The sequence below is a fragment of the Bacillus sp. AFS023182 genome (genome assembly GCF_002560575.1).
Taxonomy (GTDB): domain Bacteria; phylum Bacillota; class Bacilli; order Bacillales; family Bacillaceae_G; genus Bacillus_A; species Bacillus_A arachidis.
In genome coordinates, this window is record NZ_NTRO01000010.1 from 1 (window position 1) to 115,343 (window position 115,343).

107 protein-coding genes and 4 pseudogenes are annotated in these 115,343 nt (G+C 34.4%); 32 read left to right on the forward strand and 79 right to left on the reverse strand.

What is annotated here, in order from left to right; translation table 11 throughout:
- The 15 genes and pseudogenes from CN288_RS29440 to CN288_RS05375 all read right to left on the reverse strand — a co-directional run.
- Positions 1–104, reverse strand: a pseudogene (locus CN288_RS29440) (phage gp6-like head-tail connector protein); the annotation flags it as partial.
- A gap of 1 nt (position 105) precedes the next feature.
- Positions 106–1,416, reverse strand: a complete 1,311-nt coding sequence (locus CN288_RS05310) for a phage major capsid protein (protein WP_098301877.1) — start codon at positions 1,414–1,416, stop codon at positions 106–108.
- 1 nt (position 1,417) lies between these two features.
- Positions 1,418–1,999 (reverse strand): HK97 family phage prohead protease, encoded by a 582-nt coding sequence (locus CN288_RS05315; protein ID WP_141527922.1) that lies wholly within the window; start codon positions 1,997–1,999, stop codon positions 1,418–1,420.
- Complete coding sequence (locus CN288_RS05320; RefSeq protein WP_098301879.1) at positions 1,989–3,173, reverse strand: phage portal protein; 1,185 nt, start codon at positions 3,171–3,173, stop codon at positions 1,989–1,991. Before CN288_RS05320 ends, CN288_RS05315 begins: the two co-directional genes overlap by 11 nt.
- A 15-nt stretch (positions 3,174–3,188) precedes the next feature.
- Positions 3,189–4,913 carry a terminase large subunit gene (locus CN288_RS05325; protein ID WP_098301880.1) on the reverse strand — a complete coding sequence of 575 codons (1,725 nt, stop codon included), beginning with the start codon at positions 4,911–4,913 and terminating at the stop codon, positions 3,189–3,191.
- The gene (locus CN288_RS05330; protein WP_141527923.1) at positions 4,910–5,335 is read right to left on the reverse strand and encodes a P27 family phage terminase small subunit; all 426 of its coding nucleotides are present in this window, start codon (positions 5,333–5,335) and stop codon (positions 4,910–4,912) included. The genes CN288_RS05325 and CN288_RS05330 overlap by 4 nt, the downstream gene beginning before the upstream one ends.
- A 103-nt stretch (positions 5,336–5,438) precedes the next feature.
- Positions 5,439–5,813 (reverse strand): HNH endonuclease, encoded by a 375-nt coding sequence (locus CN288_RS05335; RefSeq protein ID WP_098301881.1) that lies wholly within the window; start codon positions 5,811–5,813, stop codon positions 5,439–5,441.
- Complete coding sequence (locus tag CN288_RS05340; RefSeq protein ID WP_098301882.1) at positions 5,810–6,091, reverse strand: hypothetical protein; 282 nt, start codon at positions 6,089–6,091, stop codon at positions 5,810–5,812. Before CN288_RS05340 ends, CN288_RS05335 begins: the two co-directional genes overlap by 4 nt.
- Positions 6,092–6,272: 181 nt before the next feature.
- Positions 6,273–6,440, reverse strand: coding sequence for a hypothetical protein (locus CN288_RS28630; RefSeq protein ID WP_098301883.1), 168 nt, complete (start codon positions 6,438–6,440; stop codon positions 6,273–6,275).
- Positions 6,441–6,562: 122 nt separating this feature from the next.
- Positions 6,563–7,039 (reverse strand): hypothetical protein, encoded by a 477-nt coding sequence (locus CN288_RS05350; RefSeq protein WP_098301884.1) that lies wholly within the window; start codon positions 7,037–7,039, stop codon positions 6,563–6,565.
- 74 nt (positions 7,040–7,113) lie between these two features.
- A complete protein-coding gene (locus CN288_RS05355; protein WP_098301885.1) occupies positions 7,114–8,052 on the reverse strand; it encodes an MltR family transcriptional regulator in 939 nt (312 codons plus the stop codon).
- Positions 8,053–8,241: 189 nt separating this feature from the next.
- Entirely contained in the window at positions 8,242–8,487 is a 246-nt protein-coding gene (locus CN288_RS28635) for a hypothetical protein (RefSeq protein ID WP_098301886.1), read from the reverse strand.
- Between the two features lie 208 nt (positions 8,488–8,695).
- A complete protein-coding gene (locus CN288_RS05365; RefSeq protein ID WP_098301887.1) occupies positions 8,696–9,193 on the reverse strand; it encodes a sigma-70 family RNA polymerase sigma factor in 498 nt (165 codons plus the stop codon).
- A 138-nt stretch (positions 9,194–9,331) separates the two neighbouring features.
- A complete protein-coding gene (locus tag CN288_RS05370) occupies positions 9,332–9,658 on the reverse strand; it encodes a zinc-finger domain-containing protein (RefSeq protein WP_098301888.1) in 327 nt (108 codons plus the stop codon).
- A complete protein-coding gene (locus tag CN288_RS05375; RefSeq protein ID WP_098301889.1) occupies positions 9,655–10,185 on the reverse strand; it encodes a Holliday junction resolvase RecU in 531 nt (176 codons plus the stop codon). Before CN288_RS05375 ends, CN288_RS05370 begins: the two co-directional genes overlap by 4 nt.
- An 860-nt stretch (positions 10,186–11,045) precedes the next feature.
- Between CN288_RS05375 and CN288_RS05380 the strand changes: the two genes are divergently transcribed.
- Both CN288_RS05380 and CN288_RS29445 read left to right on the forward strand, forming a co-directional pair.
- Positions 11,046–11,561 carry a hypothetical protein gene (locus CN288_RS05380; RefSeq protein ID WP_098301890.1) on the forward strand — a complete coding sequence of 172 codons (516 nt, stop codon included), beginning with the start codon at positions 11,046–11,048 and terminating at the stop codon, positions 11,559–11,561.
- A gap of 284 nt (positions 11,562–11,845) precedes the next feature.
- Positions 11,846–11,968: a hypothetical protein gene (locus tag CN288_RS29445; RefSeq protein ID WP_255259949.1), complete on the forward strand. Its 123-nt coding sequence runs from the start codon at positions 11,846–11,848 to the stop codon at positions 11,966–11,968.
- A 56-nt stretch (positions 11,969–12,024) separates the two neighbouring features.
- On the opposite strand, the gene CN288_RS05385 is transcribed toward CN288_RS29445, so the two are convergent.
- On the reverse strand, positions 12,025–12,327 hold the full coding sequence (locus CN288_RS05385) for a hypothetical protein (protein ID WP_098301891.1): 303 nt from the start codon (positions 12,325–12,327) through the stop codon (positions 12,025–12,027).
- 281 nt (positions 12,328–12,608) lie between these two features.
- Here CN288_RS05385 and CN288_RS28640 point away from each other — a divergent pair, with 281 nt between their 5' ends.
- On the forward strand, positions 12,609–12,818 hold the full coding sequence (locus CN288_RS28640; RefSeq protein ID WP_176527646.1) for a hypothetical protein: 210 nt from the start codon (positions 12,609–12,611) through the stop codon (positions 12,816–12,818).
- A gap of 75 nt (positions 12,819–12,893) precedes the next feature.
- Here CN288_RS28640 and CN288_RS05395 read toward each other — a convergent pair whose 3' ends face one another.
- From CN288_RS05395 to CN288_RS05460, 14 genes are all read right to left on the reverse strand, one after another.
- Entirely contained in the window at positions 12,894–13,151 is a 258-nt protein-coding gene (locus CN288_RS05395; protein ID WP_000263625.1) for a hypothetical protein, read from the reverse strand.
- A gap of 61 nt (positions 13,152–13,212) precedes the next feature.
- The gene (locus CN288_RS05400; protein ID WP_098301894.1) at positions 13,213–13,785 is read right to left on the reverse strand and encodes a dUTP diphosphatase; all 573 of its coding nucleotides are present in this window, start codon (positions 13,783–13,785) and stop codon (positions 13,213–13,215) included.
- On the reverse strand, positions 13,757–13,915 hold the full coding sequence (gene fbpA, locus CN288_RS05405; RefSeq protein ID WP_098301895.1) for a Fur-regulated basic protein FbpA: 159 nt from the start codon (positions 13,913–13,915) through the stop codon (positions 13,757–13,759). The genes CN288_RS05400 and fbpA overlap by 29 nt, the downstream gene beginning before the upstream one ends.
- Positions 13,916–14,022: 107 nt before the next feature.
- Complete coding sequence (locus CN288_RS05410; protein WP_098301896.1) at positions 14,023–14,463, reverse strand: hypothetical protein; 441 nt, start codon at positions 14,461–14,463, stop codon at positions 14,023–14,025.
- Positions 14,460–14,924 (reverse strand): hypothetical protein, encoded by a 465-nt coding sequence (locus CN288_RS05415; RefSeq protein WP_098301897.1) that lies wholly within the window; start codon positions 14,922–14,924, stop codon positions 14,460–14,462. The genes CN288_RS05410 and CN288_RS05415 overlap by 4 nt, the downstream gene beginning before the upstream one ends.
- Positions 14,925–14,935: 11 nt before the next feature.
- Positions 14,936–15,841, reverse strand: coding sequence for a DnaD domain protein (locus CN288_RS05420; protein ID WP_098301898.1), 906 nt, complete (start codon positions 15,839–15,841; stop codon positions 14,936–14,938).
- Positions 15,842–15,928: 87 nt separating this feature from the next.
- The gene (locus CN288_RS05425; RefSeq protein WP_098301899.1) at positions 15,929–16,267 is read right to left on the reverse strand and encodes a hypothetical protein; all 339 of its coding nucleotides are present in this window, start codon (positions 16,265–16,267) and stop codon (positions 15,929–15,931) included.
- A 147-nt stretch (positions 16,268–16,414) separates the two neighbouring features.
- Entirely contained in the window at positions 16,415–17,128 is a 714-nt protein-coding gene (locus CN288_RS05435; protein ID WP_098301901.1) for a hypothetical protein, read from the reverse strand.
- 18 nt (positions 17,129–17,146) lie between these two features.
- Positions 17,147–17,566, reverse strand: coding sequence for a replication terminator protein (locus CN288_RS05440; RefSeq protein ID WP_098301902.1), 420 nt, complete (start codon positions 17,564–17,566; stop codon positions 17,147–17,149).
- Positions 17,567–17,592: 26 nt separating this feature from the next.
- On the reverse strand, positions 17,593–17,787 hold the full coding sequence (locus CN288_RS05445) for a hypothetical protein (RefSeq protein ID WP_098301903.1): 195 nt from the start codon (positions 17,785–17,787) through the stop codon (positions 17,593–17,595).
- Positions 17,766–17,951, reverse strand: a complete 186-nt coding sequence (locus CN288_RS05450) for a hypothetical protein (RefSeq protein WP_141527924.1) — start codon at positions 17,949–17,951, stop codon at positions 17,766–17,768. Before CN288_RS05450 ends, CN288_RS05445 begins: the two co-directional genes overlap by 22 nt.
- Before the next feature lie 8 nt (positions 17,952–17,959).
- Positions 17,960–18,724 carry an ORF6C domain-containing protein gene (locus CN288_RS05455; protein ID WP_098301905.1) on the reverse strand — a complete coding sequence of 255 codons (765 nt, stop codon included), beginning with the start codon at positions 18,722–18,724 and terminating at the stop codon, positions 17,960–17,962.
- Positions 18,725–18,739: 15 nt separating this feature from the next.
- The gene (locus CN288_RS28645; protein WP_176527647.1) at positions 18,740–18,895 is read right to left on the reverse strand and encodes a DUF6906 family protein; all 156 of its coding nucleotides are present in this window, start codon (positions 18,893–18,895) and stop codon (positions 18,740–18,742) included.
- A 16-nt stretch (positions 18,896–18,911) separates the two neighbouring features.
- Complete coding sequence (locus tag CN288_RS05460; protein WP_098301906.1) at positions 18,912–19,163, reverse strand: helix-turn-helix domain-containing protein; 252 nt, start codon at positions 19,161–19,163, stop codon at positions 18,912–18,914.
- 173 nt (positions 19,164–19,336) lie between these two features.
- Here CN288_RS05460 and CN288_RS05465 point away from each other — a divergent pair, with 173 nt between their 5' ends.
- From CN288_RS05465 to CN288_RS05475, 3 genes are read left to right on the forward strand one after another with little or no spacing between them, the layout of a single operon-like run.
- Positions 19,337–19,729: a helix-turn-helix domain-containing protein gene (locus CN288_RS05465; protein WP_098301907.1), complete on the forward strand. Its 393-nt coding sequence runs from the start codon at positions 19,337–19,339 to the stop codon at positions 19,727–19,729.
- Positions 19,730–19,745: 16 nt separating this feature from the next.
- Positions 19,746–20,201, forward strand: a complete 456-nt coding sequence (locus CN288_RS05470) for an ImmA/IrrE family metallo-endopeptidase (RefSeq protein ID WP_098301908.1) — start codon at positions 19,746–19,748, stop codon at positions 20,199–20,201.
- 30 nt (positions 20,202–20,231) lie between these two features.
- On the forward strand, positions 20,232–21,677 hold the full coding sequence (locus CN288_RS05475; protein WP_098301909.1) for a recombinase family protein: 1,446 nt from the start codon (positions 20,232–20,234) through the stop codon (positions 21,675–21,677).
- A 45-nt stretch (positions 21,678–21,722) separates the two neighbouring features.
- On the opposite strand, the pseudogene CN288_RS05480 reads toward CN288_RS05475, so the two are convergent.
- The 5 genes and pseudogenes from CN288_RS05480 to CN288_RS05505 all read right to left on the reverse strand — a co-directional run.
- Positions 21,723–21,917: pseudogene (locus CN288_RS05480) on the reverse strand (competence protein ComK); the annotation flags it as partial.
- A gap of 963 nt (positions 21,918–22,880) precedes the next feature.
- A complete protein-coding gene (locus CN288_RS05490; RefSeq protein WP_003195857.1) occupies positions 22,881–23,084 on the reverse strand; it encodes a cold-shock protein in 204 nt (67 codons plus the stop codon).
- A gap of 375 nt (positions 23,085–23,459) precedes the next feature.
- A complete protein-coding gene (gene aceA, locus CN288_RS05495) occupies positions 23,460–24,737 on the reverse strand; it encodes an isocitrate lyase (RefSeq protein ID WP_026590505.1) in 1,278 nt (425 codons plus the stop codon).
- A 22-nt stretch (positions 24,738–24,759) separates the two neighbouring features.
- A complete protein-coding gene (gene aceB / locus CN288_RS05500; protein ID WP_026590506.1) occupies positions 24,760–26,349 on the reverse strand; it encodes a malate synthase A in 1,590 nt (529 codons plus the stop codon).
- A gap of 260 nt (positions 26,350–26,609) precedes the next feature.
- A complete protein-coding gene (locus CN288_RS05505) occupies positions 26,610–27,542 on the reverse strand; it encodes a DMT family transporter (RefSeq protein ID WP_026590507.1) in 933 nt (310 codons plus the stop codon).
- Between the two features lie 501 nt (positions 27,543–28,043).
- Between CN288_RS05505 and CN288_RS05510 the strand changes: the two genes are divergently transcribed.
- Genes CN288_RS05510 through CN288_RS05520 form a run of 3 tightly spaced genes read left to right on the forward strand, consistent with a single transcriptional unit; the run spans position 28,044 to position 29,384 of the window.
- On the forward strand, positions 28,044–28,385 hold the full coding sequence (locus CN288_RS05510) for a PadR family transcriptional regulator (protein WP_026590508.1): 342 nt from the start codon (positions 28,044–28,046) through the stop codon (positions 28,383–28,385).
- Positions 28,378–28,860 carry a hypothetical protein gene (locus CN288_RS05515; RefSeq protein WP_026590509.1) on the forward strand — a complete coding sequence of 161 codons (483 nt, stop codon included), beginning with the start codon at positions 28,378–28,380 and terminating at the stop codon, positions 28,858–28,860. Before CN288_RS05510 ends, CN288_RS05515 begins: the two co-directional genes overlap by 8 nt.
- Positions 28,857–29,384 carry a permease gene (locus tag CN288_RS05520; RefSeq protein WP_139265588.1) on the forward strand — a complete coding sequence of 176 codons (528 nt, stop codon included), beginning with the start codon at positions 28,857–28,859 and terminating at the stop codon, positions 29,382–29,384. Before CN288_RS05515 ends, CN288_RS05520 begins: the two co-directional genes overlap by 4 nt.
- Before the next feature lie 93 nt (positions 29,385–29,477).
- Here the strand turns inward: CN288_RS05520 and CN288_RS05525 are convergent, their stop codons facing one another.
- Positions 29,478–30,740 carry a M48 family metallopeptidase gene (locus tag CN288_RS05525; protein ID WP_026590516.1) on the reverse strand — a complete coding sequence of 421 codons (1,263 nt, stop codon included), beginning with the start codon at positions 30,738–30,740 and terminating at the stop codon, positions 29,478–29,480.
- A gap of 158 nt (positions 30,741–30,898) precedes the next feature.
- Here CN288_RS05525 and CN288_RS05530 point away from each other — a divergent pair, with 158 nt between their 5' ends.
- Complete coding sequence (locus CN288_RS05530; RefSeq protein ID WP_098301911.1) at positions 30,899–31,483, forward strand: SCO family protein; 585 nt, start codon at positions 30,899–30,901, stop codon at positions 31,481–31,483.
- 71 nt (positions 31,484–31,554) lie between these two features.
- On the opposite strand, the gene CN288_RS05535 is transcribed toward CN288_RS05530, so the two are convergent.
- The 3 genes from CN288_RS05535 to CN288_RS05545 form a co-directional block, all read right to left on the reverse strand.
- On the reverse strand, positions 31,555–31,740 hold the full coding sequence (locus CN288_RS05535; RefSeq protein WP_090693431.1) for a hypothetical protein: 186 nt from the start codon (positions 31,738–31,740) through the stop codon (positions 31,555–31,557).
- 12 nt (positions 31,741–31,752) lie between these two features.
- Positions 31,753–32,052 carry a hypothetical protein gene (locus tag CN288_RS05540; protein WP_026590519.1) on the reverse strand — a complete coding sequence of 100 codons (300 nt, stop codon included), beginning with the start codon at positions 32,050–32,052 and terminating at the stop codon, positions 31,753–31,755.
- Between the two features lie 154 nt (positions 32,053–32,206).
- Positions 32,207–33,034, reverse strand: coding sequence for a CPBP family intramembrane glutamic endopeptidase (locus tag CN288_RS05545; protein WP_026590520.1), 828 nt, complete (start codon positions 33,032–33,034; stop codon positions 32,207–32,209).
- A 141-nt stretch (positions 33,035–33,175) separates the two neighbouring features.
- On the opposite strand from CN288_RS05545, the gene CN288_RS05550 reads away from it, so the two are divergent.
- Together CN288_RS05550 and CN288_RS05555 are read left to right on the forward strand one after the other, a co-directional pair.
- The gene (locus CN288_RS05550; protein WP_026590521.1) at positions 33,176–33,880 is read left to right on the forward strand and encodes a response regulator transcription factor; all 705 of its coding nucleotides are present in this window, start codon (positions 33,176–33,178) and stop codon (positions 33,878–33,880) included.
- Between the two features lie 9 nt (positions 33,881–33,889).
- A complete protein-coding gene (locus tag CN288_RS05555; protein ID WP_098301912.1) occupies positions 33,890–35,650 on the forward strand; it encodes a sensor histidine kinase in 1,761 nt (586 codons plus the stop codon).
- 177 nt (positions 35,651–35,827) lie between these two features.
- On the opposite strand, the gene CN288_RS05560 is transcribed toward CN288_RS05555, so the two are convergent.
- The 3 genes from CN288_RS05560 to CN288_RS05570 form a co-directional block, all read right to left on the reverse strand.
- Positions 35,828–36,265, reverse strand: coding sequence for a hypothetical protein (locus CN288_RS05560; RefSeq protein ID WP_026590523.1), 438 nt, complete (start codon positions 36,263–36,265; stop codon positions 35,828–35,830).
- Positions 36,252–36,470 (reverse strand): helix-turn-helix transcriptional regulator, encoded by a 219-nt coding sequence (locus tag CN288_RS05565; protein ID WP_026590524.1) that lies wholly within the window; start codon positions 36,468–36,470, stop codon positions 36,252–36,254. The genes CN288_RS05560 and CN288_RS05565 overlap by 14 nt, the downstream gene beginning before the upstream one ends.
- 164 nt (positions 36,471–36,634) lie before the next feature.
- Positions 36,635–37,543: an AraC family transcriptional regulator gene (locus CN288_RS05570; protein WP_026590525.1), complete on the reverse strand. Its 909-nt coding sequence runs from the start codon at positions 37,541–37,543 to the stop codon at positions 36,635–36,637.
- Between the two features lie 118 nt (positions 37,544–37,661).
- Between CN288_RS05570 and CN288_RS05575 the strand changes: the two genes are divergently transcribed.
- Together CN288_RS05575 and CN288_RS05580 are read left to right on the forward strand one after the other, a co-directional pair.
- Entirely contained in the window at positions 37,662–38,162 is a 501-nt protein-coding gene (locus CN288_RS05575) for an RNA polymerase sigma factor (protein ID WP_098301913.1), read from the forward strand.
- Positions 38,163–38,167: 5 nt separating this feature from the next.
- Positions 38,168–39,309 (forward strand): annotated as a pseudogene (locus tag CN288_RS05580) (anti sigma factor C-terminal domain-containing protein).
- A 45-nt stretch (positions 39,310–39,354) separates the two neighbouring features.
- On the opposite strand, the gene CN288_RS05585 reads toward CN288_RS05580, so the two are convergent.
- A complete protein-coding gene (locus tag CN288_RS05585) occupies positions 39,355–40,461 on the reverse strand; it encodes a metallophosphoesterase (RefSeq protein ID WP_026590528.1) in 1,107 nt (368 codons plus the stop codon).
- A gap of 278 nt (positions 40,462–40,739) precedes the next feature.
- Here CN288_RS05585 and CN288_RS05590 point away from each other — a divergent pair, with 278 nt between their 5' ends.
- From CN288_RS05590 to CN288_RS05600, 3 genes are read left to right on the forward strand one after another with little or no spacing between them, the layout of a single operon-like run.
- Positions 40,740–41,216 carry a DUF2975 domain-containing protein gene (locus tag CN288_RS05590; protein ID WP_026590529.1) on the forward strand — a complete coding sequence of 159 codons (477 nt, stop codon included), beginning with the start codon at positions 40,740–40,742 and terminating at the stop codon, positions 41,214–41,216.
- Positions 41,217–41,226: 10 nt separating this feature from the next.
- Positions 41,227–41,448 (forward strand): helix-turn-helix domain-containing protein, encoded by a 222-nt coding sequence (locus CN288_RS05595; protein WP_098301914.1) that lies wholly within the window; start codon positions 41,227–41,229, stop codon positions 41,446–41,448.
- Between the two features lie 18 nt (positions 41,449–41,466).
- Entirely contained in the window at positions 41,467–42,258 is a 792-nt protein-coding gene (locus CN288_RS05600) for a DUF817 domain-containing protein (RefSeq protein WP_098301915.1), read from the forward strand.
- Positions 42,259–42,602: 344 nt separating this feature from the next.
- Here CN288_RS05600 and CN288_RS05605 read toward each other — a convergent pair whose 3' ends face one another.
- The 3 genes from CN288_RS05605 to CN288_RS05615 form a co-directional block, all read right to left on the reverse strand.
- Complete coding sequence (locus tag CN288_RS05605; protein ID WP_098301916.1) at positions 42,603–44,135, reverse strand: fatty acid--CoA ligase family protein; 1,533 nt, start codon at positions 44,133–44,135, stop codon at positions 42,603–42,605.
- A 210-nt stretch (positions 44,136–44,345) separates the two neighbouring features.
- Complete coding sequence (locus tag CN288_RS05610) at positions 44,346–45,335, reverse strand: lipoate--protein ligase (protein ID WP_098301917.1); 990 nt, start codon at positions 45,333–45,335, stop codon at positions 44,346–44,348.
- A gap of 9 nt (positions 45,336–45,344) precedes the next feature.
- Positions 45,345–46,079, reverse strand: a complete 735-nt coding sequence (locus CN288_RS05615) for an MBL fold metallo-hydrolase (protein ID WP_098301918.1) — start codon at positions 46,077–46,079, stop codon at positions 45,345–45,347.
- 201 nt (positions 46,080–46,280) lie between these two features.
- On the opposite strand from CN288_RS05615, the gene yhfH reads away from it, so the two are divergent.
- Positions 46,281–46,409 carry a protein YhfH gene (gene yhfH / locus CN288_RS05620; RefSeq protein WP_000567010.1) on the forward strand — a complete coding sequence of 43 codons (129 nt, stop codon included), beginning with the start codon at positions 46,281–46,283 and terminating at the stop codon, positions 46,407–46,409.
- Positions 46,410–46,449: 40 nt separating this feature from the next.
- On the opposite strand, the gene CN288_RS05625 is transcribed toward yhfH, so the two are convergent.
- Positions 46,450–47,463, reverse strand: a complete 1,014-nt coding sequence (locus tag CN288_RS05625; RefSeq protein ID WP_026590535.1) for a LacI family DNA-binding transcriptional regulator — start codon at positions 47,461–47,463, stop codon at positions 46,450–46,452.
- Between the two features lie 200 nt (positions 47,464–47,663).
- Here CN288_RS05625 and CN288_RS05630 point away from each other — a divergent pair, with 200 nt between their 5' ends.
- On the forward strand, positions 47,664–48,605 hold the full coding sequence (locus CN288_RS05630; RefSeq protein WP_098301919.1) for a helix-turn-helix transcriptional regulator: 942 nt from the start codon (positions 47,664–47,666) through the stop codon (positions 48,603–48,605).
- A gap of 90 nt (positions 48,606–48,695) precedes the next feature.
- Positions 48,696–49,220, forward strand: coding sequence for a DinB family protein (locus CN288_RS05635; RefSeq protein WP_098301920.1), 525 nt, complete (start codon positions 48,696–48,698; stop codon positions 49,218–49,220).
- A gap of 41 nt (positions 49,221–49,261) precedes the next feature.
- Here CN288_RS05635 and CN288_RS05640 read toward each other — a convergent pair whose 3' ends face one another.
- The 14 genes from CN288_RS05640 to CN288_RS28650 form a co-directional block, all read right to left on the reverse strand.
- Positions 49,262–51,850, reverse strand: coding sequence for a YhgE/Pip domain-containing protein (locus CN288_RS05640; RefSeq protein ID WP_098301921.1), 2,589 nt, complete (start codon positions 51,848–51,850; stop codon positions 49,262–49,264).
- Positions 51,851–52,099: 249 nt separating this feature from the next.
- Positions 52,100–52,672, reverse strand: a complete 573-nt coding sequence (locus tag CN288_RS05645; protein WP_026590539.1) for a TetR/AcrR family transcriptional regulator — start codon at positions 52,670–52,672, stop codon at positions 52,100–52,102.
- A gap of 403 nt (positions 52,673–53,075) precedes the next feature.
- Positions 53,076–54,329 carry an MFS transporter gene (locus CN288_RS05650; RefSeq protein WP_026590540.1) on the reverse strand — a complete coding sequence of 418 codons (1,254 nt, stop codon included), beginning with the start codon at positions 54,327–54,329 and terminating at the stop codon, positions 53,076–53,078.
- A 108-nt stretch (positions 54,330–54,437) separates the two neighbouring features.
- Positions 54,438–55,193 (reverse strand): ParB N-terminal domain-containing protein, encoded by a 756-nt coding sequence (locus CN288_RS05655; protein WP_098301922.1) that lies wholly within the window; start codon positions 55,191–55,193, stop codon positions 54,438–54,440.
- 60 nt (positions 55,194–55,253) lie between these two features.
- Entirely contained in the window at positions 55,254–55,961 is a 708-nt protein-coding gene (locus tag CN288_RS05660) for a 4'-phosphopantetheinyl transferase family protein (RefSeq protein WP_098301923.1), read from the reverse strand.
- Positions 55,962–56,042: 81 nt separating this feature from the next.
- Positions 56,043–58,325, reverse strand: coding sequence for a M28 family peptidase (locus tag CN288_RS05665; protein ID WP_098301924.1), 2,283 nt, complete (start codon positions 58,323–58,325; stop codon positions 56,043–56,045).
- A gap of 103 nt (positions 58,326–58,428) precedes the next feature.
- Positions 58,429–69,690, reverse strand: a complete 11,262-nt coding sequence (locus CN288_RS05670; protein WP_098301925.1) for a non-ribosomal peptide synthetase — start codon at positions 69,688–69,690, stop codon at positions 58,429–58,431.
- A complete protein-coding gene (locus CN288_RS05675) occupies positions 69,683–79,141 on the reverse strand; it encodes a non-ribosomal peptide synthetase (RefSeq protein WP_176527648.1) in 9,459 nt (3,152 codons plus the stop codon). The genes CN288_RS05670 and CN288_RS05675 overlap by 8 nt, the downstream gene beginning before the upstream one ends.
- 84 nt (positions 79,142–79,225) lie before the next feature.
- Positions 79,226–80,302 (reverse strand): ribosome small subunit-dependent GTPase A, encoded by a 1,077-nt coding sequence (gene rsgA / locus CN288_RS05680; protein ID WP_051588533.1) that lies wholly within the window; start codon positions 80,300–80,302, stop codon positions 79,226–79,228.
- Positions 80,303–80,312: 10 nt separating this feature from the next.
- Positions 80,313–83,561: a condensation domain-containing protein gene (locus CN288_RS05685; RefSeq protein ID WP_098301927.1), complete on the reverse strand. Its 3,249-nt coding sequence runs from the start codon at positions 83,559–83,561 to the stop codon at positions 80,313–80,315.
- A 134-nt stretch (positions 83,562–83,695) separates the two neighbouring features.
- Positions 83,696–84,673, reverse strand: coding sequence for a 2,3-diaminopropionate biosynthesis protein SbnA (sbnA, locus tag CN288_RS05690; RefSeq protein ID WP_035414545.1), 978 nt, complete (start codon positions 84,671–84,673; stop codon positions 83,696–83,698).
- Positions 84,660–85,397 carry a thioesterase II family protein gene (locus CN288_RS05695; RefSeq protein WP_098301928.1) on the reverse strand — a complete coding sequence of 246 codons (738 nt, stop codon included), beginning with the start codon at positions 85,395–85,397 and terminating at the stop codon, positions 84,660–84,662. The genes sbnA and CN288_RS05695 overlap by 14 nt, the downstream gene beginning before the upstream one ends.
- A gap of 79 nt (positions 85,398–85,476) precedes the next feature.
- Positions 85,477–86,841, reverse strand: a complete 1,365-nt coding sequence (ablA, locus tag CN288_RS05700) for a lysine 2,3-aminomutase (RefSeq protein ID WP_098301929.1) — start codon at positions 86,839–86,841, stop codon at positions 85,477–85,479.
- Between the two features lie 612 nt (positions 86,842–87,453).
- Positions 87,454–87,606 (reverse strand): hypothetical protein, encoded by a 153-nt coding sequence (locus CN288_RS28650; RefSeq protein ID WP_176527649.1) that lies wholly within the window; start codon positions 87,604–87,606, stop codon positions 87,454–87,456.
- Positions 87,607–87,979: 373 nt separating this feature from the next.
- On the opposite strand from CN288_RS28650, the gene CN288_RS05705 reads away from it, so the two are divergent.
- Together CN288_RS05705 and CN288_RS05710 are read left to right on the forward strand one after the other, a co-directional pair.
- Positions 87,980–88,948 (forward strand): ornithine cyclodeaminase, encoded by a 969-nt coding sequence (locus CN288_RS05705; protein ID WP_026590550.1) that lies wholly within the window; start codon positions 87,980–87,982, stop codon positions 88,946–88,948.
- A gap of 391 nt (positions 88,949–89,339) precedes the next feature.
- Positions 89,340–90,197: a hypothetical protein gene (locus tag CN288_RS05710; protein ID WP_090693510.1), complete on the forward strand. Its 858-nt coding sequence runs from the start codon at positions 89,340–89,342 to the stop codon at positions 90,195–90,197.
- Between the two features lie 42 nt (positions 90,198–90,239).
- Here the strand turns inward: CN288_RS05710 and CN288_RS05715 are convergent, their stop codons facing one another.
- Complete coding sequence (locus tag CN288_RS05715; protein WP_026590552.1) at positions 90,240–92,606, reverse strand: DUF6359 domain-containing protein; 2,367 nt, start codon at positions 92,604–92,606, stop codon at positions 90,240–90,242.
- A 264-nt stretch (positions 92,607–92,870) separates the two neighbouring features.
- Here CN288_RS05715 and CN288_RS05720 point away from each other — a divergent pair.
- Positions 92,871–93,131: pseudogene (locus tag CN288_RS05720) on the forward strand (HD domain-containing protein); the annotation flags it as partial.
- Positions 93,132–93,139: 8 nt separating this feature from the next.
- A complete protein-coding gene (locus CN288_RS05725) occupies positions 93,140–93,514 on the forward strand; it encodes a 2'-5' RNA ligase family protein (RefSeq protein WP_255259950.1) in 375 nt (124 codons plus the stop codon).
- A 191-nt stretch (positions 93,515–93,705) separates the two neighbouring features.
- Here CN288_RS05725 and CN288_RS05730 read toward each other — a convergent pair whose 3' ends face one another.
- Both CN288_RS05730 and CN288_RS05735 read right to left on the reverse strand, forming a co-directional pair.
- Complete coding sequence (locus CN288_RS05730) at positions 93,706–94,233, reverse strand: DUF4352 domain-containing protein (protein ID WP_026590554.1); 528 nt, start codon at positions 94,231–94,233, stop codon at positions 93,706–93,708.
- A gap of 587 nt (positions 94,234–94,820) precedes the next feature.
- The gene (locus CN288_RS05735; protein WP_026590555.1) at positions 94,821–95,561 is read right to left on the reverse strand and encodes an SDR family NAD(P)-dependent oxidoreductase; all 741 of its coding nucleotides are present in this window, start codon (positions 95,559–95,561) and stop codon (positions 94,821–94,823) included.
- Positions 95,562–95,682: 121 nt separating this feature from the next.
- Between CN288_RS05735 and CN288_RS05740 the strand changes: the two genes are divergently transcribed.
- Complete coding sequence (locus CN288_RS05740; protein WP_098301930.1) at positions 95,683–96,516, forward strand: LysR family transcriptional regulator; 834 nt, start codon at positions 95,683–95,685, stop codon at positions 96,514–96,516.
- Positions 96,517–96,668: 152 nt separating this feature from the next.
- Here CN288_RS05740 and hemY read toward each other — a convergent pair whose 3' ends face one another.
- From hemY to CN288_RS05760, 4 genes are all read right to left on the reverse strand, one after another.
- Entirely contained in the window at positions 96,669–98,090 is a 1,422-nt protein-coding gene (gene hemY / locus CN288_RS05745; RefSeq protein ID WP_098301931.1) for a protoporphyrinogen oxidase, read from the reverse strand.
- A 24-nt stretch (positions 98,091–98,114) separates the two neighbouring features.
- A complete protein-coding gene (hemH, locus tag CN288_RS05750; RefSeq protein WP_090691659.1) occupies positions 98,115–99,050 on the reverse strand; it encodes a ferrochelatase in 936 nt (311 codons plus the stop codon).
- A 14-nt stretch (positions 99,051–99,064) separates the two neighbouring features.
- Positions 99,065–100,111 (reverse strand): uroporphyrinogen decarboxylase, encoded by a 1,047-nt coding sequence (gene hemE, locus CN288_RS05755; RefSeq protein ID WP_098301932.1) that lies wholly within the window; start codon positions 100,109–100,111, stop codon positions 99,065–99,067.
- A 183-nt stretch (positions 100,112–100,294) separates the two neighbouring features.
- Positions 100,295–102,412 (reverse strand): transglycosylase domain-containing protein, encoded by a 2,118-nt coding sequence (locus CN288_RS05760; protein WP_098301933.1) that lies wholly within the window; start codon positions 102,410–102,412, stop codon positions 100,295–100,297.
- Positions 102,413–102,542: 130 nt separating this feature from the next.
- On the opposite strand from CN288_RS05760, the gene CN288_RS05765 reads away from it, so the two are divergent.
- Both CN288_RS05765 and CN288_RS05770 read left to right on the forward strand, forming a co-directional pair.
- Complete coding sequence (locus tag CN288_RS05765; protein ID WP_090691651.1) at positions 102,543–103,016, forward strand: antibiotic biosynthesis monooxygenase family protein; 474 nt, start codon at positions 102,543–102,545, stop codon at positions 103,014–103,016.
- A gap of 105 nt (positions 103,017–103,121) precedes the next feature.
- Positions 103,122–103,547 carry a hypothetical protein gene (locus CN288_RS05770; RefSeq protein ID WP_098301934.1) on the forward strand — a complete coding sequence of 142 codons (426 nt, stop codon included), beginning with the start codon at positions 103,122–103,124 and terminating at the stop codon, positions 103,545–103,547.
- A 38-nt stretch (positions 103,548–103,585) separates the two neighbouring features.
- Here CN288_RS05770 and CN288_RS05775 read toward each other — a convergent pair whose 3' ends face one another.
- Together CN288_RS05775 and CN288_RS05780 are read right to left on the reverse strand one after the other, a co-directional pair.
- Complete coding sequence (locus CN288_RS05775) at positions 103,586–105,013, reverse strand: PH domain-containing protein (protein ID WP_098301935.1); 1,428 nt, start codon at positions 105,011–105,013, stop codon at positions 103,586–103,588.
- Positions 105,006–105,482 (reverse strand): PH domain-containing protein, encoded by a 477-nt coding sequence (locus CN288_RS05780; protein ID WP_098301936.1) that lies wholly within the window; start codon positions 105,480–105,482, stop codon positions 105,006–105,008. The genes CN288_RS05775 and CN288_RS05780 overlap by 8 nt, the downstream gene beginning before the upstream one ends.
- 319 nt (positions 105,483–105,801) lie before the next feature.
- Here CN288_RS05780 and CN288_RS05785 point away from each other — a divergent pair, with 319 nt between their 5' ends.
- Complete coding sequence (locus CN288_RS05785) at positions 105,802–106,020, forward strand: penicillin-binding protein (protein ID WP_098301937.1); 219 nt, start codon at positions 105,802–105,804, stop codon at positions 106,018–106,020.
- Positions 106,021–106,078: 58 nt separating this feature from the next.
- Here CN288_RS05785 and CN288_RS29450 read toward each other — a convergent pair whose 3' ends face one another.
- The 7 genes from CN288_RS29450 to ecsA all read right to left on the reverse strand — a co-directional run bounded on the left by CN288_RS29450 (position 106,079) and on the right by ecsA (position 112,140).
- Positions 106,079–106,516, reverse strand: a complete 438-nt coding sequence (locus CN288_RS29450) for a hypothetical protein (RefSeq protein ID WP_231503896.1) — start codon at positions 106,514–106,516, stop codon at positions 106,079–106,081.
- A 381-nt stretch (positions 106,517–106,897) separates the two neighbouring features.
- On the reverse strand, positions 106,898–108,307 hold the full coding sequence (locus CN288_RS05795; RefSeq protein WP_098301938.1) for a PH domain-containing protein: 1,410 nt from the start codon (positions 108,305–108,307) through the stop codon (positions 106,898–106,900).
- Positions 108,300–108,776 (reverse strand): PH domain-containing protein, encoded by a 477-nt coding sequence (locus CN288_RS05800; RefSeq protein WP_026590568.1) that lies wholly within the window; start codon positions 108,774–108,776, stop codon positions 108,300–108,302. Before CN288_RS05800 ends, CN288_RS05795 begins: the two co-directional genes overlap by 8 nt.
- 88 nt (positions 108,777–108,864) lie before the next feature.
- The gene (locus CN288_RS05805) at positions 108,865–109,047 is read right to left on the reverse strand and encodes a hypothetical protein (RefSeq protein ID WP_090691635.1); all 183 of its coding nucleotides are present in this window, start codon (positions 109,045–109,047) and stop codon (positions 108,865–108,867) included.
- A gap of 412 nt (positions 109,048–109,459) precedes the next feature.
- Entirely contained in the window at positions 109,460–110,179 is a 720-nt protein-coding gene (locus CN288_RS05810) for an EcsC family protein (protein ID WP_098301939.1), read from the reverse strand.
- Positions 110,180–110,192: 13 nt separating this feature from the next.
- Positions 110,193–111,404: an ABC transporter permease gene (locus CN288_RS05815; protein ID WP_026590571.1), complete on the reverse strand. Its 1,212-nt coding sequence runs from the start codon at positions 111,402–111,404 to the stop codon at positions 110,193–110,195.
- Positions 111,397–112,140: an ABC transporter ATP-binding protein EcsA gene (gene ecsA, locus CN288_RS05820; RefSeq protein ID WP_026590572.1), complete on the reverse strand. Its 744-nt coding sequence runs from the start codon at positions 112,138–112,140 to the stop codon at positions 111,397–111,399. Before ecsA ends, CN288_RS05815 begins: the two co-directional genes overlap by 8 nt.
- A 577-nt stretch (positions 112,141–112,717) precedes the next feature.
- Here ecsA and CN288_RS05825 point away from each other — a divergent pair.
- Positions 112,718–113,152 carry an HIT family protein gene (locus CN288_RS05825; protein WP_026590573.1) on the forward strand — a complete coding sequence of 145 codons (435 nt, stop codon included), beginning with the start codon at positions 112,718–112,720 and terminating at the stop codon, positions 113,150–113,152.
- A 26-nt stretch (positions 113,153–113,178) separates the two neighbouring features.
- On the opposite strand, the gene CN288_RS05830 is transcribed toward CN288_RS05825, so the two are convergent.
- Positions 113,179–113,370, reverse strand: a complete 192-nt coding sequence (locus CN288_RS05830; protein WP_098301940.1) for a hypothetical protein — start codon at positions 113,368–113,370, stop codon at positions 113,179–113,181.
- A 79-nt stretch (positions 113,371–113,449) separates the two neighbouring features.
- Here CN288_RS05830 and CN288_RS05835 point away from each other — a divergent pair, with 79 nt between their 5' ends.
- Complete coding sequence (locus CN288_RS05835; RefSeq protein WP_098301941.1) at positions 113,450–113,812, forward strand: YtxH domain-containing protein; 363 nt, start codon at positions 113,450–113,452, stop codon at positions 113,810–113,812.
- 300 nt (positions 113,813–114,112) lie between these two features.
- Positions 114,113–114,670, forward strand: a complete 558-nt coding sequence (locus CN288_RS05840) for an HTH-type transcriptional regulator Hpr (RefSeq protein ID WP_026590576.1) — start codon at positions 114,113–114,115, stop codon at positions 114,668–114,670.
- A gap of 6 nt (positions 114,671–114,676) precedes the next feature.
- On the opposite strand, the gene CN288_RS05845 is transcribed toward CN288_RS05840, so the two are convergent.
- Complete coding sequence (locus CN288_RS05845; RefSeq protein ID WP_026590577.1) at positions 114,677–115,012, reverse strand: DUF1878 family protein; 336 nt, start codon at positions 115,010–115,012, stop codon at positions 114,677–114,679.
- 119 nt (positions 115,013–115,131) lie between these two features.
- Here CN288_RS05845 and CN288_RS05850 point away from each other — a divergent pair, with 119 nt between their 5' ends.
- The gene (locus CN288_RS05850) at positions 115,132–115,326 is read left to right on the forward strand and encodes a hypothetical protein (protein ID WP_035414548.1); all 195 of its coding nucleotides are present in this window, start codon (positions 115,132–115,134) and stop codon (positions 115,324–115,326) included.
- Positions 115,327–115,343 lie beyond the last annotated feature (17 nt).

Consider the following 115,343-nt stretch of genomic DNA (forward strand, 5'->3'; position numbering starts at 1 on the left):
TGAACATACTTTTGTGCAGTGGTTAAATAAAAAGAGAGCATGGATTCATCCATCCCCTCTTCCCAATGAATATGAGATTTTAATTTCTCAATTAATTCATCCATATTAAGCTCCAGTTGTTTCTTTTAAAACATACTTGTAAACTGGCACTTCAAATGGTGAATGAATTAGTTGTGCATCTAGTAAGTTCCAAATACGGAAACCCACACGGTTTGTACGTGAGAATAACTCAACTAATTTTTGTACTTCTAATGATCCAATGACATCTTGAATGTAGAATTTAGAGAAGTCACCAAAATAGAAGACTGGCGTATCTGGTTCGCCTGTAATGTCAATTGCATCTTCTTCCTCAACAGGGAATCCTAATAATGTATAACCAATTCCACCTTCCGCTTGATTAAATGGACGGAGTAATGGGAAACCATCATCTGTTTTCATTGTTTCAATTTTTGTTAGAGCTGCTGTGTTTAATACCCATCGTGCTTTTTTACGTACTTCTTTAACAGGTGTATTTTTCATTATTACTAATGCATTGTATAGATCCTTTTCTTCCGTTTTAAATTCAACGGCTTTCTTTGCCAATGCACCATCATTTATATTATTAGCTTCATCACCATTAACCATATATTGAGTTTCTTTACGAACATAAGCTTTTTTCAGCTCGTCCATAACGATTTGTTCAATCGGTAAACCTGTACGTGCTAATAGTTTTTTCGTTACTGTAGCAAGTGCATCAAACTCCGTTGGTGATAATTCAATTTCATCGAACTCAATATCAGTTTCCGGAATTTCATTATTTGTTCGCTCATTTTTATGACCTTGGGCTTCTGCCTTTTTAACTAAAACAGGATACTTAATATTTTCTTTTGTTTTTACTCCTGTTCCTAATCGACGTAAGAAGTTTTCTTCTTGAGCATACGTAATAATTTCTTTACTTAAAAAATCTGGAATCGTAACAGAGCCATTACCAGTAACTAAGCCTAATGCACGAGCTTCCTTCTCATCAATATTACCCACAATATAATTAGCAAACGCTGAACGAGTTTCCGTTTCTTTGTTTTTAGTAGATTTATGACCTTTAGTAGAAAGACCTGTTCCAATAGCTGCCATGATTTCAGAACGTTGCTCTTCTGACAGTTCAGTTTTTGCATCTGGATTTTCTTTTGCTGCTGGATCTTCTTTTTTCTCTGGGTCCTCATCCTTCTTTTTGTCTGGATCTTCTTCTTTTTCTTCCTCTTCTAATTTCGCAATTACATCAGCAAGGGTTTTCGCTTCTTCTGTTAATGCTTCTACTTCAGCCTTAACTGCTGCTAATTCTTCTGAACGAACTTCACCCTTCTCTACTTTACCTTGCAATTCTGCTAATCGAGCTTTATTTCGTGCTTGAGATGCTTTTAAGATTTCTTTTAATTTCATGTCACATTTCCTCCAAAACATTTTTTATTTGTTTAATAAGATTGTTTCTTTCTTCTGTATCATCTTCCACAACTGTTTTTACAGCTACTTCTGTACTTCTCATTTCAATCATGGTTGCATTTTCGCCCCTGGTTTCAATTGAAGTTGCAACATATGCTGGTGTCATATCCAAAATAGAAACTTCCAAAAGCTCTAATTCTTCAATAGATCGTTTTTGAACACCAGATTCGCCTTCTTCCCATGAATCTTTTTCAGAAACAAAACCAAATGACCAGCCACGCAATTCTTTATTCCTTGCCTTCTCAATCACTTGTTCATCTGTAACCGTAGCAATGGCTCTTAAGCCGATATTATCTTCATACAATTCTAAATTTCCGTTTTCAATGGAACCAAGCTTTCTATTTTTATCATGGTTAAAAAGCAAGTCCACGTTTTGAGCCTTCTTTAACGCCTTTTCAAACGTCTTAGGAACAATTTTTTCTTTGAAATATCCCCTTGGAGAAGGTAACATCCGACTTTCTCTGTCCACAACATTTACATAACCATCAAGTATGACTTGATTTCCTCGAACTTCAATTTTCATTCTCTTCACCCCCTCCCAATGAACCATCTGTTGCTTCTTTCTTGCCGATTTCGGTTAAATCATTTGAAATATAAATAGCTTGTGATTCTTTTGTATTTTGTTTAGGGAATCCAAGCATACCAGCAACATTGTCAGGTGAAGTAATGGCTGTCCGCACAAGGTTATAACCGATATTCGTTTTGTTGCTATAAGTGACAAAATCAAGAATATTAATTTTGAATTTAATTCGTTTCCCCGAATTTTGACCATAAAAAAGAAGACTCAAATGGTCTTCAAAATTTTTCATTATCGGTCTCACTGCTTTGTTGTGAATATACATCATCGCTTTTTCAATATCTTCTTTGATTAACTCTGTGTATGTATCCACATTTATCCCTAAAAACTTACCCAAATCCTTTTTGTATACATTTAGATATGCTAGGGTCTTTTCATCGTCTAGCGGGCTTTTAAGCGTTTCTATTGAATACCCTTTTCCAAGAGGAATCATTTTTACAGACCTTGATTCATCGATTGATTCCAGTTGGTCTAAAATTGCATTAATTAACTTTGACTGCGCACCATTCTGTGGATTGATATGGGCATCCAAATTTAACAAGAATGCTAATAGTCCACCCTTTTTATATTTGTCAGTTAAAGTTTTCTCAGCTGACATAACACCCTCCAGTGTATCTCTTCCCAAATCAAGAAGACCTTTTCCTCTTAAATGATCTGCACCAATATTTTTCACATGACGAATCATAAATGGAGGGATTTCTTCCCCACCAATATTAAAATGCTCTACTAAATTATCATCTAACTCTGTAAAAACATTTGAAGCTAAATGTATTTGAGCACCATTTAATATCGGGAATGTTTCTCCCTCCAGTAAATAGGTATTAGTCATTAATTTAATGAATTCAGATTGCGTTAGATAATTATTAGGATTCTTTAAAATACGAAGTGCAATATCATCTTTAATTTCATTACCGAATTCATCTTCCACAACAATATCAGCCAATACCATTTGATTACTAATATCTTGTAACAATTCGTAAACATCACTAGATTGTAAGATATTTGAATCTGTAACATACACACCGCCGTAACGAATGCTTTTTCCTAAAACATCATCAAGATAACCACGCTTTTCAGCCTTTTTAAATAAATAATTTGAAAACCTATCCCTTAAACCCAATTTCTCACCACCTCTCTATCTATAAATATCACCAATCAATTCATCCATGCCTTCTTCAGTTATGCTATCCATAACCATCATCGTTTCTTTATGAGCACATAAAAAAGCAACAAATCCATCAATCTTCTTTTTGGACTGTCGCTTACTTGGGGCTTTCATTCCGTTAATATTTGTTACTACTACAACATTAAGAGCGCAATAAACAAATAAAGGATTATCTGTAATTAAACGCTTTTCATAAATTAGTATTTCTGAATCATCAAGCATTGCGTTCATAACGTTTGGATATTGATTTACTGCAATACACTCTAAACCTAGATTTTCAAGCTTTTCTATTAACTTTTGAGACATCGCCGGATCGTAGTTTATTTGTTGCACATCGTACAAATCCATGCATTCAACGATATATTCCATAACTTGATCCTGATCAATCATCTTTCCATCACAAAACGTAGCAAAACCACGTTCAACCATATCAGTATATGGAACATTGTCCTCTTTTTCTTTAAAATCAATATTTTCATTAGGAAGGAAATACATCTGTTTCACTTTTATAATTGACCTTCCTTCATCATCATGTGAAGGGAAGTTTAAACTTACACATGTTAAGTCTGTTGTTTTAGATAAGTCCAATCCTAAATAACAAATTTCACCTGTAAGATCACCTAAATCTTCCACAAGAACATGTTGTACTTGATCATGCTCAAAATAATTATCAGCACCATTTACAAAAACATTTAAGTGTTTGGAAAGGAACTCAGCTTTTGAGTGTGCGGACTGCTTCGCTTTTTTGAATTCAATCTCAAGTTGTTCCATCGTAACGGAAACACCAATATTCGGGTTAACCATTTCCCAAACTTTACGATCTTCCCAATCATAATTTTTATTTGGTTCCCAGATTGCAACAAACAAAGAATCATCATCGTCATTTTCAAGAACAAGTTTCGCATATTTATAAACACGCATACCTACAGATGAAGCACCCTTACCAGCCGTTGAAATATTAAGCATCATTGGTTGTTCACGAGAAATCTGAGCTGACTTCAAGTTATCGTACATGTCCATATTTTCTTGTGCATGGAGTTCGTCATTCAACACAAAATAAGGGTTCTTTCCTTCAAGACCCTTGGTGTTTTTCGTTAATACCTTGAATTTATTTTGATATGCAATTCCGTTGATGCTATATCGATACATAGCACCACTAACTGTGCCATTAACACCTTTATAAATTTGTGTAGGTCGTGCCAGTGGCTCAGAATTTTCTATCGCTTGTGCAATTGGTTCGGCTGCGTTTTGCGCTTGTTCATAGTCTGATGCTGCACAATAACAATCGGCTCCAAGTTCAAGTTCTCCATACATAGCATAGAGCAATGCGCCTGCTGCGATAATTGTTTTCCCGTTCTTCTTTGGTACTTGAACATATGATTCACGAATAACACGAACTGTTTTCCCTTTTTCGTTTTTATGATACCAACCATACATATTCGCAAAAACAAACATTTCCCAAAGTTCTAATTCCATCAATTGACCTGCAAGCGGACCTTTAACATGACGGATGAACGACTGAACAAAATCCAACATTTCATTTGCCCGATCTACATCAAACCAAATATCTTTACGCTTTTTCCACTTCTTATAACGTTCTACAGCAAGAATGATCGATTTCGGGTATTTCTTTTTATTACGCATGACGTTATTCGCATACTTGTCAGCGTAGTTAACACCTGGTGTAATAATCAATTAGATTTCCGCCATTTATTCCGATGAGCCGCTAATTCATCTTTAGGCTCATTAGATTGGATATTCTCTGCTTTTTTAGGTGTTTTTTGTACACTTTTCCCCTTATTCGTCATTCCAAGAGATTCTAACATTTTGTTCTTCTTATCATTCCAAGTTTCAACTTGTTGAGCAAGTGGATGTTTCATTTCATTTGTTGCTCCAGCCTTATTCTTATGCATTTTTGTGGCTGCAAATCCATCCGCTTTCCATTCATCAAACATAGTTTTATAAATGATAAAAGCATCTAAATAGTTTTCGATTAATGGTTCTAATGAAGGTGTGAAATTGTCATCCTCAGTCAATAATTTTATGATTCTATTTCGTTCTTTGTCCCTTGCAACATCTAGCATTTCCAACTTTTTCTTCTTTGACATTCGAGCCATTTTCACACCCCCCTTCATTTTTTAAAAATGGTGCAACTATTGATGTGCCCCCTACGCTACCTATCCTTCCCAAACCAAAAATTTTATTTTTTGACAGGGGGGCTTATCCAAAATAACTCGGAAAAACTTTTTTGGGTTTATCTTCATTTTCTTCTTTGATATGACATTTTGGACAAAGTAGCATTAAATTGTTTGGATCTAATTTAAGTGTTGGACCATCTTTAATTGAAATAATGTGATGAACATGAGCCCGCCTACCAAATACAAACTTCTTACATCGTTGACAGTAACCTCTCTCACGTTCATATACATATGCTCTAACATACTTCCATTCTTTTGAATTATAGAAAGACTTGTTATCATGATGGTAGATGTTCTTCTTGTCTTTCTTCTTCCTTGGTTTGTTACGCTTATGCTCTTCACAATAACGCCCTTTGTTTATCTTGTTATGACAGCCGTTGAAGTCACAGTATTTCATGCTAATAAAGCAATAATGTCTTCTTTCTTTTTAACATCAGCTGGAATCTCAACGTTAATCGATGCAGCATACTCATGTAATTGTTTCACTGTCATACCATTTAAATTAACTACTGTCTTATCAGGTTCACTTGATAAGTCCATGCCCAGGATCATACTCTCAGGATTAACAGTTACTTCGAATCCTGGTTCTTCGCCAGTTGGTACAAACAGACTTCGCTTTTCTTTGTTATCCCAATACTCTGTACCTGATATTGTTTTTCTAATTTCAGTAATCATTTAGATTCACCCTTTCATTTATCAATCTAATTCTTTTACTTCCTTTGCTTTGAGGAACTGAATCATGATTAGCAAACACACTATAAATCCTGTGCCACATCCAAGAAAGTAACTAAACCAACTCATCTCATCACTTCCTTATCCAAAATAAAAAGCACCCGAATGGATGCTTAGATTAAACTTATTCATTATTACTTTCTCTACTTTCATCATTATCTGATTTAGGGTCTAACAAGCTTCCTATATCAGGCGGCATAGTTAACTCTATACCAGCTACTGGCTGATTATCCTCATTAAAATAATACTTCTTCACTTTTTTCAATTCTTCATTTTTCTTATTTTCACTCATATTACCCCGCCTTTTATGTATGATATTAAACACTTTACTTAATATTTACATTGAGAAAGATAATATACTATTTTTTCAACTCTCACACGACTTATATAATTTTTGCATAATAAAAAGCACTCCTATAAGGAATGCTTTTCACTAACTTTATAAACAATATATTCCCCTTTGGAAATTAGATAAGCAACTAGTAACATACAGAATCCTCTCAGCGTCCCTATAATACTTGGGTCATTGAGAGTATACTCCTGGGCAAACCATTTCCTATCTTGAGGTAATGCGCTATACAATTCATTAATCAATTTCTCATCAATTTCTTGATTATAATAATGTGCTATATTATTTCTTACACGATTAAATTTATTATAAGCCCCTCGCATATCATCACTTATTATATCCAAGGCATGAACCAATTGAAGCTTTTGGGCAAAGCTAAAATTATTTAAATCAATTGCTTTAGAATTAGGTAAATTCTTTTCAAGAATTTGTATCATTATAGATTCAATATATAAGTGAGATTTTAAAAAAACATATAATGGCTCTTCGTTTTTCATATCTTTACTAAACTTAGCAAGTATAATATTTACTGACTCCTTCACATACTATCCCTCCTTAAACATATAATACCGATCTCTTTAATTTTTTATAATAAAAAGCACCCTAGAAGTTGCTTTTACTTTTTAATAGAATTTTTTAACACGTCATATGAATACCTAAGACCCTTTAAAATAGCATTAAAGCGTTTAGAGTTTTCTTCATATCCTTTTGCAAACTCTTCATAATCTTTTGCATGCTCTTCATAAGCTTTTACATGCACTTCAATTCCAGTTTCAATCTTCTTGATTTCATCTTGAATATCCTGAGTACAGGTATTATTCTGTTCTCTCTTTAATTCATCTACTCTATCTCGCATTTCATCTACGCTATTTCGCATTTTAAAAACAGAACCTTTATAATCATTCAAGAACTTTTCAACCATTTGTATTTGCATTAGTATTGTATTCTCTGCCGTTAAAACCTTTTTGTATTCTTCTCTACCCTCAAATTCACCTAAGAAAATTCTATTAACTAAAGTATAATATATATACTTAAAGGTAAATATAAACCTGTCTTTAGCAGATGTATCTTTCTTTATTGGATTTAACTCTAATTGTGGTAACTCACCAGTCTCTTCGCTTGGAAATGGAATTGATTGTGGTACAAAACAGTTCTTAGGAATTTCAAAATTTCTACACACATTAATAATATCAGGGTTTTTAAATGAAATATCAACAAACTGATGCGCAAATTTATTTCTAATTCTTTGTAGATAAGTAATATTTGATTTTTCGTTTTGTGATATTAATCCCAAATAATAAGACATTTGTATTTTTGAATCAAAAGTTCCTAATACACCATTAACTTTAAATAAATCTTTTTCAACACTATCAGATTTAATAAGCAAAGTTTTTAATAGTTCGTTTAACAACTGGTCTATTATAGAACCACAAACTAACACCAGTCCTCTATCACTACTATTTTCAACTTCCTTTTCAAACTCTTTAAATGCTATATCATATTCATTATTTTTAATAAAACGTTCATTAAAATTATTTGCTATTTTGTTTCCCATTTCATCTCTCCTTCTGCATATCTATATTTCGACAAAATGAGGTGTTTTCCTGCATATTTTTTAATATATACTTTTAGTTCATCCTAATAGCTCTTTTCATTCGTTTATACGTATCACGATTAGTTCCCATTAAATCCTTTTAATCTCTATGACTTAAATTCTCTTTTTTCCTTTATTTAGGTTTTAAGCCTAGTTTTCATACCATTTACCCTTCATCAAAACTATCTTATCTTTGTTTTTATTCTTCTCCCAATCACCGCATTTTTTATTTCTGACTACACGCCATGTGTCGGTGACTAGGAGAAGAGCAAAAAGCTCCCCCAGGAAATATATTTTAATTTGTATTGAGATGTAAAGTGTTTCCGCACCTGCACCTCTTTGAATCAACACAAATGGTAAACTTATTGACTCAAAGAAGAGCAGAAGCTCTTCCATAGACCGTTTAGATTAATGAAATATTGTTCTTATTACGTTTAGTATTACAAAGAGGTTCGCAACTCCCCTTTGTAATACAGTGTATTGAAAAAATCTCCTACAAACGCTGATTCATTCAAACAGCAACTTATAGGAACTGGTTCGGCAACCTTCATATATAGGTGGCATTATGATGACAAAAATACACGTTTTTATAACAAAAACCTTATCAATTTATACAAAAAAGACTTTCACTTAATTGTTTTGCTATTTTTTTATCTGCTCTACGCAAAATTTGTTGAATTGTACTTCGTGTTACTTTCAACTCCTTGGAGATTTCTTCCTGCGTTAACATTCCACCTTTGTACATTATAAATATCTCTTTTTCATGCTCCGTTAAAGCGGACAATGCATCTTCTAGTTTAATACGCTCCCAATGTGAAATAACATTCTCTTTTCCTTCACAATCCCACTCGTATTGTGTTTCTGTACTTCTTAAATATCTTTGCATCAATAATGGATTCACTAACTTCTCGCGTTGATATGCTGATCTACGTTCGATTCCTCTTTTACTTTCTGGTTTCTTTGCTGTGCGCATCCATTCCAGTGCATAACGTACATCACTAATCATTCCTTCGAGTACTTTTAAATCTGCTTCTATTGCTGTTTCTTTTACTTTCTCTAATTGACGTAATGTTTTGTTATACTGATCAATTAACTCTTTCATATGTTGTATTCCCTCCTTAATAAAAAGAGGACGTTGGTTATACATAGGATTTCTTCCTATACATAATCAACGCCCTCAAATGTGGACTATTCATTTTGTTTTCTATTTTTCTTAATTTAATACGATATGTGAAATTATTTAATTTAACATTCTCTTTTTAAGTTGGAATCTAATCTGTTCTCCTCTTACTACTCCCAGTACTTTAGCTATTTCATTGTATGACATCCCTTCTTCTCTCATAGCAGCAGCTTTTATACAAAGTTCATCCCAATCCTTTGCTGTTCTTATCTTCTTTTTATTTGCGACATTTTGACCACCTAAGCAAACACCTAGATTATTCATACGTTTTCCTATTTCGCATTTATTCCAACAATACTCTGCATTACGGTCATATCTATGTTCACAACGCCTACAATTCTTATCCTGCAAATCTATAACCTCTAAACGAATGGCTGCTTTATTCATACCAGGTCAGTCCATTCCATTTTTTCTACATTAAGCAGGTAATCTACTAATGCACGGTCTGTATGATCTACTACATATGCACGTTTGTTAAATTCTTCTCTTGGGATAGATTTACGTCCATTATCATATAACATTGCTTGATAGTACTCTGTTACCAACGAGACCGGAACAAAATAAACTACCTTATCTTTCTTAAACTCTATTAAGAAAAAACAAATAGCTCCCATTGCTTGTGTATCTTCTAAATAATCAATTTGATGCCGATGTATATTATCTAGTGGGAATCTTGTTGTTTCTTCTGTTGATTTCGCTTCAAAATAAACTGCTCTTCCTTTGTATACACCATCATAATCTACTGTTGATTTCTCTTGCCAACAACTTTTTATTATCTCTCCTTTTTTATTTGTCTTTAAAACTTTAATAGGAGTAGCACGTTTGTTAAATATCCCTATATTTCTTTCCTTATACATACGGTTCGTAATATTGAGTAATAGTTCAAAACTCATTCCCCTATTTCCGTAACCCACGTTAATTCCTCACTTTCCACATAAAAAATCCAAATCTCGTAAAACATGTTTATTTTCCACTTTGAGACGTTTTATACTATCCTAGACTTATCGCACTAGAAAATTTTTAAAACCTAAATTCACCCTGTTTTATGAAGCCGTTTTTTCTACAAAATGAAATTTTTATTATATTTTTGCACCTTGAAGAGCAACTAGCATACATTATCATGTGTGCCACATTCTACTTTGAGGACCCGTCTTACTTTGAGCACTTTAATTTAGTGCTCTTTTTGATTTTTTAAATAGACATATCCTTTTTACATATTTTCAAAAAGGATGCACACACTATCCATAAGCCGTTCGAACTAGCGGCTTCACTCCCTCTCTCTATGAGTATGCCATTAGTTAATCTCACAAACTCATGAGACCCACAGGCAGGCAACTAAAAATGTTGTCTGCCAAATCATTAACAAATTTTGTATAATCAATACTGATTTTGTACATACTCTTTAAAAAGCTATTGACATTTTCATAATTTCTCTGACGGACTCCCCACCGTTATCCAAGGGCTTTAATAACAGACAACTTTTTCAGTTGTCTGTTATTTTTTTGTATAATCCTTTTCCATTCACACATACTATTCATGAGTCAATTTACCAATACGAGTCATTTGGGTACTTTTAAAATCTTCCTAAGTTAATTTACTCCTCATGGGACAAGCAATTTCGCTTGTCCTATTTGTAATTAAAATTTTATCTTTATGCCCCTTTCCCAATTCTCTGTATTTAAATTTATTTTTTTATTTAGTATTAAATGTAAAAATGTGCACATTATAAAAAATATTGCTCACTACTACGTGGGAACAAAAGGAGGATTTTATAATGGACAAACGAACAGAGAAACAAGTTGAAGCTGTAGCACGTAAAGCTGCTGATTTAGAAGTTTCACAAGAATTAACTAGTCTTAAAAATCAAATTCAACAGTTACAACAGTCTTTATCTCAAGCAACTCAAGGGCAACAACAACAACAACAACAACAACCGCAACAAGGATTACAACAAGCTAATCAACTGATGCAACAGCTTCAACAATTCAACCAACAGTCTCAACAACAAATGCAACAAGCTGATCAACAATTACAACAAACTATTCAACAAGCTATTCAAACACTAAATCAAGGATTACAATATCTACAAGCTAATCAGACATTAAGTCAAGTAAATCAAGCTATTTCTCAAGCTCAATCACAAGTTGGCCAAATAGGCGGTCAACAAGGTCAGCAAGGGCAACAAATGGGTAACCAACAAGGTATGCAAATGGGTAACCAACAAGGTATGCAAATGGGTAACCAACAAGGGCAGCAAATGGGTAACCAACAAGGGCAGCAGCTATTTTAATAAACGCATTCTTAACAATCCAAGAAGCAGTAAATTTTCCGTATCTTATATAACAGTAAGTAAACTCCAATTTCTTTTTGTTAGTCATTTTTAGTATCAAATAAACAGCAATACAGTTCTTGTAAGAGCACTTTTATATAGTGCTCTTTTTATTTGCCATTAAAATAGCGTTTTTATTAAAATCACCTTAAATCTTCGTTAGATTCCGACTATGAAATATAACAATATAGTAAAATGATAGTTGCAATACTAATATTTGTAATTTCTAGGAGGTTAGCCAATATATGCATCCTTTTGTTGAAAAACTCACTATACTATTTTCTTGTATGGGTGTACTTCTTCTCATCATTGGAACAGTTCATCTTTCAAAGAAAATTAAGGAAAAGAAAGATAACAAAGAATCTTAAACAGGTCGGTTAATTTAACTAACCTGTTTTTTATTAAAATAAGGATTTTGTACTAATTACCATTCATCATGTTCACGAATAATTTCCAGTTGTTCCTGCGTTATCTTCATATCAATCGGATCATAGTTTTTCTTGATAAATTCCACATCATTATTGAATGGAAGACTTCCCATAAACTTATAAAAGTTTTGCACATCTTCTTCAGTCGGCTTTTTCAAATCGTTTTTTATAATGTGAAGAGCATCTGTAATTTCTTGTGTATCTAAAAATTCGTCGCTCCAGTCACCGCAATCTGGTCCATTACATAAATAACGGTTTTCCTTGTTTTTAGCTTTGAATACTACTGTTGGTATTTTCATCTTTCATTCTCCTTTGTTCATATTTTTGTAACACCTATACTCGAATTTGTGTGTTAAACTAAGCTCATTCGAAGAAGTTATTCGTTATTAATAAAATCAACAATTCTTAATCCCCTGTCCCCTGCCCTAGCCCCCCTGCTAGGGCTTTTTATTGTTTAAAATAACTATTTTATTAAATTTCTCTACTTACTAAAGTAATACTCTTGAAAAAGTATTCATATAAATTTATCGAATGCACTTTGGATTCTTTAGAAAATCCAATACTTTAGGAGCTGATTAACATGGAGAATAAATCACTAAAATTAACAATTCCTCCTGACATGAAAATCAGATTTACATTTTTTTCATCTTCTGGCGAGATAATTTTCAAACAATCTCTAGCGAATGAAACTTTAGACCCCATAACACTTCCTGTCCATTGTCCTACTGAATACAAAAGATTTGAGGCTGAAAAAATCCCATTATCAAAAAAAATAATTAACCATACATAGATGTTTACCAAAATCCCCATTAATTTCAGGGGGTTTTTCTATATAAAATAACGCTTTTGTTCAAATTGAATTGCTTTATTTCTCCCAACTCGCCTTATAAATTTCACCTGTTTCAATGTTCTGTAGTTGACGGAGTTTATCTGCATCAATAACTCTTAATCCATATTTCTCTAACATCTCTGAGTTATCTTCATTATCCAACTGACCCGAAAAAATCATTTCACCTGAATCAATCTCATACACATCGAATTCGTAATTCCAAGCAAAGTATATTGCTTCTACAACATTTTCCATTGGGATGGCATAGAATCGACCTTCGTCCCAATCCCACATTTTAAATTTGTAATTATTCTTCAAGAAAATCATCTCACTTTCTTATAAAATTCAAATTTGATTAATATCCGTTATCCTGGCGTTTAAAGTTCTCTGCATTCTTTTCCTTATACGTTTGTACAATGTCCTTGTATGTAAAGCCGTATAAATAACAGATGCGGAAGAAAACACCGAACATTTGTCGTATTTCTGATACAGGGAAAATCCGATATACTACCCATTGCTTTTTCGCTTTAAATACTATCTTGCTCCACATTTCGAATAAACGATTGATACTATAAATATGTCTGCTGTGCATCTTCGCATAGTTGAAACATCCAATATAATTATGTGATCCTCGTGCAGAAGCATTAATGTCTAGTACTATAGATAAAAGGAAATGTAATCCGTCTACTAATTCACCCAGAAGTTTATTTTTATCTGGCGTTTTAAATTTTGCACTCCAATACTTGAATGATTTTGTTTCATTCCAAGCTTCATTAATTTCTACGTTTAATGAATAAAACTTTAATTCAATACGATCTTCTCCACGATAATCAATGCGTTTATCTAATTCTTTTTGCATAGCAAATAATTCACGTAAATTAAACTTTGTATGTAGTTCTTCATCTGTAATTCTGTGTAGTTCCATCATTGTTCCGCTCCCTTTTTAACAGTTCTTGGAGTTCTTTGGCAGACAGCTCGTATAACTGTCTGCCGTCCTCCATTTTGTAAATACGATGATTACTAATTAATTGTTCTATAATCCATTCTTTTAAATCCATTAATCCTCCGAGCTGTTATTTTTACGCTTATGATCCAATTTATCTAACGTCCGAAACACAATCATGATTAACAATAAACCGAATATTAAAATTATTAGTTTCATAACTTAACCTGCTATATCCTCTTTGAAAAATAACGGCTGTAAATCTTCTGCTTTAATGTCATATGTTTGGTTTGAATTAATAACACCAGCTGTAACAACATCTCCTGTTTGGTATAAAACTGTGAGTGCATAAACGTCATTTGACACAAAATCCCCTGGTTCAAATTGCCCTGGCTTTCTTCCTTTACGCTTGAACACCTGGCGCCAACCTTCATCATCAATTTCTATCGCTGTAGCAAGACGGCATTTATCGATATGATTGCAACCCCATTCACCTTCAATTGAACCCTCACTATGCCAATGTCCCCATAACTCCACTTTGTTGTTGATTGTATCTTTAATAATTCTTTCAACTTGTGTAATTAATGGATCATCCTCTGTTTCACAAACAACCCAATGACCAACCGCAACCTTTGTATTACTTTTACCAATTTGTAAATTCATTCGCCTTTCTCCCCTTCTAATGTAATAACTATCTGCTGATCTAAAATTGCTCCTATTACGGCATTCATCCATAAATGGCTATTAATCTTTCTTTTTAGAAATGTAATTATAGTGATTAATTCCGCTGTAGAAAGAGAAACGAATTCTCCTAACCTCTCCTGGTTAAACTTGCCACCACGCTTTTCTACTTGCATTGCGATTTTATTTTCTTTTATAAACTGTCCAGCTGCAGTTAAATCAAATTGCTGTACCTTATCTCTACCAAATAAATTTATAAGTTCTTTCATGGCATCCTGCAGTACATGAAAGTTTACTACTTTTACACTTTGCTCCATTTCACCATTACATTTACTGCAAAGTGTTTTTTCGCATCCTTCAATGTGCATAGTACGTATTTCAGTACCTTTTATTTCTTTTCCGCACACATCACACCAATTACCTACATCAAAAATATCTAGCATGTAAACATCTCCTAAGACTTATATTTCTGTAATTCAGCTTGTAATCTCTTCCGCTCTTCATCTATCGAATTACTATTAGACTTTGGGGACTCTACAAGATTTTCATTCTTTTGTTGTTGTAACCATTTCGGAACTACTTCTGTTCGACCACCATAATTATTGTTAGTCCGTCTTTTATTCTTGCTACGTTCAAACCGTGCATCTAATGCCGCTACATCATTCAATGTTTTTACATTGCTTTGTTTCCAGTTATCTAAAATCCTTAGGATATACCGCCACTTCGGAACATTTTCATCAATCGCTTTATTGATAGCATGTTTAATTACTTCACTACTAAATATGTCGCAATACTTACCTAATTCAGCTATAGCAATCTCACTTAATGGAATTCCTTTTTCTAACAAGAAGTTGTAACTGATTTTAAAATTTCCGTTGATTAACTCATGTGATGATTTATCGTTATTATCATTATGATGATTAGTATTTTGTATATTAGTATTTAGTTTATTAGTACTTAGTATATTAGTACTTAGTAGTGTGGGATTTTCCACCGGAGGGTTTTCCACCGGTGGATTTTCCACTGGTGGCTCTTCCACTGGTGGAAAATCCGCCAATGGCTCCACTTGCGGAACTTCATGAATTACCGTTTCCCAACTGACAATCTTATTGTTTTCATTTCTAATTGGAAGGCGCTTTAAATATCCATATTCTTTTAATTCCTTCATGCCACTTCTCAAACTATCAATACCATCTTTTGCATGTGTAGCTAACTCTTCTCTATAGAACACCCAATCATCCGGCAGTGTGAGTATATACGCTAAAATGCCTTTCGCTTTCCAAGAAAGCCTTTCATCTCTTAAACCGGTATTATTTACAACAGAATAATTTGTGTTCTTTGCTACTCTTACAATCCCCATAATACCTACCTCACAAACTCTTGAATTGGTGCTATAATTGATTTGTTATGTTTTTTCTTACAGGACCCGTTGCATCGGGTTCTTTCTTTATGCATTTCGCCTAATACTATCCACAACTTCTTGCCTTCCTCCTGCTTCTTCTAAACGATCCGCTACATCTAAAATTTTTTTTCTTTCCTCAGAGGAATCATTTTTTATTTTCTTAAAGTACATAGCTGATAATTCTTTTGACCTTTCTAAATCTCTTCTGATTTGCTTTTGATATAATGCATGTAGTTCAAAATAAGCGTTCTTGTCACCGTTTCGATTTGCCTGCTTCATTTGCTTATATAGAAGTTGTTGATTCTGTAAACATTCTCTACGCTCCTCTTCTAATTCCATAGCTTTTTCCAGATGCTCTGGAAGAACTCTGTTTTTTGTTCCCACTGTTTAACACCTCTCTTTCTAGGCGATCACTTTCATCAAACTTTCGCTCAATGAAAGTACCACCTTTATATAGTCCATACATAAATACCGCAAACCCTATACCAAAGATACAAACATTTTTTGTACTTTCTATCGTTGTAACATCCATTAGGCTAAAATGAATACCTTTTTAGACTCTATTTCTTGCACTAATACGTTATTTAAGTATTCTTTAATGTTATTCATCGCTTCTAACTTCCAAGCACCACCATCAGCCTCAAACAAGCCGCAACGAGCGCCTTCACGCATTCTAAAGACAAATTTACTTTCTGGTTGTTCAACTTCAACAAATGTTCTATATGGACTTAATTGAACTGGATTTGGTACTTTCGCATTCCCTCTACTAGCAACTCCTGTTTTCACAGTTACAGCTTGTGATACACCGTCATCTCCAATTTCCTTTACACCTTCTTCTACGACGGTACCTACTACCTGTAAAACGATGTCTCGATGACTGTTTTGTACAAATCCTGATTGCAATGCAATATTAAATTCTTCTCTGTCATAAAAGCTTCCAAAATTAAAACGTGGAGTAGATGCTTGCGCTTGGATATATGTACTTCTAGCCTTATCTCCATTAACCGCAGTAAAGCAACTTACCGTTGTTGGATTTACAATATGAATCATTACAGGTTCAGTTGTGTCAAATTCTGATTTTACGTAACCTACTAAACCAGATAAACTACGTACAACAATTTCTGCAGGTGTTGGTTCTTGCACAAGATGTAATCGTTGTGTTGAATATGTCTGTTCACCGATTTTATGTGTTTCAATCGTTCCAATCTCTAATACCTTTTCAATTGCTTCTCTTGTCATAGTCATTTTTCATTTCCCCATTTCTTAATTTGATTTCGTTTTTAAATAATCGATTACTACCGTTTGCTTTTCTACAGCTTTGTTTTGCTCTTCCACTTCTTCTACCGATTGTCCAACATCTGTTTTCACATCACCTTGTAAATCCATGTAGAATTGTCCTTTGGCTCCGGAAGCTAATTCTTGCCCTACTAAATTTCCGTTTTGGTCCATATCTAATAGAATCTTAGACTCTACCGCTTCTGTTGGTGCTAGTTTCGAAGTTGCTTGAACCTGGCAATTCCATACATCACGTTTCTTATCTCCAGCAAACGAAAGTGTTAAAACAATCTTTCTTGCTTTTTTCGGATCAGTATTCAAATCCGCCATATTTTCCATTACATGCTCAAACTCTTGATGAAATCTTTCAGCAAGCGCTCCATCAGCAAATGTGTTTAGATCAATCATGTTTATTTCCTCCTATTGAACTTGTTTTATAAAAAGTCGACATCCACTTTAACCTGAATGTTTACTGGGATTTCTTTTGTGACACGGATAGAACCAGGACTTTCACCGTTCTCAATTAATTGCGTTACTTTTTCTTTTACTCCATCTGTTGTTTCGAATTCATAAACATTAGCAGCACCAAAGCCATTATGATGAATTACTAAATATTTTTGTTCTCGCATGTTACTTCCTCTCTTTCTCGAATTCGTTGAGCTGCTATTCTAGGCACAGAAGTCCTCATTAAAAACGCCTTTAGAAGTTTAATAGCTTCGGGACTCGGTCCTTTACGAATCGCCTCTTTGACTTCTGTATTAGCCACTACTTCTTTAAGATTTGCCTCCATCATGTTTCCTCCTATTGAACTTCTGAAAAATTCATTTGTGAGTTAACAGCTGCAATTTCTTCGCTTAACACAATTGGTAATGCATATTCACTGATTATTTCTGATGCTCTCTCTAAATGAAATCGCTTAATAGCCTTATAACTTTTCACTCCAAATTCACGGTGTAATTGGCTGTAAATGTCACTATATACTTTCTTCCTTAATCCAACATCTTGATAAGCATTGGTATGTTTACCTCCAAGTAGCACAACTCCGCAACGTCTTACAGAATTTGAAATTTCATCACATTCAATGGCAAATAACGGTGCATTGTCTCTCAAGTCTTTTACCTCTGATTTAATATCTTGAAGTTCTTGTTTCTGTCCTTCTAATACTTGAAATGTCAGTTTTAAAACACTCATTGGATCTGTAGAGATTTGTTGCTGTTTTTGAATGTACTCTTTCATACGTTTGAACTCTTGGATAAACTTAATTTTCATTTGTACCGCTTCTTTTGTGTTGTAGCCCATTGCAACTAATGTAAAAGCTTCTTCTGTAAGCTTGTATTTAGGCATTATCTTGTTTTGCGAATTCATATAAGAGGACTGGTGAAAATTTACCTGTCCGAATTCTTCCCCCGCATATTCAATTTGTTTACGAATATCCTTCAATACATTGTTATGCTCTTTTCCGAACATGTCTGCAATCATCAAGCTATCTGTTACAACTTCTCCATTAACTTCAAATACTAATTCGCTATGTACTGATTGTTCGTTTACTACAGTTAATTGATCCATGTTGTTCCCTCCTAACTATATGTTCCGAATTACACGAATAGCATTCGTATAACGATGCACTAAATGTAATTCCTCATTTACTTTCTTAAAAATCAACCAATTATCAGGGTTTAAATTGTATAACTTAATTTGATTCTTCTCCCGCTTGGTTGGTTTCTTACCGTTTTTCATTTTCAATCTCTCCTTATCAAATAACCTTAAGTTCCTTTATAGGAACATCGAATCCAAAAAAATAATAATCACCACTTATACCATAATGTCTGCATATCGTTACAATTTCAGGGATAGAAAAGTTCCCGCCAGTTCCGTTGATATTTTGATTTACAGCAGAAACACTCTTTCCCAATAATTCTGCAATTTCACTTTGCTGAATGCTATTTTCAGCTAAAAATGCCTTAAATCGAAAATATGGCTTATGATTTCTAACCACTTTAGTCATAGTATTTCACCTCTCCCGTGTTCCTAAAAAGGAACTTTGTGACTTAAATTTATCACCCAATATTTTAGATGTCAATAAAAAAGTTCCTGGAAAGGAAATTTTCCAACACAAAATGTTGCAAAATCGGAACTTTTCTTATAAAATTTAGATGTATCTAAAAAGGGGGCGATAAAATGGAATCATTAGGTAGTAGATTGAAAAAATACAGATTAAAAAACAAATTAACTATTGATGACTTTATAAAAAAATATAATAAGAACTTTAATGCAAGCATTAGTAAAAGCATGGTATCAAGGTGGGAGAACGACTTAGCTGAACCAAAAATTCAGGTTGGAAGAAATATTGCTATTATGTATTCTATTCCATTCGATGAACTTGTAGGAATTATAGAACCTGGTCAAATTGTCCAGGATGGAAAAATTATCGGGATTCCTCATACGGAAAACGAAAATAAAAATCTCAAAACCATAGCCGCTCACTTAGAAGGAAAAGATATTACTGACGATAAAATGAAAGATGTATTAAATTACATTGATTTTATATTCAGAGATCAATTCGATAAGTGATGAAAGGTGGTAACAAATGTATACATCGTACGAAAGGCTACTGTGTAAATACGAAAATGAAGTCCAAGTAAAAGAAACAGAATTATCTCATGGTTTTAAGGGGTTGTATTATGATGGAAGAATCTTAATCGATTCAAGTCTTAAGGAAAATGAAAAACACTGCATTCTCGCCGAAGAAATAGGGCACCATTATACATCCTACGGCAATATTATTGATCAAAAAAGCATTGAAAATAGAAAACAAGAACAAAAAGCGAGAAATTGGGGATATAAAAATGTTATTCCTTTTGCAAAATTAGTGGCAGCAAAACAGGCTCATTGTAATACTTATTATGAAATCGCCGAATTCCTTGATGTGACACAAGAATTTTTAGAGGCATCTATTGGGTACTATTTTCAAAAATACGGAAAACAAATAAGATGGCGAAACTACCTAATAACATTCGAACCTTTAGATGTTATTAAGCTCTAGACTCACCTAAATGAATTGGGGGAATAAAGAATGAGATGCGCAATCTATGCCCGTGTTTCAACAGAAGAACAAGCATTGGAAGGTTACTCCATTTCTGCTCAAAAGAAAAAACTTAAATCATATTGCGATGCTCAAGATTGGGATGTTGTTGGATATTATGTAGATGAAGGGATATCTGCTAAAAATACTAATCGCCCAGAATTAAAACGTATGATAGAACATATCGAAAAAGGATTAATTGATTGCGTTTTAGTTTATCGCCTAGATCGCCTTACTCGTTCAGTGTTAGATTTATATACACTACTGGATGTTTTTGAAAAGCATGATTGTAAATTTAAAAGTGCAACAGAAGTTTATGATACAACTACAGCAATAGGTAGGTTATTTATCACTATAATTGCCGCACTTGCCCAATGGGAACGAGAAAACATTGGAGAACGAGTTCGAGTAGGTCAACAAGAAAAAGTAAGACAAGGTAAATATACATCTGGCAGGAAGCCTTATGGATATAGCGTAGATCATAAAAAAGGAACTTTGAAGATTATCGAAGAGGAAGCGAAAGTTGTACGTTCTATTTTTAATGATTACTTAAAAGGTTATAGTGCAATGCGAATTAGTAAAAAGTTAAATACCCTTGGAACTCCTGGACGTGATTATTGGAATGAAAAAGCCATAATGTATATTCTAGAAAATCCACTATACATCGGTACTTTACGATGGAGAAAGGAAACAGAGCATTACTTTGAAGTTCCGGATTCCGTACCAACAATTATAGAACAAGAAATATTTGATAATGTGCAAAAGTTAAGAGAATCTAGACGTGACTCACACCCACGTAGTCAATATGGCAGTTACATTTTTTCTGGTATTATAAAATGCCCACGGTGTGGTGGCCCGCTCGTCGGTAACTACGTAAAAGCAAAAAAACAAGATGGAACTGTCACTAAATATAAACATTACTTCTGTAGAGGTCGAAGATTAAATGTTTGTAATATGGGAAGTATGTCTGAACGAAAGCTTGAAAAAATAATAATTCCACATATCCTCTCTTTCTACGTTGACGCAACAGAGGAAATAAGTGATGAAGAAGTTACAATTGGAAATAGTAATATAGAAGATGAAATAACGCAGATTAAAAACGAATTAAAAGTCATAGAAAAACGACGTAAAAAGTGGCAATACGCTTGGGCAAATGATCACTTAAAAGATGAAGAGTTTACCGAACTTATGCAAGAAGAAAACGAAAGAGAAAAGTCACTAACAGAAGCATTGTACAAATTAAAACCAGCTGAAAATAAAAAACTCAACACTGAAGAACTAAAAAGCATTCTAAAGGATATCAAGCTGAATTGGAGCAATTTAAATGACGAAGAAAAGAAAATGTTTATGCAAATCATACTTAAAAAAATAGTTGTTGAAAGAAGCGATCAATGGTACGCCTATGAATTAAAAATTGTAGAAACAGAGTTTAATTGATGGTATAGTTGATTAAACTCTATTTATGTGTTATCAGAGGTTTTAGCCTAAAAAACTAGATCCGTTCTTACGGCAACTCCGCTCTACAATATCAAGAGGCTTTTGAAACATGAAAAAAGAGTCTTCTACTTCAACCACTCGCGTTACAATACGTTTTTCACCTAAAATAATCGGAAGTAAGGCCATAGTATTCTTGTTTACGACATAACTTTCAACATAGCGTTCTGCTTGTTCCCCCATCCTACACTCTCTCCTTCATCATTTTTTTACAATTTATAACAGCAGCTGCATGGATAATTGTAGCACTTAAAAAAACAAAACTGTTTACATTTTCAAATATTTTACATTTTCTTATAAAACTTTAAAGTTTCATAATATTCCTTCATATAAATATCTATATGAAATCTTCATATTTCTCTACCATAAAAGATGTATCGTTATAGAAAAATAAACTTTTTCCTTTTTGAAATATTTGTAACATAGAAAGTGTATGATTCGTTCAACATACATACTTTCATAAATTATGTATTCGATATGTATACTTACATTCATTTCATGCACCTTTTTTCGTATATTTCATATTGTAAACATGAAAAGGTGTGTGTAATTGTTGCTTTTAATTCATATAAAACAGCACTTATTAATCATTGAACTCCCCCACCTTCACTCCGTTTAGGGTAGAAAGGCTTCTCGGTTAAAATGATAAATATTCTACCTACAAATTTCATATTAAGGAGAATCATAAATGAATATAGTTTGGAATAGAATGCATACTCCTCATTTGATATATCACCCTGGATATAGCAGCTTTCCCGTTTCTTATACCTATCATATAAAACCGATTTACTTTCAATATTCTCCACCAGCTTCTACTTCTCACCATTACCCGCTACATCCAGTTTATCCGACACATTCCACACAGCATTCATATCCCGGTAATAACATATATAAAACTCCCTTTTTTAAACATTTTAATCATATAGTGAAGGCACAAACGTGGGAAAGTTAAGAAATTAGAAAGCAAATTTACTACGTTTCTATGTCCCATGTCTCGGGATATGAAACAAGAAGGCTAGCAGGAAATCAACAGAATTTCTCCCACACGAAGTATTTTTTATCCATATAAAAAAGAAGAAGCTGTCTCCAAAAGGTCATTCAAAACGACCTTTTGGGACAGCTTCTTTCTTATCACATACTATAAAATTATAGTTTTACAACGTTTTTAGCTTGAGGTCCGCGGTTGCCATCTTCGATTTCGAAGCTAACTTTTTCGCCTTCTTCTAAAGATTTGAAACCTTCAGTTGTGATTGCAGAGAAGTGAACGAATACGTCGTTTCCGCCTGGAACTTCGATGAAACCGAAACCTTTTTCATTGTTAAACCATTTTACTTGTCCTGTTACTGTCATAATTATTTCCTCCTAAGAAAATAGAAATTTTTTTAGTTTTCATACATAAAAAAAGAATCCACACATTATCAAATACGAAACATAAAACAGTTCTCACATACTTTTTCTCGTTCGTTTTCAGCACTTGATAATATATGGATTGCTTGATTTAGTTATTCAACTAGATTCATCATAGCATACTTAAAATAGAATGTACAATATTTTTCAGGAATATTTTTTCTAATTTTTGGTATCCCTCATGAATGAAACAATTATCATAAGTTTTACTTCATATAAAGTGAAACTTTCTTACTCCATCGCTGATAAACAACTTTCAGCCCTTAATATACATCAAAAATAAAAGCAGGTGCCCTTAAAGGACATCCGCTTTCACACTTATTTCGTAAACTGCGCCTCTTCTGTAGATCCTTTCAGCGCTGTTGTGGAAGATGTTCCGCCTGTAATCACTTGCGCTACTTCATCAAAGTAACCCGTTCCAACTTCACGTTGATGGCGCGTTGCAGAGTAACCGTGCTCTTCTGCCGCAAACTCTGCTTGTTGCAGTTCAGAATATGCTGCCATGCCGCGCTCTTTATAACCACGTGCGAGTTCAAACATACCGTAGTTTAGCGCATGGAATCCTGCTAGTGTTACGAATTGGAACTTGTATCCGTATGAAGCAATTTCTTTTTGGAAGGTTGCAATTGTTTTTTCATCTAGTTTTTGTTTCCAGTTAAAAGATGGTGAGCAGTTATATGCTAGTAATTTCCCTGGATATTTCTCATGAATCGCTTCTGCAAAACGCTTCGCATCTTCTAAATTCGGTTCAGATGTTTCACACCAAACAAGATCTGCATATGGCGCATACGCTAAACCGCGCGCAATTGCTTGATCAAGTCCTGCTTTTGTACGGTAGAAGCCTTCTGGTGTTCTTTCGCCTGTAATAAATTCTTGATCAACTGGATCAATATCACTCGTAATTAAATCAGCAGCGTCTGCATCTGTTCTTGCTACAATAATTGTCGGCACACCCATTACATCCGCAGCAAGTCTAGCAGAAATTAAATTACGCACCGCTGTTTGCGTTGGTAGTAATACTTTTCCGCCTAAATGTCCGCATTTCTTTTCTGAAGATAACTGGTCTTCAAAGTGCACGCCGGATGCACCTGCCTCAATCATACCTTTCATTAATTCAAACACGTTTAATTGCCCGCCAAATCCCGCTTCAGCATCTGCCACGATCGGTACAAAATAATCTGTATCACCGCTACCTTCCATATGCTGAATTTGATCCGCACGTTGCAGCGTTTGATTAATCCGTTTTACAACAGCTGGTACACTGTTCGCTGGATATAAACTTTGGTCTGGATACATGTGCCCGGATAAATTGGCATCCGCTGCCACTTGCCAACCGCTTAAATAAATTGCTTTTAATCCTGCTTTCACCTGCTGCATCGCTTGGTTTCCTGTTAACGCACCGAGCGCATTAATATAGTCTTCTGTATGAAGCGATTGCCAAAGTTTCTCCGCCCCGCGGTGTGCTAATGTATGTTCAATATCAATTGACCCGCGAAGACGAATTACATCCTCAGCAGAATATGGACGCGTTACCCCTTTCCAACGTTCGTTTAACTCCCAGCTTTCTTGTAATTTTTGTACTCTTTCGTTTGTCATCTCTTCCATCCCCTTTTCTTTTTTATAAAATTTCATAACCCGGTAATGTTAAAAATGTTTCAAATTCATCATTACGCACCAAATTAGTAAAAAGCTTTGTTGCTTCTACGAATCTACCTTTCTCAAATGCCTCTTTGCCAATCTCCTGTTCTATTTTCGTTAGTTCTTCCGCCTTGAACTCTTCCACTAAAGCAAATGTAATCTTTCGTCCGTCATTTAGCTTTCCGCCTTCATGACGAATCCATTGCCACACTTGCGCCCTTGAAATTTCTGCCGTTGCTGCATCTTCCATTAAATTATAAATCGGTGCTGCCCCGCGGCCGCTTAACCAAGATGCAATATATTGAATACCGACGCTAATATTCATACGAAGCCCTTCTTCTGTAATCGTTCCCACTGGTACTTCTAACAAATCCTTTTCTGTTACATAAATTTCTTCACGTTTTCTAAAAATTTGATTCGGCGTTTTCATAACGTGATTAAACACTTCCATCGCAACCGGTACAAGTCCCGGATGGGCAACCCAAGTCCCATCATGGCCGTCTAAAGCCTCACGTTCTTTATCCATGCGAACCTTTTCAAAAGCAACCTCATTTGCTTCCGGATTATTTTTAATCGGAATTTGTGCTGCCATGCCGCCAATTGCTGGTGCATTCCGGCGATGGCACGTTTGAATTACTTTTAAAGAATACGCACGCATAAACGGAGCCGTCATCGTAACTTGCGCCCTATCTGGAAGTAGAAATTCATTATGATTACGAAAGCTTTTTAAGAAACTAAAAATATAATCCCATCGCCCGCAATTAAGCCCCGCTGAGTGATCACGGAGTTCATATAAAATTTCATCCATTTCAAAAGAAGCGTGGATTGTTTCTAATAAAACTGTTGCTTTAATTGTTCCATTTGGAATCCCAATATATTTCTGCGCAAAAATAAACACATCATTCCACAATCGTGCTTCTAAATAGCTCTCCATTTTCGGTAAGTAAAAATATGGCCCGCTTCCTTTTTCTAATAACGTTTTTGCATTATGGAAAAAGTACAAACCAAAGTCAACAAGACTACCTGACATCTTTTCTCCATCAACTAGCATATGTTTTTCTTCTAAATGCCAGCCTCGCGGACGCACAATAAGGACAGCGGTTTTATCACCTAAACGATATTCCTTACCACTAGGATTCTTATATGAAATCGTTCCCTTCACTGCATCTCTTAAATTAATTTGACCATCCATCGCATTATGCCACGTTGGCGAATTAGAATCTTCAAAGTCTGCCATAAAGAGATGTGCACCCGAATTTAAAGCATTAATCACCATCTTACGATCTACTGGACCTGTAATCTCCACACGACGATCTTCTAAATCTTTTGGAAGCGGAGCAATCGTCCAATCTCCAGCACGTATATGTGCTGTTTCTGGTAAAAAACTTGGAAACTCCCCTGCATCAATCCTTTTTTGTTTTTCCACACGTTTTTGTAACAACTCTTTACGGCGTGTATTAAAATTCTCATGCAGCTCTTTCAAAAAAGTGAGCGCTTCCGGTGTCAAAATTTCTCCATACGCCGGTAATACTTCTAGAGCGAGTGTAACCCGTGAAGTTTGCGTCGACATATTAGCATCTCCCTCTCCAACTGTTTTATAACAGATTTGATTTTATGTTTTATATTATATAACAAATTTTCAAAAAAATCTTCCTTTTTCGAAAATTTATCCTTTTTTCCATAACATCCATCTATTCAAAACCCGCACTTTTCTTACTAGTAAATGAGGTATCATCGTATTTTGCGGCATATTTAAAGCTCTCATCTGTTACCCTTTACTAAAACAAAACGATCGTGATTGTTATATAACAATCACGATCATTTTGTTGATTATGCTTTACTTTCACTTTCTTCTAATACTACTGTCTTTGTTTTGGATTTTTGAAAAGTAAGTACCATTCCAGCAAAAATGAGGATAATCCCTACTGTCTGCATGATAGTCGGGCGAAATCCTGTAAATACTGTGTCTAATAGAATTGCTACACCCGGATCCAAAAAGACTAATACAGAAATGAGTCTTGTTGGTAAATCTCGTAAGCTATCAAAGAATAAATAGTAAACAAAACCAGTATGGATCAGTCCTGTTGCGGTAATCGCAATCCAGTTACTCTCTGTTAACCCTTGAAACGCTCCAAAGTCTACAAATGGTAGTAATAGAAATATCCCTAAAAAAGTTTGTAAAAATGTCATCGCATACGCACTGGTTTGTTTAATCCCTTTCCCTAACAAGGTGGTAAATGCATAAAATAATGCCGCAAGAAGTGCCCAAACCATCCCTGAAGACATCAGCTTTTCTATAGATACACTTCCATCTATACCCGCGACTAACACAGTGCCTACAAAACAAATCAAAATTGAAATAATAGACAGTACTGTTAATCTTTCCTTAAACACAACACTCCCAATCATTAATACGATAATGGGCGCAAGATGATATACAGAAATGGCAATCGTCACTGACATAACTTCAAAAGCTTTAAATAAGAATACCCAGTTAAAAACAAGAAATACACCGCAAGCTAGTATTTGCAGCACTTCTTTTTTATTCCACTTTTCTTCTTTAAATTGACCTGTCGCAATCCAGCATAATGTTAAGAAGATCGTGGCACAAATGCAACGAACAAACACCAATTCAAATGAAGGTAAATTTGTTTTCACTGAGAAAAATCCGATGGAACCGAAAATAGACATTGATACTATCATTTTTATTGCTGGTAATGATTTTGTTTGAAATAGTACATTTGTAGCACTTTTTTGAAACAATAAAAACAACCCCCATTAATCTGAAACACACATTCACATGCGGAATTTCATAATCTTCTAAATTTTAAACCTACACGTAAGTCGTTTCTTATGAAGTAGCATTGACAATACGTATTCCTCTTACCATATACAATATCATTTTGCCAAATAAAGCAACAATGGAAATAATAGAAATACTCGTTTTCCCTGTTATAGCTACCTTTATATTTTACCATATTTTACATGAAGATACTTTTTTCTAACAATCTATTTTGATTTTCTAATATATACATTACGGTCCTGCAAACAAAAAAGTTCTTTTCTCTATTATTTCGTGCAGCATAAGGCGTCTACAGCACATGGACAGAGCCTGTTGTAGATTTAGAATTGACATGAAGTTAGATTAAAGTTAAACTGTCAGTAACATGTTACTGTTAACGACAGTATAATGTTATTAACAGTGTATTGCTGTTATGATAACAAAACTATTTTTAACATTTCATTAAGGAGGTTAGATGTTTTATGAAACACACAGGAAGACATACAGGTGCATTTCTTTTGCTGTTTTTAACAGAGGGAGATAGTTATGGAGGGAAACTTCTGCAGAAATGTGAGGAAGAGCTTCCCATCAATCCAATTGATAGTGCCATCATATATCGTACACTCAAAAAATTAGAGGTAGAAGGTGCTGTTGAGTCTTATTTGGATACATCTGATCAAGATAAGCCGATAAAAATGTACAAAATTACTACAGTTGGAAAAGAAAAATTAGACGATTTTCAAATAGATATTGAAGAAAAAATTAAAAACTTATCATTTTTCTTAGACAAATATAAAGACTGGAAAGAATCGAATCATGATTAATGGCGCTCTCCTTTACTCTTTAGCCATTATTCTTGTCAGTATTTCTTTTGTAAAGGATCGAAGTAAAACAAAAGAGGCTCTATTAAAGTCATGGAAAATGTTTCGTAATCTAATACCTTCCATGCTATCAATTATGCTTTTCGTTGGACTATCACTATCTATATTAACACCTTCCTTCATTTCTTCTATCATCGGAGAAAAATCTGGGTTCATCGGTATTATTTATTCAGCAATAATTGGCTCCGTTGCACTCATTCCAAGCTTTATTGTGTTTCCTCTTGGAAATACATTAGTCCAAAATGGTGCGGGACTTCCTCAAGTTGCGGCATTAATGTCTACATTAATGTCAGTAGGAATCACAACTTTACCGATGGAACAAAAAATATTTGGACGAAGTTTTGCTTATTCTCGTAATGCATCTGCATTGTTAATGTCTCTCCTATTCTCGTATATTATTTGGGTGGTGATGGGATGAATGAATTAAGAAGATATCGTTTCTTTTTCATTTTACTACTCGGGCTCACTATATTGACTTTTATAAACCAATCGCTCGGATGGAGTGCATTTCAATTAACAGGAAAAAGCATTTTAGATATGCTTTTTCTACTGCCCCCTGTTTTAATATTCGTAGGGTTGCTTGACCAGTGGGTGAAGAAAGAAACATTAATTAAATATATGGGGAAAAAATCTGGTATCTATGGCATCTTGTTTTCCCTATTATTAGGAGGAATTGCAGCCGGTCCCCTCTATGTTGCTTTTCCAATCGCAGCGCTTTTATTAAAAAAAGGAGCGAGCATACGATACATTGTATTTTTTCTAGGAGTTTGGACAACTGCAAAGTTACCAGTTATGGTGTATGAATTTGCTTCATTTGGAGCTAAATTTACACTCATTCACATTTGTTTTGGTCTATTATTTTTCTATTTAATGGGTATTATTTATGAGAAGTTTTATGACCAACGACAATTGTTGAAATATGATATAACAAAAGAAATATAGATCTTGAGGAACGATTTTTTAATTCTCCCATCCTAGCCCCTTTTGAGTTTGATCAAAAAAAACTTTATAAAGGAGCAGCGTCCCCGCTGCTCCTCATTTTCTTTCTTTCTCATACTGTTCAAACGCATGAATTCTTTCAAAAATTGGCGGATGTGTATACAAGAAAAACTTCACTAACGCCGGTGGATTCACTTGACTTAAACTTGTTTTCGATAAATACTGGAACGTCTTCACACCGGCCTTTCCATCCTTTGTCATATCTAAAGCATACTGATCTGCCGCCCGTTCTTCTATACGTGATACATAGTTTGATAGTGGGCTTACTGCAAAAGATAACACAGAGGAAATAAGAAAAAATAATGGGATAATCGATAAACACGCCATCCTTGATAGGCGCAATGTATCACCCCATTTTCTGAGGCACATATTGATAATACGGCTAATTAAATACATCCCTACAAACGTCAACACAATATAACTCGCCACACCCCAATATATATGTTTCATCACGTAATGTCCCATTTCATGCGCCATAATAAATAAAATCTCTTTATCTTTTAACTGCTGGAGCGTTGTATTCCACAATACAATTCGAGAATTCAATCCAATGCCTGTTACATATGCGTTTAACGCGTTCGTTTTTTCAGACATGTTCACTTCATATACATGATTGGCTGGAATGTCTGCCTGATCAGCGAGTGATAAAATTTTCTCCTCTAACTCTTTATTTTGTAATGTGGAAAAATCATTGTATAACGGATCAATTACAACGGGCTGTACAAATGTTAAAAAAATTGTAAATGGTACAGATAACGCCCATCCCGCTAACCACCACCGCTTCGGAAATTTATGAATCAGCCCTAAAAGGACAGAGACGACGAGAAACATCATAATATAATTTACCCAAAAATCAATCACATGATCTTTTATCCAGCTCGCTGTGGATTGCGTTGAAATACCGTAATCAATTGAGATTTGATGCCCCATCCATTGCAGAGGTAATGCAAGAGCGGTTGTAAGCAATGATAAATAAAAGAGATAGATAGCAACTTGAATAACTCGTACTTTCGTCGTTTCTTTTGACCATTTTTCAAAGCGATTTGATATACCTAAAACAAGGACGAACAATAAAATAATCCATTCAAGAGGCGTTGCTAAAAAAAAGAGTAAATTTTTCACACGCGAATAATCTTGGCTTAATGTAAGTTCCTTTGCGTCCATAAATGTCTGTGGATCAGCACTCGTTCCTTTATACATGTCTGGAATAATTTCATGATTCCATCCAAATAAATACCAATATATAAATAATGCAAAACCAACGTACAAAAAAAGTGACCACTTCACAACCTTCTTCACGGTATCTCCTCCTCTATGCTGCCTGTCTCTTATTATTGTAAGTTCGTTCCTTCTAAAATAGAACAAGCTAATACATCGAATTGTCATGCAATTTTCAATCCCTCCTCATGAATTTTCGGATTTTTCTTATAAAATAAAACTGGAAGGGAGAGGGAAAAATGAAAAAAATTTATATTACGTTTACATTAAGTTTAGTCATCGTAATTGGAATTGGAATTTACTATTTTACAGATTATCGTAAAGCTTCTGCTGAAATACCAAGTGGAATCGTTATGGAGGATGTAAATGGTACAACGCTATCTTTTGATCAATTACCAAAAAAGCTTAAACTTGTAGAATTTATATACACAAAATGCCCTGATATTTGTCCTGTTACTACATACAAAATGAAACATTTACGAGACAAATTAGAGAAAGAGAAACTGTTTGGAACAAAGGTTGAATTTATAACAATTACCATTGATCCTAAGTTCGACACAAAAGAAGTATTAACTACATATTCCAATACATTTGAAATGAAAAAAACAAAAGGATGGCACTTACTACGTGGTGATGAAGATGAAACAAAAAAACTAGCAGACACATTTAACTTTCAGTACCGCGATCCCGGAAGCGGACTCTATATTCATACTTCTAACTCCTATCTACTCGATGAAAATGATCGTTTAATTGAAGTGTTTGGTATGGGAGAACGTGGGTTTAACAGTAACAAAGTACTTGAGAAAATTAAAAATGCATTATAAAACCTCTTCATCATTCGAAGAGGTTTTTCACACATATTATTCTATATAAACTATGCTGCAAAAATTAAATACTATCTCTCTGTATGTTTCTTCGGCTCATATGTTGGAATAAGAAATGCACTCCCAATCCAACAAATAAGGCCGAAACCACTTAGATATTTCCCATATTCATAATCGTTTACATACACTTTCCCTACAATAATTAAGATAAATCCAAGTAAAACAACTGCATAGCCAACTTGTTTTTTCGACAACATAACTCAACATCCTTATTGAAAAATATTAATGAAAAAATTTAAGTCCCGAAAAGAAATGGAGCTATATTTCATAATTCCTTGTACAGCTAGAAGTATTATAAGACCAAGCACGCATATATAATTAATTCCATCTTCACTTCTTTTCTCAACTACAATTCCGCCCCCAATGCATAGTAGGCCTAGAAGATGAAGTGCTAAATAGACAAAAAAGTATGCTTCCTCCCAGCGAAACCCTACATTCACTGTCGTAATCACAATTAAACTCACCATGATCACATAAAACAATTTATTTGATCGAATCGTTTCATTCATAGAATCATATTCATTCCTTTCTATATAAATCTTGTTTGATTTTCCAGCATATAAATTACTCCTATGCATGGACGGATGCTCTCTCCGTTCTAAGAAAGGAGGCATCACTTTTTCAATTCTTTATATTCTGATTATTTAACGGATAATACGTTTCCTATAACTCTCTCATTTTATTTGTATATACTACCGGCACCTCTTTATTTATATAACGGCGATTCATGAACAAAAAGATGAGTACAAAATTTAATCCAATGATAAAAATAATAAGTCCTGTAAAAAATGGAGTTTGATTAGAAAAATCCGCAAAGCTTATCATTTCTTCCTTGCTGAACATAAAAGATGTAATAAGTACAATTGCATTATTTAACATATGAATACTAATCGGCATCAGTAAGCTTTTCGTACGAATGTATACAATTGATAGTACAATACTAAATATAACCGCACTGAGGAAATCAATGTGAAAACATCCGAAAAGAATCGCTACAATAACCATCGCTTTTCCCGTTCCCCATTTCGCCGCAAAGCGCTGAAATAGAAATCCCCTAAATATAAATTCACATACAATAGGAGCTACTAGTACGATTATGATAAATTGATAAATGTATCCCCCCGCACTCCCTATAATCGGTTCATGTAATATATTTATAATATAATCTGGTGTAATCCATACAAAGCTATACATATACAATACAAGATATCCATAACTAAAAAGGCATAGCATTCCCGTAATCATTAAAACTTGTAAAAGATTAAATGATTCTCTTCTATTCACAAATAAAGTAAATGGAACACGATGGCGCTTACATTGACAGCATAGCCAAAGTGATGGAATGATGTAGAGTACAAGTATGCTTACAAAAGAAGAAATTGATATATGAAATGTATTCTCTAGCAATTGTTTACTAACACGTTCAATCAAAACAAGTAGTGTAAATACAATTAAAAAATATCTGGCTCGCATCGCACAAAACGGATTCACAACCCTCTCCTCCCCTATGTTACATTTATCATATCATTCGAATCTTATTTTTAAGCAAAGAAAACCTTAAATTTTCCTTAAAAATTCCATAACTTACAAGAAAATGTTATGATATTCGATGAAAATAGGGGGCGATTCAAATTGTATACTGCAAATATTTTACTTGTTGATGATGAAACGGCTATTTTACAACTATTAACTACTATTCTACAAAAAGAAGGATTTTCTCATATTACAACTGCTACATCTGCAGAAGAAGCTTTACTATTCGTAGAACAAAATCGTTATGATTTAATGATTCTAGACGTCATGCTTCCTGGACAATCTGGTTTTGACATTTGTCCAATCATTCGCCAAAAAACAGATTGCCCAATTTTCTTCCTAACAGCAAAATCATCTGATTTAGATAAAGTATCTGGCTTCTTATACGGAGCAGACGACTATATTACAAAACCATTCAATCCACTAGAAGTTGTCGCTCGTATGAAAGCGCAACTTCGAAGACACATGAAACAAATATCACAACCTACGAAAGAAACACACTTTATTTCATTTGGAAGATTTCAAGTCGATAAACATGCAGCCGAATTACAAGTAGACGGAAAGGTTGTTGAATGTTCAGCTCAGCTCTTTCAACTACTACTTTTTTTCTGTGAACATCCGAATTACGTATTTTCAAAAGAAGAAATATACGAAAAAGTATGGGGGGCACCCGCCTATAATGGAGATGACAACACAGTTATGGTTCATATTCGAAAACTACGTGAAAAAATTGAGCTTGATCCAAGTAACCCACAATACATAAAAACCGTTCGCGGACTTGGCTATAAATTCATCGCAAAGTAGGTACCAACTATGAATTTAAGTAGAAGGATTATTATCCAATTTATTATACAGCATATTTTCGTTTTGTTTACTTTACTAATTGCAGTCATCATTGCCTTTGGCTATTTAGTTTATCTTTTCAATACGAGCCTTTATGAACCAAACGTTCCCGAACTTGATAACTTCACTATTTCTCAAAACGTTTCTTCAGAAAACGGGCGTATAACATTAAGTTCTGAGGTAAAAGAAATGATTGAGAAAAAAAATGATTGGCTTCAAATTGTTGATGAAAGCGGAAAGGTACTGTATGACTTTAATTCTCCTGAAGATGTTCCTGGTTCTTATACGAAAACATCCCTAGTTGCTTATTTACAGCATGATATACAAAATCCTTACAAATTGACGTATTGGAACATTGAATTAGAGGAAAAAACAGCAATTATGATTTATGGCGGGAAGCTAAAAAGTAATACATTACTTCAAGAATTAAAACAAGAACACGGTTCACCATTATCAGCTGCATTTTCTTTAACAGAAAAAGAAAAGAAACGGCTTACCGCAGAAGGTGCTACGCTGCAAATATTTAACGCACAAGGAGAAGAGATTTTTGCTTATCCTGAAACAAAAAGAAAATCCTTTTCAGCCATTCAAGCTGTACTTTCTGAAAAAGAGCCTTGGAATCACAAAGAAAATGTCTCAAGTTTGTATAATCCAGAGGACCAAACCTTATTTACCATAACAGTACAGAATGAATATTACTATCCATCTGATATGAATGAAGATATATTCGCAAAAAAATTCTTAATGGGATTTGGCGTTATTATTTTAATTGCGTTTGTCTACTTAGTTATTCTTTCTATTTGGTACGGAAGAAAATTTGGTAAACCGTTATTACATACCATGCGCTGGCTCAAAAATATCGCTGGTGGAACATACGAAGAACCAGTCAGTAAAAAAGGAAAAACAGTCCGTTTTCGGCGCTCGGGTAAAGAAAAGTGGTCATTCCGTCTTTTTAAAGATGTGACAAATGCTCTAGAGCACCTTTCTATTACACTCAAAAAAAATGAGTCCATACGACAAGTTATTCAACAAACACGAGAGGAATGGATTACTGGTCTCACTCATGATTTAAAAACACCGCTCAGTTCTATTTACGGGTATTCTCTATTACTAGAATCGAAACAATATAAATGGGACGATAAAGACATTCAAGAGTTTGGACGTGTCATGCGAGAAAAATCTCAATATATGACAACATTAATTGACGACTTAAGCTTAACGTATCAATTAAAAAACAATGCGATTCCCACTCACCATGTCGAAGTTGAGATTAATCAATTTGTCCAAAAAGTCTTATTACAATTTATTAACAACCCGACACTTCAAAATCAAAACATAGAATTTGTTCCTAGCTCTAGTAACATTCATTATTCTATTGAAGAAAAATGGTTCCAGCGTATCATTGAGAACTTATTAGCAAATGCAGTCAAACATAATAATGAAACAACCAATGTCATTGTAAGTCTTGGACAGAACAAACACGCTTTCACACTTTCTATTTCTGATAATGGAAAAGGCATGGATGAACAAACGAAAGAACTTCTATTCGAAAGATATTACCGCGGTACAAATACGGAAGAAAATAATGCTGGAACAGGCCTTGGCTTAGCGATTACAAAACAACTTGTTCTCGCACATCACGGTACGATTTCTATTGAAAGTGAGCTTGGGAAAGGGACAACCATTAATATGGTATTTCCTTTCTCGCCTAATAACAAAAGAACTTCCTAGTCTAAAAGTCTAGGAAGTTCTTTTATATTTATTTAATACTGGTAAATGTTCTTTGAAGACTTACATCCTGAATCTAGTCAATAAGCCATAGATAAGTCGAAATATAGTTGTTCCTTCCGAACATATTTTAGAAACTAGGAGGGGATGAAGATTGCGTTTCTATAGAAGAATTAAATATTATACGTCATCTTCCTCTAATCGTTTTTTTTGTAAATAGTAAACAAAAGAAAAAGGAATGAGAAAACAAACAAAAACCACACTGCCTACAAGTAGGGCTTGACTGTTATTACTGTGATCTGGACCGAATTTTGCTAGGAGTGCTAAAGCAGTACCAACCAATGCAGAAAGAATTACAATTCGGTAATAAGGACGGGGCTTTTTCTGTTCATTTGCATTATCATACACATCAAGGGAAATTTTGAGATTCAGCCAACTTAAAACAACCACAGTAAGCATAAATACTAACCATAATGGATTATCTCTAGCCTCCATAACCCCTTCTGTAATCGCCTCATAAAGTAAAATGGCAAGTATCCCTATCGTTTGGACCATAAAGGCAATACGAATATTTTTCAAACTTTGCATTTGTAATCGTTCATCTTTAATTATCTTCATATATCTGCTCCTCCTCGCTAATCCAAAATATTTCATCCAACGTCTTATTCACTGCATAACAAATCTCCAAGCACAATTTTAGTGTAGGGTTATATGCACCTTTTTCAATCAAGCTAATGGTTTGCCGCGTGACGCCAACTTTCTGTGCCAGTTGTTGTTGCGTTAAGTCTACTTGGACACGAGCTATCTTTACTTTATTCCTCACCTATATTATCCCTCCTTAACCAAATTGTAACATATATATTACATAATTCAATGTATATGTTACATAACAGGCGCTAAAATTATCGCTATGTAATTTTATAATACGATTAACCTTAAATCTCATACAAAAAAGTTTCCTAGAATCTAGGAAACTTTCTTCTCTTCTTATTGTTGTTTCTTCTGCACTGGCAGCCAAATCTCAACTTGCGCAAACTCACTCTTATCTTCATGGCTACGCTCATCATATAACTCGAACTCTGTAACGCCCGCATGTTCATAGCCTGAGTGGGGGAACCATTCTGAAAAAATACTCTTCCATGTTTGTTGGAGAGACGATACCATGTCTTTATGAGGTACTTTTGGTGTTGTAAATACAGCATATGTTGCTTCTGGGAACGTACGCTGCGCTAATTCATTTGATACCCCATCAAAACTTGTAACTTCCATTCCAATAATATAAGTGAAGTCCCCTGCTTCTAAATTAAAATCCGTGCACATTCCAAGCTCTACATACTGATCTGTATGTTTACGGTTTGTAATGTTACTTGCAAGATTGTTTTGTAAATAACGATCCCAGAATACCGGAATATCTTTAAGGTTTTTTCCTTCTTTATTAGACGTCTTCATCTCATATCCAGCTACATGAAACGCTGGTTTTTTTTCAATACGAAATTCCATTTGTATTCCCCCTAAATATGGATTGAACTTTCGCTGCTTCACATTTGCTTTATAATACATCGGTGTCTTAATCCCTTGCTTTCGGTAGCTACTTGGCGTCATCTGAAACAACTTTTTAAAGGCTCGAATGAACGTTTCATGAGATTGAAAGCCATGTTCTAATGCGATATCAAGGATTTTTTCTTCCGTATGAGAAAGCTGATAAGCTGCCCGGGCTAGCCTCCTCTTACGAACATACTCCATGACAGTATCGCCTACTAGCGCTTGGAATACGCGATGAAAATGATATTCCGAGAACCCTGCAATACGAGCCAAATTACTTAATGTTTGTTTTTCCATTACATTTACTTCAATGTAATCAATTGCTTTTTGAATTTGTGTTTCATAGCTTTCCATCTCTGTTCACCCGCCTTATATGTATTATGATAAAAGAGAAGAGAATTCTTTTCTTGACGTTTCTTGCTTTTATTTTACAGAAATTTGTAACTTTTTCATATTACATTCGTTGTTATAAGTGAAGGGAGGAATATCCGTGAAAAAACAAACACTTGAGGAAATTTATAAACAGCATATGCATGACCTTTTTCGCTATCTTCTCTCCCTAACAGGACATTTCCACTGGGCAGAGGATTTGATGCAAGAAACCTTTTATCGGATGCTCGTCCACATTGACTATTACAAAGGTGAAGAAGTTAGGAATTGGTTATTTACAATCGCCTACCACGCCTTTATTGATTGGCACCGAAAAGAAGCAAAATATAAAACAACAACACTAGAAGATTTTCATTTACCTGATGTTCCAAGTACAGAAAATGCCTATTTCACAAAGTATGAAATTACAGAGTGGTTACAACGCCTCTCTTCCCTTCCTATCGTCAGGCGAAATATTCTCTTACTGCGAGATTACTATGGATTCTCCTATAAAGAAATCACCAAGATGACTAGACTTACACTAGCAAAAGTCAAAATTGAACTGCACCGTGGCCGAAAAGAAATGCGATCAGCAAAGGAGTGATATCAATGACTTGCATGCAATACAAAGAGCTTTGGAAAAAATATGAACAAGATACGATTACAGCTGAAGAACAAGAAAAGCTAGAAAACCATATTGAGACTTGTACGATATGTGAAACCCATTTAGATAGACTGCTTACAGAAACAGAAAAGATAAAGAAAAACTCCCGCCAGTCTCTAATATTCAAGTGCCTTTTCGAAAGATTAAATGGAAACATCGTTTGCAAACTCTTGCTTTTCTACTTGCAGTTTGTATGGTTCTATATATGATCGGCGGCGTCCTATCTTCAATCTATTTTCAAGTGAACAATGAACAAAAGCTAAAAGAAGTTAGGGACGTCCCTGCACTGGCACTAGAAGCAACAATCCCAAATAGCCGAGTTACCGGCGGAGGGACGAATGTAGAAGTCTTCTTTCGTACACACGGTAATATCCGCTTAGTCAAAACAGTTGGTAAAGGGGAGTTTAAACTTGGCACCGTCCAAATTGACAGTTTTCTTTCATCTGTAAAGGTAGAACAAACATGGGCTGACACAGCATATCAACAAAATCTCTTCTTTGTTCATCCAAAAACGAAAGAGATGACAAATTTCCAAGAAGATATAAAAAAAGTGTGGGAGACACTGCAAAAAATACCTGATGGAACCGTAGCAGAACTCGCTATTTCTTTTGATAAATCTTACACATTGCAAGAATTAGAACCTATTCTTTATAGTGTATTTGAGGCGCAAGAAATGCCACCAACTCCTGTATGGTACGCTTTAGATACAGGGTTAGAAGCAGCAAGTGACGACCGCCCTCGTATATCTAGTTTTGAAGCTTTCAGATTCCCAGAACATATACATTTTGGCAACCTTGAAACAAAACAGGTGAAAACAAAGGAAGAAGAGGTACTAGAAATGATGCGCGTTTTATCACAGCATGAAGAAATCGTAAAACAAGTTACCCAGCGTAGCAGTAAAGAATTAAACCTACAAAAACAATATCAATATGTGAAAAAACATGGTATCAAAGTTTACGGTATTGTCATTACTGGCCCATCGAAAGAATTATTAAAATTACAAAATTCTCCTCATGTTCGTGACGCTACTCTTGGAGATATTGAATTTTGGAATTGGTTTGACCGTCCAAGTGGTTCTCGTCACTAAAAATGAAACAACCATTCAAAGCTGAATGGTTGTTTCATTTTTATCTCAATTAAAATTCACATCGACCTGAATGACTTCCGACCGGCTTCCAAGTCTAAGCGGCGGACCCCAAAATCCGAATCCTGAAGAAACAATCGCATGAAATGTTTCCTTTTGTAAATATCCCCAGTCTAGTTCATACATTCTTCTCGTAATCAAATGATTCGGTGCCATTTGTCCTCTATGCGTATGGCCCGATAGTAATAAATCAACGCCAGATTCCGCTGCCTGTTTTAATTCAAACGGCTGATGATCCATCGCGATAACGGGAAGCGATTTATCTACAGTGCTCATTAGCGCTTCGAAACTTTGACGATCTCGCTCTGTTTTATCCCTTCTACCAACAAGATAAAAACTATCTTCAACTTTGATCACTTCATCTAACATGATATGGATATCAATTTTATCCATCTCTTGCAGAAACTCCGGAATTGCTCGTCCATAATATTCATGATTTCCAAGCACTCCATACACACCAAGAGGTGCCTGCATCTCTTTCATCACATGCCCCATGTTTTTCTTAATGAATTCTCCAGGATGATCATCGATAATATCTCCTGGTAACAAGATGATATCAGGCTTCATTTCATTTACATGGTGCACGAGTCTTTTCAAATGAGAAACACCTGACAACTTACCAAAATGCATATCAGAAGCCATTGCAATGCGAAGTGTTTTACGCTCCCTCGCTTCTTTTGGTATGTGAATCTCATACTTTCGAACAACCGGACTATACGCATTAAATGTTCCATAGCCAAAAATGAAAATAAACATACTAAGCGTAACAATCCCCGTCCACATAATGGCTGTATCTACCGGAACTGATAACTGCAGGATAAATACAGCTATATCAGCAAGTGGTAACAATATAAGAGCATATTGTATCACCGCAAACCAATAAGAACCAATCGTCCGTAAGAAAGGCATGAATTTGAAAACCTGGACAATTAAATACGCATACGAGAGCAACCCAACTACTGCAGCGTAATACCCCCAAGATTCCCAACCAAACATGGTTTGAAGCCAAACCCATCCGTTCCATCCAATGTAAAACATCAGTAATGTATATATAAGAAAAATAGTAACTATATTGAAATATTGACTAATCTTCACAATATGCCTCCTTTTCTATTTCTTTTATTATAACCTGCAATCTTTTCATACTGTGAATCATATGTACTGCCAAGGATTATAAAAATAAAAAAGCACGAAACAATTTGTCTAGTGCTGCTTATTTCCCCATATTTAAGATTGCAATTGTACTTTTATCTTTGTCAACAACTAACATTTATTTAACAATAAAAATATAATTATAATAAATAAAATTTTATTGTAAAACGATAAATGATATGTTAAATTCAAATTTACAATAAATAAGTGAGGTGCTTTTTATGAAACAAGTATCAACGCTCTTTTTAAAGATCGCTGTTATGCTTATTGGAATTCCAATTCTTGCTTTATGTATATTTAGCTTACCTTGGTTAGCTAATAATCCAGTAAATCCAGATTATGCTCATATACTATATCCCGTTTTAATCATTATGTATGTATCAGTGCTACCATTTTTCATTGCATTGTATCAGGCGTTTCGACTTCTAATTTACATTGACAAGAGCAAAGCTTTCTCGGAATTATCTGTCCGAGCTTTAAAAAATATCAAATACTGTGCAATCACAATCAGTGTCTTGTATGCGGTAGGCATGCCATTCTTTTACTTCATAGCGGAGATAGACGACGCTCCAGGTATCATATTAATTGGCTTAGTCGTTATTTTTGCTTCAATGGTAATTGCAGTATTTGCTGCTGTTCTTCAAAAACTGTTAAAAGAAGCGATTGATATAAAATCAGAAAATGACTTAACGGTCTGAGGTGATGAACATGGCAATAATAATCAATATTGATGTGATGTTAGCTAGAAGGAAAATGAGCGTAACAGAGCTTTCAGAAAGGGTTGGAATAACAATGGCTAACCTTTCTATATTGAAAAATGGAAAGGCAAAAGCAATTAGATTTTCTACTTTAGAGGCTATTTGTAAAGCATTGGAATGCCAACCTGGAGACATTTTAGAATACAAAAATGACGAAGACAATCAAGATTAATAAAGTGAGGCACAAACCATGAGAGCTCTAAAACAACTCGTTCATTTTGGCTGGGAGCAGGCCCTATCGTGCTTGTTTCCTGTCGTTATTTTTGCCTCTTTGGCTTTTACACAAATCATGCCACTTCCCTTCCTACCACGGTATGACTGGCTGCTCATCATCTGTCTTCTGATGCAGTGGTGGATGGTGCATTCTGGGCTTGAAACACGTGATGAACTAAAGGTTATCACGTTGTTCCATCTTATTGGACTTGCTCTTGAACTTTTTAAGGTACATATGGGCTCCTGGTCTTATCCCGAGGCAGGCCATTTCAAAATTTTTGGAGTGCCTTTATATAGCGGATTCATGTATGCAAGTGTAGTGAGTTATCTTTGCCAGGCTTGGAGAAGGTTGAAAGTTGAATTAATTAAGTGGCCACCGTTTTTAGTAGTTGTCCCTCTTGCAACTGCGATTTATTTAAATTTTTTCATCCACCATTATTGGATTGACGTTCGTTGGTGGTTATCTGGACTTGTAATCATCGTTTTTTGGCAATCATGGGTCACATACGAAGTTGATGGAACTCGTTATCGTATGCCAATCGCACTTTCTTTTGTGCTCATCGGATTTTTTATATGGATAGCTGAAAATATCGCAACGTTCTTTGGAGCTTGGAAGTATCCAAACCAAACCGATGCATGGAATCTCGTTCATCTAGGAAAGGTGAGTTCATGGCTTTTATTAGTGATTGTTAGCTTTCTTATAGTAGCGACGTTAAAGCAAGTTAAGGAAAAAAACTCCACCCAGGCAGATACTAGTCAATTTTTATAACAGATAAGAACTCTCTTAAAAAAATCATATCCCTAGGACTTTTTATTGTACAAAATTCCGAATCAGATACATTGGAAAAAGCCTTGGATAGTATTGCAGAAATACATGTATTAAATTAGCTTGTAAAACTATTCATTTAAACTATAAGGGGCTAATATTCAACAAAAAATACCGTAGTATGATTAAACAATTTCATACAAATTCCATCTACATTTAAAACTATAGAATCCATTTTGATTGTTTTTTTCAAAATGGATTCTTTGAGTTCTCCGTAACATGCAGGTTTCTGCTTTATTTTTGATCAAACTTTAGTCCGGGAGCTACCGTATGTTAATTAAAAAACATTATACATTTAACGCCTTTTCCCTCAGCGCTCTTCTCAAGAGTTTACCTGTCGTATTCTTCGGCAACTCTTCCAAAAACTCTATACTCTTTGGCACCTTATATTTTGCAAGATGTAAAGAACAGTATTGCGTTAACTCCTCTTCTGTTACCGCACCATTCTTCAGAACAACATAGGCGCGCACTGCTTCTCCTAAGTTTTCATCTGGAACACCAATTGCGACAACTTCTGCAACTGCTTCGTGCTGGTATAATACTTCCTCTACTTCACGAGGATATACGTTATAACCACCTACAAGGACAATATCCTTTTTACGATCAACAATATAGATGTAGCCTTCATCATCCATTCTTGCTAAGTCCCCTGTATACAGCCATCCATCACGAAGCGTTGCCGCTGTATCTTCTGGTGCATTATAATATCCCTTCATCACATTTGGACCGCGGACAATTAATTCCCCAACTTCATCCACAGGCACTTCTTCTCCAAGCTCATTGACAATTTTATTTTCTACATGCCAAATATTCGTTCCAATTGAACCTGGTTTACGCGGACGATCTAGCGGATTAAAACAAGTAACTGGTGAAGCCTCTGATAATCCATATCCCTCTGAAACAATAACATTAAAGCGATTTTCAAAGTTTTTCAGAAGCGCAACAGGCATAGAAGCTCCACCCGAAATACAGAGACGAAGCGTCTTAACATCCTCTGCACTTGCTTCTTCATATAAATATAAATAATTGTACATCGTCGGTACTCCAGCAAAGATTGTTGGTTCATATGTACGACAAATACGAAATACTTCTTTCGGACTAAACTTCGGCAACATTAAAATCGTCGCACCGTTAACAATTGGAGCATTCACAGCTACCGTTAAACAAAATACATGGAACATTGGAAGCGCAGCAACAACGCGATCATCTGCAGTATATTGTAAATACGATGCTACATCGCTAGCATTACTATATAAATTTTTATGTGTTAACATAGCACCCTTTGGTTTTCCAGTTGTTCCTGAAGTGTACAAAATAACAGCTACATCTTCTTCATCTAGCTCCGGACCTTCATAGGATAGGTCACCGTTTCCTATAAGACTAGTAAACGTTTTCATTTTTTCGGTTTCTGTATGATTGAAATCTGTTGAGGTTTCACATATGATGATATGTTCAAGAGAAGGAAGTCTTGTTGTAAGAGATTGTATAACAGGTAGAAGGACGTCGAGTGTGATGATTGTTTTTACATCTCCATTTTGTAAAATATAATGCATTTCGTCTGCTGTATAAATTGGGTTAATTGGAATGACAGTTGCTCCGGCTTTCATCGTCCCATATAAACCAACTAAAAAATGCGGTGAATTACCAACAATTAATGCGACATTGTCCCCTTTTCCAATGCCCATTTTTGCTAAACTACTAGAAAACTTCGTGACCGTTTTGTTTAATTGGTCATACGAGACCGACTGATCCATAAATATATACGCCGGTTTCTCCCCTTTCTTTTTTGCTGTTTCAGCCAAAGATTGAACGAGATTCACATAAACCCCACCTTTATAAAATTTAGAAAATTTAAAAATTCTAAATACATTATATTAAAAGAAAATTAAACTAGCAAGTAAAATCCAAATACTTGCATATAAATGAGCATTCATTCATTTTTCAATGAGAGGCTCTATCCCTTGTTTTTATACGTTTTTTTGCAACAAAATAAAAAACAGTCATACGGATACTATGACTGTTTTTACGAGTTAAAAGAATAATGCTAAGAAATCTTCTTTTGTTATATTACCAAAGTAGCGTTTGACATCTACATCTTCTAACGCCTTAGCAAAAGCTTCTTTATCAAACTGTACTCCTATTAAACGCTCTTCAATATCATGAACATCTAGTGCGCCGAAGAAATCACCGTATACTTTACACTCTGTTACCGTTCCTTTTGTCACCTCTAAGCGAACATCAACTTGTCCAACTGGGAAACGGTGTGAATGTTGTAAGTTGAACTTAGGAGACTTTCCGTAGTTCCAATCCCAATTACGGTAGCGCTCTTCAGAAATTTTATAGATTTCTTTCCAATCTTCTTCTGCTAACTCATATGTTGGAATTTCTGTTTCCCCTTCAAAAATCGTCGCTAGAAGAAGTTGTTTAAACTCTTCTGTTGTCATCTTTTCATTTAAAAATTCCGTAATGTTCGCTACGCGGCTACGGATTGACTTAATTCCTTTTGATTGAATCTTGTCCATTTTTACTTTTAGTGCAGATACAACATGTTCAATTTCAGAATCAAATAGTAATGTACCGTGACTAAACATACGGCCTTTCGTTGAGAACTGCGCATTACCTGAGATTTTTCTACCTTCCGCTAAAATATCATTACGGCCACTAAGCTCTGCATTTACGCCTAATTTTCCAAGCGCTTTCGTAACAGGCTCTGTGAACTTTTTAAAGTTATGAAAACTATCCCCATCATCCTTCGTAATAAAACTGAAGTTTAAGTTTCCTAAATCATGATATACAGCGCCACCACCTGATAAGCGACGTACAACATGAATCCCTTTTTCTTTTACATAATCCGCATTAATTTCTTCTACTGTGTTTTGGTTTTTTCCAATAATAATGGAAGGTTCATTAATGTAGAACAAAAGGTACGTTTCATTAATATCTAAATTTTTCACGCAATATTCTTCAATCGCTAAGTTAATCGTAGGATCTGTAATCCCTTTATTATCAATAAATAACATCTAATCACCTCATGAGTTCCAAACGTAACCGCTATGCGCAAGCACAATAGGGCCACTGAAAATTTGTTTTGCTTCTTCTACTAAATCAGATGGGTTTCCTGTATGCGGCAAGTGAGTTAATAGGAGTTCCTTAACATTTGCATGTTTTGCAATATCCGCTACTTCTGTACTATTCATATGTCCTGCCTTAGCAGCTTCTTGATGTGCATACATATTACATTCACAAATAAATAAATCCGCATCTTTTGTAAATGGAATAAATTCAGGAATGTAACTGGAATCAGCACTATATACAACAACTTTATCCCCTACTGTAATCCGCATCGCATAGCAGATAACGGGATGAACTGTTTTTAAAAAGGAAATAGAAAATGGTCCAATCTGCACCGTTTCTTCCGGATTGTACACAATCCCTTTCGTATACGGTTCATGTGTTAAGGAAGAAAATCCTTGCACATCAAATCCATGTCCATAAATCGGTAATTGTGGTAATTGCCCTTTTACCATGCTTGAAATTAATCTTGCATATTGCAACACTCCAATATCCGCAACATGATCGTGATGATAATGTGACAACAGAACTGCATCTATATCAGATGGTGTTATATATTTTTGAAGCTGTGCTAGTACACCACTGCCACAGTCAACAAGCAAACGAAAACCATCGTGTTCAAACAAATACCCCGACGTTGCTTCTCCCACTTCTGGAAAGCCACCCCAAAAGCCAACAACAGTCATTTTCATATGTATCCATCCTTTCTAAACCGCTAGAAATGCAGTATTCTTCCATCTATTGAGAAAGATTTTTACTTACACTCTACAGTTTTAACTATAATCCATTTCCTAAACTTTTTCATTATTTTTCACTTTGTTATAAAACAGTTGTTGACATTTGTTTTTTGTACTAATACAATGATACTAAGAAATGGAAATGGAGGGATTTACATGATCGATCAACCGATGGAATTTTTCAGAAATTTGCCAACAAAAACGTGTGCACATTGCGGAAAAGAAATTGATGAGCAACACGAAGCATATCATAATAAATGTGACGACTGCGTTCACGAAGAATAGTAGTTTCTAAACATAAGAAAAACCTAGCAGACATCGTCTACTAGGCTAGTAACATTGTATCCTTCGTCGTTGAACCTTTCACCAAGAGCTCTAGTTCAAACTCATACAATTCTTTTTTACGATAATTTTTCGTATGGATTTTATCCATCATTAAATCGACAACTTTATGGGCCATTTCATCAATTGGCTGTTCAATTGTCGTAATACCAGGCTCTGAAATCTGTGATAAAATTTGATTATCAAAGCCAACTACAGCTAAATCATCAGGAATGCTCCAGCCATGGCGTTTCGCTTCTGCGATAATTCCAGCTGCGACTTCATCGCCTCCTGCCAAAATAGCGGTAGGATTTTTTTTGTCCTTTAATACTTCATGGAACATTCTTTTTCCATCTTCCCAAGAGAAAGCGTTTTCAAGAAAATCGATCGCTTCTACTTCTTTGCTCTTCTCAGTGATTGCACGTAAAAAGCCCATTTTTCGCTGTTGGCTCACTACTTTCGTTTCATTTCCACGACAAAAAATAAGGTTGCGATAACCTTGTTCTAATACATGCTTCGCAGCGATATAAGCCCCTTGTGCATGATCAAATTTAACCGTTGGAATATTTGCTTCTTCAATGTACTCATTACATAACACGATTGGACCGTGTTGTAAGTATGGCTCCACATTCTCCCATGGATTCTCAAGTGAACATAAGATAATCCCATCAACTTGTTTTGTTGATAACAGTTGTAAGTATTCCATCTCTTTTTCCGGTAAGTATCTTGTTTGGCAAATAATCAGTTTATATTTATGTTCAGAAGCAGCAATTTCAATCGCTTCAATAAATCTACTGAAAAACGGATTTGTAATCCTTGGAACAAGCACCGCAATTGTTTCTGTTTTCTGTTTACGGAGCCTTCTTGCTGCAGAATTAGGAACGAATCCTAAATGCTTCATCGCCAATTGAACCCTCTTTTTCTTCTCATCTGACACATACGGATGGTTGTTAATCACCCGAGAAACCGTTGTTCTTGATAACCCCGCTAATTTCGCCACGTCCTCGATCGTTGACACGAAATTCTCCCCCTTTGTATGAAAACGTTTTCTTAACTAGATTATATAGTATATTATTGGAAACTGCAATATAAGTTCGTAGGATTTTACTATATTAATATTATTCATAGTAAAAAGTCTGTATTTGCAGGAGAAATAATTGTAGCTTTCGAACATTCCATTATAAAGATTATCATCAAATAAATAAGGAATGATACATAATGAATCGAACTGATCGTTTACTCGCTATTCTCATAGAGTTACAGCGAAAACAAATTGTCACGGCCAAAAGTTTAGCTGAAAAATTCGAGACATGTACGAGAACGATATACCGTGATATGCAAGCCTTGAGTGCATCTGGCGTTCCCATCTTTTCAATGCCCGGACAAGGCTATTCTTTAATGGATGGGTATTTCTTGCCGCCTATTCAATTTAAACCAGAAGAAGCAGTAACGCTTTTATTAGGGAGCAATTATGTTGAGAATAATTTTGATTCTGCTTTTTCTACACATGCAAAGTCTGCTAAAGAAAAATTAGAATCCATTCTCCCTTCCGAACAACAAAAGAAGGTTAAGGAGTTAATCGGAACTTTCCGCTTCCTCTCCGGGACTTTCTCTCATCAAAAATTTGCTCAAGAACTACTCGAAAAACAGCTGATTCTCTTACAAGAAGCCATTCAAAAACAACAATGTGTTTCCTTTTCTTATCGCAAGCCTAATCAAAATGACAAAACGGCTCGCACCGTCAATCCTTATGGCTTAGTGAATATCTCAGGGATTTGGTACCTTGTCGCTCATTGCCTTCTTCGACAACAAATACGGCATTTTCGTTTAGACCGTATGAGTGATTTACAAGAAGAACATAAATTCTTTCAAAAACCAGAAGAATTCTATTTACCAGACTATGAGCCAAAAGATGATCGAACCGTTATCATTCATCTATTATTTCACCCTACTATCTCTCATAAAGTTATAGAGTCTCGTTATTTTTATATCGATACATACGAACTTAAAAAGGATGGTTTTCATGTTTTCTTAAAAACAAGAGGTATAGATGAAGTATTTCCATGGGTGCTGAGCTGGGGAAGCCAAGTAAAAGTATTAGAACCTACTATTCTTTCTGAGAAAGTTCGAGAAGAGGCAAAAAAATTGCTGCAAATTTAATTTTTTCACTACTGACATAATGGTGTCAACATCAGTCATTTATAGTAGTCCTTAAGAATTAAATCTTATACAAGAAAAGGAGTTAACACGATGAACCCAAATGCCATTTTAGAGAAATTCGAAAGTATAGCCACGTACTACATCAACGAATTAGAAAAATACTCCCTTGAACAATTTAGAAAAAAGCCTTCTGAAGAAGAATGGTCACTCGGACAAATGTATAATCATTTACTTGCAGCTTCAAATATGCAATTAGATGCCATCGCAACATGTACAGCTGAATCTGCCACTTTAGATGGCAAAAAAACCGAAATGGGTGAGCAAGTGTATAAGATGGGTGCTTTTCCTCCAATACAAATAAAAGTACCTAATCGCCCAGGGTATACACCGGCCAATCCAACAGATAAAGAAACGATTCAAAAAACACTGTTACAACTTATTGAAAAGATAAAAGAGCTTGAACCAAAACTCTCGTCGATTCCAGACAATCAAAAGGTAGAGCACCCGGGACTTGGGTATTTAAATGCTGTAGAATGGTTTCAATTGATTTATATGCATTTTGCACACCATCTTCGTCAGAAAGAAAGGCTGGAACAAAGTATTATTCTAAAATAAATCTCCCTATAAAATTTAAAAAAGCCTAGAGGATTACTCCCCTAGGCTTCTATCGATTTCTCCTCTACTAAATTACGATACTGCCGCTTATGCATCCAAGTCAACGAACCAATCGTTCCAAGTGACAACAGAACAATAAAGATCATTAATATACCTGCGCTTTGCCACATAAATCCGAAGTCTCCGCTTGACACAACTGCTTTAAATCCAGATACAGAGTACGTCATTGGTAACCATGCATTAAATACTTGTAGTGGTTTTGGAATTAACTCAAGCGGGAATGTACCTGCACTTGTTGTTAATTGTAGAATTAATGTTAAAATCGCGATAAAACGTCCAGCATCGCTGAAAGTAGTTACTAAGAACTGAATTAAAGCGATAAACGATAGACTTGTAAGAATACTAAACAATACGAAATATGCCACACTTTGTACTTCAATACCTAATCCTAATAATAATACAGCATCTGCAACAAGCGCTTGAATTACGCCAACTGCAAGTAGTACACCGAACTTACTAATAAACCAGCTAAACCCTGACTTTGGTATACCAACTGTCTCACGTAATGGAAATACAATCGATAATAGAAGTGCCCCAACAAATAAACCAAGCGATAAGAAGTATGGTGTAAATCCTGTTCCGTAGTTTGGAACTTCTGCCATCTTCTCAGTTTGTACTTTCACTGGATCTGCAAACATATCGTATGTTTTATCAGTTCCTTTTATTTCCCCTGTTTTCTCAGCACCCTCGCCAAGTTTTTCAGCAAGTTCACCAGTTCCGTCATTTACTTTTACTAAACCGTCTGTTACTTTTCCGGAGCCGTCTGCTAGTTTGTTTACTCCGTCGATTAATTGGCCTGAGCCATCTAACATTTTATTTAGCCCACCATTTAGCGTGTCTAAACCGTTTGTCACTTTATTTGAGCCTTCTGCCAACTTACCAATTCCACCAATCATTTCATTTGATTTTGTTGATAATTGAACTAGACCGTTTGTCACTTTATTTGAACCATCTGCTAGCTTACCAATTCCACCAATCATTTCATCTGATTTTGTTGCTAATTGAACTAGACCATTTGTCACTTTATTTGAACCGTCTGCTAGCTTATTTACACCTTGAATTAATTTTTCGGATCCTTTAGATAAGCTACCTGCACCAGATGTTGCTGTATCTAACTTCTCACCAAATTTATGGAAATTAGTTACGAATTTCATTTGATCTTGTTCTAATTGATTAATGCCATTCGCTAAATTCGTCAATTGATTTGTATCTGGTAGCTTCACTTGTAATCCACTTACTTTTTCCTTTAACTCGCTCGTTCCACCCGCAATGATGGCTGATTGCTTTTGAACTGCAGCCATGTTATTCGTAGCACTCTTCATAAGAGGCTGTAACTTATCTTGAGATTCTTTTGGTAAACTGTTAATCGCATTTTGTAAAGCAACTAAATCATCCATCGTTTCCTTCGATGCTTTAACATTCTCTTGTGATACTTGACTTAACCCTTCCACTTTTTGTGAAGCCGCACCCAATTCTGCAAGTTTTGGCTCTAAATCTTTCAAACTTGATATAGAGGCTTGCACCTTACTATTTAAAGTATGAATGCCATTTTGAATATCTTTTGCACCTGTCTCTAGTTCACTTTGTGCATTGGCAAGCCCAGTCATTCCCGTAGCCAAATCTGTTGTACCTTTTTGCAATGTAGCTGATTGATTTGCGAGTAAATGTAAACCATCTGTCACCTGATTTGATCCATCTACTAACTGACCAACTCCATTTTTCAATTCACCTGTTTTACTGTTTAACAGGTTCAAACCACCTGATACTTGACCTGATCCATCTACTAACTGACCAACTCCATTTTTCAATTCACCTGTTTTACTGTTTAATAAGTTTAAACCACTTGATACTTGACCTGATCCATCTAGCAATTTTCCAGATCCACCTACTAACTGACCAACTCCATTCTTCATCTCTCCAGACTTCCCTTGCAATGTATGCAAGCCGTCTGTTACCTTGCCAGATCCATCTTGCAGCTCCCCAGCACCATCGTGTAACTTATTCGCTCCATCCGATCCATCAGCAAATCCTTGTGAAACATCTTTTAGGGAATCAAACATTTTCTCTGCATACGTTTTGGTTAACGTATTAGATACTTCTCCTTTAATTTTTTCAATCGCAGTCCCGCCGATTTGTGAAGATAAGAAGTTTAAGCTTTCATTTGGTATATATTCTAAGTTTAATCGTCTTGGATTTTCTTTCAGCAGCGTTGTTGCATTGTCTGAGAAATTCTCTGGAATACGAACTAACATATAATATTTTCGATTTTCCATTCCCTCTTTTGCCGTTTTTTCACTCACAAACTCCCATTTAAAACTTTTATTATCCTTTAACTCGTCGACTAATCCTTTACCAACTTCAATTGATTTGCCGTCAAATACTGCACCTTTATCAAGATTAACTACTGCAACTGGCAAATCATCTAATTGATCATACGGGTCCCAAAACGCCCATAAAAACATACCAGCGTATAAAAGTGGTACAAATAAAACAGCTATAATAGGTATTAAAATTTTTTTACTTTTAATAATTTCCGTAAATTCCTTACCAAGTAACGTAAATCCTCTCATTGTTTCCCCTCCCTTTATTTATGACCGCAATGTTCAATTAGTCATTTTAAACCAAATAAAAAAGACCATATTCTGCTATAAGTATTATCTAACCCCAACTTTTATCATCTTCTCTCTATACTATGCACTTTTTTATTTTAAATGACTATTTAAACCATTTGGTCAATGTAAACAGATTAAAAATTAACATTCGATACTTATGACTATTTCGTTCAATTAGTCATTTTCAACTATATTAAAAGGATTATCTTAATTTGACAATCCTTTTAATAAATAAAGTTCAAACAGTTCTGCGATTCGTTCTTTATCTAGTGGTTCATGATTTTTTTCCCAATCAAAAATAAGTGATACGTATAAGCGAAGCATAATAAACGCCGTAATTTCCGGGTCACATTCACTAATTTCGCCCTTTTCAATTGCAATTTCTAAGTAAGATTGAATAACTGATACAATTTCAGTCTCTACTTGTTGCATGCCGTCTTGTACTTCTTTCGTGCCCATATCTCGTTCTTCTTGAATGAGTTTAATCATCAATTGATGTTCTTTTCTGAATTCTAAAATACCATATAATGCTTTATGTACATTTTCAAAAAATGAAACGTCTGGACGAATTGCTTCTTTGGCTACCTGTCTCATTTCTGTAATTAAATTAGAAATAATTTCGCCAAACAATTCTTCTTTATTTTTGAAAAACGTATAAATCGTTCCCTTCCCAACATTCGCTAACTTTGCGACTTGGTCCATTGTTGTTGCTTTGTAGCCAAACGCTGAAAAAGACTTTGTTGCAGCTTCAATAATCGAATGCTTTCGATCTATTGCCACATCTTCACCTCCGAAGTGACCATATGGATAATATAGTCAATTAGTACACACTTGATATTATCACAGTCTTCTCTCCTATACAAGGTCTCTTTTTAATTATTCCCCGCATCATTTTTTTTCTAATCAAATTTTTAACATATATCGAGTAATTGACGAGTCAAAAGGTACGGCTTGTCCAAAGCAAATTTACCTCATGAGTAAAGTGAAACTTTACTCATGAGGTAATTCCCCTACTGATTATTAGCCCTCATCCATCTGATTTTTACAGCCAATTCATGCGGGATACAGTTCGTTTTTCATACTAATCACATCCTATTTTAAATGATTAGTATGAGAATCAACAAGTTTAAAAGATGCTCAGCCCTCAAAAGTCAGAAGAATCAAGTAAATGTAGAATAACAAATTAATTTACATCGGAAGAGTGATTAACTTCCACTTTATTATTCCTTAAACTCATTATCGGAATCATGACTAAAATACCTATAATAAAAAAGATGGCAGAGAATTGATAAATGGTGAATAGAGAAAACTGCTCTTTTAATAGACCAGAAATACTCATACTAATTACCATAGTCCCTGTAAATAATGGTGTCAGAATTCCATTTACGCGGCCCACAAAATTTTCTTCGGTGTTGTTTAAAATGATTGTATTTATCCCAATAAGCAACCCGGGTGTGAATAAACCTATTATGAATTGAGTAATTAGGGTGACCCAGAACACTGTAGATGATCCTAACATAAAAATCCCTACAGTCATGATCGTCATTCCCACCATTATAATCTTTTGTGGCACGATTTTGCTTGAAAAAATCATGACAATAACTCCACCTATAATCATAGCTGCTCCATCAACAGCAAAAAGCCACTGTAGATATTCTTTATCTAAATGAAGCCTCTCAGTTATTAAAAAGATGGATAACGGTCTTATTAACCCTAAACCTAAGCCCGCAACCATAAAAACAAATCCTAAAGTCCTTAATATTTGATGAACCCAAACATATTTGAAGCCAACTTTCATGTCCATCCAAACTGAGGATTCCTGGTCAGTTATGGAAATGTTTTGATCTTTTGGTATGAACATCAATGTCATGGCAGACAATAAAAACATCATTCCCACTAATGCCATTGAAACATGGATACCAAACTGTTCAAATATAAATGTACCTAAAATCGGGCCGAATATCATGAAAGAAGATATTATAGTTTGAAATAATGACATTCCTTTCTGCATTTGTTCTTCACTCAAGTGCTTCTTAAACAACTTCATCGATAAAGGCTGTGAAAACTGAGATAGAGTCGCTGAAATGAAAGTAACAAAGAACACAACCTTCCAAGTAGTATAAATAAGGGTAATTAATATTAAAAACACTGATAATGCACTTAGAAGATCACACCATATCATCGTTCGCTTTGGTTTCCAACGATCTGCAAAGGCACCACCAATAAATGAGAATATAAATATCGGAAGGAATTCTGCAACCGATATAAGTGACACGGCAAATGCATCTCCATCAGTCACTGACACAACAAATAATAAAATAGCAAAATTCCTAATCCAAATACCTATTTGCATAAAACAACTAGCAATTAGAATGACCAGAATGAAACGATTTCTTAAAAGTGAAGTTGCAGACGAATTTGTTTTTTCTAATGGCATAAGGCACCTCTTAATTTTATTTACAAATTATTTGTTAACAACGAGTTAAGGTATAGTTCCCTCATATAGAACACAATCATCCGAATATTTATTTTTAATATTCGGAAATTAATTGATGCATACCACCGGAAATTCACACACCTGAAATCCGCACGTTTTTTCGTAAAAACATATCCACTCCGCTTCTTCTCCGTTTTCTAAGAGGGAAAGAGGCACTTCTAAGTTTAAAACTTTATAAGGAATTTTAAATCTCGACAAACCAGGTGGCATTAAGTTTCCTTTTAATGCATTATTTATAATCGTCTCTAAGCTTATGCCACTATATTGAACCCATGATTCATTTTGAGGCATTGTACTTTGGCGATAAAATCGATTAACTCCATAAGAATGGTATATATCTTGAATAGAGGCAAAGATATCGTTAATGTTTTGATTCTTCCCCCTCATAATCCCCTCAGAATCTTTACATTTATACTCGGCAATCGTTACACCAACGTTTAAATGAATAGTATCAGATAATTGAGGTTTCCAGTTAGGATCACCAATTACATGATACCAATAATCTAAAACGATTGAATCCTGGCTTACAATTTGAATAGGTGCCCTTTTATAACCTAATCCTTTTAGTGACGCTAATCTATGATGTCCATCCAGAACGATGAATTTATCATCATACTTGATACAAGGAATAGTATGTTTTACGAAGCCACTATCTTTTATCCCCTCAGAAACTGTTTTGATTTTTTTTAAATCTACTTCTTCGTGTGGTATCAATTTATCAATATCAACTACAGCTAATTCGATCTTGTGATTATTACATAGAAATGAGTGTACATATACAGATTCTCTCATTAAATTAACCATTATATTATTCCTCCTGTAATCAACATACTAATTTTTGACGTTACTTCAGAATGAAATAACTTACTTAATTAACTCTTTCCAACAGATTTTTTTTGATATAAATGTATGTTTGATGCCTTCTGCATTTTTAACTGCTACTGATGCTACATAGTCCTTCAGTGGCGAATAAGTAAAATAGTTAAAGTCTTCTGCAGTATTTTCATCTAATTGATACGGTACACGAAACGATAATGGTGACAGTGAAAATCCTAACCCTTTCGCTTTAACTAACGCCTCTTTTCTTGTCCACAAATGGAAAAACCTAATTAACTTCGTTTCATATGATGACCCTGCATTTATATACTTTATTTCATCTGGTACGAACACTTGAGGCATAACCTCTAAAAAATCGTATGTAATGTTTTCTACATCTACTCCTATTTGATCCATATAACCAATTACGCATATAACTAGTCCTTCAGTATGTGATAAGTTAAAATGTAACGATTCTTTTTCATTGTGCATACATTGTTTCTTTAAAAATAGTTTTCCATATTTATTTTTTATGATTTCAACTTCACTTATAGGTATATCTAATTCTTTGCTAATTAATTGTTTAATTAGTAAACGGCCTATAATAAATTCTATTTTTTTGTGGTCAACTTTATAATTTTTATATACTTTAAGTTCTTCATCACTTAATATTGATAAACTTTCTTCAAATTCTTCCAAAGACAAATTACTAGGTAAGTGAACTTCATAGATTAAAATCTCTCTTCTCATTTTCATTTACACTTCTACCTTTTTAATTATTTTAAGTTCATTTGATTATAACAACCTCTTTTAACATGATTCATATACCGTTGTAATCTATTTCCAAGACCAACCTTCTAATGTATGTTCGAAATTAAACCCTCTTTCCTTATCCCAATTAATGTTATTCAGGTGAACAAATGTCATATAGCCAGGCCACGCTTGCATAATATTATCTTGTGTTATCTTAGGAGTAGTTATCATATGAGCAAAATTCATCCCTAAAATTCTAACATTTTTATTAACTGCTCCACTTTCGTATTTAGCTTCTAAATGAATATCTTTAGTATTCCATATACGTAATAAAATCTTATCTTCCAACAAACTTTTGGATAACTTCTCCTTGTCAATTAAAGTCTCATTTATAGTAATTGAGTCTAGTGCATCTCCATCTTCTATTAATAAAAACAGAGCATTATAATCATTGTTAGAAATAGTTAACTGCAATTTTGTTTGGCTAAGAGTTTTTCCATCCACTTTCAAATTTGATGACGAGAAGCTCTCTTTTATTGGTGAGAGTTTATACGTCTCCTCTACTCCAAAAAACATTGACTCTTTCACATTTCTACTGTTATTAAAGATCTTTTTTTGCCAATCATCTAATTCTGTCTGGTCAGTCATCCAATAGTTCCCACCATTAATATCTCTATATAGATACAATGAGCTAGGTCGAGGCTCTGCTGAACTAAACTCGGTGGTCAAAAGAACTTTAATCGACAAAATGATTAAGATGACTAAAGCTGATAGAGCTGAAATTGAAATGGTACTCCTATTAGATCGGTTATTAACCAAAAGATAAGTCACAAAAAGCACGGGCATAATAAATATAAATACTGGAGCAATTTTAGGAACTGCAATATAGATAACTCGGAATGTATACACAGTAAATAAAATTGGAATTAACGATATAGCTAAAAATATTAGACAACGTTTTATAGAACTAATTCCGGGAAGCAAATCTGAGATGAAGAATGGAACGGCGAAAAGAAAAATCGGCAGCACCAGTGTTGGAAATATGAAATGGCTCACTACTGAACTGATAAATAAAACGATTAAAACACCCACGGAAAATACAGGAGTTTTTTTATTTACTTTGAGAACATACAAAGCAATTAACACAATTAGTAAAGCAAACACACCCAAGCTTATTGAAAATAAATCATTATTCAATGGAAGCAATCTCCAGGAATCAAATAAATACTGATTAAACCATTTAAAAACCTGTATGTACAATAAACCACTTCCAACTGTCAATCCAATCACAATAATTGGCATTAAAACATCTAACACTTTAATACTTTTATTTTTGTAGATAACAATTCCTAGAAATAGTAGTATTGATGCGATACATATTAAATTTATCCATTTCCCATAAAAAATCACAAAACCAGGGAGCAATGTCCATGAAAGCTGATCGACATCTTCATTTAAAGTCATTTCTCTATCTTTGAGTAGATTTATAAAGAGTTTTAAGTTTGAATACTGCATAAATGCTGTACTATGATCGATATTCTCAAATTCATCATTTATATTATGATAATTTCCAAACCCTTCAATGAACGCTAAATTAAATCCTATCTGAATGTCATTTTTGAAAACTGTAAAATCTGAATTAAAAGGTAAGAGTTTATAAGCTTCACTAAAAAAGGATGAAGTAACCGCAAAGTCTGATTGATGAGCGTACTCTTTTACAATCCCTATTGATTGATTTGTGGTTTCAAAAAGAAAAGGTATTCCACTACTCCCTCTCCCTTCCAGGTTGATAACGCTTTGAATATTATATTCAGCAAAATGATTTTCATAAAACGCTTTTGCTCCTAGAAGACCAATTTCTTCTCCGTCAGTAAATAAAAATAAAATATTATTGTTAGGAGTTTTTTCTTTTGACTGTTCAATAGCAGTTTGTAGCATATTCGCAACTGCTATTCCATTATCTCCAGCTCCGTTTGAAGATGGGACAGAATCATAATGTCCGACAATTAAAATTGAATTATCTGTTTTCCCCTTAATCGTTGCAAGAATATTAGAAGGTGTTCCAGTGTCCAGTGGCGGACCGAACTCCGAATGCTCAACGAAGGAATTTAATTCTGCGACCTTTATACCTTCGTCTTTTAACGTTTTCTTAATAAATTTTCTTGTTTCTTCGTTTCCCTTAGTTCCTATTGGGCGGACAAATTGTGTCATCTTATCAAGATATTGAAGAGCAGCTTTTTTCTCATATTCAGGATTTACAGGGGCTTTTCCAATATCTTTGGTCAAATGAAATACAGATCCCCAAATTAATAAAAGAATTAAGATAAACAAAATACTCATTATGCTTTTGTTTTTAAGGCTTTCCATAATAATTATCCTCTTAATTTTCAGTCTTTTTTTGGTTAAAGAGGAAATATGAATGTATCCATATCCCCTCTTTATGAAGTAAAATTCGTAGAATCAAAGTATATTAGACTAATAAACTTTTTTTACTACTTTTAATAATATTTAATAATAGGTTGATATTGTCTTTCATGTAAGGTTCAAAGAACATATCAGAATGACTACCGAATCCCTGATTGATATTTAGAGTATCTTTCCCTAAAATATCTTTCCACTGAGCTATTACCTTTTCTTTTTCAGCAGATTCATCATAACTATCTTGAGAAACCCAGTACACTTCCGAATAAATGCTTCTCATGTTTTGCTCATTGTAAAAATAATTTGCAAATGCAAGCCTTTTATTATATGCAACATCAATCATATTTGGATTATCATTTATCCAATTTGCTAGCTCTGAGACTTGATTTAGCCCATTATTTATGTCCTCATTTACTTCTTTTATAATTTCATCTTCACTTGTCTGATGTTGAATTTGTGTCCTTGAGTCGAACATAATAACTTTTCCATTTGATGAATATACCCTCTCTAAGTAGGCCGCTACTTCTAAAGCGAGATTTCCACCAGCAGAGTACCCCATAAGAATCCATTCTTTTTGATTACTCATGTTATAAATATATTCTGCATATTTTTCTATTCTGTCTTGATCTTCAATAAAATCAAATAAATGAAGATTACCTGACTTCATATATTTTGGGATATCATTATAAATTAGACCCCAACCTGCAATCGGTGGAAAAGAAAATAGATTGTATTCATCAGTTATATTAAATGTAGTTACTGGTACAACATCACTATTATCCGTTTTCAAACTCTTTGCAATTCCCATGATTGTAGGTTCTAATACGATTTCTCTAAAGGTTAACAATCTACCTGTTTCACGCTCTAAGTTGGCTATTAAAGAAATAATTGTTAATGAATTAGCCCCTAACGAGAATACATTGTCACTTCTATAAATCATCATATTTTCCAGTTTTAAAATCTTCCTTACTAGTTGAGCTACTTTCTTTTCATTTTCAGTAACTAACTCTTCTTTGGAACTATTTATTGTGACCTCTTGTAACGAGTGTCTATCCACTTTACCATTTGAATTTAAAGGTAATTTTTGCAGTACTTCCAAAAAGTCTGGAACCATATAATAAGGAAGCTTCTCGTTTAAAAAGCGTTGAATATCTCTTTTCAGCTCCAATGTATCAGCATGCTTAGACTGAACATACCCTACTAGTAACTGTTCATTATTAATACTTTGCACTTTTACAACCGCATCACTGACTAATGGATGTTCCGATAAGGTGTGCTCTATTTCCCCTAGTTCAATACGATACCCTCGAATTTTTATTTGATAATCCTTCCTACCGAAAAATTCAATTGTGCCATCTTCCCGCCATCTTCCAATGTCGCCAGTTTTGTATAGTACTCGATCATGTGAACTCTTAGAATACGGATTTTGAATAAAGCTTACCTCTGTTTTAGCTTGATCATTTATATATCCTTTTCCTACACAAATTCCTGCAACATATATCTCACCTTTTAGTCCTACAGGTCTTTTTTGTAATTCTTCATCTAGAATATACAGACTACTATTTACAATTGGCTTACCAATTGGAACCGGATCTTCCTTAGGTGCTTCATACATAATGTGATGAGCAATATCATCAGATGCTTCGGTCGGACCATAGGCATTGACTACTGGTATGGTATGATGCTCAAACCATTTTGTTAGTGTCGCTGTCTTTACTGGCTCCCCCGTTACCAATAAGAATCTTAGATCATTTAACTTCAAATCAAATTCGTTTAAATAATCCGCAAGAATATTAAGATATGAAGGTACAACTTCCAAATGAGTGACTTTCTCGTTATTTAAAACATTTATAAAATATTTTAAGTTTTGCTGTTCTGACTTCTTAATTATTCTCGTTGTTCCCCCGGTGCAGAGTGCCATAAAAAATTGAAATACAGATATATCAAAACAATGTGAAGCATTTTGTACCACTACAGAATCTTCGTTACATGACAATAGTTCAATTTTTGCCATGATGTGGTTTAACATTCCTAAGTGCTCAACCATTGCTCCTTTTGGTTTTCCAGTTGAGCCAGAGGTGAATATAACGTAAGCTAATTGCCTTGAATCAATATCCATATTAAAGCGCTCTTTCTCCAAGTCTTTAACAGGAATTTCATCTACTTTTATAACATTGGCATTTATGTCTTTCACTTCAAGTGGGGTATCGTCATTACTAACCGTCAGAATAGTCCTGCAATTCGCTTGTTTTAAAATATCATTCATTCGGTCAGATGGTATATCCAGCTCGATTGGAAGATATGCCAGTCCGGCACTCCAAGCTCCTAATATGGAGGCTACCATCCAAGGCGAACGGTCCATCATAATTGCAACAATTGATTCTTTTGGCATATTAGCTTCCCTTAAGGAAATCGCGATTCTATTAGACATGTGATATAGCTTCTCGTAACTCCAAGTTTCATCTTCAAAAACAATAGCTGGTTTAAGCGGATTTTTCTCCGCTTGTTGCATAACGATTTCCGGAACAGTATATTCTGGTAACTGTAAATGATGATCTGTAAATTGTTCCAGCTGCCTTTCTTCTATAGCACTAGTTATTGACAAGTTTGATAAACTTTCTTGGCAGTTGTTCATCATAAAATTTAAAATTGTTTTGTAATGGTCAATCATTCTCGTGATTGTATTTTCTTTGAATAAATCTGTTGAATAGATGAATTTTAGTTGATAAAATTCATCATTTGGCATAACTACTAATTCTAAATCCATCAAAGTAGTATTATCCCCGTTATCCATAATAGAATAGCCTTTAACTTTATCATCTAATCCTTGATTGTCGAAATCATTAAAACTAAAGAGAATATCAAAAAGCGGATTACGGTTTAAGGCTCTATCTACATTTAATTCTTCCAAAATTAATTCATATGGAAAGTGTTGATGCTCGAGAACTTTTTCTATCTCCGAAAACACTTCCTTTAATGTGTCCTTTACATTTTTCCTTGCATCCAGAGAGTAATTTAGTGGCAGCGTGTTAATAAACACCCCATACAAATCACTAAATTCTGCTCTTAATCGATTCGAGAAAGGACTTCCAACAATAACTTCTTTACTATTCGAGTACTTATTTAATAGAATATAAAATCCTGTTAAGAAAAAAGTATAAGGAGTAATCTCTAGTTTACGGCATAATTCACTTACGTCCTCACGTTTATACAAGAAATTATCCTTGATGGAACTTCCTTTATAAGAGCTCTCTTGTGGTCTCTTATAATCATAAGGTAGGTCTAACTTCACAACACCATTTTGGAATTTGCTATTCCAGAAACTTTTAGCATCTTCAAATTTTCCCTCTGTAAGATACTGATTCTCTAATAATGCATAGTGAATATATTCATATTTTTGTTTTTCATAATCTCCACTATAGTAATGTTGATATAAATCTTCTAGAAAGCTAACAATAGATAAGCCATCCATGACAATATGATGAAAATCAAAAATCACGTAATTTACATCTGAATCCTTTAGATGACCTACTCTGATTAAAGGACCTTCTTCAAGATTGAAAGGTTTTATAAATTCTTTGAAAGAACTATTTATGTCCTTTCTTTTCTCTAATATTTGAATTGGCACTGAAACATGTTCAATTACTTTTTGCTGAACACTATGGTTATCTGATTTAAATATTGTTCTAAAAACACTATTGTTATTAGCAATGAAAGATAAAGACTTTTCAAACTTTTCGCGATTGAAGTCCCCTTCAAATTTTATTATAACGGGAAGATTATATGCTAGAGACTCCGGTTCCATAGAGTGTAATAGGTACATTCTTTTTTGACTTGTTGAAGTTTGATACCAAATATTCTCTTGGATCGGTTCGCTTGAGATTACTTCAAGCTCTTTAGACTCTATTTCTTTTGAAATCATTTCAATCGTTTTCAATCTAAAAATATCGCTTAGAAGTAAGGATGAATTCATCTTATCGTTTATTCCTTTTAATAAACTTACCGCTTTTAGACTATGCCCTCCAAGATCAAAGAAAGAATCATCAATACTCATCTCATTTACTAAAAGCTCTTCCTTCCAAATTTCAAGTAACTTTTCCTGAATAGAATTTTCAGGTTTTCTAAGTTGAGTGTTACTCCTACTCTTTTTATTAAGAATACTTTGACTAAAAAATTCGTGTTGTAATCTATTATTTGAATAGATCAGTGGTAAATAATATTTTCGATGTAACAAGCTTTCAAATTTAGGGATGTTTATCTCCCAATCTGATAACCTCAGTAAATCAACATCTTTTTCAAACTCATAACCTAAGTAATCCCAATTGTTATAGAATTTATATTGGCTCGATGATGCGTGTAAACCAATCATTTCTTTACTTACTGTATTTGTTTCGAAATTACCTAAATGAAAGCTCGGACTTATAACATGAATATTTCCAAAGTTATTTCCTTTTACATTTTTCTTTGAAATGATTTCGAAACTATACTTCTTTATTATCAAACTTTTAAAAGCTCCTGTTGCATTACGTTGTTCTTTTCCTCCTAGAGCTAAAAGAAATTGGCTCAATACATTTGGATCAGCGGTTGATAATAAAAGCATTGCTTTTTCCTTACTCACGTTCTGTTGCACAGATCCTACTTCTAAGAATTCAATTAACCCAAAGCCTGGTACAGAATAGAATTGTACTCTTGCATTATCAAACAATATAGCAGGCTCTGGCTTCGTTACTTCTTCGATTTGAGTTAAGTTATTTTCTTTCAATATAGTTGGAATTTCATTTAAATTATTTATTTCAAAACAGATATGGTAAGGACTCTCTCCTCTACTTTCAAGGAAGCTGTTCACTCTACTATCTGGACCAGTTGAACTAATTAATTCGAGTGTTGGTGCACTCTTATGTTCTAAAAGAGCTAATTCTGCTTTTTGTATTGGATCATAAACTTTTTTTATGCATTTATAGCCTATACTTTCAAATTCCATAATTTTAGATTCAATGTTCCATACTGAAATACCGATATGATTATACATAAACTGATTTGTTTTATTTTCATTTTTAACTTCCTCTGGAAAGTCCTGTTCATAAAATACATTTATAAAATTTGATGAAAGGTTTTCTTCAGCATCTAGTAAAAACGAGCCATCTTGTTGTAAATCTGTTAATTGGTTTAAAAAGCTTTGAATTGGTTTATTTTTCTCTGTCGGAATAAATTTCCCAGATACCCTTTTCAATTTAAGTTCTTTTGCCAACTTCTTAAGGCACTCCATTGCTGCAAATTCAACATTTCTACCTAGCGCTCGGCAGCTTAATAAAAATGTATCAATGAACAGTTCATCTTCCTTCACTTCAAAAAATACAACGCCTACAAGACCATAGTCACCAAATTTGTCTCTTAGTTTTATCACTCTTATGTTCTCATGATTTAACTTTAAAATTTCTGCTTCTGATCGCCTCATTGTAGTTAGATTAAATTGGTTTGTTCTATATGTTAACTGAGATACACGAGCTAACTCTTCAGGTTTCATCTTATGGAATGACATTTCTAGGTTAAGCAACTTCAAGAAATCTTCTGTACTTTCTTTACTTTCATAAACTTTTTTCCGCTCTTTTTCTGCTCTGTATAATTCGCTTCTGTTACCCTCGTTACTAACTGACAATTGTATATCAAATGCCCAACTATTTTTGAGTAAAGGTACAATCAAGGAATGCGGTTCAGGCACTTGAATTGTATGAACAGATGGCAGATTATTCATAACTTCAAGACACTCCATATGAGAATCATCTAGAAAAATAAAACTATCGATACCTAAATTCAACTCTTTAGCCATAGATAATAAATTATCTGATTTACGTGACCAATTTATTCTCCAAGCAACAAAATCTTCTTGCTTTAACACCATCTCACGATTTTGTTTAAAAGTATCTAAAACGTCCTTCTCATTATTTTTTGTACATAATACAAGAAGAAAACCTTTATTTTTCAAATCCAATAAGAATTGTTGAAGATGTCGATGAGAATCTTCAATTTTAACTCCAGTCGGGCCATCCTCTCCGCATACACCGTTCCATAGTGTATTATCACAATCTACTGCGATGACTTTAAACTTTTTTTGATAGAATGATACAATTTCACGCGCTAAACACATACCAATGGATGTAAACGCTGTGTCTGTATACGGTATATGGGCAATATCGTCCGTTGTTTCATCAAACATGTCTAAAATTTCGTATTCATTTTCAATTTTAGTTAAATCTAATATTCTTACTGAAGGTAACTCCTTTAGTTGATCACAAATTGTTCCATATATATGATTAATTTCATTTATTAAATCTTCCGATAATTCATAATTAGAAATAGGTAATAACACTACGTTTAGCTTCCCTTTAGGTTTAGCTGACTTAATAGCCTCAATATATTTTTGTCCTAAGGACTTAATGATCTCTAATTGTTCTTTCTCATCATCCAAATCTCGAATCCAGTCCTCAGCTCTTTGACATACAAATGTGACACCATCATTTTGATTCATCGAGCTTTCTGAGTCATATAACTCTTGAAACACTTGATTATATGGTCCAAAAGTAATATTCGGATTCACAGCAAAGTTTTTGCTCCAAAAAGAGATTGAATCTGCAACATTATCGAAAGTAAATGAACTTGATATATACACCGGTACTTCAACCATGTTTGCTTTTCTTTTTGAGCTAAGTAGTAAACTGTTTTCTGTTGAAAGTGGCGCAACTCTAGCAAGTGCTACGTCTAATTCAGCCTCTTCTACATTCAAAAAATTATGATACAAATCTACAAATACTTGTAGTGTATGTTCAGAAAATAAAGCCGAATCATATTCCACTAAAAACTTAAACTGTTCCTCTCTAGGAAAAACATCTACTTTTAAATCCAGTTTATTATTACCATGTTCAATACTTAATTCTTCTCCCTGAAATAACTCAGATGACATTTGTGCTGGGGGCACTTCATTATGAAAAATAAACATAGTATCAAATAGTGGATTTCGGTTAAATTCCCCACTCCATTCACTTTGTTCAACAATATGTGAAAACGGTACATTATGATTTTCATAACACATTAATAAATCGTTGGTCGTGTTTATAATTAAATCTTTAAAACTTAATTTCTCATTAAAATCTAGTTTAATTGGTAGATAATTCATAAACAAACCAATCATATTTTCAATTTGATCGTCATCCCTTCCAGAAATAAGGCTTCCAATGAAGAATTTTTCTGAATTAGAAAGACGGTTTATTACAGCTGAGAAAGTTGCGAACAAAATAAAATGGTCTGTTATTGCAGGTAAGTTTAAGAAATTTTTAATTCTGTTCACGGCTTTTTTATCAATGGAAAACTCTAATGTTTTACCAATCGATTGTTTAGTAATAGATCGATTTCGCTCTATAGGTAAATCAAGTTCAAAGTACTCTTTAGAAACATATTCCTTCCAAAATAGTTCCTGATTACGAAATGAACCCTTCTCTAACTCTTGATTAAGCCAATGAGCGTAATCTTTATATTGAACATTCGGAACCTCAATTACTCCTCCGTTATATCTCTCAAATAAGTTTTTAAAGAACGTTACGAGTGACGTTCCATCACAAATAATATGGTGAAAATCAAAGAAAATTGCCTGTCTTTCATTTTCTAGATTTATAAGTGCACATCGAAATAATGGACCTTTTTCCAAGTTAAATGGCTGGATGAGGTTTTTCAACATTTCATTAACTTTAGTTGCTTCACAATTATATTCTTCGATCGTTATTTGAATATTCTCTTTCACCTTTTGTACAAACTCACCATTTTCCTCAGTAAAAATTGTTCTCAAGATTTCATTAGCTTGTACTAACTCATTCACACTTTCTTCCATTTTCACTTTATCTAATTTCTTATACAGAATTTGACTCATTGGCATATTGTATGAAGTATTTTGTTTATCTTTAGATTGCACAACATAAATCTGCTTCTGAATCGGAGTCATACGTACCTCTTTTAGATCATAAGGAATAATTGTGTTATTCTTATTAAAATTATGCACTACATCTGCAGCCTCTAACTTTAATGCTAGTGTTCTAACGCTCGGTGATGTAAATACTTCCGAAATTTTCAATTTAATTCCATACTTAGTGTTGATTTTTGAAATCAAATTAATGCTCTTTAAAGAGTCTCCACCATACTCAAAGAAGTTAGAGTCGATTCCAATAGCATTGTTATTTAAGATATCTTGAAAAATAGTTAATAACTCTTTTTCAAGAATGGTTCCTGGTTTTTCCGAAATTGTTATTGGCTCATTCTCGCGATCTATAGTAGATAATTTTTGATAATCCACTTTCCCATTAACTGTCAATGGCACTTCTTCAATTGCTACAAAAAATTTAGGTACCATAAATGAAGGCAAATAACTCTCTAAATGAAACTTTAAATGCGAAAGATTGTTCTGCGGAAAATCCCCCTTTACATATGCAATAATAAAGTTTTCATCGAATGCATCTTTTTCAACTGTAACAACAGATTCGATTACATCATCATGCCTGTCTAGGACGTTCTTAATTTCTCCTATTTCAACACGATTCCCTCGAATTTTAACTTGCGAATCTTTTCTTCCAATGAAAACTAAGTTGCCATCTGGCAACATAGAAACATGGTCACCAGTCTTAAAATATTTCTCTTTTTTTCCTGTCTCGTCAGTTAAATAGATGAAGCTCTTTTCTGTAAGGTCGACATTATTGTAATAGCCAAAAGTTACTCCTATACCACCAATGTATAACTCACCAATAGATAAAGGGCCTACATCCTCTAATTTGTCATCTAGAACTCTCAATTTATAGTTCCGCCAAGCATGCCCCATTGAAAACTCTCTATCAATTATTGAATTCTTCTCACCCTTATAGGTTGAAGTCGTTGTAGTAATAGAAACCTCTGATGGTCCATACGTATTAATTAATTCTGGACTTTCCCCACTTGTTAATTTGTTCCATAACCCTAAAACTTTTGGTGAGATTCTTTGACCAGACAAAGTAATAATTCGAATACAATTTGGCAAATCTATGTTTTCGCTTGTTAAAAAAATAACCCATTTCTCCCAATAGGCAGCTGGTATTCCAATTACTGATATTTTATGATCCTCAATAAATGAATTGAAATCGACAAATGATTCCATTGCCTCTTCATTTCTAACTATAACCGTACCGCCAATCGTTAAAACTGGCATAATTTCCTCTAGGGTAGCATCAAACCCTAAAGCAGAAAAATGAATGGATGTATCGCTAGAAGTTAAATTAAACTCTTCAACAGTATCATAATTATGATTTAATAAACCTAAATGCGTCCCGTGAATACCTTTTGGAGCCCCTGTTGTACCTGACGTAAAAATAATATAAGCACCCATGTTTTCTTCTAATTGATAGTTTGATACAAGATATTGATTATATTTATAATCCAGGAAATTTACCGTATCTAAGTTTAAAACCTGCTTTTCATCAAATGTATTTAAACAGAGGTTTTCATAACAATCTGAAGTTAAGATTGTCTTCGCGCCACTAATTTCCAACATCATTCTTACACGTTCAATTGGGTACTTTGGATCAATTAATACGAACTTCCCTCTCGCTTTTAATATTCCATATATAGAAGCGATAAAATTCACTCCGCGATCCATGTAAACGGCGCAAACTTCTTCCTTCTGAAACTTCCTCTCTAACAAGAGAGCTGAAATACCACTAGCTTTTTCGTTAAGCTCCTCATAAGTAATCCACTGATTATTATGAACAACAGCTGTAGCTAAAGGTGTTTTTTCTGCTTGCCTCTCAAATAAACGCTGTACAGGAATTAACGGACGCTCACTATGTGGATGAATATGAATTTTATTTACTACTTCTTCAAGCTGTGACGTATTAAAAATCTTTACTTCACCAATAGATGTATCTAAAGATTCCATCATTTCCATCAAAACTTTTTCAAATGTATTAAGAATATAATGAGCACTCTCTTCTTCAAGGAAATCCTGTCTATAATGAAAATCAATATAGTATTCTGTAGATTTCTCTGAAATTGATAATGTAAAATCAACTTGTGATTCTTCTGCTTTATTTTTTAAAGGTGTAATATCAAACTCAAGATTTTTGGTTTTTACTTCTGGAAAATTGTTAAATGAAAACAATCCATTAAACAGTTCATAGTTCCTATCATTAAAAAATGCTTTCCTATTTGCGATGATTTCATTTAATCCTGCATTCTGATGTCTAAAGACTGTTAAACATGTATCTTTTACAGAATGAAGTAAATCCTTAACCTCAATATCTTTGTTTCCTTCTATCACAATAGGGAGTGTATTTGTAAAATATCCTACCTCTCTTTCTAATTCCGGAAATAATCTCCCCGCAGTAGGTGTTCCTACACATATTTTTTCTGAACCCGTAAATTTATGGTACATAATATAAAAAGCAGCTAAGAAATATTGATAAGGCGTAATAGCATGTTCTTTGCAAAAATTATTAATTTTCACATTTGCCTCTGGAGATAACTTCAATGAATTTAACCTTGATTTAAACGATAATGTCCCCGTATTGTGTAATAGACCCGGAAACCTAATTGGATTAATAGGTTCTACCAATTTACTCTCCCAGTATTCCATATCTTTGTTCAGTGCTTCTTTATAACTCCCATTCTGCTTATAAAACAAATAGTCAACAAAATTTCGATTTGGTTTAGCCCCAGTGTTTAAACCGTAATAATATTTCATGATTTCTTCTAAAAAGATATTAATAGACCAACCATCGGAGATAATGTGATGAAAAGATATTCCCATCGTAAAGCCTTTACTACCATCGTTTACTAGAATCACTCTAGCTAAAGGCCCAGCCTCTAAATCAAATGGTTCTTCACATAGATTTTTACAAAGAACTAGACTATTTATATTTGTTGAAGGCTTAATAACACTAAAGGTAACTTTCCCTTCGGTAGAAAGCCTGATTTCTGGATTATCATTATTTTTTACAAAGTTCATTTTAAAAGCTTCAAAGGAAGAAGCTGTAGCACTTACAGCCTCTTCTAATTTTTCAAGATTTATATCCCCAGAAATTTTGAAGAAATCCATTAAATGAAAAACTGTGCTCTGAGGATCATCCTCCCAAAATATCCACATTCTTTTTTGCTCGCTAGACAATGGGATATGCTCAAAATTTGAAGGTCTTTCCGGTAATGAATTTATACTTACACGCTTGTTTCCTCCTTTGAGAGCATTTAAAAGCTTAAGTTTGTTATTTGAAAGGCTACTGTTAGTCATTATTTCGCACCTACCCATTAATTTTCTCTAAGTAAAGTATTGCTTCTTCTTCGGAAAGAGATTCTATAAATGTAATTAAGTCGCTTTCTATTAATCTAGACATTTGTTTTAATCTTCTGTTAACAAATAAGTTTTCTATAGACACTTTCAATCCAAATTGTTCTTCTATTCGACTGACTAATTGAACTGCTTTTAGAGAATTGCCACCTAATTCAAAGAAATCACTATTTAATTTAGGTTTTCTTCCTAATAGTTCTTCCCAAATATCTACTAAAACGAAATCAATTTCATTTAGATCTTCTTCCACTTCCAATTCCAATTCATTTCTTGTTTGTGTGACCAAATTCATTAATTTTTTTTGATCAATTTTTTTATTTGAAGTTAGAGGTATCTCATCAATCATTATTATTTGATTCGGTAACATATATAACGGACAGCTTTTAGCTAATCTTGTTTGGATATTAGATTTAACCATGCTTTCATCTTCGGAGCTGACAACAAAAGCATATATACTTTTGTCATCTTCGCAATCTGCGATACATACGCACCGAGCTACAAACTCTGATTCAGCGATTAAACTCTCTATCTCTCCAAGCTCTACTCTATTTCCCCTAATCTTAACTTGACGATCTGATCTGCCAATATAAATAATTTCATTTTCTTCATTCATCCAGCCCATATCTCCTGTCCTAAAGAGAGGGATACTGTGTGTATCATCAAATGTAAATACTTGATAGTTATCGACTGAATCATAATTTAAATATCCGTCTGTAATGTAATTACTTATAATGCATATTTCACCTATTTCTCCCGAGCTGCATATTCTCATCGACTTATCATTTACAATAATCGGAAGTACTCCTGGAATAGCCTTTCCTAAACCTCTAAAGTTTAGCGTATTATGAGCTAATTCTTTTAGCATTATTCCTTGCGGCGTTTCTGTACATCCGTAAAAACTGAAAATTCTAGTTGTTGAATTATTCTGTTTTATTTTCTCGTACACACTTCTATTTAAACTTTCTCCACCGGTAAAGATAAAATCTAAGTCTCTATAGGTTTGTTTGTCGGAAAAGATTAGTTTGCAATAGCTTGGTGTTGTATGGACAACATTGATTTTCTCTTTCATTAACCACTGAATAATGTTATCTGCATCTAAAAGATTCATTCCATCCGGCACACACAATACTCCACCACTACATAACGGAGTAAACATATCTCTATAAATAGGGTCATGTGAGAGCCCTGATAGCATAGAAAATGAAGTACCTAAACCAAAATCAAATTCCTCTATATACCAATTAACAAAGTGAGTTAACGCTCCATGATTCCCTTGAATTGCTTTAGGATCTCCTGTTGTACCCGAAGTAAAGTTAATATAACAAGCCGTGTCAAAGCAAATTTCATAATCTAAACTTTCTTTGTCTCTGCTGTAGCTATTATTAATAATTTCATCAATATGCTGTATATTAACCTCGCTACTTTCAATTTGATGGTCACAACAATTAATTAAGAGTTTTGGGTTAGCTATACTTATTTTCTTTGTTAATAGTTCTTGTGGATGTTCACTATCCAAGATGATGAAAGGATTCCTAGATTCCATAGCAGCAAGGCAAATAATCGGTAAATATTTATTTCTATTCGAATAAATTGCAACTCTTTCATTCGGTTTCAACTTCATCTTTAAATAGGATGTAATCTTTTCTTTCAAGTCATAGCAATATTGATACGAATAAGATTGTCCATGACTCTTAATAGCAATTTGATTAGGGTATTCACGAGCTACTCTATTAAATTTTTCAAATAGCGGTACTTCAAACTTTTTATCTAGCATATCTGTATAATTTAAAACTTGTTCTTGAGAAGATAGACTTGCATTTAAAGTATTCTCAATATTATTTACTAGCAGATTAAAGTACTGTTGAGATATTAGTTTCGCCCTGTTTTCTGTGAATTTATTTCCATCAAATACCGAAAAGATTGTAAGCTGATTTTTCTTTTCTTGAACATAAAAAGTGACATCGAATTTCGAATCAATTTCAGGCACAAATTCTGACTCCTCAATGGCCAAGTTTCCTTTTGAAAGCACTTCGCTCTTCTTTAAATCTGGGAATGCAAGCATATTAAAGAAAAGGCTGAATAATGGTGATTCCCCAAAAGTTCTATCCGGTAAAATTCTTTCTACTATTTTCTCAAACGGAATCGAGCTATTTTCAATCGCTTCCGTAACACTTTCTTCAACCATGGTTAAAATGGATTGGAACGATACCTCTTCATTTACCGATATTTTTATAGGCAATGTATTTATGAAACATCCAATCATATCCTCAAATTCAGACCGCTCTCTTCCTGCAATAGGAATACCTATGGTTAAATCTTCGTTCTTTGTTAATAAGCGTACCAAATGGAAGAAGTTAGCTAACAAAATATTGAATAAACTAACTCTTTTCTCCTGGGACAATTTATATAAATCCGTCATGATTCTTGGATTTATGTCCTGTTTCAACAAAATAGAAGATGTATTAACTTCTCTGTTATGATCAAAGCTACTCTCTAATAACGTACTCTCAGGATTATCCCCTAATTTTTGCTCCCAATAATCTAGTTGCGGCTGAAATTTCCCACTCTCATACATATCCTTTTGCCATTTCGCGTAGTCATAATACTGTAAACTGCTATTTATCTTATATTCATCTAATGTTAATTTTTGTTCTTTTTCTAGAAGATTACACATCACTTCTTTTATGATTAGGTTAATTGACCACCCATCAGCTATTAAATGACTGAATAAAGCAATGAGTACAAAATCATCTTTCTCTCTTTTAATTAATGTAAATTTCATTAAAGGACCATTTTCCAAATCAAATACATACTTAGTTTTCAAGCTAATTAAATTAGATATCTCTACAGGATCGTTTTGTTCTACGTAATCTAACTCCACATGCATTTCATCTGCTATATGAATTTTCGGGTCTCCATTTTCAAAAGATAGAGTAGTTCGTAAAACATCAAACTTTGAAACCATCGTATTTATTGCATTTTTTAAATCCTCTTTTATTAAATTACCCTTAATATTAAATACACCCGGTATATTAAACATTGTAGTATTTTGATTCACATACTCATAAAACGCCATTCTCTCTTGTGAATATGAAAGAGTCGGGTGATTGTTGTGCTCAAATTTTTGAAGCCCAGGTACACTAACCTGTAATTCTTCGCTTCTATCAATAACCTGAGCTAAATCTTTAAGTATTGGGTTTTCAAATATTTGTCTAAGTGTAATTTTTTTGTTGAATGTATTCTCTAATTTGTTTAACATTTGCACAGCTAAAAGACTATGACCACCTAAGCCAAAAAATTCACTTGTTCTTCCTACATCTCTGCCAACTAATTCTTTCCAAATGCTCGCTAATTTCTCTTCTGTATCACTAAAGTTTTTATCTAGAATCTCCTCTTTTAAAATAGGTTTTGGCAGCAACTTCCTGTCAATTTTCCCATTCTTATTTATTGGAAATTCTTCTACTTCTATCATCACAACCGGAATCATATAAGAAGGTAAATATGAGCTCAGGTATGCTTTAACTTCTTCATTACTTACTAAGTTATTGCACGAGTAATATAAAGCTAGATTCGCTTCTCCCGAATCACCCTCGAAGCCAACTACTAAACAGTTATTTATCTTTTCGTTATTCAATAAAACATTTTCAATCTCATTCAATTCGATCCGATAACCTCTTACTTTCACTTGAAAATCTAAACGACTTAAGAATTCTAAATCGCCATCCTCATTAATCCTTACTAGGTCACCAGTTTTATAAAATCTATTTTTTTCTCCGTTAAAAGGATTATCTAAAAATGCCTTTTTAGTTTCTAGCGGAGCATTAATATACCCTCTACCAACTCCAATTCCAGAGACGTATAATTCACCTGGTACCCCTCTAGGAAGTAATTTCATATTATTGTCTAGTACGTAAAGGTTCATATTCGCAACAGGCTTCCCTACGGGAACATGACTCACAATATCTTCAAATTTCTCTTCTGACCAATAATGTGTCACATCATCTGAGCACTCAGTTGGTCCGTAAGCATTAACAATCGGAATATTCCCAAAATTATGATGCCATCTATTTACAAGGTCAGGCGGTAGTGTTTCTCCAGTTACAACCAACATTCTTAACTGATCACATGTTTTCAAGATAGAGAGAGAATCGAGATCATCTAAAATGAAACGAAGTAAAGTTGGAACAACCTCCAAAATCGTGATATTCTTTTCTAATACTTGTTGTAACAATTCTCTTGAATTCTTGGCAGTATCATCTGATACAATGTGACAGTATCCTCCCACCAAAACGGTAGAGAAAAATTGCCATACTGAAATATCGAAACATTGCGAAGCATTTTCAACAATTCTATCTTGATTACTAATTTTAAAATCGTGTATTTTAGCAAATAAATGATTTAGCATACCTATTTGTTCAATCATTGCCCCTTTAGGCTTACCTGTTGAGCCTGAAGTAAAAATGATATAAGCTAAATCGTTCATTTTTAATTTTCTAACCGGTTCAATGTTAGGAACATGAATCGTCTCATTAATATTAACCATTCTATTAATTTCTTCCATTAACGGTAACGAGCTTAATGATAGATTGTTTACCGCAATGGTATCTGTTTCTGACTGCCTTATAATATCTTTAATTCTTTCAGCTGGATAATTCACCTCAAGTGGAATATAAGATCTTCCAGCTTTCCAAATAGATAGTATTGTTTTTACAAAATCAATACTTCTATCCATATATATTAGTACAGGTGTTGGTGTATCCTCTGGTTGAACAAAAGACCTTGAAAGCAAATCCGTTTCATACTTTAGCTCAGCATAAGTAATCGTTCCATTATCATCAGAAAATGCAACTTTATTTGGTACACGCATTGCCCATTGATCAATGATTTCATTAATAGACTGATTGAAAGGAAATTCAAGTTTATTGTTATTAAAGTCATGTAGTAGAAATTGCTTTTCTTTTTCACTAATAATATCTATATCATCTAGCTTTATATCTTCCATACAAATGATACGTAACATGTTTTGGAAGTTTTCTATAAAACGTTCTATAAAGTTTGCATGGAATAAATCTGTACAATACTCTAAATTAAATTGAAACTCTCCATTTTTCTCTTCTGCAATTAATGAAAGATCGAACTTAGAAGTATAATTTTCAATAAAAATAGGTTCAAGCTCTAACTCTCCCATTCTCATTTCACTTAACGGTGCATTTTGTAACGTAAATAAAGTTTGAAAAAGTGGTGTTCTACTTAGATCTCTACTATCGTTATATTCCTGTAATAATAGTTCCATTGGTACATCTTGATTCTCATAAACGTTCAAGAAATCCCTCTGAATGTTTTCGATTAATTTATGGAACGACATACTTTCATCAAACTGAATAGGTATAGGCAACACATTTACAAAATAGCCAATAAGCTTTTCAAAATAAACATTTTCTCTATTTGCAAATGGAACACCAATAACAAATTCTTCCTGTCTACTATACTTTTGCAGCATTAAACTATATGCTGCAAATAGAATATTAAATTCTGTCGTTTTTAAGTATTGCGCTTTTCTTTTAACAGCTTTACAAATATCCTTTCCAGAAGAAAAAAGAACGTGCTTTCCTTTAAAGGACATTTCTTTTGGTCTCGGAAATGATGTAGGCATTTTTAAAACCGGGAGTTCTTCTGGGAATTTACTCTTCCACCAATCTAACTTGGATTGAATGGAATTTTTCTCAATCCTTTTTCTTTGTAAATTAGAGTATACTTTGTAAGGATACTTTATTTCATCAACCTGTATGCTTGTATTAGAATCTTCTTCATAGAAATGTTTTAGTTCCTCTAATAAGACTCCCATAGACCACCCATCACAAACTGTATGATGAATTGAGAAAGTGAGATAATTCTCTCTTTCGTTTACTTGTAATAACTTCGCCCTTAGCAGCGGCGAATGACTCAGATCAAAAGGAATATTACCAAACTCCCTGGAAACATCCTCTATATATTGATTCACATCACAATCTGGTTGCACGCTTTCCTGGTCAATGTGCAACTCAACTGTATTTTCTTCTATAATAACGTTACCTTCGTCACTTTGCTTAAACGCATAACCAAACACAGTATGTCTATTCACAATGGTATTTAGAGAACTTGTCAGTCTATCTATATTTAATTTCCCGGAAATTTTTATCGTAAAGACAATGTTATAGAATGGATTGTTGGGTTCAAGTTGATCCAATAACCACAAACGCTCTTGTCCCATACTAGGAAGGTTCTCTAACAAACTTTGTTCATCTAAAATACTTTCATCTCTAGTATGGCTTGACTTAACTATATTAGAGAATTGTTCAAAAACGGGTGCTTCAAACAACTCTTTTAATGTCAAACTTACTTTGAATTTTTCATTTATTTTATTAACTAACTGCGCAGCAAGTATTGAATTGCCACCCACTTCAAAAAAATTCATCTTGTGATTGATGTCTGCACGTCCTAAAATATCACTCCATACAGCTGAGATTTCCTTATCTATACCATAAAAAACTTGCATATTACTCGCTGTATTTAGTTCTTTTCTTTTTTGAAGAAAAATTTCTTCTAGCTTTTTCTCTTCAACTTTGCCATTTCGATTAATTGGTATCTCATCTACTCTAATAAAATAAGCTGGAATCATATACGATGGTAATTTATCTGCAAGATGCTGTTTAACAGATTGAACATCAATCTCTACACTATTTTTATAAAACGCACATAGCTCTAATCTATCACTTGTACTTTTAACACCTAAAACTGTAACAAAAGCATGATTAATTAAAGTACCTATATTTTTCTCAATTTCTTCTTTTTGAATACGATAACCCCTGATTTTTATTTGGCTATCCTTTCTTCCCACGTAATATACATTTCCGTTATCATCGTAGAATCCATAATCCCCGGTTTTATATATACGCTTGCCCAGGAAACCTTCTTTTATAAACTTTGAATCTGTTAACTTACTATCATTTAAATATTCTTCTGCAAGGCCTGTACCACTTAATATAATCTCTCCTATTGTATATGGTGGGAGGATCATATTGTATTTGTTTAACACATAAGTAAACATTCCCTTAATGGATTGCCCCATACTCGTCTTATTTGCATAAGAAGAATCTAATGTTAATTCGCAGATATTGCTACCAACAGTGGCTTCAGTTGGCCCATATTCGTTAATCAATTTAGATAAAGGCAACAACCTCTTGAACTTTCGAATGAGATCATCATTAATATTTTCTCCACCCGCAACAACACATATTTTTTTACTTGCTAAAGTTTGAGAATCTATTGATTCAAATAAAATTTCTAAGTGTGCAGGTGTACACTTTAGTAAAAGTGGTTCTTTTACGTTTCGAATATATGAAACGAATCCATCTAAACCTTGCCTTACTTCAATGAATTCTACTCTTCCACCATTTATAAGTTGTGGAAAAACGCTTGTTATTGTTAAATCAAAGGATAATGACGTATGGACTACAGCAAGACGATTATCATTTATACAATAGTTATTTACGCAATGATCTAAATAATTTCCTAACGCATTTTGAGAAATAATGACACCCTTTGGTACTCCTGTAGAACCCGATGTAAACAGAACATAAGCCGGATTTTTTGCAATTTTTCTCTTAACAAGAACGTTATGATCAAATTCACAATTTAAATCTATAATTTTTTCATGCTTTAAATTGAGCGAATCCAATTCTATTTTCTCCGAGTTATAAATTATACAACTACAATTTGCTGCGTTTAAAATTTGTTGCATACGTTCTGATGGCAATGATAAATCAAGAGGGATGTATGTACAATCATTTCTCCAGCAACCTAACACTGAAGAGATAAATGCAGGCTCCCTATCAGTAATAATTGCAATCTTCGAACCTGGAGCGATTCCTTTGCTAATGAGTTCACCTAGTATTAAGTCTGCTTGCTCACTAAGGTCACTATATGTATAATTAACGCCTTTATATTTTGTAAAGACTAATTGACTATGTTTTAATATCGCACCTTCCAACATAGCATGAGCATTAAAAATAGAATCCGTTTCTCTTACTGGATTAATTTTTTCATAATGGCTATCGAAATCACTTAGAGAATAAGGTGAAATGTTTACTATTTCAGCATCTGGCTTTCTCAGATAGCGATTAAGCAAAATAAAAAAGGTAGATAAAAATGTCTCTGCAAATTTCCTATCATATTTTTGTAATGAGTATTCCAATCCAATAGATAATCCATCATTATCTTTATCAACGATAATGGTCATATCTTTCTTTGCCAACGGTCCATATGTTTTATGCAGTTTACAGATCGAGTCATTAAATAAATTTTCTGAAATAGATGTATCTTGAAATAGAAACATGAAGTCAGAAAAAGGTGAGTAATCTTCAATATACTCTGAACTAGCAAAGTGATTGACTATTTCTTCATATGGTAGCGATTGATTTTCATTTAACTTTTGAGATAGTTGATGTACCTCTTGCACTAAATCATTAAAGCTTTTGCTACCAGCCTTAATCTTTAACGGTAATACATTTGCGAAGAACCCCATCATGTTCATCAGATCACTACTAACTCTTCCAGAACCTACTGTTTCTAATACAATTTCATTTTCCCCTGAAAAATATGACAAAGTTCCGATATATGTAGTTAACAATACTGAAAATAAAGAGGCACCATTTTTCTGAATAAAATTATTCATCTGTTCCTTTGTCTTATGGTCCACTTTCAGTTCATGATAACCACCAGAAAAGTTGATAAGTGATTTATCATTTGCAGGATAATCAATATCTGTTTTCTCATATCCATCTGCGAACATACCATCCCAAAACTCTTTAACTCTCTCTCTTTCACCATTATTAAGCCACTCTACTTGCCACTGTGCGAAATCTGCATACTGAACTTCTATTTCATCTGGTTGATAACAGGTTCCTTTTGAATATGCATTATATGCTTGTGACAGCTCCTTTAAAAATAGTTCAAGCGACCAACCATCTACAATAATATGATGGAATACGAATATTACTCTGTGAACATTATTTTTAAAATGGATAACTTTCCACCTAAATAAAGGAGCTGTATGGAAATCAAAAACTGGCAAGAATATTTCATTGTATTCATCAGAATATACTTTTTCCGAAAATTCCAATTGACTAAACTCTCTTGATTCTCCATGTATTTCAATATCTTCGTGGATAAATTGTACTACTTCTCCATTTATCTCTTTTAACGATGTCCTCAATGGCTCATGTCGTTTAACTAGAGTTTTAATTGCTTCTTTAAAAGCATTTTCATGAAACGCTCCGCTCATTTCAAATTCTAAGGGAACATGATATAGTTGCGTCTTAGCGTATTTTTGCTCGAAATACCATAACCTTTGTTGGGCTTTCGAAGCAGACATCTGAAAAATATCATTCAAAATAGATTACCTCACATTTCCTTTAATTTTTGTTCAGAGACTCCTCAAATAGCTACTTTGATAACGTTAATCTTTAAAATAGTTATATTTGTTTCTTTTATATTTTTCTTTATCTTTAGCACCTTTGCTATAATTCAACTTCTCCTTACTTATTCTTCTGCCTTTTACCCATAGAAAATCTTGCTCATACGTTATTTTATGATAGTTATCCAAGCGTTTACGCAAAATGATCCCGTTCTCTACAGCTTGATTAACTGCACATCCTTTTTCGTTTTTATGCTGACAATTGGAGTAGGTGCAATATTTTGCCCACTCCAATATTTCTGGAAATCCTGCTTTACTATCATTTTCTTCAAGTAAAACTCCAAACTCTCTCATTCCAGGTGTATCAAGCAAAATAGTCCCGTTATTAAATAAAATTAATTCTCTACGTGTAGTTGTATGGCGGCCTTTTGAGGTAGCTTCACTAACATGACCAACCTTCATCACTTCAGTTCCAATTAGAGTATTAATAATTGTGCTTTTTCCAACACCACTTGCCCCTACAAATCCTACTGTCTCACCAGGGATTAAATGTGGAATTAACGACTGTATGCCGTTTACGCCTTCAAGGGCAGATACTGTTAAGACCTTACCATCAGGATGAATTCTACGAGTTATTTCTACATAAGAATCAGGATCAGTGACTAGATCCGCTTTAGATAAAACAATAATAAGTTCAATACGACATTTCTGAGCCTGAGTAATGTATCTTTCAAGTCGTCTCGGATTATATTCTTTATTCATTGATGTCACTAAAAATAGCTTATCTAGATTTACGCCGATTACTTGCTCTTCATAAAGGCTTCCTGGCTTCTTACGATAAAAAATAGATTTCCTGTCTAAAATGAATTCTAAAATATATTCATCATTCTTTATGCTTCTAGCCCTTACCCAATCGCCAGGGACCGGTAGACTCGCTGCATTAGATGTTAATAGTTTCTGAGAGGTCCTACATCTCCTCAAACCTGATTGTGTGGCTATTAGTATATCTTTACTAGTAAAACAAGTAACTACTCTTGCGATTTCACATTGTGAACTTGTATGCTTGTTAAACTCGTTTTCCCAGTGAAGATTCAAACCATAACTTTTTAAGATATCCATCAATAACCTCCTACACCTTATTTCTTGCTCTTCTTTTGATTTTCGGCATACTTAACTGTTCATTTTGACCAGAAAGCAATATCTTATCAATATTCTCTGCCATTTTTCTAATAGTAGTTAATGTATAAAATTCTTCCCATGCAACCTTGATAGAAAATCGCTCTTCCATATTCATTTTAATTTTCATAGCGAGCAAAGAATGGCCACCTACTTCAAAAAATTCAGCAATACAACTTACCTTTTTTCGTCCTAAAATATCACACCAAATTTCTGAAATAATTCTTTCTGTTTCAGTAATAGGTGCCTCATACTTTACGTTTTCTTGGTGTATAACAAGCTTAGGAAGATTATTTTTATCTATTTTCCCATTTTTTGTTAGCACGAATTTTTCTACAATCACGAAATACGATGGAATCATATACTCAGGTAATAATCCCTTTAATGTATCCTTAGTAATAGATAGATCAAATCTATTTATTTCAAACGGTTTTATATAAGCCACAATTTGCTTTTGGCCAAATTCATCTTGAACTGTTGTAATATATGAATCCTCTACAGTTATATCTTTATCAATCTTCTTTTTTATATCCGTTAACTCAACTCTAAAACCTCTGATTTTTTCTTGCATATCTTTTCTACCACAATAAACAATTTCACCTTGTGTATTTCGATATGCTAAGTCACCCGAACGATATAACCGAGTTATATCCCCATTTTCTAATTTAATAGAGATAAATTTCCTTTGGGTCTCTTCCTCAAGATTCAGATATTCATTGGCAAGACCTTTACCTCCAATATACATCTCACCTACCACTCCAATAGGAAGATTATGAGTGCCATCCTGACTTCGAATATCAATAACGGTATCAGAAATAGGAATTCCTATAGGTAAATCTTCTTCATATGATTCTACATCGTGAATTTTATGAAAAGTAGCAAACGTAGTTGTTTCACTCGGCCCATATACATGAATAAATTGGCATCCTGGAAGATTCTTAGAGAACTTTTTAACACAATCTAAATTAACTTTTTCACCACCAAAAAGAATCTGTTTTACCCCCTTAAATGGGCTACTTTCTGCAGTAGAATATTGATTAAATAAAGATGTTGTAATAAATAACGTATCAACACCGTTATGGCTAATCTTTTCCTTTAATACATCCGGAGATAACAGATCTTCTTTTTCGATTAAAACGAGTTTAGCTCCATTAAGAAAAGCTCCCCAAATTTCAAACGTTGTAGCATCGAAACCTAAGTTGTTCATTTGAGCAATAACATTTTGGTTTGACAGCTTGCAATAATTAGGGTTTAATACTAACCTCAGAACACCATCATTAGGAATGCTGATCCCTTTTGGGTTTCCACTCGAACCAGAAGTAAAGACACAATATAACTCATCTTGATCATCCGCATAAACACTTTCGAATAACATATCTGTAGAATCTTCAATTCGACTTATATTTAAAGTTAAAATATCTGATGGAATACGTAACTCTTTTAAAACATTTGAACTTCCTTCATCAAATAGGATTACCTCCGGTGAAGTCTGATGGATAATCTCATTCACTCTTGTGAGAGGGGTTCCCTTATCTAATAAAATATAAGAATACCCTGAACGCGTGGCAGCTATTATGCTATAAATAGAATGAATCGCTTTATCACAACAAATAAGTGCACGGCGCCTTGTTTGTTGTGCAGGATGAGATAACAATACCTTTCCGATGGATGCACTTTTATAATTAAGTTCTTTATAAGTCACAGAATGATTTTCTGTTACGATTGCAATTTGATCTGGAACCTTATTGAATTGTTTTTCTAAGTAGTAAGAAACTCCACCTTTATGATACAAATCACCCATTGGATTATCCGCATGTTCGTTTGTTCGATCAATCAGTTCTACATCTTTTGTTAATAATACTTTAAGCTCTGCTATTTGCTTATCTGGCTGTGAGGTAGTAACATCAAGAATATTTTTATAAAAATTCAAAAAACTCTCCATAAACTCTTTCGTCATATGAGAAGCATTATATTGAATAACCCCATGTAATGAAGTATTAACTTTTTCAAATATACACGTTAGATCAGATTGCGCAAATTTCTTTAGAAGAGGGAATGAAGAAAATTTTATTTCTCCCATATCTAATGTAATCCCTTCCACACCTGCAAAAAATAACGAGGCACCTTCAAAATCAGAAGTTCTTGCTTTTTCTAGTACAAACATAGTTTGATATAAAGGCTGGTTAGCGGAATTACCTTGATCATTGTACTTCTCTATCAATTCTTGATAAGATACCCTTTGATTTGAGAATATTTTTCTTACATCACGTTGTACCAAATTGGCATACTCAGCAAAAGATTGCGTGTCATTTACCAAGCAGTTTACAGGTAATGTATTCACATAATAACCAATCTTATCTAGATGTTTTTTTGAATGCCGTCCTAAAAAAGGAACTCCTGTAGCGATATTGTTATTATCAAAATAATAAGATAGCACTATATGGTAATTTGCTAATAAAAAACTAAAAGGAGTAACACCCATCTTAAAGGACTCCGAATAAATTTTTTCAGTTAAATCTTTATCTAACTGCAAAACAATGGATTCAGCTGTTTCACTTTTCAACATATCCCTAGACTTTCCGAATGGCAGCTGAAGTTCCTCTACCCCTTTGTGTAATCTTTCTTTCCAATAATCTAATGACTTCTTATATTTATCTGTTGTTTTATACTCATCTAACATCTCAATATGATCAAAAAAAGAACAGTCATTTGCTACTAGAGAAAAATCTTCGTTATTCCTCATCTGTTTATAAATAGAAGCGATTTCTTTCAATATCACAATAAGTGACCAATAATCGACAACGATGTGGTGTGTAATAAGCAATACATATTTATTATTATCATCAGTAGTAGCAACTATAAATCTAGAAAGTGGTCCATTCTTTAAATCAATCAATTTATTTGCTTCAATATTGAAAAAATCACGTACTTCCTGCTCGTTTATAAAAGTGTAGGTTTCAAAAGATACACGATTATTTTCGTTAACCGTTTGTAGTATTTCACCATTTTTCTCAATAAAACGAGCACATAAAATAGGATGTTTCACAGAAATTAAATCACTAACCTTTTGTAAATCGTATACATCTATATCACTTTCAACCTTTGCAGAAAAGTAAGTATTATATGCCGTTGATTGCGGATTGGCCGTTTGTATTTTCCATAATCCTTTTTGACCCTCTGACAATTTATATTCTTTATTCATTTTTGATCCCACCCTAAGTATCAGTAGTTTAAGTAACAAAGTACTTTTTTATAAAATAGAAATGATGAGCCCCCATCATTTAGAAAACCTAATTACTCCTTAGTGCTATCTGATTGATACAAATGTTTAAAACCCTATATCAAACTGAGTTCTTTTTCAGAATGAGGATTCAATACTTTATGACACCATTCCTCATTGTAAATCGTATCAAAATATCGATCTCCCCTATCTGCAAACAGCGTTACTACATTAGGCTTTTTCACATAGTTTTTATCTTTAAAATAATTTTTCACTGCACCGTATACAGCACCCGAAGAACCTCCAGCAAATATTGCATGTTTACTTAAGAGTTCTTTACACATTTCTATGCTCGTTTTTTCACTGATTATCACAACATCATCAATGATTGAATCTTTTAGAATATCCGGTACAATACTTGAGCCTATCCCAGGGATGGATCTATTTTGAGGTTGCAAACCAAAAATAACAGAACCTTCCATATCTACCGCGATAACTTTTGATTTCGGGAACTTCTCTTTGACACAATTAGAAATGCCAGTAATTGTCCCCCCAGAACTTACACCTAAAAAAATATAATCCACTTCAATTTCGTTACATATTTGCTTCCCTACGGTCTCGTAATATGCATTTGCAACTAATTTATTACCGTATTGATTAATCCAATATGAATTTGCTATTGAATTTCTTAGCTCATTAACCTTCTCTAACCTTGTGATTAAATATCCACCTGAATTATCGGGTTCTGTTACTTTTATTACTGTTGCTCCTAGAGATCTAATGATCATTTCATTCACAGGTAAAATTTTCGGATCAACCACGCAAATAAATTTCAAACCTAGCCTTTTACAATAACTTGCTAAAGCGATACCAAAATTACCAGACGAAGATTCAATAATTGTTGTATCCTTGTCGATATCACCTTTCTGAAGCAAAGTTTCAAGAATGTGTGCAGCTGCTCTATCTTTAACGCTACCAGTAGGGTTGTTTCCCTCTAATTTAACGAATAAATTCACATTACATAAGTCTTTACTTGTTAGTTGTACCATTGGCGTTTTTCCAACAAAATCTAATACACTATTATAAATACTCATAATTTACTCCCACTTGATTCTTGTTATTTTTTTCATAAATTAATGATTTGTTTATAATGTTATTAATATATTCAACGTTATTGTTAATGAAAAAATGGTTACCATTTAATGTATAAACTATCGCTTCACGCTCGCTGTATTTATTCCATTCTAGAGCTTCCTCTAGTTTTACTGTATCTTCAGTTCCTATAAGAATGGAAATATCACATTCGATTTTATGCTGATTAGGATTATATTCGTATTCTCCTAGTATCTTTAAATCATTCCTTATTATCGGTAGAAACAAATCTGTTAATTCTTTACTATCAACCAACTCTTGTGGGATGCCTCCAAGAGCATTCAATTTACTTAGCAATTCCTGATCAGAAAAATGATGTAATTTTTCTTTATCTTTCATCCGATCCGGTGTTTTGCAACCAGAAAAAAATATATGTTCTGGTAATCTTTTGCCCTCAGAACGGATCTTATAATATAGCTCGTAAGCTAATATACTTCCCATGCTATGTCCATATAATGCATACTGATTTTGGTCGATCTTATCCTGAATCATATTATAAATATCATCCGTTACTTCTTTCATACTCATATAGAAGCCCTCATTAAATCTTTGTCCCCTTCCTTTCAACGGAACAGGATGTAAATAAATAGATTTATCTAAATGATTCCTCCATTTGTAATACCCTACCTCCGAACCACCAGCGTAAGGTAGACAAAATAATAGCATGCATTTCCCCCCTTTAAATAGAAACTTTCTAATTATAACTATTAAGATGAATATTTAAAAATGCAGATTAAAAAGACTATTACACTTTATTGAGTTCATGATTACTTGCCATTTTTTGAAGCTGGGATTGATACTTCTTTTCTTTTAATTTATCCCTTTTATCCCTATTATTCTTCAATGAAATATGACCAGGATTTTCTTCATACCCTTTTCTTCTACTATACCTCGACAAACCTTCTGGAATTAAGCTAGACTGTTTATCTTGGAGTATCCCTGCAACCCCTATAGTTGAAGATTCATTTATATATTGTGGATAGATTTTCTTGAAATAGTCTAATGCCCTATTAGCCTTATAGTCTTGCGGCTCAGGATACGATGTAATGACACCTTCAAAATTACGTAAAACCACTTTATCAGGACTTTGTGAAATGATATAGTTTGGCTGAATAGCAATTTTACCTCCTCCGCCCGGCGCATCTACCACAAATGTAGGTACTGCATAACCCGACGTATGCCCCCTGAGTCCTTCAATAATTTCAAGACCTTTCGATATAGGGGCTCTAAAATGACTAATGCCTTCTGATAAATCACACTGATATATGTAATAAGGGCGAACACGAATCTTTACTAGATCATGCATTAGCTTTTTCATTATTGTTACACTATCATTGATACCCGCTAATATCACTGACTGATTTCCTAATGGCACACCTGCATCAGCAAGCATTTCACACGCCTTTTTTGCTTCCTCTGTAATTTCAATTGATGTATTAAAGTGAGTATTCAGCCATATAGGATGATATTTCTTTAAGATATTACAAAGATTCTCTGTAATTCTTTGTGGAAAAACGACTGGAGCACGTGTCCCTATTCGAATAATCTCAACATGAGGGATCTCTCTTAAACTTTTCAGTATGTACTCCAATATAGTGTCATTAATTAACAAACCATCTCCGCCGGAAATTAATACATCTCTAACCTCAGGCGTTTCTCTTATATACTCAATAGCTCTGTCTAACTGCTTTTTCGGAACCGCCATACCCACTTGGCCAGAGAAACGTCGACGTGTGCAGTATCGGCAATACATTGAACACTGATTGGTAACTAAAAATAACACTCTATCTGGATATCGATGAGTTAAACCAGGAACTGGAGAATCTTCATCTTCCTCTAATGGATCCTCAAGATCGTACTTTGTTTTATATACTTCATTCGAAATCGGTACAGATTGCATCCGAATTGGACAATGCGGATCGTCCGGATTCATCAGTGAAGCATAGTACGGAGTAATATTAAGCGGGATTGTTTTTGTAGATATTCTTATTCCCTCTTCTTCATCTGGTGTTAAATGAATTACTTTTTTTAAATCTTCTAAGGTACGGATTGTATTCGTAAGTTGCCAAACCCAATCATTCCATTGGTCTTCAGTAACATGTTTCCACATTTCTATATCTCTCCAATGACGGGTTGGTTTGTATAATTGATCCACTTTTGAACAACTCCCTGAATTATTAGATGAATAGGTTATGATAGTAACTTTAATGCTTTTTAATCTAAAGTATTGTGCTTGTAAATATGATATAGCGATACTTCATATTCATTTAAAAAGGACGGTACATATTGATGATTCCCCACCATTATCCAATTGATAATTTATGGCATTTTTTGTATTTAGCATCAGATTCACTACCTTCTTGCTGTTTAACTTTCTGTATCTAAAATATACGTGTCAATTTATGTTAATAACAATCAGTAAAATTTCACAAAAAATCTGGCAATTCATTTCTTGTTTTCACTGCTTTATTTTACATATTTGCGATGAAGAGAAATCATGACAGTACTTCAGTTTATATTTAGGAATAATAGGAATGGCAAACTCCTACATAGTAAAAATTCTGTCATTGCTCATTTTATATATAAGAAAGACCTTTACATGTCTATGATCCTATAAACTTAATATGCTGGGTGGCTACCAATTCTATTTCAAGTAAAATTTGTATAATAAAAAAACAGGTAGAATCTACTTTCTACCTGTCAGACTGTCGACAAACCCCATTCAAATTAATAAAAAAATGTAAGTATCGCTTACATGAACAAATTTTTCAATCGCCGAAGGATTGTCCAACGCATACCATTTTTTATTCTCTTCCGTATGCCGAAGATGGCCCACTTCTTCAAGATAGCCTCCCCATAGATAGCGGTGAACCATCTTCGTTTAATTTTCCTAAAGCAGCTCTATCATTAGATTAAAATACAGCTAATCATTTTTAGAATATTTTTTTATATGCAAATATGATACAATAATTTACATAATTGTCAATCAACTCAGAAAACTACAACTTTATATCTAAATACTACTTCTATAAACTTTCATTTGCATTCTTAATTATTGTTATTTTAAACAAATGGTTATTCTACTTTAAAATATCAATCTCAAAAACAATAGCAATAAGTGTTTATAGATTAGGGATTTTTGAAAGGATGTGTTCTACTCTTTATATTCATTCTACTTTTTAAAACAAACGTTTTATTTTAAGCCTGAAAGTTTTAGACTAATACATTTTAACTAGGGGTGTAGAAAATTGCTTTACTTAAATTCTAAAGATATTACTGATATTGGAATCAACTGGATAAAAACAGTTGAAATAATTAAAAAAGCTGTCAACGTTATGAATCATTCTGATTTCTCACAACCAATAAAGCCTTATCTACAATTTAATGATCCAGACAATCGGATTATAGCAATGCCAGCGTTTGCTGGGGGAGAGTTTTCAGTAGCAGGTATTAAGTGGATCGCTAGCTTTCCTAAAAATCTTGAAGTTAGTATACCTAGAGCAAATTCAATCACAATATTAAATGATGCGACTACTGGTGTACCATTCGCAACAATTAATACACCAATTGTGAGTGGTATACGAACTGCTTCTGTATCAGGTCTTATGATTCAAGAGTTTGATAAAGTACATAATCTAAATGATGTAACACTCGGAATAATCGGGTTGGGCCCAATAGGTCAATTACATTTACAAATGGCAACAACCCTTTTAGGAGATAAAATTAAAAATATACGTCTTTTTGATATATCGGAAATCGATAAAAATAAAATCCCAGTAGAACTTAGAGAAAAAGTCACAATATGCTCGTCATGGGAAGATGTGTACCGTGATGCAGATATATTTATTACGTGTACTGTATCAAGTAAAGGATATATTGATGGTCCTCCAAAACCAAATGCACTGCTACTAAACGTATCACTACGTGATTTTAAAACTGATATACTAGACTATTCACCAGTAATTGTAGTTGACAATTGGGAAGAGGTATGTCGTGCAAATACAGATATAGAAGTCATGCATAATGAAAGAAATTTACAAAAATCAGACACTCTTGATATTAAAGATATTGTTTGTAGTAATGCATTTAAAGAGATTACAGAAGATAAAGTTGTCATGTTCCATCCAATGGGAATGGCTACTTTTGATATCGTAATTGCTCAATATTACTATGATCAAGCCATTGCTTTAGGCTATGGTCAACCGCTAGAAGCATAGGCTATTAGCAACTCAAATTAAGATTTAACTGTTCAGTTAACCTAATCAACCAATTGAAGAAAAATACAAAAAAGTGTTCTGGATTTTCGATCTTCAGAACACTTTTTTCATTTTATCAAACACCGCTTTCGCAGCGCTTATTTAAAAATGCATAACTACTATGTGAATCATGGTTGAATCTTTGATTCTCTTCTAAATCATACTTTTTTATCCCGATTGGTGAGGGCTAATAATCAGTGGGAGATGAAGAAAATCCCCACTGATTAAAGTTTCACTTTATGAATTCTCCATTTTTTTTAATTATCAATTCAAAAAACAAGAAATTTTTTACAATTAATAGTAATATAGAACATATACATATTTATTAAAAATGGTGGGGGCTATTTCAATCATGATGCGTGCACTTAACTTACATATAAAACAAGCCTTTTTAAATAAGATTTCTCTCACTCTCTTATTGAGTTGGTTAATTCTTGTCTCAATTTATCATTATTACTATGTTTTACGATATTTAGGAGGACTACCTGACGGGCTTTTAATAACTGCTTATAAATGGATTGGCTTTCGTGATAATGGGATGGATGTGTATTTACTATTAATGCCTGTACTAGCAGCACTCCCTTTTAGCACGAGCTATAACTCTGATAAAGTTGATAAATTCAAATCATTTGTAAGTAAAGAAATTCCCTTTTTCCCTTATGTATTTACGAAATATATCGTGACCTTCCTAATTGGGGGGCTTCTTTATATTCTCCCATTCGTATTTTCATTGCTGTTTTGTAAACTGACAATTCCAGATGGTATTCCGACAACCGACTTAGGTATTATTAAGGACAACAGCATGTTTTCATCTTTATATTTCTCTTCTCCAATTTCTTATATTTCCCTATATATCGGGATTAATTTTTTATTTGCTGGTCTTATGGCGGTATTGGGTCTTTCTGCATCCATATGGTCTAGAAAAGATTACATGGCAATTCTATTCCCTTTTGCTATCACCTCTCTACCATATATTATTTTAAATATCGTATTCCCTACAATTGGCGGAGCGCCTATTCATTTATACGATCCAAAACAACCGCTCCAAGGAATGTCGCCTTACATTGGAATCGTGCAATGCACCTTGTTTTTAGGAATTAGTTTATTTATGTATATGAAAGGTATACAGAAAGATCGAAAGCAATATATGCGGAGACTTCAAAAAAGAATGCGATGTAAAAAATCGATTCAAAAATCAGTTAGTATGTAATACAAAATACCCCTCAGCTATTATGCTGAGGGGTACTTTTACTTAGGATGCTTTTTTCAAATCAATTTGTGCAAGCACTGGGTCATGGTCACTCATACGGCCATGTTCCTTCATAATGTTGGAATTTAAATGTACCGGATCCACAACTGTATGTGGTGCCATATTATTTGTTACTAAAACATGATCTAATACTTGTGCATTGCCGTCATGAATATATGTGTAACGATTTTCTTTCGAAACCGTTTCTAACATATCTTGCATGATATCGCCTTTTAATGCTTGCAGTGGTTTCGAGAATTCAAAGTCATTCATATCACCAACTACAACCACTGGTGCATTCACATCTCGTTTTTGAATATCTTTTACAAAGCTGTTCACTTCCTGCGCCAGTTGAACGCGTTTCTCTTCACTCTTTAATACAAGAGGTTGAATTTTTCCAAACGGCGTCGCATCACCAAGTTTTGAATTTAAATGACTTGAAATAACAACAATATTTTGCCCTTGGAATTTAAACTCCGCAGCTAGCGGTTTACGAGTATTATCAAATACCGGATTATCTTGTCCAATGCGCGTCGGGTTTGTTGCTAACAGCTTTGGATTCTTTTCTAATTTCACACGTGATGGATTATAGAAGAAACCAACGCGAATGTTCGCTCCCGGTGCCCCGCCATCTTGGTTGTTTTGCGGAGCAACTTCTACATATTCATACTTAGGTCCATGAATTTCTTGCACAGCATCAATAATACGCTTTGCACTTAATGAAGCATCTGTTGTTCCGTCATTCGTTGATCCATTATTATCTTGCATTTCTTGTACACCAATAATGTCTGGCATCTTTAAATTATATTTAATAGCATATGCCATTGCTTTTACCTTTTCATCAGATGTTTCTTTTGCATTCGCTGAAAAGTTTTCAATGTTATATGTTGCCACTGTTAATTTTCCAAGACGAGGCTGAATATTAGCGCCTGCTTGTTTAAACCCGCCATCCGTTACAGATGGTAATTCTGTTACCGGCGAAATACGATACGCACCATAGTCATAGCCGACTACACCTGTGATATCTCCATTAAATGTATCTCCTGATTTTGCTACATAATCACGAGGTACTTTTAAAGAAAGACGTTCTGGATTGAATTGATTCTCGCCTAACAATGGTGTTCCATATTTTGTAGTGACCTTATCTCCACCATTTGCAACTGTTACATATAAATTTCCATTTTTCTGCGGTCCAACAATTTGAGGAGTTGGCATTGTCACGCGCATACCCTCTATACTTTCATAGAAATCAATTGCATCTTCCTCTGGATCAAATACACCAAATGCATCATTATCAATAATTTGATCTGGAATCTTTACACCCTTTTCACCTAATACAGTTGCTTCTGGCAACTGTTGATGATTTGCTTTCACTGAGGCATTGCTCGCTTTAATTTCTGTGATGGCTAAATCTGTATCAAATCTGTCAGCGTATCCAGCTCCAATAAATTCTTCTACCTCACCATCAACGTGCACAAGATCTCCTACTGCTACATTCGCTTCTTTCTTATAGACATAAATTCCTTCTGAAGTTGCCGTGTCTTCGTCAGGCTGCGAGTCTTGCATATAAAAACCATTCTTATCTAACGCTGTTACGACACCTTCTACATTTCGTACTTTCTTCCCATTATAAGGAGAAACATGTGATTTCCCTTGAATATCATGAATACGAACTTGCTCACCTTTTATAATTGTAAAAGAAAATGTCGAAACTTCTGAAGGTGCAAGTCCTTCTTTCACTGCAATTGCTTTTATCACACTGTTCTCATTTATAACAATCGATTCATTATAACGAATACTTTTATCTGTTGGAACAGAGCCATCTAATGTATAGTAGATTGTTGCTCCTTCTGTACTTGTGGTTAATGTTACTGCTGTTCCTTTTTCAATTTCCCCACCATTTGGTGATGCAGTCACATCACTTACACGGTTTTCCGTTTGTCCTTGAAACTTATATGCTGTTACGGACTTTAAACCAGGGCTACCAAAATAAAGCTCAAGCGTCCCTGTTAATTGAACTTTCTTCCCAACATTTTCAGGATGATCTTTTACATTCACTGCTGCTCTCACGTCACCTTTTGGCAACTGAACAGGCATGATTTTCGCAGGATCTGTCTCATTTGGAGAATCTGCAATTGCAACATTCGTATCTCCAAATTTCGCAGGATCTTTCGTGTACTTAGAAGGCCCTTCTGTATATCCAACAATATACCCTTCCACTATCCCTTTACTGCTTCCTTGCTGCTTAAACAGTTGAATTGCATCCTGCACAGATAATACAGAATGTTCTTCTGCTTTTACTAAAGTTCCAGTAAATGAAATCAGTAGTATAAATGATAGCAAGATACTTACTAGTTTCTTCAAATTCATCGTCCTCCCCTAATTTTAATATTCTCTTAGCATGTATTATCATAACAAAAAATTCTTTATAAAGAACTTAAAATTCGACAAATTTTACAAAAAATTAATCTCATACTTCCGTATGAGTCTGATATTACAATTTCCACATCATTCTTTTAATATAAGTAGAACTCATACAGAAAGAAGTGAAATGTTAATCTTGTATCTTGCAGACAGGTATTTTACTTTTGAAGGGGAATTATTATAATAAAATATTAAGATAAGGGTGAAAACATGAAAAGAGTATTAATAAACAAAGCTTCCTATTTAGATAAATCCGAATTAGAGCGTTTGAATACTGCTATATACTTTGCCGAGAAAGCTCACGAAGGGCAATTTCGAATTTCAGGTGAACCCTATATTACTCACCCAATTGCAGTTACAGAAATCTTACTAGACTGTAAAGCCGATATCATAACTTTAGTGGCAGCATTACTACACGATGTGGTAGAAGATACAAATTACACAATTGAGGAAATACGTGATACGTTTGGTGAAAAAAAGTGGAGAAATTTTGTAAACAAATGCCTTCTTTCACTTTATCTTTAGGAAAACCACAATTCTTTGGAAAACAAGTTTTATTCTTAAGTGTAGAAGACTCAAAAGTTTATAAACTACATCGTCTTTTAGTACAAGCAGTCCCTCCATCAGATGATTTGATTAAAAGGTATATGGAAATGGAACAGTATCATCTCCATTTAACGCTTGGACAAACCCATTGGGGTTTAACTTCGGATGAATTGGTACAAATGGAACAAGTGGCTAGAGATGAATTTACACCATATCCTGAGTGGACCGTTAATTTCATAAGAATTTATCAAGAAATAGAAGAGAATAAATATCAACCATACAAAGACATTCCGTTTTTAAATTTGTAAACTTAAAGATACATTGACTTCTGATAACGATAATTATGTAAATGAGCTATCCAAATGGATGGCTTATTTTATTTTTTTGCTTAGCGTGATTTTTTTCCGAAATGCTGGCGATACCCCATTAATTAGATATAGTATGTGAAATTTTAAAAGAAGACACTCAATTCGAGTGTCTTTTCTTTTTGTAGATAATATTATTGAAGATTTACTCGAACTTCTTCTTCTGATAAGGAAATTGGTTTGAAGATTAATTGAAGCTTAGGATCTCCTTGTTTTGATTCGAAAGCAATAGTTCCAGTTATTTTCCCATTTTGTGCAAGTTTTCCAAAATTTAATTGAGTATCTTGGTTAATCATAGTTAACGTTGGATCTACAATATTTCCTTCACTGTTTTGTAAACTGAAATCGTGAGCATTATAATGTATTTCTTCTTTTCCGCCGTTTTCTATAGTTACATTAGCGATTAAAAATTCATGACCCTCTTTAGGTTTATCGAATTCTCCACCTGGAGACTTTTCAACATTTGTAACAGTTAATTTGTGATTTCCAAGATTAATTGTTTCGCCAACTTTAAATTTTTTTTTCTCTTCTTTCTTTTCAGTTGTTTGTTCTGTTTTTGTATCATTTGATACTTTCTTGGCAGTTTCTTCTGTATCACTACATCCCGCTAGACTGATAGCAAGCGCTCCAGTTATAACGAGTGTACCCATCTTCTTATACATTTCGTTTCCTCCAATTATATAAAATATATGATTCCTGAACTATCATAACAAATATGGTTACAACTTTTTTGTCAGATTATGTCGAACATAAAAAAAAGAGAGCATAAGCTCTCAGATGGAAAATGTTTCTTCTACAAGGGGTTACCATACATGCCCATCAACTTAAGAATTCAGAACTATCCCAAAACGAAAAAATGAGCTTTTTTATTACAAGTTAGGACAAAATCTCGTTCTGGGGGTAGTTGTATTTTCTTAGCTTGATAGCGATGTGGTGGTATCCCATAACCGAATCTATATTAACAAAAGGTGTTTTCACGTATAGAAAGCATCTTTTCAATCAACAACAAAGGGATCTTTAATGAACCAGAATGCCTTCGCTGTTATAAAGTGAAGCTTTAATCAGTGGGGGTTTTCTCCCTCCCCACTGATTATTAGTTAAACCAATCGAGCTTTTACGGACAGTGCATCTCCCACCTAACTTCTTTGCTTTCGCTGAATTTTGAAGTGGGAGTGTTACTGTCCGTTAATGCGGGATAAATCCAACTTTCTAGTAAGTCGATAATCTTACTCCATAATGCTCCGCAAGATTAAAGCGTCTGTCCATTATCAATTGTAAATATTTGTCCCGTAATAGATTCCTGGATTAATTGAAAAAGAATCGCTTCGGCAATATCATCTGGTGTTGAAATTCTTTGAAGTGGTAGATTCCCCGCCAGTTGGTACATTTTCTCTTCATTACCTGCCCACCACCTTGTATCGACTGCACCAGGAGAAATACTATTTACTCTAATGTCAGGTGCTAATGCAATTGCGAGCGATTTTGTCATCGTATGAATGGCTGATTTTGTTGCGGCATACGGTACGGATGATCCTAATCCCGTTATCCCTGCAACGCTTCCCATATTCACAATCGCACCTGATTTTTTCTCCTTCATATAAGGAACAACAGCTTGTATACAATGAAACATCCCTTTCACGTTCACACTAAAAAGGTCATCCCACACTTGATCCGTTACAGACTCTAAATCATCCATAGGTATTTGAGCTGTTATACTCGCATTATTCACTAAACAATCGACTGTTCCAAAAAAATGAACAGTTTGAGATACCATATCCTCTACTTCTTCTTTTTTGGCTACATCTGCTTTCAAAGCCACCGCGGTACCTCCTCGCTGCTTTATTTCATTCACAGTTTCTAACGCTTCTTTTTCGGAACGGCTATAATTCACCACAACTTTCGCTCCTAAACTCGCTAATCTCAACGCAACAGCCTTTCCAATACCTGTGCCACCGCCTGTTATAATGGCTACTTTATCTTTTATATTCATTTTAAAATCTCCTCACTGTATCTGATTTGATTTCATTTTATCTTCGTTCGTTTGAGGAGTATAATACTGAATAATGACTATGGTATCATTTTAAATAATACCTAGGTGGAGGGATCTATTCTTGGAAAGCCATGACTTATGGATTTTTAAGCATGTTGCAGAACTACAATCAATCTCTAGAGCTGCTGAAAAGTTGGGATATGTACAACCAAATATAAGTCAGCGAATTAAAAACTTAGAAGCTGAACTCGGCGTTAAAATATTAAAGCGCAATAACAGAGGAGTAACATTAACGGAAGAAGGAAAAGTATTATTAGATTACACAAATGAAATTATGTCTTTAATGAATGAAGCGAAATCAAAAATAAACCCTGAGAAATGGAGAGATTCTTTAACACTTGGGGCATCTCAAACTATTTCTGCGGTGAAAGTACCTCAACTATTTTCTTCTTTTTTTGAGTCACATACAAATATTGATATGAAGCTAAGAACGAATGATAACGCAAAGTTACAAGAAATGCTTTTGTATGGAGAACTTGATGGGATTTTTTTAAGCGGTGCATATAATGATTCACAATTCGAAAGTGTGTACAGTTATTTTGAAAATATGATACTCATTTTACCAAAAGATACTCTGCCCGAAAATCAAACTTTACTTGTAAACAGTGATCCAAATTGTATATATAGAAAGAAACTATTAGATTATCGTCATATGAATAACTTTGACCAAAGGACGATACTGGAATTTGATTCGCTTGAATCGATTATGCAAGCTGCTCACGATGGGCTTGGTATTACGATCGTACCTACTAATGTTGTATATAGCCGAAATAAGCCAAAAACAATTCATTATGAAGAACTGCCCGAAACAGTCGAAATTGATTTTGTGATTAAACGTAGAAAACAGCAATCGCAAGGCTTAAAGAAATTCATTCGTTTTTTGCGAGAGTTATAAGTGTAAAGCAAAAGCCCCTTCAGGTTTCTAGATATATTGATGACTGATGAGTGAGGTAATATATAGTAAATGAAAGTTTATCGGTGCAAACTCGAATATATCGTCACTTTAGCAAACAACGACAAAAAAAGGAGCCTACTGGCTCCTTTTTTTTATTGCGCAATTAATTCCGCTTCATTTATTTTTTCCAAATAAGACAACACATGCTTTACTGCTGCCTCACCTTGATCGATACAATCTGGAAGACCTGATCCGCCGTAAGAGCTACCAGCTAAATAAACGCCTGGTAATTCTTTATCCATAAATGTTTTTAACTTTGTCATACGTTCTTTATGCCCCACAGTATATTGCGGCATGGCATCTTTCCAGCGGCTGACAACCGTAAAGTCCGGCTCTGCTGTAATATCCATTGTTTTTTGTAAATCTTCTAATATAAAACGAACCATTTCTTCATCTGTTTGTTCGACAATTGCTTCATCACCAGGACGCCCCATATAGCAGCGAAGAAGCACTTGACCTTCCGGTGTTGTATGCGGCCATTTCTTATGTGTCCACGTACATGCTGTAATGGAAAAATCGCTATTTCGGGATACAACGAAGCCTGTACCATCAATATCACGCTTAATAGCTTCTTTTGGAAAGGCTAATGCAACATTAGCAACCGACGTCGATGGAACATTGCGGAAGAAACGAAACTCCTTATACTGTGCAAACATAGACGGCAATACTTTGTGAGATGCAGCAACCACAATAGAGTCCGCCTCAATTTCTTTTCCATTGCTCAGCGTAATCGTATAACCATCGCCCATTTTTGCGACTTTTTCAATCCGAGTCCCCTTCACAATAGTCCCATCTTCTAGCTGCTCTTCTATTCTTTCTACAATAGATTGCAGCCCTGTTTTCAATGTTAAAAAGATCCCTTGCGGCGCTGCATCCCTTTCTTTCTTCGGGGCCAAATTACGCATACCGAGTGAAATACTCCGATATTTCTGCTCTACTTGATAAAACTGCGGGAATGTCGCCATTAAGCTCATTTGATCAATATCTCCCGCATAAATCCCAGATAACAATGGTTCGATTAAATTTTCAACCACTTCATTTCCTAAACGACGACGGAAAAATTGACCAAGTGATTGATCAGAAACAGGCTTTGAACGAGGTAATACAAAATCAAAACCTGCTCTTACTTTACCAATCGGAGAGAACAATTCTGAAAATAGAAAGGGCGTAATTTGCGTTGGAATTCCCATCATGGATCCACTCGGCATCTTATGTAATCGGTTGTTCACAAGAACAAATGACTGACCAGTTGCGTTGTTTACAAGCGCATCTCCAAGGCCTAATTCTCTGGCTAACCTGGCTGCACTTTCTTTTCTTTCTAAGAAAGAATCTGGACCGCGCTCAATTGTAAATCCATCTTTTCGAACGGTTTGAATTTTGCCGCCAAGCCTACCCGACGCTTCTATTAGCAATGTATCAATCGGCAATCCTTTTTCGCGAACTTCTTTTTGTAAGTAATACGCTGTTGTTAAACCTGTAATTCCACCACCGATGATAACAACTTTCTTTTTCAAAATGGCTCCTCCTTTCCCATTGTCTCACGAAACTTCTGCTTGTTTCTTTAACACGACATCTGCTAAGCAAGAAATAAATGCATCTGATGCATTTGGCATTTCCGGACGATAATACTTCGCTCCAATTTCTTCTGTAACAATTTTACATTCAATATCATTGTCATACAACACTTCTAAATGTTCAGCTACAAATCCAACCGGTGCATATACAAATGAAGTGTAGCCGTATTTTTCATGTAGTTCCCTCGTTAAATCTTGTACATCTGGCCCGATCCATGGGTCCGGTGTATTGCCCGCACTTTGCCAACCGACCGCATAATTAGGAACTTCTGCACCACGTGCAATATAATCAGCTGTTTCATTTAACTGTTCTGGATAAGGATCACCTAAAGCGATGATTTTCTCTGGTAAACTATGCGCAGATACAATTAACACTGCTTTTTCAAGTTCTTCTTCTGTCATACTGCTATATACTTTTTTCACTTCATCTACCCAATACTGAATAAATTTCGGTTCTTTATACCAGCTATCGATACCGTGAATTGTTAGATTTCCGAGTTTCTCTGCTTCTTCTTGTGCTCTGCCGACATATGATTTTACGCTGAACGTAGAATAATGTGGAGCAAGAACAAGGGCAATTGCTTCTTCAATCCCATCGTTATGCATAGCTTCTACAGCATCCTCAATGAAAGGTTCAATATGCTTTAATCCAAGATACATATGGAACTCTACGTTATCCTGCATCCCGTTTAAATGTTTTTCTAACTTTTTCGCTTGTTCTAATGTAATAGTAGCTAAAGGAGAAATACCACCAATTGCGCGGTAACGTTCTGTCAGGTCCTCTAACATTTCTGGACTTGGCTTTCGTCCTCTGCGAATATGTGTATAGTAACGTTCAATATCTTCTTCTTTATATGGTGTTCCGTATGCCATTACAAGCAAACCAATTTTCTTTTTCATACACCTATTCTCCTTTACTTCGCTAACTGTCCTTTAGAATACTCATGAATAAATGACGTCAAACGCTTTAATGTATCTGGATTTACTTCCGGGAATACACCGTGACCTAAGTTAAATACATAACCAGGTTGTTTCATCCCTTGATCTAAAATTGTTTTTACATGTTCTCTGATAACGTCCCATGGTGCAAGTAAGAATGAAGGATCCATATTACCTTGTACCGCTTTATGAATACCGCGCCCGCGCGCTTCTTCAATTGACAAGCGCCAATCAAGCCCAACTACATCAAGAGGTAAGTCATTCCATTCATTTGCTAAATGCCCTGCTCCAACGCCGTGCATGATCATCGGAACGTCCATTGTGCGAACTTCCGTGAAAATACGCTCCATCGCAGGTTTAATAAATGTGCGGTAATCTGCTACATTCACCGTTCCAACCCAAGAATCAAAGACTTGTACTGCTTTTGCTCCTGCTTTAATCTGTGCTTTCAAATATGTGATTACCATATCAGCAAGCTTATCCATTAAGGCAAACCAAGCTTTCGGCTCTGCATACATAAACGCCTTTGTTTTATGATAGTTACGAGAAGGTCCTCCTTCAATCATGTAACTCGCTAATGTAAATGGCGCCCCTGAAAAACCAATTAATGGAACATCTAACATCTCATTTGTTAATAAACGAATTGTATCTAATATGTATGGAACATCATCTTCTGGATGAATTTCACCAAGCTTCTCTACGTCTTGTAAAGAACGGATTGGATTATCAATAACCGGTCCAATTCCAGATTTAATTTCAACATCGACACCGATTGCTGGAAGTGGTGACATAATATCTTTATACAAAATCGCTGCGTCAACATTATATTGATCAACTGGAAGCTTTGTAACATATGCACATAGCTCTGGATTGTGTGTAATTTCAAATAAAGAATACTTCTCTTTTATTTTTCTATATTCAGGTTGTGAACGACCTGCTTGTCTCATATACCATGCTGGTACATATTCTGTTTGTTCCCCCATGCATGCTTTTAAAAATGTCTCATTTATAGTTCTTACCAAGACCCTTGCTCCCTTCCTTACCAATGCTTCTAGCGAATCCTATCCTACTTATTTATCTTTTTTTACTATACAGCTTGTAAAACAAAATGCATAACATTATATACGTTGTTCATGAAATTGACACAAACGTTCGTAAAACCGCTTACTATTTTCACAACATTCTTATTATATCACAAGCAAAAACTACGGTTTAGCTACTTTTGTCTTTTCACCTTCTCGATTTGTTTGTGAGTTATACGGAACAACATAAAAACTTGGTTTAGAGAATATGTTAATAAACTTTTCTTCGTACTCACCAATTCCCTTTACTGTTCCAACATGGGTATGGATTCCGTTCTCAACCTTATAGATTCGATAGATAACTCTTTTATCTTGAAGTGGTTTCCAGTTCAATTTCATCGTAAATAAACCAAACGGACTAAACGATAATTTCGCCTCTATATTTTCAATTTTACTTAAGCGGATTGGTGTTCCGATCGTTTCAACACCTTTTGGCTTCTTGAAATTTGAATCATCTTGTACGTTCGCCTTCGTTAAAATCTTTTTAAATAATTGTGTTGCAGACGCACTCTCATCATGCAGTTGATGCTCGTTATCCGTACGATCGTACCCAATCCAGACCGCTCCTACTAAACTCGGCGTGTATCCAACAAACCAAAAATCTCTAGCGCCTTCGCTTTGATTCGGAAGAGACGTTGTACCTGTTTTTCCTGCTAGTGCACCTTTATATTCTCCCGCTTTTGCCGTACCTTCTTTTACGACACCTTCTAGCATTTTTGTCATATACCATGCTGTTTGTTTTGAAAACACTTTCGTTTCGTTTTTCGGTGATTCTCCAATCACCTTTCCGTGTCGATCGAGTACCTTTTCAATCACATGTGGCTCAATAATGTTTCCATTCGCTAAAAACGAACGGTACATCTTTACAAGTTCAAATGGAGAAACCCCTTCTTTCAGCCCGCCAAGTGCCGTGCTTAAACCAGATTCTGCAATATGAATATTCCCCTTCTCTAAATATTGCTTTCCTTCTTCTATCCCCATTTCATGTAATAAAGATACAGCTGGTACATTCGCTGACTCTAAGAGCGCATCGTACATTGTTACTTCTTTTGAATACCGATGATTATAATTTCTTGGTTCATATCCTTCAACAGAGACTCGTTCATTTGTTAATAAAGAATACGGATTATACTTTTTCGTTTCCAGCGCTGGTGCGTACACAATGAGCGGTTTTAAAACAGACCCTGGCTGTCTTTTCGCGAACACTCTATTAAACCCTCTTGGCACATACTCTCGTCCGCCAATCGCTGCTTTAATTCCTCCTGTCATATTATCCATTAATAAAAAGGCACCTTGTGCTCCGCCCTCTTTTCCTGGAAAATTGCGTGCATCTTGAAATTGATCGTAAGCGACTTTTTGAATTTTTTCATCCATTGAAACAACAAATGTATATCCACCGCGCAGAACTTCTTGATGCGACAAACCATATAAGCGTGCCGCCTCATCTATTACCATATCTACATAGGGCATATAAGCAAGTTCTCGCTCATTTAAATTTTTATAAAGCGCAATTGTTTTCCCTTGGTAGCGAACACTTTCCTCCGCTGATACATAGCCTTGTTTATGCATAAGTGACAATACTAAATCACGGCGTTCCTTACTCTTTTTTGGATATAAGAACGGTGAATACCCGTTTGGTGCTTTCGGAAGACCCGCAAGCATCGCTCCTTCTTCAACCGTCAACTCCTCTACATTTTTATTAAAATACAATTTTGCTGCTGCTTGAATTCCGTAGGCACCATGACCAAAATAAATATGATTCATATACATTTCGAGAAGTTGCCCCTTCGTATATTTTTGTTCTAATTTAAGTGCGATTGCCACTTCTTTTAATTTACGTGTAAATGTTTTTTCATGAGTTAAAAAAACATTTTTAACAAGTTGCTGCGTAATGGTACTACCGCCCTCGACTTTTTCTCTTGCTAAAATATCTTTATACAATGCGCGAAACACAGAAGGATAGTCAATCCCATGATGGTCATAAAACCGAGCATCCTCTACAGCGATAAATGCTTGTTGTACATGTTTCGGAACTTGTTCAATCGATACAAGATCTCTATTTTCTACATATAATTTTGTAATTTCTTTTCCTTGTTGATCAACAATACGTGATGAAGAGTGGAAAACCAGCTGCTTTTCATCCATCATATAACCACCAGCTAACACAATGAGTTTATAGAATACAATTGCGACTACAAACACCGCCACGCCGCCCATTAAGGTCCACATTATTTTCTTCATTCATCGTCCTTCTTTCCAAATGATGGTACATTTATTATTTGAAAAAGAATAATCTTTATGTATATAATCTTCCAAGTTTTTGGCAAGAGTTGCTATAATGAAAGCAAAATCATTAAGGGGGGCATTATAAATGAAAGCAATCATTTCATACGAAACACCTCTAGAACAACCGCATTTCACTGCAAAGAATGATGAAAAAAATATGTTTTATAAAGAAAATACAGAAGAAACTGTAGAAGGTTCACTTAGCTATGACGTGCTAGACGCAGTCGGAGAATTTAAAGGACAACCTGGCTTTATTGTTTGTAACAACATTTCTGTTACAGATGAAGGCCGTCCTGTCTTTGAACATCGTTTCAAAAGCCGCGCAGGTCTTATTGAAAACGAACCCGGTTTCCAAGCAATCCGCGTTCTTCGCCCATTAAGTAACGATACATATGTCATTATGACAATGTGGGAAACGGAGCAAAACTTTAAAGATTGGACGGAATCACGTTCTTTCGAAAATGCACATAAAAAACGCCCTGCACAAGCAAGTGCAGAGCCGCAAAAAAGTATTTTTTCAAGACCATCTTTTGTGACAACATTTGATGTGTTAGCGTAAAAAATACCCTTATCCTTTTCAAAGGTGCAAACAACATCAGCAGAAGACGAAATCCCAATGATTTCGTCTTTTTCATTATATTTGTAGAGTAAAGGGGGATTGGATATGAAATTCACAAAGTATTTTCTCCTTTTGTTCGCACTGATTTTATTAGTGATGACAGGTTGTTCAATCGGCATAGAAAACGAAAAACAGAATATAAAAGTTCAACAATGTATCGGTAACGAAAATAACTATGAAGATTTCAATGAAATTACGAATAATGGGCAAGTTCGTAAAGTGAAAAAAATATTAGATAAAGCTGATTGGGAAAATGTAAAAGTAGATATGACACGTCCTGCTGATTACCGTTTTATATTTCAATTTAAAAATCCTAAAATAGAAGCAAAAGCTGTTTTATATGAACTTTGGATCAGTCCCAATAAAGATAAAGTAAAAGTTGTAAGAGGTGGTCGTGAGTACGTTCAACTCAGTAATGAAGATTCATCCTCCCTATTTGAGATTTTAATAGGAGAAAAGCTTGGGAGATAACCCAAGCTCTTTTTTTATCTTTTAACGAAAGCCGTTACTTATTCTTTTTGCTTATACCAATCTCGTATGTAATTGGCATCCTCTTCACGCACATGCTTCAATTCATAATGACGCCCAATAGCGCTGCAAGCTACCGCTATAATATACGTATACAGCCTATCTTTACGCTGAAAATACGATTGCGTTTTTGTCATTGCTTGTACATGTCTTCTTCTCACGAATCCTGTATACTTGGCGATGCCCCTGTATACAAGCGTTAACTGATCAGATTTTATCGCATATCCACCCGTTTTATATTTTCCATACCCAAGAATCGTAAAGAACAAAAATAATGGCACTAATGTTAATAACGCACTATATTGCTCGAAATACAAACTTGCCCCTATAATCGGTACCGATGCAAGTCCAAAAATAATCCAGCCCATAATCAAGTAACGACGCAGCGCAGCTTTTGGCAAATGTACAATTTCCTCTTCTATTTCATACGGCAACTTTAAATAGGTCAATAGCTCTTGTACATCCTTTTTCTTCATAAGCGGGTGCAATATGACATTCATATTCTTTGTATCTATGCTTTGAATGACTTCTACTTCCATAGAACAATAGCCAAACGGTTGACGAAGAATTCCTTCTTTCATTGTCAACGCTTGAATCCGGTGCAATTTTAAAACAATCTCTTTCTTTTCGAGTAGCCCTTGTGAAATGCGAATTTCATTTCCGTTTCTCTGCACGGTAAAGTTCGCGTGTTTGAAAGCATAGCCAATTGTAGAGATGATCCATGAGATTACGATTAAAATCGCGCCCATGTATAACAAATTATATACACTATTGTCTTTCACATATGATTCTATTTCATCTATTAACCATTTCGGAAGAACGTTATCAAACTGTGTATAAAGAAAGAACAATCCTGAAAATAACAAGCCAAACTGACCGGATGTAATAGACGCTAGCAAAATTTCTTTTGCTGTTAACTGATAAACAGTTGTGTTTGTTTCTTGTCGCAAGCTTTCCTCTTCTTTTATAGGCTTCTCGTCTTCTACTTTATTTAATAAGGCGATTAATTCTTTCGCTTCCTCTTCCTTAATACCAGCTAACGTTACCTCTGGATCCTTCCCACCACCAGCCGCTTCAATTTTGAGCTTCGTTAATCCAAATAACTGATAGATAATATTTGAAGTCGTACTAATTGTTTGCACACGCTCTTTATTTAGATAGCTTTCCTTTTTAACAAATACCCCTTGTTTTATATGTAAAATGTTGTTTTCAATCCAATAAACTTTAAAGTACCATTTCACAAACGAAAAGATGGCCAAAATCAATAAAAAACCTACAATGAAAATGGGAAACCAATACCAAGGCTCTCTTTCATCTTTCGGACCAAATAAAACAACGATAATAAGCGGAAATAAACTAGAAATCCTTATATCAAATAATATCGTAATCGGATGTTGCCTTTTATTCATCCTCATCACTCACTTTCGCAAGTTCCCCAATTCGTCGTTTCAACTCTTCTGCTTCTCTCTTTGTTAACCCTGGAATACTATGAGAAGTCGCTGCCGTTGAAATTTGTAATTCTGCTAGCTCATATTTTCTCATAATCGGCCCTTGTTCGATCGTAACATGCTGAACACGTATCATCGGAACAAGTACACGTTTTACAACAAACATCCCTCTTTGAATTTCAATCTCTTCTTCATCTAGCCGGTAGCTATAGTACCGCTGGCGTAATGCGGGAAAAATAAAGTAATCTAGCGGTGCATACAGTATCGTCAAGGTGACCAATACACCAAACAACCAGCCCCACCAATGAAATTGAATCATAAAAAAGAGATATGCTAAAACGATGCTTACAAGTACCCCGGCACCAATTAATGCATGGATTTTCCACACTTTCACCATATTCGGATGAATTTCATTTTCTAATGGATGCATGTAATCACTCCAAATTTAGAAATCTATTGAATACATATACTATTTATCCCTCATTGTAATATGTCATTCTCATACAAAACAAGGTAAAATAAACAGTTTTTGTAAAAGTGCAATTTATTATTTTTTCTTAATATGTAGAACACATCCCATACCTAAACGAAACTGTTATCTCTCCACATTTAAATTATAGGGTAAACTGTTTTTTCCTATTCTCTTTTTTGTATACGAGACTAAACCACCATTTCTTTGAAATATAGACTATTAAACAAGCAATTCTTGCATTTAAACATAAAATATTTCTAAAAGGAGGTGCTTTTAAATGGCTAATAATCATGATAAATGCGTATGTGAACAGTTAGTAACTTTACCATTGGGTACAGAAGTAGATATTTATTTAAGTGGAAATACACTCGAAGATGTTATTTTTGTTAATTTCAATGCGGACAATTTTTGTGCAACTTTTATAGATAATGAAACAGAACCAGGAACTATACTTGTTTTAGATTGTGGAGATATTTTAGCACTTCGAATTGAATAATTAGATGAAAAAAAAGAGCTTTCCAAAAAGCTCTTTTTTTGATTATACTGATGCAATTTTATGGAGATGAAAATCTAGCTACTTCAAAACGTGTTCCTTCGTTATTCAAAATAGTCATATTTCCTCCGCTAATCATTGTCCATACTTGAACTTTATCCCTTTTATTTAATTGTAGAATCGTACTTACTCTTACGGCATGAGGCCGCCCAACTAATTTTGGCACAAAATAGTGATCTTCTCTAACAATATCGATATCATTTACACGTATTAACATTGTTATAGTACGAGAAATATCAAAAGGATAAGTAGCAAGAAATGCTGCACCTGCAGTAATAGCATATACTCCCTTTCTTGCAGGAACAAAGGTTGAGTCGGATATATTATACTCATTTTTTAAATCGAATTGTTTCGTTTCATACGTAATCTGTTTAAATTGTGCTGTAGGTATATTCTGGTTAAATGCTTTTACAGCTCTAAATGCGGACGGTCTAATCAATTGTAGTAACGTTACGATAGGATTCCCCCCCCTCCCACATTAATGTATGAATGATATAAAAAGAGTGATTGGACACAAATTCTGGAGGGCTTGAGCGTTTCTTTTTTTAATATAAAATCTTGTACAAATTAATTTCAAAGTGACATAACAAACCTGAAACAGGTCATTTTTTAACATTATGAAGCTTTTATCTTGCTACTTACTCCCTACCTTTTTGGCCAGCTATTGGGGAGCTCGTGAGGAAAAAGAAGTAAGTTCATCTGATACCTCAAAACATAAAAAAATATCGTCTATTCTATTCATTTCCTATCAAGATTCTACTCTTACAAATACAAATAGCGCAGTTCAAATCAATTGAACTGCGCTACTGTTATATAGATGCTATTTATCCTTATACCAATCCACCATACGCTCTGCATCTTCCAAACGCATATGCTCTAATTTATAATTTGTGGATGCACTAGAGAAAGTTTGCGAACATAAATGGGCTCCACGCTGAAAATAAGACTGTGTTTTCTCGATTGATTGTACATGCCTTCTTCTCACGAGTCCCGTATATTTAGCAATATTACGATACACCATTGTCAACTGTTCCTCTTCTACCCTGTAACCACCTGCACGGAATGTCGCATAACCAAGTGACATCAGTAATACAAACAGAGGTAACAGTAGCCAAATAATAAAGTATTTTTCAAAATATATACTTGCGCCTGTAACCGGAACTGCTAATATACAAAAGAAAATAAAACTGTCTAATAAATAGCGACGCAGTGCCGTTTTTGGCAAGGCTGTAATAGTAGGATTTAGTTCATATGGCAACTGTAAATGTGCAAGCAATTCTGCGACGCGGTCTTTCCGAATAACTGGATGAAGTGTAACGTTCTCCTCACCTTTTTCATTATTTTGAATGACTTCTACATGAATAGAACAGTAGCCAAATGGTTGACGGAATATCCCTTCTTTTATCGTGATCCCTTGAATGCGGTGCAGCTTTAACACAAGTTCTTTTCTCTCAAGAAGCCCTTGTGAAATACGAATTTCATCATTTTTCCGGTGCACAGTAAAGTTCGCATGCTTTAAGGCGTAGCCAATTGTAGATACGATCCAAGAAACAACAAGTAACATCGCAACTAGATAAATCCAGCCATACACATCATGATCCATCACATATGCTTCTGCTTTGTCTTTCATCCATTTCGGGATATACTCATCTACTTGCGAATAAACAAGGAATAAGAGAGAGAACAACAAACCAAATTGACCGGACGTAACCGACGCTAATAAGATCTCTTTCCAAGTCAACTTATATTCCGTCTTATTCTCCTCTTCCACACGAATTTGTGAAGAATCCTCTTGTATTTCTACGGCTTCCCCTGCCTGTTCATTTAACATTGTAATTAATGATTTTGCTTCATCCATCGTAATACCTGCTAAACTGACCTCAGGCTCATTACCACCGCCAGCTGTTTCAATTTTCAGCTTTGTTAAACCTAATACTTGATATAACATACTTGAACTTGTATTAATTGTTTGGACGCGCTCTTTATTCAAGTAACTTTCTTTCTTCACAAATAACCCTTGTTTAATGTGCAGTACATTATTTTCAACCCAATATACTTTATAGTACCACTCAACAATAATAGAGATAACTGAAATCACTAGGAAACCTATCGGTACTAAATACCAAAATGGAAATTTCCCTTTTAAACTAAACAGAAAAATAATGAATGGTATAAAGTCTGTTATCTTTAATTCAAGTAACATCGTGATTGGATGCTGCCTCTTATACATCCTCATCACTCACCTTCGCAAGTTCTCCAATTTGTCGTTTCAATTGTTCTGCTTCTCTCATCTTTAAACCTGGAATACTATGAGAAGTAGCGGCAGTTGAAATTTGTAATTCTGCTAGATCATATTTTCTCATAATTGGACCTTGCTCAATTGTAACGTGTTGCACACGTATCATTGGAACTAATACACGTTTAACTGTAAACATGCCGTGCTGAATTTCTAATTCTTCTTCATTTAAGCGGTAGCTGTAATAACGCTGCCGTATTTTTGGAAAGACAAAATAATCAAGCGGTGTATACACAACCGTTAGTCCAATTAGGATATAAAACAGCCAAGCCCACCAATTAAACTTAATCATGAAAAAGAGATAAGCAAGGATAACTAACACACTTATGCCCAGCTCCATTACAACACGAGCTTTCCAAACTTTGACCATATCAGGATGAATTTCATTTTCCAGTGGCTGCATCGAATCACTCCAAATTTAGTAATCTAATATATGAATTCTTTCATCTTACTATTTTACAGAAAATTACATAGAAAGAGAATCATTTTTATTACAATTCTTTCTTTTCATCATCTTTCTTCTCCGGAATGAAATAGCCGAACCAAATGAACCAAATCAGGCTAATCAATGCCGTCCAGTCCTGTTCACCTTGAAATGCATTTATTACGTTTGGAATTTTATACACTCCAATAAACCCGAGGAAACCTAGCCACCAGTCTTTTCGAAATTTCATATTTCCCTCTCCCCTCTATCGATTGATTGATTCTCAACATTCAAAGAAAATAAAATAGGGCCTGCACTGTTTTCACGTGACATAGGGCGAAAACGGGCTCTGATCGTAATCAGTTAAACCGATAATAATATTCATACTATCACTCATAACACCATCCCCTCATCGTTGAACAATACTCCCCCAATCGTTTTTCTATCAGATTTTACCGAAAGAGTATCCCTACTTCAAACGAAGTTAAGTGGGGGAGTATTCATAACGACTACGTTTAGCTCGAACGATTGAGGTAATACCTTTTTTACTACAGTCTCATCCACATTCCTATTTCAACTATTCTTCTCTTAGACACAAAAACCCCCTTTGGTAAGATAGCCAAAGGGGCTGAAACTTCATGACTTCATTTCAAAGCAACATATCAAATCGATATTCCCTTCTGCTGAAGGAAACGAAGGCGATAGCAATTCATCGTCACCTCACCAAGCCGTTGCAACAATTGATAGTTTGCATAGGCACCGACCGGGGCACCAATAACCGGTACAAGTTGCAGCATCTTCGCTAAATCGATATAATCTCGATACTCTTGCTGAAATTTCTCCCAGTTCATATGATTTTCTTTCTCTGTGTCCCACGTTTCGATTGCTTTCCATATTTCCTTGCGATGATTGTCACTGGAAAAAGCAAGCTGAAAGACGTGTAGGATAAAGAGGCGCTCTTCTTCTTTACTCGTATCGAATCCATACATTGTCGCTGCATCGAATAAAAACTTAATTTTAATGCTGAGTAAAAGCGGAAAATCTGCAAGCCCTAAAAGAAAACCACCTGCTCCTGTTCCGGCACCTTCTGCGGCCGCAACCTTTTTATACTCATCCATCTTCTTTAAAACCTCTGCATCTCTTCTTTCAAGCGACCAATCTGTTTCTTTTAACTTCGGTTTTATAAAATTCGATCCTGCACTAATACCTTGGACCATCTTTTTAATCGTTTCTGTTAATACATTTTGCACTTTTTCCGGAATTAGCTGTTGCATTTTCGTTTGTACCTTTTTTGAAAAACGATTCATTATAGAAGAATCTTTCATGATTGTAAGTTTCCACTGCTGCAATTTTTTTATGACCTTCTCTTCATATTCAGTCATAATTTCATTCCTTTCAGTTTAAGCGTTCGATACGTTTTGCACCGTATTGATATACAAAACCAATACTAAAAGCTATGCTAACGGCAAATACAATACAAGTCATGATCATATCTTTTGTTGCGACCGCAAAAATGATGGTAAATACAACACTGCCTATACATAAAATCGCATTTAACAGTTTCAGAAAATCCTTTTTCTTTTCTTCAGCGTTCACTGGATATAAATCAAGCCAAAGTTTTAAACGATGGTGTTTCCAAAGGCTTAATAATTGATAACCAATTAAATATAGAAATACGATGCTTACAATGAAACGTCCATATAAAAACGGTATAAAGTAAAGAATCACACCGCCAATAGTAAGTAAGCGCATATAAAGACCAAAGTAGTTGCCAGATCTTAAAAATGTACGTGTATACAAATATAAATATGTACGATTTTCCCCAATCATTGAAAGCACAAAATCAAGCCATTTTCGGCGTGATACTCGCTCTTTTAATGCTGGTACATCGACAAACATATTGGCAATGCGGTACAGGCGCATCATTTTCTTGTCTTCTTCTGCAATTAAGTATTCCCAGTTTAACGGTTTTCCCTTTACTGTTTGATACATGAATGCGAGATATACAACCATTACAAAGAGAATCACTCCTATATAAATTACAGGCGTACGTTCTACAAGAAAGTACACAAATAATCCGTTACATATAAAGCGAATGAACCAATCCGCACGCTGCATACTTGGATCTGTTAAAAATGATTTTTCCCACGCTACAAATAAATTCCATGCTTTAACGAAAATAAGTGCGGCCACAATCCATATGTAAGCCTCTCCTGTTTGCTTCATCTGCTGAAGATATAGCGGAGCAAGTGCTGCCGCTGCAATTGCTATCACATACAGCTGAATCATAAACGTAAAGAGAAACGCTTTTGTAAAGTATGGCTTTAATTTCTCTTCAACTGGAAGCAAATACACAAGATCGGCTTCTTTTAATAACGTTTGAATGGATCCTGCTGTTAACACAAGCCCTAGCAATACTGCCATTACAAGTGCGGTCGGAAATGAAGGTGTTAGTGTCTGCAACCATTGTTGATAATAATATGCACCGGCACCAATGATAAATACGAAAATAAACTTTAAATGATCATTAAAAACATACTTACTATATGTACGAACTTCTTTTAAGAAATACTTGAACCGTTCTTTCCACAATGCTTTGCTATTCATAATCTTCTTCCTTTGTTAATGCAATATAAATATCATCTAGCGTTGCACCCGGCATATTAAATTGCGATTGCAACTCAGATAATGTTCCTTTCGCCCGCACTTCACCTTGATGTAAAATAATAAAGGAATCACAATAGCGCTCCGCAGTCGCTAAAATATGGGTACTCATTAAAATACCAGCACCACTCTTTTTCATCTTGTCCATCATTTGAAGTAGCGATTGAATCGCTAATGGATCGAGTCCAACGAAAGGTTCATCGACAATATAAAGAGACGGTTCAACAAGAAAAGCACTCATAATCATTACTTTCTGCTTCATCCCTTTTGAAAAATGAGCCGGGAACCATTTTAAACGATTCGTCATTCGAAATTCTTTTAATAGTTGCCCTACGCGTTCTTCATATTGCTTCTCCTCCACTCCATATGCCATTGCTGTTAACTTTAAATGTTCTTCTAATGTTAATTCATCATATAATACAGGTGTTTCAGGAATAAATGAAAAACTAGATCGATACGCTGTCATATCTTCTCGAATTGTTTTTCCGTTAATTGTAACGCTACCTTTTTTCGGTTCCATTAAACCGATAATATGTTTAATCGTCGTACTTTTTCCAGCTCCGTTTAAACCAATTAAGCCAACAAGCTCGCCTTTATTAACAGAAAATGAAACATCTTGCAGCACCGGCCGCTTCGTATATCCTCCTGTGACATTTTCTACACGTAATAACTGTCCCATATGACACCACTTTCTTCATTATATTCATTTGCTTGTATTCCATCAGAACGTATACCTTCATCTTATCAAAAAACAAAGGATACTACATAGTACCTAAATTTCTTCAAAAAAAATTTAATTTCTTTACATATCTCTTGCAAAACGGGACATCATAATTAGTGAAGAAGGAACACATTGAAAAAGCAACCACCAAATTGATGAATACAGCCTAGCGAAATCATCATGAAATGGGGTGTCCATAATGGACAAAGAAAATTTACACGAAACCAGATAATTTGTTTAATTTTAGAAACGGGGTGTCTCGAGGAGAGTATATACTGTTTTATAAAATAAACAAGTTCATTTTATAAAGGATTATCATTTCATTGTAAATGGGGTGTCTAAGGCAGAATACGAGCCGAATTGTCACATATTTCCTAAATAAATGAGGTGTCTGCGAACGGTAGATTATTATGAAATGCTTTTTCAATCCCTCTTCAGAAAACAGGAAGCTGAGTCAGCTTCCTGTTTTTCGTATTTGTTCTCCTATGTAAGTATGGTAAAATACGGCTAAGACCTACTTGAAAGGATGAGGACAATGAATCACACAGCGGATAATTGTATTTTTTGTAAAATTATTGAAGGACAAATCCCTTGCTCAAAAGTATATGAAGATGAACATGTGCTTGCATTTTTAGATATTAGCCAAGTGACAAAAGGTCATACACTTGTCATTCCAAAGGTACATAAACAAGACATTTTTGCCTTAACGCCAGAAATTGCATCACATATTTTTTCTGTCGTTCCAAAAATCACAAATGCGATTAAATCTGAATTTAACCCAGTCGGCTTTAATCTTCTAAATAACAACGGTGAAAAAGCTGGACAAACTGTATTCCACTTCCACCTTCATTTAATTCCACGCTACGGTGAAAACGATGGTTTTGGCGCTGTTTGGAAATCAAACCAAAATGAATATACGACAGAAAATTTACAAAACATCGCAAGTACCATTGCAAATAGTGTAAAATAAGGATAGAACACGCTTTATAAAATGAACTATAGTAGCATATAAAACAAGATTGTACATAACAAGCCTACTCCTCCAAAAGAGATATACTGCTTGGCTTGTTTCTTAACCCAAAATGCTGGAGGATACGATCTTTTTTGTTTTATAAATAACAGTAAATGCATAGCACGTACAAGAAAGAAAAGACTTACGATAAAACAAATATTTGTCACGAGTTTCACTTTTCTCCCCCCTTGTCTTAAGCATATGCACCGTTTTGTACATCATGAATATGAACAAAAAATAAGGAGGTTTCCTTTTATGTCAAAAGCTAAATCCTTTGTAACAGGCTTAATTTGCGGCGGAGCTGTCGCTGGACTAGCCGTTCTTTTTTCTACTCCTTCTTCAGGTAAAGTTATGCGCAATAAACTAAAGGAAAAAGGAAATGATGTAAAAAAGACGTTTTCAGATATTGCAGCTGATACAAAATTATTAAAACGTCAAATTGTTGAAACAGCTTCAGAAGGTAAAGAAGTTTTTCAAGAATTGAAAGTTGATATGCAGGACACGCTTTCCACATGGAAACAAGATATTGCTCAAAACAAACGTCATATTGAACAAGAGATTTTAGACATTCAAAAATCAATTGAAAAACTACAACAAACAGTTCCAGAAAAAGCATAAATGATGTTCCATTCTTAGTTTTTGCATATAACAAATATTTTTTATAAATATTTCTCCTAACACGACATATCACATAGATATGTCGTGTTTTTATGCATTTACAATATATGTTATCCTCTACTACGTGAAGATAACACTTATAGTTGTGACATCTAAAACGCTTCCACAGTTATGCATGATTTGTACAAAATTATAATTTTTCCGAAAAATTTTCACAATTCTCACAAAAAGACTTTATTAATTTTTATTTTACTGGCATAATAGATACTAATGAATAAGAATGTAAAAGTGGGTGAGTATATGAAAAGTGGAGAAAAAGAGTATTCGGTCAAAGAAGCAATGATTTTTAGCCAACGCATTGCTCAATTATCGAAGGCATTATGGAAATGTGTAGAGAAAGATTGGCAACAGTGGATCAAACCGTATGATTTAAACATTAACGAACACCATATTTTATCTATTGCCTATCATTTAAAAGGGGCTTCTATTTCTGAGATTGCAAAGTTTGGTGTGATGCACGTATCAACCGCATTTAACTTCTCTAAAAAGCTTGAAGAGCGTGGCTATCTTGTATTCTCAAAAAAAGAGGATGATAAGCGAAATACGTATATTGAAATTACAGAAAAAGGGGAAAAATTGCTGCTGCAATTAATGGAGGAGTATGACCCTGAAAACAATTCTGTCTTTAACGGAGCTCTTGCTCTTCGCAATTTTTATGGTAAGTTCCCAGAAAATATCGAATTGATCGCGATTTTAAGAAATATTTACGGACAAGATTTTATCGATATTTTTGAGAAATCATTAGAAAATATTGAGGAAAACTTTACAGAACACGATCAAAAATTAGTTAAAAAATAATACCGGTTATTTTTTCGCTTTCATACTTAAAAATTCTTGCATAATTGGCTGAAATAAGCCTTGTCTATGTAGCGCTTCCGCAGTCTCGTTTACTTCGAGCTGATGTGGAAGCGCTTTTTCAAATTGCTCCAAAAGAGCATCAAACAAAAGTAAACCTTCTTGTTTCTCTGCTATGTATTGTTCGTTCAATTGTTCACAAAGATTTAGTATACGTTCAATATCCTTTTTACGTGCTTTTTTCTTTATAATTAAAGAATAAAATGGACACTTATCTTCATCGATCATTTGAAAAAGTAATTCTACATAATATTCAGCTTGCTCTAGTCGCTTTACAACGTCCATTTTCACCCTCACTTTCTAACCCAATGTCTTCTATTTCTGAATTTTATAACACGAACAAAATATCGTATGATACAATATATAAAAGTATATGTATTTTGGCCAAAAGGAGGTATCTCCTCGTGACTCTTATAGAAATTGTTTTTGTCACATTCGCACTTATTGTTCTATTCTACACGAATTTCCTGACGCATACACTGTGCGTGCGAAAACAACTATCCGAAAACCGTCAAACGAACGCTTTTCGGGTGATTAATGTATGTATTACGATTCTATTAATTTCTAGTTATATAGAAATTATATTTCATGGAAAGTGAGGAAGGAAAGCCCCTTC

What these genes read in the sequence shown, in the direction of transcription:
- CN288_RS05515 (WP_026590509.1), top strand. Translation starts at nt 28,378, where the DNA reads ATGATTAATGGCGCTCTCCTTTACTCTTTAGCCATTATTCTTGTCAGT.
- CN288_RS05660 (WP_098301923.1), bottom strand. Translation starts at nt 55,961, where the DNA reads ATGAAAATGAGAAGAGAGATTTTAATCTATGAAGTTCACTTACCTAGT.
- CN288_RS29445 (WP_255259949.1), top strand. Translation starts at nt 11,846, where the DNA reads ATGCATCCTTTTGTTGAAAAACTCACTATACTATTTTCTTGTATGGGT.
- CN288_RS05490 (WP_003195857.1), bottom strand. Translation starts at nt 23,084, where the DNA reads ATGACAGTAACAGGACAAGTAAAATGGTTTAACAATGAAAAAGGTTTC.
- CN288_RS05590 (WP_026590529.1), top strand. Translation starts at nt 40,740, where the DNA reads ATGAAACAAGTATCAACGCTCTTTTTAAAGATCGCTGTTATGCTTATT.
- CN288_RS05780 (WP_098301936.1), bottom strand. Translation starts at nt 105,482, where the DNA reads ATGCATCCATTAGAAAATGAAATTCATCCGAATATGGTGAAAGTGTGG.
- CN288_RS05710 (WP_090693510.1), top strand. Translation starts at nt 89,340, where the DNA reads ATGATGCGTGCACTTAACTTACATATAAAACAAGCCTTTTTAAATAAG.
- CN288_RS05815 (WP_026590571.1), bottom strand. Translation starts at nt 111,404, where the DNA reads ATGAATAGCAAAGCATTGTGGAAAGAACGGTTCAAGTATTTCTTAAAA.
- CN288_RS05730 (WP_026590554.1), bottom strand. Translation starts at nt 94,233, where the DNA reads ATGTATAAGAAGATGGGTACACTCGTTATAACTGGAGCGCTTGCTATC.
- CN288_RS05595 (WP_098301914.1), top strand. Translation starts at nt 41,227, where the DNA reads ATGGCAATAATAATCAATATTGATGTGATGTTAGCTAGAAGGAAAATG.
- CN288_RS05445 (WP_098301903.1), bottom strand. Translation starts at nt 17,787, where the DNA reads ATGCGAGAACAAAAATATTTAGTAATTCATCATAATGGCTTTGGTGCT.
- CN288_RS05555 (WP_098301912.1), top strand. Translation starts at nt 33,890, where the DNA reads ATGAATTTAAGTAGAAGGATTATTATCCAATTTATTATACAGCATATT.
- CN288_RS28630 (WP_098301883.1), bottom strand. Translation starts at nt 6,440, where the DNA reads ATGAGTGAAAATAAGAAAAATGAAGAATTGAAAAAAGTGAAGAAGTAT.
- CN288_RS05395 (WP_000263625.1), bottom strand. Translation starts at nt 13,151, where the DNA reads ATGTGGGATTGGGACGAAGGTCGATTCTATGCCATCCCAATGGAAAAT.
- CN288_RS05385 (WP_098301891.1), bottom strand. Translation starts at nt 12,327, where the DNA reads ATGAAAATACCAACAGTAGTATTCAAAGCTAAAAACAAGGAAAACCGT.
- CN288_RS05685 (WP_098301927.1), bottom strand. Translation starts at nt 83,561, where the DNA reads ATGAATAAAGAATATAAATTGTCAGAGGGTCAAAAAGGATTATGGAAA.
- CN288_RS05845 (WP_026590577.1), bottom strand. Translation starts at nt 115,012, where the DNA reads ATGGACGTTGTAAAGCGACTAGAGCAAGCTGAATATTATGTAGAATTA.
- fbpA (WP_098301895.1), bottom strand. Translation starts at nt 13,915, where the DNA reads ATGGATTTAAAAGAATGGATTATAGAACAATTAATTAGTAATCATCGT.
- CN288_RS05475 (WP_098301909.1), top strand. Translation starts at nt 20,232, where the DNA reads ATGAGATGCGCAATCTATGCCCGTGTTTCAACAGAAGAACAAGCATTG.
- CN288_RS05540 (WP_026590519.1), bottom strand. Translation starts at nt 32,052, where the DNA reads ATGAATGAAACGATTCGATCAAATAAATTGTTTTATGTGATCATGGTG.
- CN288_RS05465 (WP_098301907.1), top strand. Translation starts at nt 19,337, where the DNA reads ATGGAATCATTAGGTAGTAGATTGAAAAAATACAGATTAAAAAACAAA.
- CN288_RS05470 (WP_098301908.1), top strand. Translation starts at nt 19,746, where the DNA reads ATGTATACATCGTACGAAAGGCTACTGTGTAAATACGAAAATGAAGTC.
- aceB (WP_026590506.1), bottom strand. Translation starts at nt 26,349, where the DNA reads ATGTCGACGCAAACTTCACGGGTTACACTCGCTCTAGAAGTATTACCG.
- CN288_RS05615 (WP_098301918.1), bottom strand. Translation starts at nt 46,079, where the DNA reads ATGAAAATGACTGTTGTTGGCTTTTGGGGTGGCTTTCCAGAAGTGGGA.
- CN288_RS05795 (WP_098301938.1), bottom strand. Translation starts at nt 108,307, where the DNA reads ATGTATAAGAGGCAGCATCCAATCACGATGTTACTTGAATTAAAGATA.
- aceA (WP_026590505.1), bottom strand. Translation starts at nt 24,737, where the DNA reads ATGACAAACGAAAGAGTACAAAAATTACAAGAAAGCTGGGAGTTAAAC.
- CN288_RS05770 (WP_098301934.1), top strand. Translation starts at nt 103,122, where the DNA reads ATGAAATTCACAAAGTATTTTCTCCTTTTGTTCGCACTGATTTTATTA.
- CN288_RS05415 (WP_098301897.1), bottom strand. Translation starts at nt 14,924, where the DNA reads ATGCTAGATATTTTTGATGTAGGTAATTGGTGTGATGTGTGCGGAAAA.
- CN288_RS05630 (WP_098301919.1), top strand. Translation starts at nt 47,664, where the DNA reads ATGAATCGAACTGATCGTTTACTCGCTATTCTCATAGAGTTACAGCGA.
- CN288_RS05335 (WP_098301881.1), bottom strand. Translation starts at nt 5,813, where the DNA reads ATGAAATACTGTGACTTCAACGGCTGTCATAACAAGATAAACAAAGGG.
- CN288_RS05400 (WP_098301894.1), bottom strand. Translation starts at nt 13,785, where the DNA reads ATGATGGAACTACACAGAATTACAGATGAAGAACTACATACAAAGTTT.
- CN288_RS05775 (WP_098301935.1), bottom strand. Translation starts at nt 105,013, where the DNA reads ATGAATAAAAGGCAACATCCGATTACGATATTATTTGATATAAGGATT.
- CN288_RS05825 (WP_026590573.1), top strand. Translation starts at nt 112,718, where the DNA reads ATGAATCACACAGCGGATAATTGTATTTTTTGTAAAATTATTGAAGGA.
- CN288_RS28635 (WP_098301886.1), bottom strand. Translation starts at nt 8,487, where the DNA reads ATGGAAGAGCTTCTGCTCTTCTTTGAGTCAATAAGTTTACCATTTGTG.
- CN288_RS28650 (WP_176527649.1), bottom strand. Translation starts at nt 87,606, where the DNA reads ATGGTTCACCGCTATCTATGGGGAGGCTATCTTGAAGAAGTGGGCCAT.
- CN288_RS05380 (WP_098301890.1), top strand. Translation starts at nt 11,046, where the DNA reads ATGGACAAACGAACAGAGAAACAAGTTGAAGCTGTAGCACGTAAAGCT.
- CN288_RS05665 (WP_098301924.1), bottom strand. Translation starts at nt 58,325, where the DNA reads ATGGAAAGCCTTAAAAACAAAAGCATAATGAGTATTTTGTTTATCTTA.
- CN288_RS05450 (WP_141527924.1), bottom strand. Translation starts at nt 17,951, where the DNA reads ATGATGGAGGCAAATCTTAAAGAAGTAGTGGCTAATACAGAAGTCAAA.
- CN288_RS05510 (WP_026590508.1), top strand. Translation starts at nt 28,044, where the DNA reads ATGAAACACACAGGAAGACATACAGGTGCATTTCTTTTGCTGTTTTTA.
- CN288_RS05310 (WP_098301877.1), bottom strand. Translation starts at nt 1,416, where the DNA reads ATGAAATTAAAAGAAATCTTAAAAGCATCTCAAGCACGAAATAAAGCT.
- CN288_RS05765 (WP_090691651.1), top strand. Translation starts at nt 102,543, where the DNA reads ATGAAAGCAATCATTTCATACGAAACACCTCTAGAACAACCGCATTTC.
- CN288_RS05715 (WP_026590552.1), bottom strand. Translation starts at nt 92,606, where the DNA reads ATGAATTTGAAGAAACTAGTAAGTATCTTGCTATCATTTATACTACTG.
- CN288_RS05735 (WP_026590555.1), bottom strand. Translation starts at nt 95,561, where the DNA reads ATGAATATAAAAGATAAAGTAGCCATTATAACAGGCGGTGGCACAGGT.
- CN288_RS05530 (WP_098301911.1), top strand. Translation starts at nt 30,899, where the DNA reads ATGAAAAAAATTTATATTACGTTTACATTAAGTTTAGTCATCGTAATT.
- CN288_RS05695 (WP_098301928.1), bottom strand. Translation starts at nt 85,397, where the DNA reads ATGCTATTATTTTGTCTACCTTACGCTGGTGGTTCGGAGGTAGGGTAT.
- rsgA (WP_051588533.1), bottom strand. Translation starts at nt 80,302, where the DNA reads ATGGATATCTTAAAAAGTTATGGTTTGAATCTTCACTGGGAAAACGAG.
- CN288_RS05440 (WP_098301902.1), bottom strand. Translation starts at nt 17,566, where the DNA reads ATGATTGATCTAAACACATTTGCTGATGGAGCGCTTGCTGAAAGATTT.
- CN288_RS05560 (WP_026590523.1), bottom strand. Translation starts at nt 36,265, where the DNA reads ATGAAGATAATTAAAGATGAACGATTACAAATGCAAAGTTTGAAAAAT.
- CN288_RS05810 (WP_098301939.1), bottom strand. Translation starts at nt 110,179, where the DNA reads ATGACTGAATATGAAGAGAAGGTCATAAAAAAATTGCAGCAGTGGAAA.
- ecsA (WP_026590572.1), bottom strand. Translation starts at nt 112,140, where the DNA reads ATGGGACAGTTATTACGTGTAGAAAATGTCACAGGAGGATATACGAAG.
- CN288_RS05650 (WP_026590540.1), bottom strand. Translation starts at nt 54,329, where the DNA reads ATGCCATTAGAAAAAACAAATTCGTCTGCAACTTCACTTTTAAGAAAT.
- CN288_RS05330 (WP_141527923.1), bottom strand. Translation starts at nt 5,335, where the DNA reads ATGGCTCGAATGTCAAAGAAGAAAAAGTTGGAAATGCTAGATGTTGCA.
- CN288_RS05600 (WP_098301915.1), top strand. Translation starts at nt 41,467, where the DNA reads ATGAGAGCTCTAAAACAACTCGTTCATTTTGGCTGGGAGCAGGCCCTA.
- CN288_RS05535 (WP_090693431.1), bottom strand. Translation starts at nt 31,740, where the DNA reads ATGTTGTCGAAAAAACAAGTTGGCTATGCAGTTGTTTTACTTGGATTT.
- CN288_RS05420 (WP_098301898.1), bottom strand. Translation starts at nt 15,841, where the DNA reads ATGGGGATTGTAAGAGTAGCAAAGAACACAAATTATTCTGTTGTAAAT.
- CN288_RS05655 (WP_098301922.1), bottom strand. Translation starts at nt 55,193, where the DNA reads ATGGTTAATTTAATGAGAGAATCTGTATATGTACACTCATTTCTATGT.
- CN288_RS05785 (WP_098301937.1), top strand. Translation starts at nt 105,802, where the DNA reads ATGGCTAATAATCATGATAAATGCGTATGTGAACAGTTAGTAACTTTA.
- CN288_RS05365 (WP_098301887.1), bottom strand. Translation starts at nt 9,193, where the DNA reads ATGAAAGAGTTAATTGATCAGTATAACAAAACATTACGTCAATTAGAG.
- CN288_RS28640 (WP_176527646.1), top strand. Translation starts at nt 12,609, where the DNA reads ATGGAGAATAAATCACTAAAATTAACAATTCCTCCTGACATGAAAATC.
- CN288_RS05840 (WP_026590576.1), top strand. Translation starts at nt 114,113, where the DNA reads ATGAAAAGTGGAGAAAAAGAGTATTCGGTCAAAGAAGCAATGATTTTT.
- CN288_RS05760 (WP_098301933.1), bottom strand. Translation starts at nt 102,412, where the DNA reads ATGAAGAAAATAATGTGGACCTTAATGGGCGGCGTGGCGGTGTTTGTA.
- CN288_RS05460 (WP_098301906.1), bottom strand. Translation starts at nt 19,163, where the DNA reads ATGACTAAAGTGGTTAGAAATCATAAGCCATATTTTCGATTTAAGGCA.
- CN288_RS05570 (WP_026590525.1), bottom strand. Translation starts at nt 37,543, where the DNA reads ATGGAAAGCTATGAAACACAAATTCAAAAAGCAATTGATTACATTGAA.
- CN288_RS05520 (WP_139265588.1), top strand. Translation starts at nt 28,857, where the DNA reads ATGAATGAATTAAGAAGATATCGTTTCTTTTTCATTTTACTACTCGGG.
- CN288_RS05340 (WP_098301882.1), bottom strand. Translation starts at nt 6,091, where the DNA reads ATGATTACTGAAATTAGAAAAACAATATCAGGTACAGAGTATTGGGAT.
- CN288_RS05435 (WP_098301901.1), bottom strand. Translation starts at nt 17,128, where the DNA reads ATGACTATGACAAGAGAAGCAATTGAAAAGGTATTAGAGATTGGAACG.
- CN288_RS05640 (WP_098301921.1), bottom strand. Translation starts at nt 51,850, where the DNA reads ATGAGAGGATTTACGTTACTTGGTAAGGAATTTACGGAAATTATTAAA.
- CN288_RS05355 (WP_098301885.1), bottom strand. Translation starts at nt 8,052, where the DNA reads ATGGGAAACAAAATAGCAAATAATTTTAATGAACGTTTTATTAAAAAT.
- CN288_RS05670 (WP_098301925.1), bottom strand. Translation starts at nt 69,690, where the DNA reads ATGGGTAGGTGCGAAATAATGACTAACAGTAGCCTTTCAAATAACAAA.
- CN288_RS28645 (WP_176527647.1), bottom strand. Translation starts at nt 18,895, where the DNA reads ATGAAAAACGGTAAGAAACCAACCAAGCGGGAGAAGAATCAAATTAAG.
- CN288_RS05455 (WP_098301905.1), bottom strand. Translation starts at nt 18,724, where the DNA reads ATGGATCAATTAACTGTAGTAAACGAACAATCAGTACATAGCGAATTA.
- CN288_RS05315 (WP_141527922.1), bottom strand. Translation starts at nt 1,999, where the DNA reads ATGAAAATTGAAGTTCGAGGAAATCAAGTCATACTTGATGGTTATGTA.
- CN288_RS05635 (WP_098301920.1), top strand. Translation starts at nt 48,696, where the DNA reads ATGAACCCAAATGCCATTTTAGAGAAATTCGAAAGTATAGCCACGTAC.
- CN288_RS05835 (WP_098301941.1), top strand. Translation starts at nt 113,450, where the DNA reads ATGTCAAAAGCTAAATCCTTTGTAACAGGCTTAATTTGCGGCGGAGCT.
- ablA (WP_098301929.1), bottom strand. Translation starts at nt 86,841, where the DNA reads ATGTGGAAACATGTTACTGAAGACCAATGGAATGATTGGGTTTGGCAA.
- sbnA (WP_035414545.1), bottom strand. Translation starts at nt 84,673, where the DNA reads ATGAGTATTTATAATAGTGTATTAGATTTTGTTGGAAAAACGCCAATG.
- hemH (WP_090691659.1), bottom strand. Translation starts at nt 99,050, where the DNA reads ATGAAAAAGAAAATTGGTTTGCTTGTAATGGCATACGGAACACCATAT.
- CN288_RS05610 (WP_098301917.1), bottom strand. Translation starts at nt 45,335, where the DNA reads ATGTTATTTATTGATAATAAAGGGATTACAGATCCTACGATTAACTTA.
- CN288_RS05675 (WP_176527648.1), bottom strand. Translation starts at nt 79,141, where the DNA reads ATGTCTGCTTCGAAAGCCCAACAAAGGTTATGGTATTTCGAGCAAAAA.
- CN288_RS05370 (WP_098301888.1), bottom strand. Translation starts at nt 9,658, where the DNA reads ATGAATAAAGCAGCCATTCGTTTAGAGGTTATAGATTTGCAGGATAAG.
- yhfH (WP_000567010.1), top strand. Translation starts at nt 46,281, where the DNA reads ATGATCGATCAACCGATGGAATTTTTCAGAAATTTGCCAACAAAAACG.
- CN288_RS05410 (WP_098301896.1), bottom strand. Translation starts at nt 14,463, where the DNA reads ATGAATTTACAAATTGGTAAAAGTAATACAAAGGTTGCGGTTGGTCAT.
- CN288_RS05800 (WP_026590568.1), bottom strand. Translation starts at nt 108,776, where the DNA reads ATGCAGCCACTGGAAAATGAAATTCATCCTGATATGGTCAAAGTTTGG.
- CN288_RS05805 (WP_090691635.1), bottom strand. Translation starts at nt 109,047, where the DNA reads ATGAAATTTCGAAAAGACTGGTGGCTAGGTTTCCTCGGGTTTATTGGA.